This is a genomic window from Citrobacter cronae, from assembly GCF_016893685.1.
GTDB lineage: Bacteria > Pseudomonadota > Gammaproteobacteria > Enterobacterales > Enterobacteriaceae > Citrobacter > Citrobacter werkmanii.
Window position 1 is genome coordinate 1,731,574 of record NZ_CP069763.1, and the last position, 84,668, is coordinate 1,816,241.

Annotated in this window: 82 protein-coding genes and 3 tRNA genes; 55 read left to right on the top strand and 30 right to left on the bottom strand. The window is 53.2% G+C overall.

The window, feature by feature from the left end; genetic code table 11:
- Positions 1 to 107: 107 nt before the first annotated feature.
- A complete protein-coding gene (locus tag JSN25_RS07410; protein WP_038636474.1) occupies positions 108 to 461 on the top strand; it encodes a DUF4156 domain-containing protein in 354 nt (117 codons plus the stop codon).
- 88 nt (positions 462 to 549) lie between these two features.
- On the opposite strand, the gene yjeJ is transcribed toward JSN25_RS07410, so the two are convergent.
- Positions 550 to 1,413 carry a YjeJ family protein gene (gene yjeJ / locus JSN25_RS07415; protein ID WP_204525572.1) on the bottom strand — a complete coding sequence of 288 codons (864 nt, stop codon included), beginning with the start codon at positions 1,411 to 1,413 and terminating at the stop codon, positions 550 to 552.
- Positions 1,414 to 1,597: 184 nt separating this feature from the next.
- Positions 1,598 to 2,626, bottom strand: coding sequence for an EF-P beta-lysylation protein EpmB (epmB, locus tag JSN25_RS07420; RefSeq protein ID WP_204525573.1), 1,029 nt, complete (start codon positions 2,624 to 2,626; stop codon positions 1,598 to 1,600).
- A gap of 41 nt (positions 2,627 to 2,667) precedes the next feature.
- On the opposite strand from epmB, the gene efp reads away from it, so the two are divergent.
- The 3 genes from efp to ecnB all read left to right on the top strand — a co-directional run bounded on the left by efp (position 2,668) and on the right by ecnB (position 3,680).
- A complete protein-coding gene (efp, locus tag JSN25_RS07425) occupies positions 2,668 to 3,234 on the top strand; it encodes an elongation factor P (RefSeq protein ID WP_006686282.1) in 567 nt (188 codons plus the stop codon).
- Between the two features lie 57 nt (positions 3,235 to 3,291).
- A complete protein-coding gene (ecnA, locus tag JSN25_RS07430) occupies positions 3,292 to 3,426 on the top strand; it encodes a lipoprotein antitoxin entericidin A (protein ID WP_016151394.1) in 135 nt (44 codons plus the stop codon).
- A gap of 107 nt (positions 3,427 to 3,533) precedes the next feature.
- On the top strand, positions 3,534 to 3,680 hold the full coding sequence (ecnB, locus tag JSN25_RS07435) for a lipoprotein toxin entericidin B (protein ID WP_032940256.1): 147 nt from the start codon (positions 3,534 to 3,536) through the stop codon (positions 3,678 to 3,680).
- A 30-nt stretch (positions 3,681 to 3,710) separates the two neighbouring features.
- Here the strand turns inward: ecnB and JSN25_RS07440 are convergent, their stop codons facing one another.
- Entirely contained in the window at positions 3,711 to 4,310 is a 600-nt protein-coding gene (locus tag JSN25_RS07440) for a helix-turn-helix transcriptional regulator (protein ID WP_087857500.1), read from the bottom strand.
- A 256-nt stretch (positions 4,311 to 4,566) separates the two neighbouring features.
- Between JSN25_RS07440 and sugE the strand changes: the two genes are divergently transcribed.
- Complete coding sequence (sugE, locus tag JSN25_RS07445) at positions 4,567 to 4,884, top strand: quaternary ammonium compound efflux SMR transporter SugE (protein WP_038642963.1); 318 nt, start codon at positions 4,567 to 4,569, stop codon at positions 4,882 to 4,884.
- On the opposite strand, the gene JSN25_RS07450 is transcribed toward sugE, so the two are convergent.
- Both JSN25_RS07450 and blaCMY read right to left on the bottom strand, forming a co-directional pair.
- Positions 4,881 to 5,414: a lipocalin family protein gene (locus tag JSN25_RS07450; protein WP_038636486.1), complete on the bottom strand. Its 534-nt coding sequence runs from the start codon at positions 5,412 to 5,414 to the stop codon at positions 4,881 to 4,883. The two genes, sugE and JSN25_RS07450, sit on opposite strands and share 4 nt — an antisense overlap.
- Positions 5,415 to 5,506: 92 nt before the next feature.
- The gene (gene blaCMY / locus JSN25_RS07455; RefSeq protein ID WP_199952606.1) at positions 5,507 to 6,652 is read right to left on the bottom strand and encodes a CMY-2 family class C beta-lactamase; all 1,146 of its coding nucleotides are present in this window, start codon (positions 6,650 to 6,652) and stop codon (positions 5,507 to 5,509) included.
- 131 nt (positions 6,653 to 6,783) lie between these two features.
- Between blaCMY and ampR the strand changes: the two genes are divergently transcribed.
- A complete protein-coding gene (gene ampR / locus JSN25_RS07460) occupies positions 6,784 to 7,659 on the top strand; it encodes a LysR family transcriptional regulator AmpR (protein ID WP_069324727.1) in 876 nt (291 codons plus the stop codon).
- 41 nt (positions 7,660 to 7,700) lie between these two features.
- On the opposite strand, the gene frdD is transcribed toward ampR, so the two are convergent.
- The 4 genes from frdD to frdA are packed head-to-tail and all read right to left on the bottom strand — an operon-like array spanning position 7,701 to position 10,991.
- Complete coding sequence (frdD, locus tag JSN25_RS07465) at positions 7,701 to 8,057, bottom strand: fumarate reductase subunit FrdD (RefSeq protein WP_003025535.1); 357 nt, start codon at positions 8,055 to 8,057, stop codon at positions 7,701 to 7,703.
- Positions 8,058 to 8,067: 10 nt separating this feature from the next.
- On the bottom strand, positions 8,068 to 8,463 hold the full coding sequence (frdC, locus tag JSN25_RS07470; protein WP_006686290.1) for a fumarate reductase subunit FrdC: 396 nt from the start codon (positions 8,461 to 8,463) through the stop codon (positions 8,068 to 8,070).
- Between the two features lie 10 nt (positions 8,464 to 8,473).
- Positions 8,474 to 9,208: a fumarate reductase iron-sulfur protein gene (gene frdB, locus JSN25_RS07475; protein ID WP_006686291.1), complete on the bottom strand. Its 735-nt coding sequence runs from the start codon at positions 9,206 to 9,208 to the stop codon at positions 8,474 to 8,476.
- Positions 9,201 to 10,991 carry a fumarate reductase (quinol) flavoprotein subunit gene (frdA, locus tag JSN25_RS07480; RefSeq protein WP_038636496.1) on the bottom strand — a complete coding sequence of 597 codons (1,791 nt, stop codon included), beginning with the start codon at positions 10,989 to 10,991 and terminating at the stop codon, positions 9,201 to 9,203. Before frdA ends, frdB begins: the two co-directional genes overlap by 8 nt.
- A 324-nt stretch (positions 10,992 to 11,315) precedes the next feature.
- On the opposite strand from frdA, the gene epmA reads away from it, so the two are divergent.
- Together epmA and yjeM are read left to right on the top strand one after the other, a co-directional pair.
- Positions 11,316 to 12,293, top strand: coding sequence for an elongation factor P--(R)-beta-lysine ligase (gene epmA / locus JSN25_RS07485; RefSeq protein WP_003830517.1), 978 nt, complete (start codon positions 11,316 to 11,318; stop codon positions 12,291 to 12,293).
- Between the two features lie 213 nt (positions 12,294 to 12,506).
- Positions 12,507 to 14,009: a glutamate/gamma-aminobutyrate family transporter YjeM gene (yjeM, locus tag JSN25_RS07490; RefSeq protein WP_038636500.1), complete on the top strand. Its 1,503-nt coding sequence runs from the start codon at positions 12,507 to 12,509 to the stop codon at positions 14,007 to 14,009.
- A gap of 94 nt (positions 14,010 to 14,103) precedes the next feature.
- On the opposite strand, the gene mscM is transcribed toward yjeM, so the two are convergent.
- From mscM to rsgA, 3 genes are all read right to left on the bottom strand, one after another.
- Positions 14,104 to 17,418: a miniconductance mechanosensitive channel MscM gene (gene mscM, locus JSN25_RS07495; RefSeq protein ID WP_038636503.1), complete on the bottom strand. Its 3,315-nt coding sequence runs from the start codon at positions 17,416 to 17,418 to the stop codon at positions 14,104 to 14,106.
- Between the two features lie 17 nt (positions 17,419 to 17,435).
- Positions 17,436 to 18,404 carry an archaetidylserine decarboxylase gene (gene asd / locus JSN25_RS07500; protein WP_061382723.1) on the bottom strand — a complete coding sequence of 323 codons (969 nt, stop codon included), beginning with the start codon at positions 18,402 to 18,404 and terminating at the stop codon, positions 17,436 to 17,438.
- Between the two features lie 97 nt (positions 18,405 to 18,501).
- Complete coding sequence (gene rsgA, locus JSN25_RS07505; RefSeq protein ID WP_170973222.1) at positions 18,502 to 19,554, bottom strand: small ribosomal subunit biogenesis GTPase RsgA; 1,053 nt, start codon at positions 19,552 to 19,554, stop codon at positions 18,502 to 18,504.
- A 105-nt stretch (positions 19,555 to 19,659) separates the two neighbouring features.
- Here rsgA and orn point away from each other — a divergent pair, with 105 nt between their 5' ends.
- From orn to JSN25_RS07525, 4 genes are all read left to right on the top strand, one after another.
- Positions 19,660 to 20,205 carry an oligoribonuclease gene (orn, locus tag JSN25_RS07510; RefSeq protein WP_006686300.1) on the top strand — a complete coding sequence of 182 codons (546 nt, stop codon included), beginning with the start codon at positions 19,660 to 19,662 and terminating at the stop codon, positions 20,203 to 20,205.
- Between the two features lie 241 nt (positions 20,206 to 20,446).
- Positions 20,447 to 20,522 (top strand) — tRNA-Gly (locus JSN25_RS07515).
- A 37-nt stretch (positions 20,523 to 20,559) separates the two neighbouring features.
- Positions 20,560 to 20,635, top strand: a tRNA-Gly gene (locus tag JSN25_RS07520).
- A 156-nt stretch (positions 20,636 to 20,791) separates the two neighbouring features.
- Positions 20,792 to 20,867 (top strand) — tRNA-Gly (locus JSN25_RS07525).
- A 269-nt stretch (positions 20,868 to 21,136) separates the two neighbouring features.
- Here JSN25_RS07525 and queG read toward each other — a convergent pair.
- Positions 21,137 to 22,276 (bottom strand): tRNA epoxyqueuosine(34) reductase QueG, encoded by a 1,140-nt coding sequence (queG, locus tag JSN25_RS07530; RefSeq protein WP_204525574.1) that lies wholly within the window; start codon positions 22,274 to 22,276, stop codon positions 21,137 to 21,139.
- Between queG and nnr the strand changes: the two genes are divergently transcribed.
- The 15 genes from nnr to JSN25_RS07605 all read left to right on the top strand — a co-directional run bounded on the left by nnr (position 22,275) and on the right by JSN25_RS07605 (position 39,909).
- Positions 22,275 to 23,822: a bifunctional ADP-dependent NAD(P)H-hydrate dehydratase/NAD(P)H-hydrate epimerase gene (gene nnr, locus JSN25_RS07535; RefSeq protein ID WP_204525575.1), complete on the top strand. Its 1,548-nt coding sequence runs from the start codon at positions 22,275 to 22,277 to the stop codon at positions 23,820 to 23,822. The genes queG and nnr overlap by 2 nt on opposite strands.
- Entirely contained in the window at positions 23,794 to 24,255 is a 462-nt protein-coding gene (tsaE, locus tag JSN25_RS07540; protein WP_008786002.1) for a tRNA (adenosine(37)-N6)-threonylcarbamoyltransferase complex ATPase subunit type 1 TsaE, read from the top strand. The genes nnr and tsaE overlap by 29 nt, the downstream gene beginning before the upstream one ends.
- 16 nt (positions 24,256 to 24,271) lie before the next feature.
- Positions 24,272 to 25,603: an N-acetylmuramoyl-L-alanine amidase AmiB gene (gene amiB, locus JSN25_RS07545; RefSeq protein ID WP_204525576.1), complete on the top strand. Its 1,332-nt coding sequence runs from the start codon at positions 24,272 to 24,274 to the stop codon at positions 25,601 to 25,603.
- 9 nt (positions 25,604 to 25,612) lie between these two features.
- Complete coding sequence (mutL, locus tag JSN25_RS07550; protein WP_204525577.1) at positions 25,613 to 27,466, top strand: DNA mismatch repair endonuclease MutL; 1,854 nt, start codon at positions 25,613 to 25,615, stop codon at positions 27,464 to 27,466.
- Positions 27,459 to 28,409 carry a tRNA (adenosine(37)-N6)-dimethylallyltransferase MiaA gene (miaA, locus tag JSN25_RS07555; protein WP_038636521.1) on the top strand — a complete coding sequence of 317 codons (951 nt, stop codon included), beginning with the start codon at positions 27,459 to 27,461 and terminating at the stop codon, positions 28,407 to 28,409. The genes mutL and miaA overlap by 8 nt, the downstream gene beginning before the upstream one ends.
- Before the next feature lie 84 nt (positions 28,410 to 28,493).
- Positions 28,494 to 28,802 carry an RNA chaperone Hfq gene (gene hfq, locus JSN25_RS07560; RefSeq protein ID WP_003025584.1) on the top strand — a complete coding sequence of 103 codons (309 nt, stop codon included), beginning with the start codon at positions 28,494 to 28,496 and terminating at the stop codon, positions 28,800 to 28,802.
- 74 nt (positions 28,803 to 28,876) lie between these two features.
- Positions 28,877 to 30,157 (top strand): ribosome rescue GTPase HflX, encoded by a 1,281-nt coding sequence (gene hflX, locus JSN25_RS07565; protein ID WP_003025589.1) that lies wholly within the window; start codon positions 28,877 to 28,879, stop codon positions 30,155 to 30,157.
- Positions 30,158 to 30,277: 120 nt separating this feature from the next.
- Positions 30,278 to 31,531, top strand: coding sequence for an FtsH protease activity modulator HflK (gene hflK / locus JSN25_RS07570; RefSeq protein WP_069324734.1), 1,254 nt, complete (start codon positions 30,278 to 30,280; stop codon positions 31,529 to 31,531).
- A 2-nt stretch (positions 31,532 to 31,533) separates the two neighbouring features.
- Positions 31,534 to 32,538, top strand: coding sequence for a protease modulator HflC (gene hflC, locus JSN25_RS07575; protein ID WP_003830491.1), 1,005 nt, complete (start codon positions 31,534 to 31,536; stop codon positions 32,536 to 32,538).
- Between the two features lie 82 nt (positions 32,539 to 32,620).
- Positions 32,621 to 32,818 (top strand): DUF2065 domain-containing protein, encoded by a 198-nt coding sequence (locus JSN25_RS07580; RefSeq protein ID WP_085048470.1) that lies wholly within the window; start codon positions 32,621 to 32,623, stop codon positions 32,816 to 32,818.
- Positions 32,819 to 32,920: 102 nt separating this feature from the next.
- Positions 32,921 to 34,219: an adenylosuccinate synthase gene (gene purA / locus JSN25_RS07585; protein WP_003025606.1), complete on the top strand. Its 1,299-nt coding sequence runs from the start codon at positions 32,921 to 32,923 to the stop codon at positions 34,217 to 34,219.
- A gap of 216 nt (positions 34,220 to 34,435) precedes the next feature.
- Positions 34,436 to 34,861, top strand: coding sequence for a nitric oxide-sensing transcriptional repressor NsrR (gene nsrR, locus JSN25_RS07590; protein ID WP_038636528.1), 426 nt, complete (start codon positions 34,436 to 34,438; stop codon positions 34,859 to 34,861).
- Positions 34,862 to 34,899: 38 nt separating this feature from the next.
- A complete protein-coding gene (gene rnr / locus JSN25_RS07595; protein ID WP_085048469.1) occupies positions 34,900 to 37,362 on the top strand; it encodes a ribonuclease R in 2,463 nt (820 codons plus the stop codon).
- Between the two features lie 72 nt (positions 37,363 to 37,434).
- Positions 37,435 to 38,166: a 23S rRNA (guanosine(2251)-2'-O)-methyltransferase RlmB gene (gene rlmB, locus JSN25_RS07600; protein ID WP_038636534.1), complete on the top strand. Its 732-nt coding sequence runs from the start codon at positions 37,435 to 37,437 to the stop codon at positions 38,164 to 38,166.
- A gap of 120 nt (positions 38,167 to 38,286) precedes the next feature.
- Positions 38,287 to 39,909 carry an isovaleryl-CoA dehydrogenase gene (locus JSN25_RS07605; protein ID WP_204525578.1) on the top strand — a complete coding sequence of 541 codons (1,623 nt, stop codon included), beginning with the start codon at positions 38,287 to 38,289 and terminating at the stop codon, positions 39,907 to 39,909.
- 87 nt (positions 39,910 to 39,996) lie between these two features.
- On the opposite strand, the gene yjfN is transcribed toward JSN25_RS07605, so the two are convergent.
- Both yjfN and bsmA read right to left on the bottom strand, forming a co-directional pair.
- Complete coding sequence (gene yjfN, locus JSN25_RS07610; RefSeq protein ID WP_077223936.1) at positions 39,997 to 40,272, bottom strand: DUF1471 family protease activator YjfN; 276 nt, start codon at positions 40,270 to 40,272, stop codon at positions 39,997 to 39,999.
- A 147-nt stretch (positions 40,273 to 40,419) separates the two neighbouring features.
- Positions 40,420 to 40,749: a biofilm peroxide resistance protein BsmA gene (bsmA, locus tag JSN25_RS07615; protein ID WP_038636544.1), complete on the bottom strand. Its 330-nt coding sequence runs from the start codon at positions 40,747 to 40,749 to the stop codon at positions 40,420 to 40,422.
- Between the two features lie 181 nt (positions 40,750 to 40,930).
- On the opposite strand from bsmA, the gene yjfP reads away from it, so the two are divergent.
- Entirely contained in the window at positions 40,931 to 41,680 is a 750-nt protein-coding gene (gene yjfP, locus JSN25_RS07620; protein ID WP_085048467.1) for an esterase, read from the top strand.
- Here yjfP and ulaR read toward each other — a convergent pair.
- Positions 41,677 to 42,432, bottom strand: a complete 756-nt coding sequence (gene ulaR, locus JSN25_RS07625) for an HTH-type transcriptional regulator UlaR (RefSeq protein WP_006686325.1) — start codon at positions 42,430 to 42,432, stop codon at positions 41,677 to 41,679. The genes yjfP and ulaR overlap by 4 nt on opposite strands.
- A 108-nt stretch (positions 42,433 to 42,540) precedes the next feature.
- The gene (gene ulaG, locus JSN25_RS07630; RefSeq protein ID WP_038636551.1) at positions 42,541 to 43,605 is read right to left on the bottom strand and encodes an L-ascorbate 6-phosphate lactonase; all 1,065 of its coding nucleotides are present in this window, start codon (positions 43,603 to 43,605) and stop codon (positions 42,541 to 42,543) included.
- A gap of 366 nt (positions 43,606 to 43,971) precedes the next feature.
- On the opposite strand from ulaG, the gene ulaA reads away from it, so the two are divergent.
- Genes ulaA through JSN25_RS07660 form a run of 6 tightly spaced genes read left to right on the top strand, consistent with a single transcriptional unit; the run spans position 43,972 to position 48,382 of the window.
- The gene (gene ulaA, locus JSN25_RS07635; protein ID WP_204525579.1) at positions 43,972 to 45,369 is read left to right on the top strand and encodes a PTS ascorbate transporter subunit IIC; all 1,398 of its coding nucleotides are present in this window, start codon (positions 43,972 to 43,974) and stop codon (positions 45,367 to 45,369) included.
- A 15-nt stretch (positions 45,370 to 45,384) separates the two neighbouring features.
- The gene (gene ulaB / locus JSN25_RS07640; protein ID WP_001577590.1) at positions 45,385 to 45,690 is read left to right on the top strand and encodes a PTS ascorbate transporter subunit IIB; all 306 of its coding nucleotides are present in this window, start codon (positions 45,385 to 45,387) and stop codon (positions 45,688 to 45,690) included.
- An 11-nt stretch (positions 45,691 to 45,701) separates the two neighbouring features.
- Positions 45,702 to 46,169: a PTS ascorbate transporter subunit IIA gene (gene ulaC / locus JSN25_RS07645; RefSeq protein ID WP_038636563.1), complete on the top strand. Its 468-nt coding sequence runs from the start codon at positions 45,702 to 45,704 to the stop codon at positions 46,167 to 46,169.
- Positions 46,170 to 46,181: 12 nt separating this feature from the next.
- A complete protein-coding gene (ulaD, locus tag JSN25_RS07650; RefSeq protein ID WP_032940270.1) occupies positions 46,182 to 46,832 on the top strand; it encodes a 3-keto-L-gulonate-6-phosphate decarboxylase UlaD in 651 nt (216 codons plus the stop codon).
- Positions 46,833 to 46,841: 9 nt separating this feature from the next.
- Positions 46,842 to 47,696, top strand: coding sequence for an L-ribulose-5-phosphate 3-epimerase (locus JSN25_RS07655; RefSeq protein WP_038636566.1), 855 nt, complete (start codon positions 46,842 to 46,844; stop codon positions 47,694 to 47,696).
- A complete protein-coding gene (locus JSN25_RS07660) occupies positions 47,696 to 48,382 on the top strand; it encodes an L-ribulose-5-phosphate 4-epimerase (RefSeq protein WP_204525580.1) in 687 nt (228 codons plus the stop codon). Before JSN25_RS07655 ends, JSN25_RS07660 begins: the two co-directional genes overlap by 1 nt.
- 62 nt (positions 48,383 to 48,444) lie before the next feature.
- On the opposite strand, the gene JSN25_RS07665 is transcribed toward JSN25_RS07660, so the two are convergent.
- Both JSN25_RS07665 and yjfY read right to left on the bottom strand, forming a co-directional pair.
- Positions 48,445 to 49,638, bottom strand: a complete 1,194-nt coding sequence (locus JSN25_RS07665) for an MFS transporter (protein WP_160955490.1) — start codon at positions 49,636 to 49,638, stop codon at positions 48,445 to 48,447.
- A gap of 168 nt (positions 49,639 to 49,806) precedes the next feature.
- Positions 49,807 to 50,082: a DUF1471 family protein YjfY gene (gene yjfY, locus JSN25_RS07670; RefSeq protein WP_038636575.1), complete on the bottom strand. Its 276-nt coding sequence runs from the start codon at positions 50,080 to 50,082 to the stop codon at positions 49,807 to 49,809.
- A 298-nt stretch (positions 50,083 to 50,380) separates the two neighbouring features.
- Here yjfY and JSN25_RS07675 point away from each other — a divergent pair, with 298 nt between their 5' ends.
- The 6 genes from JSN25_RS07675 (at position 50,381) to JSN25_RS07700 (ending at position 53,808) form a co-directional block, all read left to right on the top strand.
- Complete coding sequence (locus JSN25_RS07675) at positions 50,381 to 51,145, top strand: TSUP family transporter (protein WP_042312783.1); 765 nt, start codon at positions 50,381 to 50,383, stop codon at positions 51,143 to 51,145.
- A 158-nt stretch (positions 51,146 to 51,303) separates the two neighbouring features.
- A complete protein-coding gene (gene rpsF / locus JSN25_RS07680) occupies positions 51,304 to 51,699 on the top strand; it encodes a 30S ribosomal protein S6 (RefSeq protein WP_003025672.1) in 396 nt (131 codons plus the stop codon).
- A 6-nt stretch (positions 51,700 to 51,705) separates the two neighbouring features.
- On the top strand, positions 51,706 to 52,020 hold the full coding sequence (priB, locus tag JSN25_RS07685) for a primosomal replication protein N (RefSeq protein ID WP_006686338.1): 315 nt from the start codon (positions 51,706 to 51,708) through the stop codon (positions 52,018 to 52,020).
- Between the two features lie 4 nt (positions 52,021 to 52,024).
- On the top strand, positions 52,025 to 52,252 hold the full coding sequence (rpsR, locus tag JSN25_RS07690) for a 30S ribosomal protein S18 (RefSeq protein ID WP_000135199.1): 228 nt from the start codon (positions 52,025 to 52,027) through the stop codon (positions 52,250 to 52,252).
- 41 nt (positions 52,253 to 52,293) lie between these two features.
- Positions 52,294 to 52,743, top strand: coding sequence for a 50S ribosomal protein L9 (gene rplI, locus JSN25_RS07695; protein ID WP_003025676.1), 450 nt, complete (start codon positions 52,294 to 52,296; stop codon positions 52,741 to 52,743).
- Between the two features lie 141 nt (positions 52,744 to 52,884).
- Positions 52,885 to 53,808 (top strand): DMT family transporter, encoded by a 924-nt coding sequence (locus JSN25_RS07700; RefSeq protein ID WP_085048461.1) that lies wholly within the window; start codon positions 52,885 to 52,887, stop codon positions 53,806 to 53,808.
- A gap of 47 nt (positions 53,809 to 53,855) precedes the next feature.
- Here the strand turns inward: JSN25_RS07700 and JSN25_RS07705 are convergent, their stop codons facing one another.
- A complete protein-coding gene (locus JSN25_RS07705; RefSeq protein ID WP_204525581.1) occupies positions 53,856 to 54,506 on the bottom strand; it encodes an OapA family protein in 651 nt (216 codons plus the stop codon).
- A 219-nt stretch (positions 54,507 to 54,725) separates the two neighbouring features.
- On the opposite strand from JSN25_RS07705, the gene fklB reads away from it, so the two are divergent.
- Positions 54,726 to 55,346, top strand: coding sequence for a BamJ family beta-barrel-assembly machinery protein (gene fklB, locus JSN25_RS07710; RefSeq protein ID WP_038642968.1), 621 nt, complete (start codon positions 54,726 to 54,728; stop codon positions 55,344 to 55,346).
- A gap of 308 nt (positions 55,347 to 55,654) precedes the next feature.
- A complete protein-coding gene (cycA, locus tag JSN25_RS07715) occupies positions 55,655 to 57,064 on the top strand; it encodes a D-serine/D-alanine/glycine transporter (RefSeq protein ID WP_038636591.1) in 1,410 nt (469 codons plus the stop codon).
- 83 nt (positions 57,065 to 57,147) lie between these two features.
- On the opposite strand, the gene ytfE is transcribed toward cycA, so the two are convergent.
- Entirely contained in the window at positions 57,148 to 57,810 is a 663-nt protein-coding gene (gene ytfE / locus JSN25_RS07720) for an iron-sulfur cluster repair protein YtfE (protein ID WP_069324744.1), read from the bottom strand.
- 244 nt (positions 57,811 to 58,054) lie between these two features.
- Here ytfE and JSN25_RS07725 point away from each other — a divergent pair, with 244 nt between their 5' ends.
- The gene (locus tag JSN25_RS07725; protein ID WP_204525582.1) at positions 58,055 to 59,626 is read left to right on the top strand and encodes a methyl-accepting chemotaxis protein; all 1,572 of its coding nucleotides are present in this window, start codon (positions 58,055 to 58,057) and stop codon (positions 59,624 to 59,626) included.
- A 61-nt stretch (positions 59,627 to 59,687) separates the two neighbouring features.
- On the opposite strand, the gene JSN25_RS07730 is transcribed toward JSN25_RS07725, so the two are convergent.
- The 3 genes from JSN25_RS07730 to JSN25_RS07740 form a co-directional block, all read right to left on the bottom strand.
- Complete coding sequence (locus JSN25_RS07730) at positions 59,688 to 60,656, bottom strand: DMT family transporter (protein ID WP_110496170.1); 969 nt, start codon at positions 60,654 to 60,656, stop codon at positions 59,688 to 59,690.
- A gap of 76 nt (positions 60,657 to 60,732) precedes the next feature.
- Positions 60,733 to 61,557 carry an AraC family transcriptional regulator gene (locus JSN25_RS07735; protein WP_204525583.1) on the bottom strand — a complete coding sequence of 275 codons (825 nt, stop codon included), beginning with the start codon at positions 61,555 to 61,557 and terminating at the stop codon, positions 60,733 to 60,735.
- A gap of 81 nt (positions 61,558 to 61,638) precedes the next feature.
- Positions 61,639 to 62,487, bottom strand: coding sequence for an SDR family oxidoreductase (locus tag JSN25_RS07740; protein ID WP_204525584.1), 849 nt, complete (start codon positions 62,485 to 62,487; stop codon positions 61,639 to 61,641).
- A gap of 90 nt (positions 62,488 to 62,577) precedes the next feature.
- On the opposite strand from JSN25_RS07740, the gene JSN25_RS07745 reads away from it, so the two are divergent.
- Positions 62,578 to 62,958, top strand: coding sequence for a winged helix-turn-helix transcriptional regulator (locus JSN25_RS07745; protein ID WP_038642973.1), 381 nt, complete (start codon positions 62,578 to 62,580; stop codon positions 62,956 to 62,958).
- Between the two features lie 62 nt (positions 62,959 to 63,020).
- Here JSN25_RS07745 and cpdB read toward each other — a convergent pair whose 3' ends face one another.
- Positions 63,021 to 64,964, bottom strand: coding sequence for a 2',3'-cyclic-nucleotide 2'-phosphodiesterase (gene cpdB / locus JSN25_RS07750; RefSeq protein ID WP_204525585.1), 1,944 nt, complete (start codon positions 64,962 to 64,964; stop codon positions 63,021 to 63,023).
- Between the two features lie 186 nt (positions 64,965 to 65,150).
- Here cpdB and cysQ point away from each other — a divergent pair, with 186 nt between their 5' ends.
- Positions 65,151 to 65,891 (top strand): 3'(2'),5'-bisphosphate nucleotidase CysQ, encoded by a 741-nt coding sequence (gene cysQ, locus JSN25_RS07755; protein ID WP_038636607.1) that lies wholly within the window; start codon positions 65,151 to 65,153, stop codon positions 65,889 to 65,891.
- Here the strand turns inward: cysQ and JSN25_RS07760 are convergent.
- The gene (locus JSN25_RS07760; RefSeq protein ID WP_038636612.1) at positions 65,881 to 66,438 is read right to left on the bottom strand and encodes a YtfJ family protein; all 558 of its coding nucleotides are present in this window, start codon (positions 66,436 to 66,438) and stop codon (positions 65,881 to 65,883) included. The two genes, cysQ and JSN25_RS07760, sit on opposite strands and share 11 nt — an antisense overlap.
- 327 nt (positions 66,439 to 66,765) lie before the next feature.
- On the opposite strand from JSN25_RS07760, the gene JSN25_RS07765 reads away from it, so the two are divergent.
- Positions 66,766 to 66,972 (top strand): DUF1107 domain-containing protein, encoded by a 207-nt coding sequence (locus JSN25_RS07765; RefSeq protein ID WP_003025710.1) that lies wholly within the window; start codon positions 66,766 to 66,768, stop codon positions 66,970 to 66,972.
- A 67-nt stretch (positions 66,973 to 67,039) separates the two neighbouring features.
- Here JSN25_RS07765 and paeA read toward each other — a convergent pair whose 3' ends face one another.
- Positions 67,040 to 68,380, bottom strand: coding sequence for a polyamine export protein PaeA (gene paeA / locus JSN25_RS07770; RefSeq protein WP_003025713.1), 1,341 nt, complete (start codon positions 68,378 to 68,380; stop codon positions 67,040 to 67,042).
- Between the two features lie 151 nt (positions 68,381 to 68,531).
- Positions 68,532 to 69,170, bottom strand: a complete 639-nt coding sequence (msrA, locus tag JSN25_RS07775; RefSeq protein ID WP_032940276.1) for a peptide-methionine (S)-S-oxide reductase MsrA — start codon at positions 69,168 to 69,170, stop codon at positions 68,532 to 68,534.
- Positions 69,171 to 69,382: 212 nt separating this feature from the next.
- Here msrA and tamA point away from each other — a divergent pair, with 212 nt between their 5' ends.
- Genes tamA through JSN25_RS07790 form a run of 3 tightly spaced genes read left to right on the top strand, consistent with a single transcriptional unit; the run spans position 69,383 to position 75,236 of the window.
- On the top strand, positions 69,383 to 71,116 hold the full coding sequence (gene tamA / locus JSN25_RS07780) for an autotransporter assembly complex protein TamA (RefSeq protein WP_204525586.1): 1,734 nt from the start codon (positions 69,383 to 69,385) through the stop codon (positions 71,114 to 71,116).
- On the top strand, positions 71,113 to 74,889 hold the full coding sequence (gene tamB, locus JSN25_RS07785; RefSeq protein ID WP_204525587.1) for an autotransporter assembly complex protein TamB: 3,777 nt from the start codon (positions 71,113 to 71,115) through the stop codon (positions 74,887 to 74,889). The genes tamA and tamB overlap by 4 nt, the downstream gene beginning before the upstream one ends.
- A 2-nt stretch (positions 74,890 to 74,891) precedes the next feature.
- Positions 74,892 to 75,236, top strand: coding sequence for a gamma-glutamylcyclotransferase family protein (locus JSN25_RS07790; protein WP_003025723.1), 345 nt, complete (start codon positions 74,892 to 74,894; stop codon positions 75,234 to 75,236).
- Between the two features lie 118 nt (positions 75,237 to 75,354).
- Here the strand turns inward: JSN25_RS07790 and ppa are convergent, their stop codons facing one another.
- On the bottom strand, positions 75,355 to 75,882 hold the full coding sequence (gene ppa / locus JSN25_RS07795) for an inorganic diphosphatase (RefSeq protein WP_038636623.1): 528 nt from the start codon (positions 75,880 to 75,882) through the stop codon (positions 75,355 to 75,357).
- A 309-nt stretch (positions 75,883 to 76,191) separates the two neighbouring features.
- Here ppa and ytfQ point away from each other — a divergent pair, with 309 nt between their 5' ends.
- From ytfQ to JSN25_RS07820, 5 genes are all read left to right on the top strand, one after another.
- Positions 76,192 to 77,148, top strand: coding sequence for a galactofuranose ABC transporter substrate-binding protein YtfQ (gene ytfQ / locus JSN25_RS07800; protein WP_006686362.1), 957 nt, complete (start codon positions 76,192 to 76,194; stop codon positions 77,146 to 77,148).
- Positions 77,149 to 77,276: 128 nt separating this feature from the next.
- A complete protein-coding gene (ytfR, locus tag JSN25_RS07805) occupies positions 77,277 to 78,779 on the top strand; it encodes a galactofuranose ABC transporter, ATP-binding protein YtfR (protein ID WP_038636628.1) in 1,503 nt (500 codons plus the stop codon).
- 13 nt (positions 78,780 to 78,792) lie between these two features.
- On the top strand, positions 78,793 to 79,815 hold the full coding sequence (gene ytfT, locus JSN25_RS07810) for a galactofuranose ABC transporter, ATP-binding protein YtfT (RefSeq protein ID WP_038642975.1): 1,023 nt from the start codon (positions 78,793 to 78,795) through the stop codon (positions 79,813 to 79,815).
- Entirely contained in the window at positions 79,802 to 80,803 is a 1,002-nt protein-coding gene (gene yjfF, locus JSN25_RS07815) for a galactofuranose ABC transporter, permease protein YjfF (protein ID WP_199967086.1), read from the top strand. The genes ytfT and yjfF overlap by 14 nt, the downstream gene beginning before the upstream one ends.
- 103 nt (positions 80,804 to 80,906) lie before the next feature.
- Positions 80,907 to 82,019: a methyl-accepting chemotaxis protein gene (locus JSN25_RS07820; protein ID WP_074458528.1), complete on the top strand. Its 1,113-nt coding sequence runs from the start codon at positions 80,907 to 80,909 to the stop codon at positions 82,017 to 82,019.
- 111 nt (positions 82,020 to 82,130) lie between these two features.
- On the opposite strand, the gene fbp is transcribed toward JSN25_RS07820, so the two are convergent.
- Positions 82,131 to 83,129: a class 1 fructose-bisphosphatase gene (gene fbp / locus JSN25_RS07825; RefSeq protein WP_032940279.1), complete on the bottom strand. Its 999-nt coding sequence runs from the start codon at positions 83,127 to 83,129 to the stop codon at positions 82,131 to 82,133.
- 175 nt (positions 83,130 to 83,304) lie between these two features.
- On the opposite strand from fbp, the gene mpl reads away from it, so the two are divergent.
- Positions 83,305 to 84,668, top strand: a 1,364-nt coding sequence (gene mpl / locus JSN25_RS07830) for a UDP-N-acetylmuramate:L-alanyl-gamma-D-glutamyl-meso-diaminopimelate ligase (protein WP_204525716.1), incomplete at its 3' end; no start/stop codon positions are given.

Below are 84,668 nucleotides of genomic sequence, written 5' to 3' on the forward strand. Positions count from 1 at the left end.
TGAAAACCCCCGGGCAGAAATGTCTGGGGGTTTTTCTTTTGGTCATCTTTTTAGTATATGATTCAGCTACGGACATAACGTCCAACTAATTGATTATGGGGAATGACATGCACGTGAAATATTTAGCAGGGATCGTTGGTGCCGCGCTACTGATGGCGGGTTGTAGCTCCAGCAACGAACTGAGTTCAGCCGGACAAAACGTACGTTTTGTCGAAGACAAGCCAGGCGCAGAGTGCCAGCTGATTGGCACTGCAACCGGTACGCAGAGCAACTGGCTTTCTGGTCAGCATGGCGAAGAGGGTGGGTCTATGCGTGGCGCAGCGAACGATCTGCGTAACCAGGCCGCAGCAATGGGGGGTAACGTAATTTATGGCGTCAGCAGCCCATCACAGGGAATGCTGTCCAGTTTTGTTCCTACCGCCAGTGAGATGAATGGTCAGGTTTATAAGTGCCCAAACTGATAAAAGCTGTTGATGCCGGATGGCGACGCTAAAGCGTCTTATCCGGCCTACGGTATAAATGATCGTAGGCCTGATAAGCGCAGCGCCATCAGGCATTCTGAGCTTTATGCGCAGACTGAACGCGTAAATGATGTAGCGCGCGCAAACACTGATCCTGATTGAGCTTTTGGGTTTTATCTCCCGTCAACGTTTTGACAAACACCTGGCACGGGACACCGGCAAGTTTTTTCAGTCGTGGGCTGAAGTCCAGAAGGCGTCGGGTAATGGCCTCAGCTTCTTTACTGCCGGAAAGGGCGCGAGTTTTCACTACTGAGCCACAGAATTGAGCTTTACCCTTTTCATCCTTATAGCGGTAGATAATCGCCAGGTAATGGTTAAACAGGTTATGTTTCCATTCTGGTTGTGTATATGAATCATATTCAAGATTATCGTTTTGCTGGCAGTCAACATCGTACAGCGGCAGGAAATCCAGCAGCGATGTTATTCTTAGCGCTAATTCCTGCATGCCAGCATTTTTTATTGCATGAATGATTGCATAGGCTAATACCTGGATCTGCAGTTCATTAATCAGTAATTCGTGGATTTGTCCGTTATGCAGTGTCAGAGAAAATGCTAAGCTTTCTCCTTTATCATCCACTAACACCAGAGAATTGATGCGACGGTTTATATCCGCATTTTTTAACTCATCTTCCTGAATTAAAGGGATATTCTCGTGCATCTTTTTACTGGCTTTGTCGCGTTCTTTTTCATATCGCAAACGCGCTTCTTCGCTAAGCTGGTGCTTCGCATGGAGTCTGCTCTCCAGAGCGATAAGCAGATCTCTTAGCCCCAACGGTGAGAGGAAAAACAGTGACTCTTTATTTCTTGGTTCTTTGATCTTGAGTGCCAGAGCAATAAATTCATTCTTCTGACGAATAACACCGGTATTAATACCATTAATACTAATAGCCATCCAGGGTTCTCCCTAACCATATATTTATTGGGGATTTATATTTTTATTAATTTATAAATTTTGCAAATGAGTTGTTGCACAGTACCAGTTAAAATAGCACATATTAAAAGTGCGACTCCACCTGCACGGATATTAAATACTCGGGATTGGTAGTGAGTGTCCATAATCGGACACTCAATAATCATTATTGCTGGCGTAATTGCAGATCCAACGGCGTTTTACTGGGTTCTCCGCCAATTTCTCGCGCCAGTTTAGGGACCATATAACCGGAAACCAGCGTCAGCAGTTCACGCACAATCTGACGTGCTTCGTCGTCGCTGACCATAAAGTGGGCGGCACCCTGCACTTTATCCAGTACGTGCAGGTAATAGGGCATAACACCCGCATCAAACAGTGCGTTACTAAGGTTGGCCAGGGTTTGGGCGTTATCGTTAACACCCCGTAGCAATACGCTTTGATTGAGTAGCGTGACGCCTGCTTTGCGCAGTCTGAGCATCGCCTGACGAAACGTCTCATCAACTTCATTGGCATGGTTAATATGATTGACCAGCAGAATTTGCAATGAAGAGTGAGCAAAACGCTCGGTCAGCCCTTCGGTAATGCGCGCAGGGATCACAATCGGTAAACGGCTGTGAATGCGCAGACGCTTAATGTGTGGAATGGTTTCCAGTTGCGTGAGCAGCCAGTCCAGTTCGTGATCCTTGGCCATCAACGGATCGCCGCCGGAGAAGATTACCTCATCTAACTCAGGATGGGCAGTAATGTAGTCCAGAGCGACCTGCCAGTTGCGCTTGTTGCCCTGATTTTCGGCGTACGGGAAGTGTCGGCGGAAGCAATAACGACAATTTACCGCGCAGCCGCCTTTGACCAGCAGCAGCGCCCGGTTGCGATATTTATGCAGCAGGCCAGGAACCACACTGTGTTGTTCCTCCAGCGGATCGGTCGAGTAGCCTGGCGCCGCAACAAACTCTTCCTCGGCGGTAAGTACCTGACGCAGAAGCGGATCGTTCGGATTGCCTTTCTCCATGCGCGCAATAAACGCGCGTGGTACGCGCAGGGCGAAAAGTCGTCTCGCGTCGCGTCCGGCCAACAGTTTTTCATCTGCGTCTATATTCAAAAGATGCAGAAGTTCATCGGGATCGGTCACAACATCGGCAAGTTGCGATAACCAATCTTCTCTGGATGGGGTATTTAGGGTTACAATATGCGCCATTTTGTGGCTTAGCTACCAGTTAACAATTTTCAGAGGGCCTTATGGCAACGTACTATAGCAACGATTTTCGTGCTGGTCTTAAAATCATGTTGGACGGCGAACCGTATGCGGTTGAAGCCAGCGAATTCGTTAAACCAGGTAAAGGCCAGGCGTTTGCGCGCGTTAAGCTGCGTCGCCTGCTGACCGGTACTCGCGTAGAGAAAACCTTCAAGTCTACCGACTCTGCCGAAGGCGCAGATGTAGCCGACATGAACCTGACCTTCTTGTATAGCGACGGTGAATTCTGGCACTTCATGAACAACACCACTTTCGAACAGCTGGCTGCAGATGAAAAAGCGGTAGGCGATAACGCTAAATGGCTGCTGGACCAGGCTGAATGCATCGTGACCCTGTGGAACGGTCAGCCGATCTCCGTGACCCCGCCGAACTTCGTTGAGCTGGAAGTCATTGAAACCGACCCAGGTCTGAAAGGCGATACCGCTGGTACTGGCGGCAAACCGGCTACTCTGTCTACCGGCGCAGTCGTTAAAGTTCCGCTGTTCGTACAGATCGGCGAAGTGATCAAAGTGGATACTCGCTCAGGCGAATACGTTTCCCGCGTAAAATAAAACACTTATTTGATCTTGTGGCGCAGGTTGCTGCGCCATACTTTTTCCAGGGCAGGAATGATGAAACGTCTTCTCAGTCTTGTAATGCTAATCCTTTTCACCAGCACCCTACTGGCGGGCTGTAATACCGCGCGCGGCTTCGGTGAAGACATCAAACACCTCGGCAATTCAATCTCTCACGCCGCCAGTTAAACTTCTCACATAATCTGAAAAACGATTGTTTATCCATCACACTTCCGGATCTTGTCTATTATTAAGTAGCTATACACAAACAATATTGGCTAGAAAAGGAAGACGTTATGATTAAGAAGACAATTGCTGCGATCTTTTCTGTGTTGGTACTTTCTTCCGTATTAACCGCGTGTAATACCACGCGAGGCGTAGGGGAGGATATTTCTGACGGTGGTAACGCTATTTCTGGTGCAGCGACAAAAGCTCAGCAATAACGCTCAACGGTACGACGCCGGGTCGTACCGTTAACTCTCCTTATGCGGGAGCGAGAGAAACGGTGAGAAGCGGTTCCCCAGATGAAGCTTCATACGAATATTTCGTTTATAGGTATACACCGTTTTACCATGAATGCTGAGCGTGGCGGCTATCGCACTGTTGCTCACGCCATCCATCCACATTGACAATACTTTCTCCTCCTGCGGCGTCAGCAGTGGCGTCGGGTTTTCGGCTAATGATAATGTGGGGCGATCTTGTAGCGCTTCCTGAATCGTGTGTGTGAGTGTGTTTAGCGAGGTGTGTTTGGTTAATACCGAATGGGCGATGGCTTGAGAAGTCGGGACGGATGTGTGCTGTCTGTCCGCTGATTGCAGTAAAATCAACGGGATGACGCCACAGCTCATGAAAAAGGGCTTAACTGGCGGAGTGGAATGCGCCTCGCTAATAAAACTGTATAAATCCGCAATGACCAGATGCGGTTTCCACTGCAAAATATGCTCTTTTGCCAACAGAAGATTATTAATTCCTGATACCAGAAATGAGGAGCTGAACCTGCCAGAATGATTAAGCAAGGCCTCAATCCCTGTGCGGGTAAAGTGGCATCGGTCAATCACTAAAATTTTAAGCATAAACTTTTCGCATTCAGAAGAGGGGCAATCGACTTTCTGATTTCAGAAAGCCCTTCATCATAGAGAACTCCGATGAGTGCCAAATGCGGGAACTACGCCGCTAATTATGCTTAATTCTTGCTTTTAACAGACGGTGAATAAAAAGGTTGAAATTCATTTTCTGTCGGGCAAAAATGCCATTTCATACACCAGCTTTGCAGGACGACCTGCAAACGCTTCTTTCACCGGGGACGGCCCCATTGTTCTGGAGCCTGATATGTCCTGGATCATTTTATTAATTGCCGGTTTGCTCGAAGTTGTTTGGGCGATTGGCCTGAAATACACCCACGGCTTCACTCGTCTGACGCCAAGCATTATCACCATTGTCGCGATGATCGTCAGTATTGCCATGCTCTCCTGGGCGATGCGCACCTTGCCAGTTGGGACCGCCTATGCCGTCTGGACCGGTATTGGCGCCGTCGGGGCGGCCATTACCGGGATTCTGCTGTTGGGTGAATCTGCCAGCCCGGCGCGTTTGCTGAGTCTGGGGCTGATTGTGGCTGGCATTATTGGTCTGAAGCTGAGCACTCACTAAGCACCAGGCTGTTTCACCCAAATCAGTTTATTGACGTCAAACCCTTCCCGGGTCGCGATAGCCAACATTTGCTGCTTCATTTCATCTGAAATGGTGGGGGTCCGTGAAAGGATCCACAGGTAATCGCGATCCGGACCACACACCAGCGCGTGGCGATATTCCCGGTCGAGCGCAATCACGTTATACCCACCATAGAAGGGGCCGAAGAATGACACCTTGAGCGCCGCCCGATTTGGGTCGCCGGTGAAATAGGCTTTACCCTCCGTTTTTTGCCACATCCCTCTGTCCGGGTTATAGCCCTTATTGATCACGTTGATACCGCCGTCGTCGCGCAAGCTATACGTTGCGGTCACTTTTTCCAGTCCACGTTCGAAGCGATGGTCTAAACGTGCAATTTCATACCAGGTACCAAGATAGCGTTTGGCGTCAAAGTTATTCACAACGGTAACGCCTTTTGGCGGTGTAGGGGAACTGCAGGCGACAACCAGAAATGCAGCGGTAACTGCAGCAACGACGGGCAGAATGCGCATAAGATTTTCCTTACTGTTTTTTGTTAAGTGTAGATGACAGCAGGAAAAGAAGAGGAAGAAACGAGGTCCGCTATAGCGGACCTCATCGTCAGTTACTGCAATTTTTCAAGAATGCGCCAGGCGGCCTCGACGCGAGCAGGGTTTGGGTAGCTTTTGTTTGCCAGCATCACGATGCCGAGATTTTTTTCCGGAACGAACGCAACGTAGCTGCCAAATCCGCCAGTGGAGCCGGTTTTGTGCACCCATGAGGCTTTCACTGCAGGAGCGGGCGGATTGACCTCAACGGCGGGAAGCGCCGCTAACGCGACTTTACTGTCGCTACCGTTGATTATCGAGTCGGCATTCACCGGCCAGTTCAGCATCTCCCAACCTAATCCCTGGTACATGTCGCCAATATGCCAGTAACGAGCCTGCGCAATTTCAATTCCCTGTCGGAGCGTTTTCTCCTGCACCTGGCTGGCGTCCATGTTGACCTGAACCCAACGAGTCATATCGACAAGGCTGGATTTCACCCCGTAGGCTTCGGCATCAAGCTGACCCGGAGATACGTGCACGGGCTTCCCTTCGCGATAACCCCAGGCATAATCCTTTTGTTCGCTCTGTGGAACCGTAATCCAGGTATGCGCCAGTTTTAATGGTTGCAGGACGCGTTTGGTCATCGCCTCTTCATAGCCCATTCCTGAAGGTTTCACCGCCAGTGCGCCAAACAGACCAATACTGGAGTTAGCATACAGGCGTTTAGCACCCGGGGCCCATTGCGGCTGCCAGTTTTGATAAAAGCGCAGTAATGCCGCTTTATCTGTAACGTCGTCAGGTACCTGAAGCGGCAGACCACCCGCCGTATAGGTGGCCAGGTGCAGCAGGCTGATACCCTGCCATTGTTTGCCAGTTAATTCGGGCCAGTATTGGGTGACCGGATCGCTGAGCTTAATTTCACCACGGGCGATAGCATCGCCGCCCAGCACACCGTTAAACGTCTTACTTACCGATCCAAGCTCAAACAGCGTTTGCCGGGTGACGGGGCGGTCATTGGCGATATCGGCTTTCCCCCAGGTAAAGTAATAGGGTTTTCCCTGGTAGATAATTGCCACGGCCATACCCGGAATAGCCTGTTCTTGCATCAGCGGTGTGATGGTACGGTTTACGATATCGGCAATCTGTTGTTCTGTTTTTACGGCGGCAAACGTGGAGAAAGAGGCTGTCAGCAGCAACGCGCAGCATAACGATTTTTTCATCATGAAATCAGTTCCGTAATAAAAAGCGAAAGGGTGTCCGGGCCCGTCAGACGCAATCAGTTTGTTTGATTTGCAGTGTGTTGACAAACGGTTAAATTTAGCAGCAGATATAAGTTTTTCTAACAGGCTGGATGATGACGCGTAGCTATATTCCTCTTAACTCACTGCGAGCTTTTGAAGCCGCGGCCAGACACCTTAGCTTTACCCGCGCTGCGATTGAGCTCAACGTGACGCATTCTGCCATCAGCCAGCATGTCAAAGCGCTGGAACAGCAGCTAAATTGTCAGCTGTTTGTGCGCGGCTCCCGTGGGTTAATGCTGACGACAGAAGGGGAAAGTCTGTTACCTGTACTTAATGATTCTTTCGATCGTATGGCGGGGATGCTGGATCGTTTTGCTACTAAAAAAACCCAGGAAAAACTTAAAATCGGAGTGGTGGGGACCTTTGCGGTCGGTTGTCTTTTTCCTCTGCTCAGCGACTTTAAGCGTAGTTATCCGCATATTGATTTGCATATTTCCACCCACAATAACCGCGTAGATCCCGCCGCCGAGGGACTGGACTATACCATTCGCTACGGAGGGGGTGCCTGGCACGATACCGATGCACAATATTTGTGTAGCGCGCTGATGTCCCCGCTTTGCTCGCCAGAATTAGCCGCACAGATCAAGGTACCTGCAGACCTCCTGAAATTCCCGTTATTACGCTCTTATCGGCGAGATGAGTGGACGCTTTGGATGCAGGCCGCCGGAGAAGCGCCTCCGTCACCGACGCACAACGTGGTGGTGTTTGATTCGTCCGTCACAATGCTGGAGGCCGCGCAGGCGGGGATCGGGGTGGCGATTGCCCCGGTAAGAATGTTCACTCATCTGCTTGGTAGTGAACGTATCGTTCAACCGTTTCTAACGCAGATTGATCTGGGGAGCTATTGGATAACGCGTTTGCAATCCCGACCGGAGACATCTGCAATGCGTGAGTTTTCCCGTTGGTTGGCTGGGGCTCTGCACAAATAAAAAGGCCCGCCAATGGCGGGCCTGATAGTTAACGCATGCAATTAGATGGTCAGGATACCAATGGCCGTTACTACGGTCAGGATAGCTGCCAGTCCGTAGAATACCCATTTGCCAGCAGGCACGTGGATTTTCAGGTCATGCATCGCGTGATGCATACGGTGTAAACCGCACCACAGCGGCAGGACGATCATCAGGAACAGGAATGCGCGACCGATAAAGCTCTGAGCGAATGCCAGGACGCGTTCATAGCTGAAGGCATCAGGAACAAAGCCCAGCGGCAGCATAATGCCTACCAGCAGAATCATCACCGGCGCAATGATTGCGCTCCACATACCGCCTGCACCAAACAGGCCCCAGAATACGGGTTCGTCAGAGCGTTTTGGATTTGGATTAATCATTCCGGACTCCTTACCAGAACAGGGCAACAAACAGTATTACTACTGTCGCAACCACAGTAACCGCCCAAAGCCCTTTGATGATTGGCTCTGGCCCCATTTTTTCGTCTTTTACGATGATGTTGGCCGCTTTCGGCGCCAGCTCAAACCAGGTCTTGGTATGCAGCAGCGCGGCTGCCAGGGCGATGATGTTAAGGATCACCACCACCGGGTTCTGCAGGAACCCGACAAAGCCAGCCCAGGATTCCACACCGTGCTTAAGCGCAAACAGGCCGAAGATCAGTTCAATACTGAACCAGACAGCCGGAACGGCTGTGCCTTCACGCAGCATGTAAAAGCGATAAAACGGCAGTTTCTTCCACCAGGTGGACGTCATTGGCCGCACATAGGCGTTGCGTTTAGTCGTCATGTTGCACTCCTTAGCGTGGTTTCAGGGTTGCGATAAGAAAGTCTTTTGAACTTTCAACTTTACCCTGCTGAATGGCCGCAGCCGGATCGACGTGTTTCGGGCAGACTTCGGAGCAGTAGCCCACGAAAGTACAACTCCAGACGCCGTTCGGGCTATTCAATTGAGCCATACGCTCTTTCTTACCGTGGTCGCGGCTATCTTCGTTGTAACGATGCGCCAGCGTAATCGCAGCCGGTCCAATGAACTCAGGGTTCAGGCCGAATTGCGGGCACGCGGCGTAGCACAGACCACAGTTGATGCAACCGGAGAACTGATGATACTTCGCCATCTGCGCCGGAGTCTGGGTGTTTGGACCCTGATCCGGTGTACGCGGGTTACCGATGATGTACGGTTTGATCGCTTCCAGGCTTTCGATAAAGTGCGTCATATCGACGACCAGATCGCGCTCAATCGGGAAGTTGCCCAGCGCTTCAACCTTCATACCGTTGGTGTAATCACGCAGGAAGGTTTTGCACGCCAGCTTCGGCACGTTGTTGACCATCATGCCGCAGGAGCCGCAGATTGCCATACGGCAGGACCAGCGATAGCTCAGGTCCGGCGCCAGGTTATCCTTGATGTAGCCCAACGCATCGAGCAGAGACGTGGTTTCATCGTAAGGAACTTCGTAGAAAGCACTGTGCGGCGCGGTATCGGTTTCCGGGTTATAGCGCACCACCTCAACTTTCAGGTTTTTCATCTCAGCCATTCGCCTTCTCCTTCTTATCGGCTGCTTCCGCTTCGCCACCGTAAACACGTTTAGCCGGTGGCAGAGTGGTGATTTTCACGTCGCTGTATTCCAGGCGAGTCGTGCCGTCAGCATCGCGGAAGGCGAGGGTGTGTTTGAGGAAGTTTACGTCGTCACGCTCGGTGCAGCCTTCATCCAGACGCTGATGCGCGCCGCGGGATTCTTTACGCGCCAGAGCGGAGTGCGCCATACATTCAGCAACGTTCAGACCGTGACCCAGTTCGATGGTGTACAGCAAGTCGGTGTTGAAGACGCTGGAGGTATCAGTGATACGCACGCGCTTGAAGCGCTCCTGCAGCTCAGCCAGCTTATCAACGGTTTTCTGCATGAGTTCCGGCGTACGGTAGATACCGCAACCTTCTTCCATGGAGATCCCCATTTCGTCACGGATCTTAGACCAGTTTTCGTTACCTTCCTGGTTAACCAGATCTTTCAGACGTTTTTCAATACCGGCAACCTGTGCATCAAGCGCGGCACTGTTTGCAGCGCCAGCCGTTGCAGCACGTTCCGCAGCCTGTTCGCCAGCCATACGACCGAAGACCACCAGTTCCGCCAGGGAGTTAGAGCCCAGACGGTTAGCGCCATGCAGACCAACAGAGGAACATTCGCCGACAGCGAACAGACCTTTAATGCGGGTTTCACAGTGCTGATCGGTTTCGATACCGCCCATGGTGTAGTGTGCGGTCGGACGTACCGGGATCGGCTCTTTAACCGGATCGACACCCACGTAGGCTTTCGCCAGTTCGCAGATGAACGGTAAACGTTCGAGCAGTTTTTTCTCGCCGAGGTGACGCAGGTCGAGGTGAACCACATCGCCACGCGGAGTGGAAATGGTGTTGCCTTTGCGCCATTCGTGCCAGAAAGCCTGAGAAACTTTGTCGCGCGGACCGAGTTCCATATATTTGTTTTTCGGCTCGCCCAGTGGGGTTTCCGGACCCATGCCGTAGTCTTGCAGATAACGGTAGCCATTTTTGTTGACCAGAATACCGCCTTCACCACGGCAGCCTTCAGTCATCAGGATACCGGAGCCTGGCAGACCCGTCGGGTGATACTGAACGAATTCCATATCACGCAGCGGAACGCCGTGGCTCAGCGCCATGCCCATACCGTCGCCGGTTACGATGCCGCCGTTGGTGTTGTAACGGTAAACGCGACCTGCGCCGCCCGTTGCCATTACCACTGCGTTAGCGCGGATCTGCACCAGCGTGCCTTCCATCATGTTCATCGCGACGACGCCGCGAGCATGGCCATCGTCAACCAGGATATCGAGAACGAAGTGTTCGTCAAAGCGCTGAATCTGTGGGAACTGCAAAGACGTTTGGAACAGCGTATGCAGCATGTGGAAGCCGGTTTTATCCGCGGCAAACCAGGTACGCTCGATTTTCATGCCGCCGAAGCGACGTACGTTGACGCTACCGTCTTCACGACGGCTCCATGGGCAGCCCCATTGTTCGAGTTGCGTCATTTCAGTTGGGCAGTGGTGGACAAAGTAATCCACGACATCCTGCTCACATAGCCAGTCTCCGCCTGCTACCGTATCGTGAAAATGGTAGTCAAAGCTGTCATGATCCTGCGCGACAGCAGCAGAGCCGCCTTCGGCAGCAACGGTATGGCTGCGCATTGGGTACACTTTTGAGATCAGTGCGATTTTAGCGTTGGGATTTGCTTGTGCGGCAGCAATTGCAGCACGTAATCCCGCGCCACCGGCGCCTATAATGGCAAGATCGGCTTGAAAGGTTTGCACGACATTCCTCCAGATTGTTGTTATTTCATCCCCGCCTGAACTCAGATGCTTCATCGGCTTCAAACAGGTTATGAACGCGTTTCCACTGCTCCTTTATAGGTACAATAGTATAGTCTTAGGGATGTGCGGGAAATTTGACGTGTTCGATTTTTTTAGCGTGTCAAAGGGGGGAATTATCATTGAATTTGATTAATTTAATTACTAAACCACCCAATGTCGCTTTTTTTACCCGATTGCCAGTGCTGATTACTACCGCGGGAAATTTGTCTCGTTAGCGCGATACGAGTAGACTTCGTGCCCTTGTCTTAAATCGGAGAAACAACCATGAGCGAAACGGCAACCTGGCAGCCGAGCGCGTCCATCCCCAATCTGTTAAAACGTGCAGCAATTATAGCGGAGATTCGCCGCTTTTTTGCCGATCGTGGCGTGCTTGAGGTTGAGACCCCTTGTATGAGTCAGGCAACGGTAACGGACATCCATCTGTTCCCGTTCGAAACACGTTTCGTCGGCCCCGGACATTCCCAGGGAATGAATCTCTATTTAATGACCAGTCCGGAATATCACATGAAGCGCCTGCTGGTGGCAGGATGTGGCCCGGTATATCAACTGTGCCGCAGCTTTCGCAATGAAGAGATGGGACGTCATCATAACCCTGAGTTCACCATGCTCGAGTGGTATCGTCCCCACTACGATATGTATCGCCTGATGAATGAAGTGGATGATTTGCTCCAGCAAGTGCTGGACTGCTCTCCAGCGGAAAGCCTTTCTTATCAGCAGGCCTTTCAGCGCCATCTGGAGATAGATCCACTATCAGCAGACAAAACCCAACTGCGGGAAGTAGCGGCTAAGCTGGATCTCAGCAATATCGCCGATACTGAAGAAGATCGGGATACGTTGCTGCAACTGCTGTTCACGATGGGCGTTGAGCCGCATATCGGCAAAGACAAACCGACGTTTGTTTATCATTTCCCCGCCAGCCAGGCATCATTGGCGCAAATCAGTACCGAAGATCACCGCGTGGCTGAGCGTTTCGAGGTGTATTACAAAGGTATTGAGCTGGCGAATGGTTTCCATGAGTTGACCGACGCGCGCGAGCAGCAGCAACGGTTTGAACAGGATAACCGCAAACGTGCCGCGCGTGGCCTGCCACAGCAACCTATCGATACCAACCTGCTTGAAGCGTTAAAAGTGGGCATGCCGGATTGCTCTGGCGTGGCGCTCGGCGTTGACCGTCTGGTGATGCTGGCTCTGGGCGCGGAAAGCCTGGCTGAGGTTATCGCATTTACCGTCGATCGCGCGTAATTTACGCTCTCTCCATACAAAGTGGCGGATAAACAGCCACTTTGTAGCATATTTTTTCATTTACCCTCTAATAGCCACAATTTACATCTGGATGTTTGATATCTTTCAGGTATCAATTCTGTGTTAATTTTTTATCGCTGAACTCCGCAATGAGAGCAGTGCCAATCGGTGAGCGGCGTTTGTGAAACGCTTGCCAGAGTAAGGGATGGTTTAATGACCCAAACAATAAAAAAGATGAGCCTGATTGGTCTCATCCTTATGATATTTACGTCTGTTTTTGGTTTTGCTAACAGCCCCTCCGCGTTCTATTTAATGGGGTACAGCGCGATTCCATGGTATATATTTTCCGCATTATTATTTTTTATTCCATTTGCTTTAATGATGGCGGAAATGGGTTCCGCCTATCGGAAAGAAGAGGGTGGAATCTATTCGTGGATGAATAATAGCGTTGGGCCACGTTATGCGTTTATCGGCACGTTTATGTGGTTTTCTTCCTATGTGATATGGATGGTCAGCACGGCGGCAAAGGTCTGGGTACCTTTTTCGACCTTCTTATTTGGCGCAGACATGACGCAGCACTGGCGTTTTGCGGGGCTTGAGCCTACGCAGGTTGTCGGGCTGCTCGCCGTCGGCTGGATGATTCTGGTGACCTGCGTGGCTTCACGGGGGATTAATAAGATTGCCCGTATTACGGCTGTAGGTGGAATTGCCGTAATGTGTCTTAATTTAGTTTTGTTGTTAGTGAGTGTCGCTATTTTGTTATTAACGGGTGGCCACTTTGCGCAGGATATTAATTTTATCTCCTCGCCTAATCCGGGATATCAGTCCGGTCTGGCAATGTTGTCATTTGTTGTGTTTGCTATTTTTGCTTACGGCGGAATTGAGGCCGTGGGGGGACTGGTAGATAAAACAGAAAAGCCAGAAAAGAACTTCGCGAAAGGGATTGTCTTTGCCGCTATTGTCATTTCTGTCGGTTATTCACTGGCGATATTTTTATGGGGCGTTAGCACCAACTGGCAACAGGTATTAAGTGATGGCTCGGTCAACCTCGGCAACATTACCTATATCCTGATGAAAAGCCTCGGGATGACGTTGGGTAATGCACTGCACCTTTCCCCGGAAAGCGCGATGGCGTTGGGCGTATGGTTCGCGCGTATCACCGGTCTTTCTATGTTCCTCGCCTATACGGGCGCTTTTTTCACGCTCAGCTACTCGCCGCTGAAAGCGATTATTCAGGGAACGCCGAAGGCATTGTGGCCCGCGCCGATGACCAGGCTGAATGCGGTGGGGATGCCGACGACGGCAATGTGGTTGCAGTGTTTACTGGTGAGCCTGTTTATCCTGCTGGTTTCGTTTGGCGGCGACACGGCCTCAGCGTTTTATAACAAACTGACCCTGATGGCGAACGTCTCAATGACGCTGCCGTATCTGTTCCTTGCGCTGGCTTTCCCATTCTTTAAAGCGCGTACGGACCTGGAAAGGCCGTTTGTGATTTTTAAAACGCGGGCGGCGACGTTACTGACAACAGGCGTGGTGGTATTGGTGGTGACGTTTGCCAACGTGTTCACCATCATCCAACCGGTGATTGAAGCCGGGGACTGGAACAGCGCATTGTGGATGACCGGCGGCCCGATCTTCTTCTCGCTGCTGGCGATGGCGATTTATCAGAACTATAGCCGTCGCATGGCCAACGAACCTGAGTGGGCGGTGGAGTAACCGTCCTGGCGTATCCGGCCTACAAAGAAGCATTTTCGTAGGCCGGATAAGACCCAACGGGTCGCCATCCGACATTTCTTGCCTGAATCATGCGCTACAAACTTCCTGCCGGGCGGCTGGCTCTGCCCGCAGAACTTAACGTTCTTCCCGTTTGTTTACCGCCAAGGCTCTCCAGACGCATCTGGAACGGCGGGAATGGCATATCAATACCGTGTTCGCGGAAGCCTGCCAGAATCAGCTGGTGGATCTCATGGCGCAGCGGCATACGGTGTCCCATCTCTGCGGCATAAATACGCAGTTCGAAGATTTGAATCCCCTGCTGCAGATCTACCAGAAAGACTTCTGGTGCCGGGTTATCGATAACCAGCGAACAGCGCTGCGCGGCAGTCAGCAAAATCTGCGTGACCTCCTCGCTGTTAGCCTCTGACGGCGCCGGGATAGTTAACACCACACGGGTGACCGAATCTGACAACGACCAGTTGATAAACTGCTCGGTGATAAAGGCCTTATTGGGCACGATGATCTCTTTGCGGTCCCAGTCGCTGATGGTGGTGGCGCGAGTGTTAATCTTCGTCACACTACCGGTAAGATCGCGAATGGTCACCGTGTCGCCAATGCGAATCGGTTTCTCAAACAGGATAATCAGGCCGGAAATAAAGTTGGCGAAGATTTCCTGCAAACCAAAGCCCAGACCAACACCGAGAGCAGCCACCAGCCATTGCAGTTTGGACCACTCAATGCCGATCATCGAGAAGCCAACCAGACCGCCAATCAGCATCAGCAAATACTTGGTAATGGTGGTAATGGCGTAACCGGTGCCGGGGGTTAAATCCAGATGTTGCAGCAGCGCCAGCTCCAGCAACGCGGGGAGGTTGCGCACTAACTGGGTGGTGATGATAAATACCAGTATCGCGATGAGCACCGCGCCCAGCGTGATCGGCTCTAAGCTTTCCACGCCTTGCACCGTAGAGGTGACATCCCACAACGAGATGTTTTCCAGGAAGCCAAATGCGGAATGAATTTCCGACCACAGCACAATGACTGAAAGCAGGGCGATAAGCATCAAAATAGAGCGCACCAGACGCAGCGATTGTGCGCTGATCGCGTCGAGATCCACTTCGCTTTCATCAACGTCAATCGCGCCTTCAAGACTGGTGGAGTGCGGCGGTTCTTCTTCACCTCGCGCACGTTGCGCCAGCATTTCGGCGCGTCGATGCTTGGCGCGGTCGAACGCCAGACGGCGGCGTTGGATCAGCATCCAGCGGCGGATGACGTGATACACCACCAGTAACAAGAACCAGATAGCCACGGACGTTTCCAGACGCGCCAGCAAAGCTTGCGATGTGGCGAGATAGCCCACTGCGGCCGCGAGGATGGCAATCAGCGGCGCGCCCATCAGCATATTCCATAGCATGCTGTTGACCATGTTATCGCTGTTGCCCTCTTTATCGAGATACAGCGGTATTCCGGCGCGCTTCAGGCTCAGAGTCACGACCGCCAGTGCGCCGCAAATCAGGATGAAGCACAAGCGTCCCAATGAGGCGGAGAATTCCCGGTCATTGAGGTTATCAAACATAATTACTGCCATGATCAGCGGGACAATCAGTCCGATGCTCATCAGGTAATAGTGCATAGCCTTCGCGACGCGATTACGCGGCCAGCCAAAGTGGGCAATGAACAGACCGTTAGGGCGTGCAAAGGTGGCGCAAATCATCACCGCCCATAGCATGGGCACCGTGGCGGTTACGCCATCGCCGATAGCGACGGCCAACGGATAAGGCCAGGCTTCCTGCAAACCGTAACCCAGGGTGGCCCACAGTACCGGTAGCGGCGAGGCGACGAGTATTGACCAGAATACCGTGCGTATCGTCAGCCAGAAGTGGTCCTGGGTCACCTTACCCACCCGCGCGGACGAGCGTTCAAGAAAACGGGTAAAGTGTTTGCGAGAATAGAGGCTAAATCCAACCAGTACCAACGCACCGAACAGCGGTAGTAGCGTTTCTTTGCTGGTCAGCATCATGATGCTGGCTTTACCTAACTGATTAAAGGTATCTAATGAGATCAGACGCCGCAGATCCTGAACAATGTCGACAGGCCATGAGAGGGAGATAGGGCTGACGTCAGACGTCCAGAACAGATAGCGGTGCGTCGCTTCGTTGACCTCTTTTAGCGCATCTTCCAGTTGGCTATTGGAGACTTTTAGCTTGGTCAGCTCAAGGATCAGCGTATCGCCACCCTGTAACAGAGAGTTCAGCAATTCACGCTGAGTGCGCAACTGGGCGTTGAGGATGCTGCTCTGTTCCGCGGTCAGCGGTTGCCCATCGGCCTGATGGATCTGGCGTAGTTGCGGCTGCTTATTGAGGAGATCTTCATAGCGCATACGGTGCACGCGTAGCTGCGCCATTTCGGTATCTAACTGCTGAGGTTTGGGCATTTCGGGCAGACGAGACACCTGCGCGCGTAGCGCTTCCCCCAGCATATTCGAGACCCCAAGCCACTGGGACTGTTCGCGCAGCGTATTCAACGCCTGACGTACCTGCAGCGTTTGGCTGGTGGCCTGACGCTGTTGCGACGCGACCAGATCCATACGCTGCGCCTGCTGGTTTAAGGCCTGGGATAGTTCGCGGTTTACCTTGAACTGGTCAACAATGCCTTCGGGCAATCCCGCACTGTTTTCCGCCAGCAGTTCGGTACTCTCCAGCGCTCGCTCAGCTTCACGCTGCCGCTGACTGTTGAGTTGATTACGTAATGCCTGCAGATAGGCGTCGAGCTGTTGGCTCTGTTTTTCCGCCAGTTCTGAGCGCATACGCGCCAGTTCCTGACGGTTGTTGGCGGAAAGCTGCGCCAGCTCCAGTTCATCGACCAAGGCTTTGAGTTTGGCGGACTCAGCCTGCATCGCCTGATTCTGCGCGGGATTGGCGTTGGCGGTACCAATACGCCGCTCAAGCTCATTTAGTTGGCGGCGGGCATCGGTTTGCTGTTGAGGAAGCTGACTTAACGAGTCGGCGATTTCCCGGGCGCGATCCTGCTCCTGCTGGGCCTGACGACTCTTTTCCAGCAACTGACTGCTGACCTGGAGGATCTCCTGGTTTAACGCATCAGTTGTCAGTCCGGTTGGTACGTTGCGTGGTTCGTCACGCAGATTGCTAAGCTGTGCGCGTAGCGTTGCGGAGAGCTTGGGGAAGTTATCAATAACCTGCTGGTATTGCGCGGCGCGCTCGAGAGAGCCTTTCCGCTCCTCAAGGGCATTCAGCGCGGACTGGAGCGCCTCGACGGTTTCTGGCTGAGCGGGTTTCGCCGCCTTGGCCTGCTCCAGTTCCTGGGTGAGTTGTTTGGCGTCGGGGGCCGTCGCAGCGTACGCCCCCAGGCTGAGGCACCAGGCCATCAGAAAAGTGATAATCAGGCGCACAGCAGCGATTCCTATGTTTAAGTTTCGTCTTTTTTGTCGTCAACCAGCGGGCTGGCGTCGTGTTCTGCTTCGATCTCTTCTTTCGGCAGCGGGGCAGGTTCTGCCTCTGGCGTCACGAAAGTCTCGGTTGAGATGGCCATTGGCTGACCGATTTTCGTGACTGAAAGATCCTGCAATTGCTCAACCAGGTTAACTTTGCCCGGTGCGAACAGGTTGATGACGGTGGAACCGAGCTTAAAGCGGCCCATTTCCTGACCTTTCAGCAGTGCCACCGACCCTTCGCTTTCGCCTTCAGGCCAGGTCCAGCGTTTAATTACGCCTTCACGCGGTGGGGTAATGGTGCCAGCCCATACGGTTTCAATGCTGCCAACGATAGTCGCTCCGACCAGAATTTGCACCATTGGGCCAAACTCGGTATCAAACAGGCAAATAACGCGTTCGTTACGGGCAAACAGATTCGGTACGTTTTGCGCTGTCAGGATGTTTACAGAGAAGAGGTCGCCTGGCACGTACATCATTTCGCGCAGGATACCGTTACATGGCATATGTACCCGGTGGTAATCGCGTGGTGATAAGTAAGTGGTCACAAACGTACCGTTGCGGAATTTGTCCGCCATCTGGTAGTTGCCGGCCAGCAGCGCTTCAAGCGTATAGCTGTGCCCTTTGGCCTGTAACAGCTTGTCTTCTTCGATGTTACCTAACTGGTTGATCACGCCGTCGGCAGGCATGACCAGTACATTCGGATCGGTATTGATTGGACGAGCCTCGTCGCGCAGGGGACGAACAAAGAAGTCGTTAAAGGTGCGATAGCTGGCGGTATCCGGCTTTTGCGCCTCTTTCATATCGACCTTGTAATATTTCACGAACAGATCGATCACCAGTTTGGTCAGCCATCCCGCTCGTTTGCTCGCACCCCAGCCCGCCAGGCGAGTGAGCCATAGTTTCGGCAGAATGTATTGTAGCGAAAGCTTAAATGAGTTTAACAAGGTAGCCTCCAGGCCATAATTTGTTCCCGATCCGGCATATGGGCCGGATCCTGAAAAAGGGGACGATTCTAGCGATGCTTAGCTTAGTTGTCAGTTGTCAGTTGTCTGTATCAGAAAAGTTTTTACGCGTTTTTACCTGCGCCATGCTTTCCAGGATGCGGTGATAATTTTCAAACCGAGTTTCGGCTATTTCCCCTTTTTCTACAGCCTCACGGATAGCACAGCCTGGATCGGCATCATGCTTGCAGTCGCGGTATTTACAATGACCCAGGTAGTCATGGAATTCGACAAAGCCATGGGTGATTTGTTCCGGTTCCAGATGCCACAGTCCGAACTCGCGTACGCCAGGGGAGTCGATAACGTCGCCGCCATGTGGGAAGTGATACAGGCGAGAAGCGGTGGTGGTGTGCTGCCCAAGACCGGAGTTATCGGAGACATCGTTGGTCAGGATCGCTTCCTGCAGGCCGAGAAGGTTATTGAGCAGGCTGGATTTACCTACACCCGACTGGCCGGCAAAAATGCTGATACGACCGGTTAACGCTTCTTCAAGCGGTTTCAGACCGTCTTTCGTGCGGCTTGATACCATCAATACGCGATAGCCAATGTTGCGATAGATATCCATCTGTTCGTTAACAAAGGCCATGCCTTCGGCATCCAGCAGATCGATCTTATTCAGTACGATAATCGGTTCGACGTGTAGCGTTTCGCAGGCAACCAGATAGCGGTCGATAATATTAAGCGACAGCTCGGGTAAGATGGCTGAGACAATAACGATCTGATCGATATTGGCGGCAATGGGTTTTACCCCATCGTAAAAGTCAGGACGTGTGAGCACCGAGGTACGTTCGTGAACCGCCTCAACGATGCCTTTGACATTTACCCCTTCTGCTGCCGCTTTACCTGGACGCCAGACTACGCGATCGCCGGTAACCAGCGAACGAATTGTGCGGCGGATGTTGCAGCGGTGAATGTCGCCGTCAGCAGACTCCACGTCGGCATGCATGCCAAAACGGCTGATAACGATGCCTTCAGCGGTTTCGCCAAACAGGTTGTCGTCGTAGTCTGGCTTCTCCGCGGACGTTTTCAGACGACGCTGGTGATTGGCGTTCACACGGCGCTGTTGGCCTTTGGAGAGTTTATTCTTACTCAATCGGACTGGCTCCTGGTCGCCCATGATGGGCAAAACATTTATGATACACGCAATTTTAGATGAATATAGTCACACTGAATGTGACGCTGAAGGGTGGAAAATAGCATGAGTGCCAATGAAAACAACCTGATTTGGATCGATCTGGAGATGACTGGTCTGGATCCCGAGCGCGATCGCATTATTGAGATCGCCACGCTAGTGACGGATGCCAACTTAAATATTCTGGCTGAAGGACCGACGATTGCGGTGCACCAGTCCGACGAACAACTGGCATTAATGGATGACTGGAACGTACGTACGCATACCGGTAGCGGGCTGGTGGAACGGGTGAAGGCGAGCACCATGGGCGATCGCGAAGCAGAACTGGCCACGCTGGCCTTTTTGCAAGAATGGGTTCCGGCAGGAAAATCACCTATCTGCGGCAACAGCATCGGTCAGGATCGTCGTTTCCTGTTTAAATACATGCCGGAGCTGGAAGCGTATTTCCATTATCGCTATCTCGATGTCAGCACGCTGAAGGAACTGGCGCGTCGTTGGAAGCCGGAGATCCTTGCTGGCTTCACCAAGCAGGGAACGCATCAGGCGATGGATGATATTCGTGAGTCGGTTGCTGAGCTGGCTTACTACCGCGAACATTTTATTAAGCTTTGATTTTGTGGATTGCCGGGTGGCGGCTGCGCCTTACCCGGCCTACGAAAATCGTTCCTGCGAGCTTGCACTAAGTCAGGATTGTCGCTAAATTAAACGACTTGCCGATAAATTCAGCACTTAAACGAAAAAACAAGAAAATCGCTTTTAGGGGGGTTGCAGCTAAACGGATTTCTCGTATAATGCGCCTCCCGTAACGACAGAGAATTACGCGTTACGGCAGCAACAAAAGCAGTACAGATTTGCGGGAATAGCTCAGTTGGTAGAGCACGACCTTGCCAAGGTCGGGGTCGCGAGTTCGAGTCTCGTTTCCCGCTCCAAAATTTGAAAGTGCTTATTAAGCACAGACGCACCNAAGCGGGAATAGCTCAGTTGGTAGAGCACGACCTTGCCAAGGTCGGGGTCGCGAGTTCGAGTCTCGTTTCCCGCTCCAAAATTTGAAAGTGCTTATTAAGCACAGACCACCAATCGCAGGATTTCGAATTGCGACAAGGCGGCAACTGAATGAGTCCTCAGGAGCTTACTGAAGTAAGTGACTAAGGCGAGTGAAGGCAGCCAACGCAGTAGCGGTTCGAAAGACGAAGATTATGCGGGAATAGCTCAGTTGGTAGAGCACGACCTTGCCAAGGTCGGGGTCGCGAGTTCGAGTCTCGTTTCCCGCTCCAAATTCTTACCTCAAAAAAAATATCCACAACGAAGAATCGCGTTGGGGACGTTTTGTTTCGTCGTTGACATACTCTTGTAAACAGACTTATCCACAGGCCCGGGTATTATTCCTGGAATGCAAAAAACTTCGCCTGGTTAATAGTATCATTTTAACACATTGAAATTATTGGATTAATTATCATTTCAAATTGTTAATGCGATCACTTGACGATTTTTTCCCTCTTGAATATCAATGTGTTTTTATTTTTATACACAAGCTGTGGATGACTTAAGCATCGCGCGGTAGACCCTTTTCGATGACCCTGACTAAACGTTGTTTCTTCGGCAACTGCACCTCAACTACGCAGGCGTTTCGCTTCTCAATTTGCTGAGCAACCGCCCACTCTATGTGTTCGTCGAGAAGTGGGTGCTCACCTCTACGGTTTTCCAGGGCGTTAATCACGGCTTCATCCCAGGGGGCATTGCCCAACGCAACAGCGATATTTCGCAGCCAGCGCAGATGACCGATACGACGAATGGCAGACCCCTCAGTGACTTTTAAAAACCACGCTTCGCTCCAGCTAAACAGCTCTATTAACTCCGGAGCATGAAGCTGCTTGCGTGGGCTAAAGTCATCCTCGACCGTCAACTGCGAATAGCGGTTCCAGGGACAAATGAGCTGACAATCATCGCAGCCGTAAATGCGATTCCCCAACAAAGGACGAAACGCTTCAGGGATAGCGCCTTCCAGTTCGATAGTGAGATAAGAGATACAACGGCGCGCATCTACGGTGTAGGGTTCAACGATGGCCCCGGTGGGACAGATGGTCATACAGGCGACACATTTCCCGCATCCTACTTCTACTGGCTTATCGACCGGCAAGGGCAAGTCGATCAGTAATTCACCAAGGAAGAAAAATGAACCGGCTTCGCGATTAAGGATAAGTGAGTGCTTACCTGTCCAGCCAAGCCCGGCTTTTTCCGCCAGCGGACGCTCAAGAATGGGCGCGGAATCGACAAAAGGTCTAAAATTCAGCGAAACGCAGTGTTGTTGAATCATCTCGCCCAGCTTTTTTAAGCGGTTACGCAGCAGCTTATGGTAGTCGCGCCCAAGCGCGTAGCGACTGACGTAACCCAGAGAGGGGTTTTTCAACGTGCTGGCAAAGGCCGCCTTGGCAGGGAGATAGTTCATACGTACGCTGATGACACGTAGCGTACCGGGCAATAATTCGTGAGGTCGGGCGCGCATCATGCCGTGACGGGCCATCCAGTCCATCTCGCCGTGATAGTGTTGATCCAGCCAGGCCTGCAGTTTGGGCTCCGCTTCGCTGAGGTCGGTATCGGCAATACCGACCTGCTGAAAGCCAAGCTCCAGCCCCCACTGCTTAATATTTTGCGCTAACTGATTGAGATCGAGGGGCTCTGACATGACGGACCATACAATGAAGAAAAACCCCGCAAGTATACCACACTCCATCTGGTACGCCGATGACATCAGGCGGATGGAGCGAGAGGCGGCAGACAGCTTAGGGCTGACGTTGTACGAACTGATGCAACGGGCGGGAGAGGCCGCGTTTCAGGTCGCCCGCGAAGCCTATCCGCACGCTCAACACTGGCTGGTGCTGTGCGGTCATGGCAACAACGGCGGCGATGGCTACGTAGTGGCAAGGCTTGCCAAAGCGCAGGGGCTTGAGGTCACGCTGCTGGCGCAAGAGAGTGACAAACCGCTCCCGGAGGAAGCACAGCAGGCGCGCGATGCCTGGCTTAACGCCGGTGGCGTCATTCATGCTGCGGATATCACCTGGCCTGGTAGCGTGGACGTCATCATCGACGCGCTGTCAGGGACTGGCTTAAAACACGCGCCGCGTGAGGCTCTCTCGGTATTGATTGAACGTGCCAATACTTACCCAGCCCCCATCGTGGCGATAGATATTCCTTCCGGCCTGCTGGCGCAAACAGGGGCGACACCGGGTGCGGTCATCAATGCGGCGCATACCGTCACCTTTATTGCGCTCAAACCAGGCCTGTTAACCGGTAAAGCGCGCGATGTCACCGGACGCCTGCATGTTAACACGCTTGGGCTGGACGACTGGCTGGCTGGGCAGAATGCGCCAATTCAACGTTTTGATGCTCTACAGCTTGCGCACTGGCTGACGCCACGCCGACCTACCTCGCACAAAGGTTCCCACGGTCGGCTGGTGATTATCGGCGGGGACCACGGGACGGCAGGCGCAATACGTATGGCCGGTGAAGCGGCGCTGCGTGCAGGAGCCGGGCTGGTCAAAGTGCTGACCCGCAGTGAAAACATCGCTCCGATTCTGACCGCCAGGCCGGAACTGATGGTTGATACGCTAACGCCGCAGACTCTGGATGAAAGCCTGGCGTGGGCGGATGTTGTCGTCATTGGCCCTGGGCTTGGTCAGCAGGAGTGGGGCAAAAAAGCGCTGCAAAAGGTCGAGAATTTTCGCAAACCGATGCTCTGGGATGCCGATGCGCTGAACCTGCTGGCAATCAACCCCGATAAACGTCACAATCGCGTGATCACGCCGCATCCGGGAGAAGCCGCGCGACTACTGGGCTGTTCCATTGCAGAAATTGAAGACGATCGCTTACTTTGTGCACAACGTCTGGTAAAACGGTACGGAGGCGTGGTAGTGCTGAAAGGCGCGGGTACGGTTGTTGCTGCTGAACCGGCTGAGTTGGGTATTATTGATACCGGCAATGCAGGCATGGCCAGCGGCGGAATGGGTGATGTGCTTTCCGGTATTATTGGCGCATTGCTCGGACAGAAGCTTACCCCGTATGATGCAGCATGTGCGGGATGTGTTGCGCACGGTGCGGCGGCGGATGTGCTGGCGGCGCGTTTTGGTACGCGCGGCATGCTGGCGACCGATCTCTTTACTACGCTACAGCGTATTGTTAACCCTGATGTGATTGACGTTTATCATGATGAATCGAGTAATTCCACTACCTGATGAACAGGCGACTTTAGACCTGGGACTGCGGGTAGCCAAAGCCTGTGACGGCGCGACGGTAATTTATTTGTACGGCGACCTGGGAGCGGGCAAAACCACTTTTAGCCGTGGATTCCTGCAGGCGTTAGGTCACAAAGGTAATGTCAAAAGCCCGACTTACACGCTGGTTGAACCCTATTCGCTCGATAATTTGATGGTTTATCACTTCGATCTGTATCGACTTGCGGATCCGGAGGAGCTGGAATTTATGGGGATCCGCGATTATTTTGCCAATGATGCCATCTGCCTGGTGGAATGGCCGCAACAAGGTAAAGGTGTTCTGCCAGACCCGGACGTCGAAATACACATCGAATACCAGGCACAAGGTCGAGAGGCGCGCGTAAGCGCAGTCTCCTCATCAGGTGATTTATTGCTGGCGCGTTTAGCCGATTAACCTTAAGGGTGGCGGGATGATTTATCGCATCAGAAACTGGCTGATGGCAACCCTGGTCCTGCTGTGCGCGCAGGCAGGGGCCGCCAGCCTCTCCGATCTTCAGGTTTCCAACGGCGATCAACAGGCGCGGATTACGCTGAGTTTTATCGGCGATCCTGAATACGCCGTTTCGCAGGATGGGAAACGAACCGTCGCGCTGGATATTAAACAAACCGGTGTGATTCAGGGATTACCGTTGCTGTTTAGCGGTAATAATCTGGTCAAATCTATCCGTTCCGGTACGCCAAAAGACGCGCAGTCTCTGCGTCTGCTGGTGGATTTAACCGAGAACGGCAAAGCCGATGCCGTAAAACGCCAGAACGGCGGTAATTATACCGTCGTGTTTACCATCAAGGCCGATGCGCCACCGCCGCCTCCACCGCCTCCGGTGGTTGCGAAACGTGTCGAAGCGCCGGTTGTCGCCCCGAGCTCTGCCGAGCCTGCACGTAATCCGTTTAAAGCGGAAAATGATCGCACTACGGCGGTTACCAGCAGTAATACGTCCACGCGACCTGCGGCGCGCGCCAGCACCAATAGCGGCGACAAAGTGGTTATTGCCATTGATGCCGGGCATGGCGGACAGGATCCCGGCGCAATTGGTCCCGGCGGTACGCGTGAGAAAAATGTCACGATTGCCGTGGCGCGTAAACTACGCAGTTTGCTGAATGATGACCCGATGTTTAAAGGCGTCCTCACCCGCGATGGCGATTACTTCATCTCGGTCATGGGTCGTTCCGACGTTGCGCGTAAACAAAACGCCAACTTCCTGGTTTCGATTCATGCTGACGCCGCGCCAAACCGGGATGCCACTGGCGCTTCCGTCTGGGTACTGTCAAACCGCCGGGCGAACAGTGAAATGGCTGGCTGGCTGGAACAGCATGAGAAGCAATCAGAATTGTTAGGTGGTGCGGGCGATGTGCTGGCCAACAGCCAGGCCGATCCTTACCTCAGCCAGGCCGTGCTGGATCTGCAGTTCGGTCATTCGCAACGCGTCGGGTATGATGTGGCGACCAGCATGATCGGTCAGTTAGAACGTATTGGCTCAATGCATAAACGTCGGCCGGAACACGCCAGCCTGGGCGTATTGCGTTCGCCGGATATCCCGTCAGTGCTGGTTGAAACTGGCTTTATCAGTAACAACAGCGAAGAGCGTCTGTTGGCGAGCGATGATTACCAGCAGCAACTGGCCGAGGCGATTTACAAAGGATTACGTAACTATTTCCAGGCGCACCCGATGCAAACCGGGCCGCAGGGCGCACCGGCGCAAACCGCCAGCGCCGTGTCGCCTGGCAACACGTTAACAAATTAAGGATTAGCCATGCCGATTCAGGTTCTACCGCCACAGTTGGCGAACCAGATTGCCGCGGGCGAGGTGGTAGAACGGCCTGCGTCAGTGGTTAAAGAACTGGTGGAAAACAGTATCGATGCCGGCGCGACGCGTATTGATATTGATATCGAACGCGGTGGCGCGAAGCTTATTCGTATTCGTGACAACGGCTGCGGGATTAAAAAAGACGAGCTGGCGCTGGCGCTGGCGCGTCATGCCACCAGTAAAATTGCCTCGCTTGACGATCTTGAAGCCATCGTGAGCCTTGGGTTTCGCGGCGAAGCGTTAGCCAGTATTAGCTCGGTCTCTCGTTTAACCCTGACGTCGCGCACGCAAGAGCAGCCTGAAGCCTGGCAAGCCTATGCTGAAGGACGCGACATGGATGTCACGGTTAAACCCGCCGCGCATCCGGTGGGTACCACGCTGGAGGTGTTGGATCTGTTCTACAACACCCCGGCGCGGCGCAAGTTTATGCGCACCGAGAAAACCGAATTTAATCATATCGATGAGATTATCCGCCGCATTGCGCTGGCGCGTTTTGATGTGACGATTAATTTGTCGCACAACGGCAAAGTGGTGCGTCAGTACCGTGCAGTGGCTGCGGATGGACAAAAAGAGCGCCGTCTGGGCGCGATTTGCGGTATGCCGTTTCTGGAACATGCGCTGGCGATTGAATGGCAGCATGGCGATTTGACGCTACGGGGCTGGGTAGCCGATCCTCACCACACAACAACGGCGCTGGCGGAAATCCAGTACTGTTACGTGAATGGCAGGATGATGCGTGATCGCCTGATCAACCACGCTATCCGCCAGGCCTGTGAAGATAAGCTGGGCGCCGATCAGCAGCCGGCATTTGTTTTATATCTGGAAATCGATCCGCATCAGGTGGATGTTAATGTGCATCCCGCCAAGCATGAAGTCCGTTTCCATCAGTCGCGTCTGGTGCATGATTTTATCTACCAGGGCGTATTGAGCGTTCTGCAACAGCAGCTTGAAACGCCGCTGCCGTTGGCGGATGACGACGAACCTGCCCCACGGCACATCCCGGAAAACCGCGTTGCAGCCGGACGTAACCATTTTGCCGAGCCCGCTCCGGCGCGTGAAGCTGCTGCACCTCGCTACTCTGCCCCCGCTGGCGGTGGTGGTCGTCAGGCGGGCGCCAGCTGGCCTCATGCCCAGCCTGGATATCAAAAGCAGCAGGGTGAGATTTATCAGCAACTGCTGCAGACGCCAGTTCCAACGCGTAAAGCGCCGGTATCTGAAGCGCCATCGGCTCCTCTGACCGGCAACAGTCAGGGGTTTGGTCGGGTGCTAACGATTGTCGGTGCGGACTGTGCGTTACTCGAATGCGATGGTCATATTCGGTTACTGGCATTACCTGTGGCGGAACGTTGGCTGCGTCAGGCGCAATTAACGCCGGGACAGGGGGCAGTTTGCGCCCAACCATTACTGATTCCTTTACGTCTAAAAGTGACCGCCGATGAAAAAGCGGCGCTGCAGAAAGGGCAGAACCAACTGGCCGATCTGGGCATTGAATTTCAACTGGATGCGCAGCATGTGACCATCCGGGCAGTGCCTTTACCCTTACGCCAACAAAATTTACAAATCTTGATTCCTGAACTGATAGGCTACCTGGCGCAGCAGTCCGTATTCGAGCCGGGCAATATTGCACAGTGGATTGCACGTAACCTGATTAGCGAGCATCCGCAGTGGAGCATGGCCCAGGCGATTACGCTGTTAGCGGATGTTGAGCGGCTTTGCCCACAACTCGTGAAGGCGCCGCCGGGTGGTCTGTTACAACCTGTTGATTTACATTCGGTAATGAATGCCCTGAAACATGAGTGATACCCGTAAGGCGAGCCTGCCAAAGGCGATTTTTTTAATGGGGCCAACGGCCTCCGGTAAAACGGCGCTCGCAATTGAATTGCGTAAAGTTTTGCCTGTAGAGTTGATAAGCGTTGATTCCGCCCTTATTTACAAAGGGATGGATATCGGTACAGCCAAGCCTGATGCAGATGAATTACAGGCCGCGCCGCACCGATTACTGGATATTCGCGATCCGTCGCAAGCGTACTCTGCTGCGGATTTTCGCCGCGATGCGTTAGCCGAGATGGCCGATATCACCGCCGCGGGGCGTATTCCGCTGCTGGTGGGCGGCACAATGTTATATTTCAAAGCCTTGCTTGAAGGGCTGTCGCCGTTACCGTCGGCGGACCCGGACGTCAGGGCCAGAATTGAGCAGCAGGCGGCAGAGCATGGGTGGGATGCGTTACACCGACAGCTTCAGGAGATCGATCCCGTAGCTGCCGCGCGTATTCATCCAAATGATCCGCAAAGACTTTCCCGGGCACTGGAAGTTTTTTTCATTTCGGGTAAAACTTTAACGGAGCTGACGCAAACGTCAGGAGATGCTTTGCCGTATGAGGTGCATCAGTTTGCAATCGCCCCGGCGAGCCGTGAACTGCTCCATCAGCGAATTGAGCAGCGTTTTCATCAGATGTTAGCTTCAGGTTTTGAAGCAGAAGTCCGGGCGCTTTTTGCCCGTGGAGATTTGCATACGGATTTGCCTTCCATTCGTTGTGTCGGGTATCGCCAGATGTGGTCATACATTGAAGGCGAAATTTCATACGATGAAATGGTTTATAGAGGTGTTTGCGCCACGAGGCAGTTGGCGAAGCGGCAGGTGACCTGGTTGCGTGGTTGGGAAGGGGTGCACTGGCTTGACAGTGAAAAGCCTGACCAGGCGCGAAACGAAGTATTACAGGTTGTTGGTGCTATCGCGAACTGAATGTGTACAATTGAAACGTATCGTGCGCAATTTTTCAGAATCGAAAGGTTCAAAGTACAAATAAGCATATAAGGAAAAGAGAGAATGGCTAAGGGGCAATCTTTACAAGATCCGTTCCTGAACGCACTGCGTCGGGAACGTGTTCCAGTTTCTATTTATTTGGTGAATGGTATTAAGCTGCAAGGTCAAATCGAGTCTTTTGATCAGTTCGTGATCCTGTTGAAAAACACGGTCAGCCAGATGGTTTATAAGCACGCGATTTCTACTGTTGTCCCGTCTCGCCCGGTTTCCCATCACAGCAATAATGCCACCGGCGGCACTGGCAGCAACTACCATCACGGTAGCAACGCGCAAGGTTCATCTGCGCAACAGGACAGCGAAGAAACCGAATAAGGTTGATTGCTGTTTTACATACGGGGAGCCAGCGAACCTGCGTTCCCCGTTGATACATATTAAGGGGTTGACGCTTGTTTGACCGTTATGATGCCGGTGAGCAGGCGGTACTGGTACACATCTATTTTTCGCAAGACAAAGATATGGAAGACCTCCAGGAGTTTGAATCTCTGGTCTCTTCCGCCGGTGTCGAAGCAATGCAGGTGATTACCGGGAGCCGTAAAGCACCGCACCCGAAGTATTTTGTTGGTGAAGGCAAGGCAATCGAAATTGCCGAAGCCGTAAAAGCGACTGGCGCTGCGGTGGTGATTTTTGATCATGCTCTAAGCCCTGCCCAGGAACGTAACCTGGAACAATTGTGCCAGTGTCTGGTTATCGACAGGACTGGTCTTATTCTGGATATTTTTGCCCAGCGTGCGCGAACCCATGAGGGTAAGTTGCAGGTTGAGCTGGCGCAACTGCGCCATATGGCTACGCGTTTGGTCCGTGGCTGGACCCACCTTGAAAGGCAAAAGGGCGGGATTGGTTTGCGCGGTCCGGGTGAAACCCAGCTCGAAACCGACCGTCGTTTGCTGCGTAATCGCATTTTGCAGATACAGTCGCGCCTGGAAAAAGTTGAAAAGCAACGTGAGCAGGGGCGACAGTCGCGTAAGAAAGCGGATGTCCCGACCGTATCACTGGTGGGATATACCAACGCCGGAAAATCCACCCTGTTCAACCAGATAACTGAAGCCCGGGTCTACGCAGCGGATCAACTGTTTGCGACCCTGGACCCGACCCTGCGGCGGATCGACGTCGCGGATGTCGGTGAAACCGTGCTGGCGGATACCGTAGGGTTTATCCGTCACTTACCGCACGACCTGGTGGCGGCATTTAAAGCCACCTTGCAGGAAACACGTCAGGCGACATTGCTGCTGCACGTTATTGATGCAGCAGATTTTCGTGTGCAAGAAAACATCGAGGCCGTCGATACGGTGCTTGAGGAGATCGATGCGCATGAGATCCCGACCCTGCTGGTGATGAATAAAATCGATATGCTGGATGACTTTGAACCGCGTATCGACAGAGATGAAGAGAATAAACCCATTCGCGTTTGGGTTTCAGCGCAAACGGGAATAGGTATACCACAGCTTTTTCAGGCTTTGACTGAGCGGCTTTCCGGTGAGGTGGCGCAGCATACGTTGCGTTTGCCGCCGCAGGAAGGGCGTCTGAGAAGCCGGTTTTATCAACTTCAGGCAATAGAAAAAGAGTGGATGGAGGAGGACGGCAGCGTAGGTCTGCAGGTTCGTATGCCGATCGTAGACTGGCGTCGCCTCTGTAAACAAGAACCGGCACTGGAAGACTATGTTGTCTGATCTGACGGATATGGCCTGAAGATTTTTTCGCCTCTATACCTTGTGGATTTTGCGTAGCCAACGCATCGGCAGCACAAAAGACGCAGGTATAGCATCGCATAACAAATATGGAGCACAAAAATGGCGTGGAATCAGCCCGGTAATAACGGACAAGACCGCGACCCGTGGGGAAGCAGCAAACCTGGCGGCAACCCTGAGGGAAATGGAAACAAAGGTGGGCGCGATCAGGGACCTCCCGATCTGGATGATATCTTCCGCAAACTGAGCAAAAAGCTCGGTGGTCTGGGCGGCGGTAAAGGTACTGGTTCTGGCGGCGGTAGTTCATCGCAAGGTCCGCGTCCGCAACTGGGCGGTCGGGTCTTTACTATCGCTGCGGCCGCTATCGTCATAATCTGGGCGGCCAGCGGTTTCTACACCATTAAAGAAGCGGAACGCGGCGTGGTGACACGCTTCGGTAAATTCAGCCATTTGGTTGAGCCGGGTCTGAACTGGAAACCGACTTTTATCGACGAAGTGACCCCGGTCAACGTTGAAGCCGTGCGTGAACTTGCCGCATCTGGCGTCATGCTGACATCTGACGAAAACGTTGTGCGCGTTGAAATGAACGTGCAGTACCGTGTGACCGATCCGCAGCGTTACCTGTTTAGCGTAACCAGCGCGGATGACAGCCTGCGTCAGGCAACCGACAGCGCACTGCGTGGCGTTATCGGGAAGTACACTATGGACCGTATCCTGACCGAAGGGCGTACCGTTATTCGTAGCGATACCCAGCGTGAACTGGAAGAAACGATCCGTCCGTACAACATGGGTATCACCCTGCTGGACGTCAACTTCCAGGCCGCACGTCCGCCGGAAGAGGTAAAAGCCGCGTTTGACGATGCGATTGCCGCGCGCGAAAACGAACAGCAGTACATCCGTGAAGCGGAAGCGTACACCAACGAAGTTCAGCCGCGTGCGAACGGTCAGGCGCAGCGTATTCTGGAAGAAGCGCGTGCTTATAAAACGCAAACCATCCTGGAAGCTCAGGGTGAAGTGGCGCGCTTCGCGAAAATTCTGCCGGAATATAAAGCCGCGCCGCAAATTACTCGCGAGCGTTTGTATATCGAGACCATGGAAAAAGTACTGAGCAATACCCGCAAAGTCCTGGTTAACGATAAAGGCAGCAATCTGATGGTTCTGCCGCTGGATCAAATGCTGAAAGGCGGTAGTGCGCCAGCAGCAAAGAGTGACAGCAGTTCAAACCTGCTGCGTCTGCCGCCAGCGACGACCTCCAGCACTGGAGCAAGCAACACCTCGTCCACCAGTCAGGGCGATATTATGGACCAACGCCGCGCGAACGCGCAGCGTAACGACTACCAGCGTCAGGGGGAATAACGATGCGTAAGTCAGTTATTGCGATTATCATCATCGTTCTGGTAGTTCTGTTCATGTCTGTCTTTGTGGTCAAAGAAGGCGAGCGCGGTATTACGCTGCGCTTTGGTAAAGTTCTGCGTGACGATGAAAACAAGCCGCTGGTTGTTGCACCGGGCCTGCACTTCAAGATTCCGTTTATTGAATCAGTGAAGATGCTGGATGCACGTATTCAGACCATGGACAACCAGGCCGATCGCTTTGTCACCAAAGAGAAGAAAGACCTGATCGTTGACTCCTACATCAAGTGGCGCATCAGTGACTTTAGCCGTTACTACCTGGCAACGGGCGGTGGCGATGTTTCTCAGGCAGAAGTCCTGCTGAAACGTAAGTTCTCTGACCGTCTGCGTTCTGAAATCGGTCGTCTCGACGTGAAAGACATCGTTACCGATTCCCGTGGTCGTCTGACTCTGGAAGTCCGTGACGCGCTGAACTCCGGTTCTGCTGGTACGGAAGATGAAGTCGCGACGCCGGCGGCGGATAGTGCGATTGCCGAAGCGGCTGAGCGTGTTCAGGCTGAAACGAACGGTAAAGTACCGGTCATCAACCCGAACAGTATGGCAGCGTTGGGGATCGAAGTGGTTGACGTGCGTATTAAGCAAATCAACCTGCCTGCGGAAGTGTCTGAGGCTATCTATAACCGTATGCGCGCTGAGCGTGAAGCGGTAGCCCGTCGCCATCGTTCACAAGGTCAGGAAGAAGCGGAAAAACTGCGTGCAACGGCGGATTACGAAGTAACGAAAACGCTGGCAGAATCTGAGCGTCAGGGCCGCATTATGCGCGGTGAAGGCGATGCAGAAGCCGCTAAACTGTTTGCCGACGCGTTCAGCCAGGATCCTGACTTCTACGCCTTCATCCGTAGCCTGCGTGCTTATGAGAAGAGCTTTGAAGGTAACCAGGACGTGATGGTCATGAGCCCGGACAGCGATTTCTTCCGCTACATGAAGACACCGAATACCGCGACACGCTAAAATAGTTTCAGCGGTTTTAAACCAGCAAAACCACCGGCGTCCCCAGGGATGCGGTGGTTTTCTTTTTATATAAGGACGATGGATGAATTCAACAATTTGGCTGGCACTCGCGCTGGTTTTGGTGCTGGAAGGCCTGGGTCCGATGCTTTATCCCGGCGCATGGAAGAAAATGATCTCCGCGATGGCGCAACTCCCCGAAAATACTTTGCGTCGTTTTGGTGGAGGTCTTGTGGTTGCGGGCGTTGTGGTCTACTACATGTTGAGGAAAACGATTGGCTGATCAATAAGTAGCCTAATTTGCGGATTTTAGCATGCAAAAAGTGCTGTATATCTGAAAAAGCGGTGGTAGAATCCATTTTTAAGCAAACGGTGATTTTGAAAAATGGGTAACAACGTCGTCGTACTGGGCACCCAATGGGGTGACGAAGGTAAAGGGAAGATCGTCGATCTTCTGACTGAACGGGCTAAATATGTTGTGCGCTACCAGGGTGGACACAACGCAGGCCATACTCTCGTAATCAACGGTGAAAAAACCGTCCTCCATCTTATTCCATCAGGTATTCTTCGCGAGAATGTCATCAGCATCATCGGTAACGGTGTTGTACTGTCTCCGTCCGCGCTGATGAAAGAAATGAAAGGGCTGGAAGATCGTGGTATCCCGGTTCGCGAGCGCCTGCTGCTGTCTGAAGCTTGTCCGCTGATCCTTGATTATCACGTTGCGTTGGATAACGCTCGTGAGAAAGCGCGTGGCGAGAAAGCAATCGGTACTACCGGTCGCGGTATCGGCCCGGCTTATGAAGATAAAGTGGCTCGTCGCGGTCTGCGCGTTGGCGATCTGTTTGATAAAGCAACCTTCGCTGAAAAACTGAAAGAAGTGATGGAATATCACAACTTCCAGTTGGTGAATTTCTATAAAGTCGAAGCGGTTGACTACCAGAAAGTGCTGGATGATGTGATGGCGATTGCCGACATCCTGACTTCTATGGTTGTTGATGTTTCCGATCTGCTGGACCAGGCGCGTAAGCGTGGCGATTTCGTCATGTTCGAAGGCGCGCAGGGTACGCTGCTGGATATCGACCACGGTACTTATCCGTACGTCACCTCCTCCAATACCACCGCGGGTGGCGTGGCGACTGGCTCCGGCCTGGGCCCACGTTATGTGGATTACGTGCTGGGTATCATCAAAGCTTACTCTACTCGTGTTGGCGCGGGTCCGTTCCCGACAGAGCTGTTTGATGACGTTGGCGAGTTCCTGTGCAAACAAGGTAACGAGTATGGCGCAACCACTGGTCGTCGTCGTCGTACCGGTTGGCTGGACTCCGTTGCCGTGCGTCGTGCAGTACAGATTAACTCCCTGTCTGGCTTCTGCCTGACCAAACTGGACGTACTGGACGGTTTGAAAGAGGTGAAAATCTGTGTCGCTTACCGTATGCCGGATGGCCGTGAAGTTACGACTACCCCGCTGGCGGCTGACGACTGGAAAGGTATCGAGCCGATTTACGAAACCATGCCAGGCTGGTCTGAATCCACCTTTGGCGTGAAGGAACGTAGTGGTCTGCCGCAGGCGGCGCTGAACTACATCAAGCGTATTGAAGAACTGACCGGTGTGCCGATTGATATTATCTCAACTGGCCCAGACCGTACTGAAACCATGATCCTGCGCGACCCGTTCGACGCATAATTCTGGTTATGGCGTAGCGTCGAATGGCGCTGCGCTTGCACTATCTTAGGCCGGATGAGGCGTTTTGCATTAGAATCCGGCTTAAAATCACGTAAGTTCCTCGCTTTTTTCCTTCCCGAACTGAAATAAATTAGCGACCTGGCTGGTGGCTGGTTTATCATCAATATAATTAATACCACCAGGTTTATCCGTTTTATCCCTTTTCCTGAGGTTGATGTGCAGTTAACAAGTTTCACCGATTACGGATTACGTGCGCTAATCTACATGGCGTCACTTCCCGAAGGACGTATGACCAGTATTTCTGAGGTGACAGAAGTCTACGGCGTGTCCCGTAATCATATGGTCAAAATAATCAATCAACTTAGCCGGGCGGGCTTTGTTACTGCTATTCGAGGAAAAAATGGCGGTATCCGCCTGGGTAAACCCGCTAAGGATATTTGTATTGGTGATGTGGTTCGCGAGCTGGAACCCTTATCGCTGGTCAACTGTAGCAGCGAGTTTTGCCACATAACCCCTGCCTGCCGACTCAAACAGGCGCTTTCTAAAGCAGTGCAAAGTTTTCTCACGGAACTGGACAACTACACACTTGCTGATTTGGTTGAAGAAAATCAACCGCTTTATAAATTATTGCTGGTGGAGTGACGAAAATCTTCATCAGAGATGACAACGGAGGAACCGAGATGTCACAAGATCCTTTCCAGGAACGCGAAGCTGAAAAATACGCGAACCCTATCCCGAGCCGGGAATTTATCCTCGAACATTTAACTAAACGTGAAAAACCGGCCAACCGCGATGAGTTGGCCGCTGAACTCAACATTGAAGGTGAAGAACAGCAAGAAGCGCTGCGTCGTCGCCTGCGCGCGATGGAGCGTGACGGGCAACTGGTCTTCACTCGTCGTCAGTGCTACGCGCTGCCGGAACGTCTTGACCTGCTGAAAGGTACCGTTATTGGCCACCGTGATGGCTACGGCTTTCTGCGCGTCGAAGGCCGCAAAGATGATCTGTACCTGTCCAGCGAGCAGATGAAAACCTGCATTCATGGCGATCAGGTGCTGGCGCAGCCGCTGGGCGCGGACCGTAAAGGTCGTCGCGAAGCGCGTATTGTGCGCGTACTGGTGCCGAAAACCAGCCAGATTGTTGGCCGCTACTTTACCGACGCTGGGGTCGGGTTTGTCGTCCCGGACGATAGCCGCCTGAGTTTCGATATCCTTATTCCGCCGGAAGAGGTGATGGGGGCGCGTATGGGCTTTGTGGTCGTGGTTGAGCTGACCCAGCGTCCAACCCGTCGCACCAAAGCTGTGGGTAAAATCGTTGAAGTATTGGGCGACAACATGGGCACCAGCATGGCTGTTGATATGGCCCTGCGTACCCATGAAATCCCGTATATCTGGCCGCAGGCAGTCGAAAAACAGGTTGCCGGGCTGAAAGAAGAAGTGCCGGAAGAGGCGAAAGTCGGGCGTGTCGATCTACGCGATCTCCCGCTGGTCACTATTGATGGCGAAGATGCGCGTGACTTCGATGATGCGGTTTACTGCGAGAAGAAACGCGGCGGCGGCTGGCGTTTATGGGTGGCGATTGCTGACGTAAGCTATTACGTCCGCCCGCCGACTCCGTTGGATCAGGAAGCGCGCAGCCGTGGCACGTCTGTCTACTTCCCGTCGCAGGTTGTCCCGATGCTGCCGGAAGTGCTGTCTAACGGATTGTGTTCGCTGAACCCGCAGGTAGACCGTCTGTGTATGGTGTGCGAAATGACCATTTCGTCGAAAGGTCGGTTAACCGGCTTTAAATTCTACGAAGCGGTAATGAGCTCCCATGCGCGTCTGACCTACACCAAAGTCTGGCACATGCTGCAGGGCGATCAGGAACTGCGCGAGCAGTATGCGCCGTTAGTGAAACATATTGAAGAGCTGCATAATCTCTACAAAGTGCTGGATAAAGCCCGGGAAGAACGCGGCGGTATCTCGTTTGAAAGTGAAGAAGCGAAGTTTATTTTCAACGCTGAACGTCGTATTGAACGTATCGAACAGACGCAACGTAACGACGCGCACAAGCTGATTGAAGAGTGCATGATCATGGCAAACATCTCAGCGGCGCGATTCGTTGAGAAAGCCAAAGAGCCAGCCTTGTTCCGTATTCACGATAAGCCGACGACCGAAGCGATTACCTCCTTCCGTTCCGTACTGGCCGAACTGGGCCTGGAACTGCCTGGCGGCAATAAACCCGAGCCGCGCGATTACGCTGAATTGCTGGAGTCGATTGCCGACCGTCCTGACGCGGAAATGCTGCAAACTATGCTGCTGCGCTCGATGAAGCAGGCGATTTACGATCCAGAAAATCGGGGTCACTTTGGTCTGGCGCTGCAATCTTATGCGCACTTTACCTCGCCGATTCGTCGTTACCCGGATCTCTCTTTGCATCGTGCAATTAAATATTTGCTGGCGCAGGAGCAGGGCCATAAAGGCAACACCACGGAAACCGGTGGCTACCATTATTCAATGGAAGAGATGCTGCAACTGGGCCAGCACTGTTCGATGGCCGAACGCCGTGCTGACGAAGCTACGCGCGACGTCTCTGACTGGCTGAAGTGTGACTTCATGCTGGATCAGGTGGGTAACGTCTTTAAAGGCGTAATTGCCAGCGTGACCGGGTTTGGCTTCTTTGTCCGTCTTGACGAACTGTTTATCGACGGTCTGGTGCATGTCTCCTCCCTGGATAACGACTACTATCGCTTTGACCAGGTTGGGCAGCGCCTGACGGGTGAGTCAAGCGGTCAGATGTATCGCCTGGGCGATCGCGTGGAAGTTCGCGTGGAAGCGGTCAACATGGACGAGCGTAAAATCGATTTCAGTTTGATCTCCAGCGAACGTGCGCCGCGCAATGAGGGCAAAACCGCACGCGAAAAAGCTAAAAAAGGCGATGCAGGTAAAACTACCGGTAAACGTCGTCAAATGGGCAAAAAGGTGAATTTCGAGCCGGACAGCGCATTCCGTGGCGAGAAGAAAGGCAAAGCCAAACCTCAGGCGGATAAAAAAACGGCTGAGAAGAAAGGCGATAAAAAAGCGAAAAAGCCATCGGCAAAAACGCGTAAAATCGCTGCCGCCACCAAAGCTAAACGTGCGGCGAAAAAGAACGTCGCACAATAACAGCCATAAACGGTAAGTCGGGCAACTATTATGTTGCCCGGCGTTACGCACAAACTATTAACGAGTACATTCATGAGTGAAATGATTTACGGCATCCACGCGGTGCAGGCTCTGCTGGAACGTGCGCCTGAGCGCTTCCAGGACGTCTTTATTCTCAAAGGCCGTGAAGATAAACGCCTGCTGCCGTTGATCCATGCACTGGAAGCGCAGGGCGTTGTCATTCAGTTGGCTAACCGTCAGTTCCTGGATGAGAAAAGCGAGGGTGCGGTACATCAGGGGATTATTGCGCGCGTGAAGCCGGGTCGTCAGTATCAGGAGAACGATCTACCGGATCTGATTGCTGCGCTCGATCAGCCGTTCTTTTTGATCCTCGATGGCGTCACCGATCCGCATAACCTGGGCGCATGCCTGCGTAGCGCGGATGCTGCTGGTGTACATGCGGTTATCGTACCGAAGGATCGTTCCGCACAGTTGAATGCGACGGCGAAAAAAGTGGCCTGTGGCGCGGCTGAAAGCGTACCGCTGATCCGCGTAACTAACCTGGCGCGCACGATGCGTATGCTGCAGGAAGAGAATATCTGGATTGTGGGCACCGCTGGCGAAGCCGACCATACTCTCTATCAGAGCAAAATGACCGGACGTATGGCGCTGGTCATGGGGGCTGAAGGCGAAGGAATGCGTCGTCTGACCCGCGAACATTGTGACGAGCTGATCAGTATCCCAATGGCAGGGAGCGTTTCGTCGCTAAACGTTTCAGTCGCGACCGGCATCTGCCTGTTTGAGGCCGTTCGTCAGCGCGGCTAATTCATTCTCAATTTCTCTCAAGCCATCCCCTGGGATGGCTTTTTTGTGACCTTCATCCCAGGCACTCTCTTGTCTGGCTGGCCATACTTAAGGCCACGGCCATTGACGGAGGGAAACACAATGCACTGGCAAACGCATACCGTTTTTAACCAACCTGTACCGCTCAATAACAGCAACTTATACCTGTCCGATGGCGCCCTGTGCGAAGCGGTTATCCGCGAAGGGGCGGGCTGGGACAGCGATGTGTTGGCGAGTATTGGCCAGCAGCTAGGTACCGCGGAGTCGCTCGAACTGGGTCGCCTGGCTAATGCTTTTCCACCCGAGCTTTTGCGCTACGATCCGCAGGGGCAGCGACTGGACGATGTGCGTTTTCATCCTGCCTGGCATTTGCTGATGCAGGGGCTGTGCGCCAACCGCGTGCATAACCTTGCCTGGGAAGACGAAGCGCGGCAGGGAACATTTGTTGCCCGCGCGGCGCGTTTCATGCTGCATGCGCAGGTGGAAGCAGGCACTTTGTGTCCGGTAACCATGACTTTTGCCGCCACGCCGCTGTTACTGCAGATGCTACCTTCACAATTTCACGACTGGTTTACGCCGCTGCTAAGTGACCGTTATGACTCGCATTTATTGCCTGGTGGGCAAAAGCGTGGGCTGCTGATCGGTATGGGAATGACCGAGAAACAGGGGGGCTCAGATGTGTTGAGCAATACCACCCAGGCGGAACGCCTCGCAGACGGCTCGTATCGGTTGGTGGGACATAAGTGGTTTTTCTCTGTGCCACAAAGCGATGCCCATTTGGTGCTGGCGCAGGCAAAGGGGGGATTATCCTGCTTTTTTGTACCGCGATTTTTACCCGATGGTCAACGTAATGCTATCCGTCTCGAGAGGCTGAAAGATAAGTTAGGCAACCGCTCCAATGCCAGCTGCGAAGTCGAATTCCACGATGCTATTGGCTGGCTGCTGGGCGAAGAAGGAGAAGGTATACGCCATATCCTGAAAATGGGTGGTATGACGCGTTTTGACTGTGCGCTTGGTAGCCATAGCATGATGCGACGTGCCTTTTCCGTGGCGATTTATCATGCGCACCAACGACAGGTATTTGGCAGGCCATTGATTGAACAGCCGATGATGCGTCAGGTCTTAAGCCGAATGGCGCTCCAGTTGGAAGGCCAGACCGCGTTACTGTTTAGGCTGGCACGGGCCTGGGACCGCCGCGCTGATGCCAAAGAAGCGCTGTGGGCTCGGTTGTTTACGCCAGCGGCGAAATATTCTGTCTGCAAAAGCGGGATGCCGTTTGTCGCTGAGGCGATGGAAGTATTGGGTGGGGTTGGCTACTGCGAGGAGAGTGAGCTGCCACGTCTGTACCGTGAGATGCCGGTAAACAGTATCTGGGAAGGCTCCGGCAATATTATGTGTCTTGATGTATTGCGGGTGCTAGCAAAACAACCCGGTATCTACGATATGCTCAGCGAAGCCTTTGCCGAGGTCAAAGGGCAGGATCGTCATTACGATCGGATGGTTCGTCAGTTGCAGCAACACCTGCGTAAACCCATTGAAGAATTGGGACGGGAGATTACGCAGCAGCTTTTCCTGCTCGGTTGCGGAGCGCAAATGTTGCGCTATGCCTCTCCGCCAGTGGCGCAGGCCTGGTGTCAGATGATGTTGGATACGCGTGGTGGACGACGGTTGTCTGAACAGGTACAGAATGATCTGCTGCTACGGGCAACGGGAGGATTACGGTAATAATATGCCTGATGGCGACGCTGGCGCGTCTTATCATAATGCCTACGTTAAAGCAGGCCGGATAAGTTTACCCCATCCGGCAATCTGTTACGCATAGAGTATGGCCTGGACGCGCCAGTTATCGGGGTGCTGATCTTCATACATTTGAATGATCCGATACCATGAAGCACCTTGTTCATCCGCTTTTAACGCAACGACACGTTCTACATCCTGCGGATTTCCTGCAATGTTACTGACGGATATCAGCCCTATTTCGTTCAGGCCGGTAACACAGTCAGCACTGGCGAACTCGGCAGACTGCGCCGTAGTACCTACCAGTCCGGTAGAAAGCAGCAGTGAGGATAAGGCAAGTGATTGTTTCATCGTCAGCTCCATTATTCGTACCCCTACACACGGCAGGGCATTCCATCGCGATAATAAACCTCAAGCTTCCTGCTGTTGGTTTATTGTGCACAGGTAAACGCATAGGGGCGCAAAGCAATGTAAAGCTGACTAAATTTCAAACCAATGTTATTTACGATACAAAATCGCTTGTGAATACCATTGGCCTGTCACAATGGTCTCATCGACTAATAAGACCACATAATAATCAGCTTTTGCCGCGACGGCTTTGTCGCGGATTTCAGCCAGCGCATCATCCGGTGAGCCTCTTACCAGCGCGCTAACCGTCCCTATTCGCTGTAACCCATTACTCTGGTTACGGCGGATCTCCTGCGGGTGGTCGGCAACGGGCGGTGCGGGTTGCGGCGTTCCCTGTAGCACGCTACAGGCGCTTAAAAATAAAACCAGCAACAAAGAGGCAAACCGACGCATAACTCTATCTCGTTTCCTGATAGCCATAGTGTAGTGCCTTATTAATTTCCCTTTAGGGGAATGTTCCCGAATTGTTATCTCTCACGCGATTTTCGAATGAAAATGTTGCGAAAGCGTAACCCAGTTCTCAACATTATGAATCATTGTCGAACACATTCGCTTGCGTTAAGTATTGCTGCGTGGCATACCAGAAAGAAAGAGGCGACAAATGATCGAAATTGAAACACGACAGTTGGCGGGTATCCCTGTCCTGCACGCCGTTCCGGCTGGCAAACGCGCATGTTCACTCCCCTGTATTATTTTCTATCACGGATTTACATCTTCCAGTCTGGTCTACAGCTATTTTGCCGTTGCTCTGGCTCAGGCTGGATTCCGGGTAGTGATGCCAGATGCGCCAGACCATGGTGCCCGCTTCAAGGGTGACGCACAGGGGCGGATATACCGCTTTTGGCACATATTGCAGCAAAACATGCAGGAATTTTCGACGTTACGTGCGGCGCTGGTGGCAGAAAATTGGCTGTCAGATGAACGGCTTGCCGTAGGCGGAGCGTCAATGGGGGGAATGACGGCCCTGGGCATTATGGCTCGTCACCCCGAGGTGAAATGTGTAGCCAGCCTGATGGGTTCGGGCTACTTTACCCGGCTTGCGCAGACGCTTTTTCCGCCTTTATTGGTCCAGACGCCAGAACAACAGGCTGCGTTTGATGCCCTCATCGCGCCGCTGGCCGAATGGGAAGTGACGCACCAGTTGCCACGCCTGGCCGACAGACCGTTGCTACTATGGCATGGGCAGGAAGATGATGTGGTACCGGCTATTGAAACTTTTCGCTTACAGCAGGCGCTGATTCAGGCAGGTCTGGACAATAACCTGACCTGTCTGTGGGAAGCAGGCGTACGCCACCGCATTACGCCAGAAGCGCTGGCTGCGACGGTGACGTTTTTCCGCCAGCACCTTTAAACGCGCATAATGCTTACACCCTGAGCTTCGAGCTGTTGCAGGATCTCAGGGTCCGCATTTTTGCCGGTAATCAGCATATCGATTTGATCGGCGCGGCTGAACAGCATCCCCGCGCGTTCACCGACCTTACTGCTATCGACCAACACCACCAGTTTGCCCACCACGTTAAGCATCTTCTGTTCCGCCATCGCGGTCAGCATATCGGTTTTATACAGTCCATCTGCGGTCAACCCTTTGCCGCTGGTGAACATCCAGTGCCCGGCATACAGGCTATTTTCACTACCTTGTGGGCTAAGCGTGATGGATTGGCTTTTGTTATATTGTCCTCCCATGATGATCACGCTCTCATGCTCCTGGTCGATCAAATAGTTCGCCAGCGGCAGATAATTAGTGATGATCTGCACTGGCTTGCCGCACATTTCACGTCCGAGCAGGAAGGCGGTCGATCCGCAGTTGATCACCACGCTTTCACCGGCATTCACCAGTTGAGAGGCCGCTTTGGCAATGCGAACCTTTTCATCGTGGTTCTGCGCCTGATGCAGATTCATTGGCGTCCAGCGCGGGCGCTGCTGCGTGATGGCTTCTGCGCCGTTACGAACTTTCTTGAGTTTGCCGCTTTCGTCGAGTTTGTTAATATCCCGGCGGGCTGTAGCGGGGGAAATTCCCAGGCGCTCAATTACGTTCTCAACGGTAACAAAGCCCAACTGCGCCAGCATATCCAGCAATATTTGATGTCTTTGTGCTTCAGTCATGAGCTATTCCGATACAAATTGATTTGAAAAGATGATATTTGAAATAGCCTGGAAATACTAAAGTAAATGGGGAAAAAATGCCGGGTTATGCCCGGCATTTGGTGTGAATCACAAGAAGGATTTAAACGGTAGATCCGGTTCAATCGTGAAACAGTCATCAAAGCCGCGTGGATAGTGATATTCAAAGTTATCTTTATCCAGCGGCCAGGTGAATTTGCCACCTACCTGCCAGATGAATGGCTTAAAGCCATACTTCAGCCGATCTTTTTTCATCTCCCACAGCACGCGAATTTCCTGAGGATCGGCCTGGAAATTTGACCAGATGTCATGATGGAAGGGGATGACGACTTTTGTATTCAACGCTTCGGCCATACGCAGCATGTCGGAGCTGGTCATCTTGTCGGTAATGCCACGCGGGTTTTCGCCATAGGATCCGAGCGCGACGTCGATCTGATGCTCATTGCCGTGTTTTGCATAATAGTTGGAGTAGTGTGAGTCGCCGCTGTGATACAGCGTGCCGCCCGGTGTTTTGAACAGATAGTTAACGGCGCGCGCGTCCATACCGTCCGGCAGCACGCCCGCCGCTTTCTGATCGGCGGGAAGAGTAATCAACGCGGTACGATCAAAAGCATCAAGCGCATGAATTTCAATATCTTTCACTTTAACCACATCGCCGGGTTTTACCACGATGCAGCGATCTTTCGGCACGCCCCAGCCGACCCACAGATCCACACAGGTTTGTGGCCCAATAAACGGCACGTCGTCCGCGCAGTTCTGCATGACCGCAGCCGCGACATTGACGTCGATGTGATCGTTATGATCGTGCGTAGCCAGCACCGCATCGATCTGGCGAATCGCAAACGGATCAAGTACAAACGGCGTAGTACGCAGGTTTGGCTGCAGTTTCTTCACGCCCGCCATGCGTTGCATCTGGTGACCGGTTTTCATCAGCGGATTACCGTGACTTTGCTTACCTGTTCCGCACCAGAAATCGACGCAGACGTTAGTCCCGCCTTCCGACTTTAGCCAAATTCCGGTACAGCCAAGCCACCACATAGCAAAGGTGCCAGGTGCGACCTGTTCCTGTTCGATCTCTTCATTCAGCCAGCTTCCCCACTCCGGGAATGTGCTCAGAATCCATGATTCGCGCGTGATGCTTTTTACTTTACTCATCGCATTTACCTTCATGTTGGTTCAAGTTGAATCAAATTATGATTTATTTTGATTGATACTGACATCAATTTATCAAGAAGGCAATGCGTTGATTTTTCTGATTCCGTCGTAAAGCGTCTATTACTCACAACGTAACGGGATGCTTTGTAGCAATCTATTTTTGTATTTTATTGTTTTTATGAGTTTTATTTTTTGCTCTATGAATGTTCCATAAAACCCTGGCTCGGGTAAGAGATTTATTTGCGTACTCCATCACATTTAATCAAATTCAATCTTGTTGTGATTACTTTTGAAAATTAGAGTGGGGGCACAACATCCTGAACATCTGTAATGAATGTTCAGCAACTTTGTCTACTGGAGATCGTTATGGAGATCCTCTACAACATCTTTACCGTCTTTTTTAATCAGGTCATGACCAACGCGCCGTTGCTGTTGGGTATTGTGACTTGCCTCGGCTACATCCTGTTGCGCAAAAGCGTCAGCGTCATTATCAAAGGCACGATCAAAACGATTATCGGTTTTATGCTGCTGCAGGCGGGATCGGGCATTCTGACCAGCACGTTTAAACCGGTGGTGGCGAAGATGTCCGAGGTTTACGGTATCAATGGTGCGATTTCCGATACGTATGCCTCCATGATGGCAACCATTGAACGTATGGGAGACGCTTATAGCTGGGTAGGTTATGCCGTGCTGTTGGCGCTGGCGCTGAACATTTGTTACGTCTTGCTGCGACGTATTACCGGCATTCGCACCATCATGCTCACCGGGCACATCATGTTCCAGCAGGCGGGCTTAATTGCGGTCTCTTTCTATATCTTCGGCTATTCCATGTGGACCACCATTATCTGCACGGCGGTGCTGGTGTCGCTCTACTGGGGGATTACCTCCAATATGATGTACAAGCCGACGCAGGAAGTGACCGACGGCTGCGGTTTTTCCATCGGCCACCAGCAGCAGTTCGCTTCATGGATTGCCTTCAAGGTCGCGCCTTATCTGGGTAAAAAAGAGGAGAGCGTAGAAGATCTGAAACTGCCTGGCTGGCTGAATATCTTCCATGACAACATCGTTTCGACCGCGATTGTCATGACCATTTTCTTCGGGGCGATCCTGCTTTCTTTCGGCATTGATGTGGTTCAGGCGATGGCGGGGAAAACGCACTGGACGGTGTACATCCTGCAGACTGGTTTTTCGTTTGCAGTGGCGATCTTCATCATCACCCAGGGCGTACGTATGTTCGTCGCCGAACTTTCAGAAGCGTTCAACGGTATCTCGCAGCGTCTGATTCCCGGTGCGGTATTGGCGATTGACTGTGCGGCGATATACAGCTTTGCTCCCAACGCGGTGGTGTGGGGCTTCATGTGGGGCACCATCGGCCAACTGATTGCGGTCGGCATCCTCGTGGGTTGCGGCTCTTCCATCCTGATTATTCCTGGTTTTATCCCAATGTTTTTCTCCAACGCCACCATTGGCGTGTTCGCGAACCACTTTGGCGGCTGGCGCGCGGCGCTCAAGATTTGTCTGGTGATGGGGATGATTGAAATTTTTGGCTGCGTCTGGGCGGTGAAACTCACCGGTATGAGCGCGTGGATGGGGATGGCGGACTGGTCAATTCTGGCGCCGCCGATGATGCAGGGCTTTGCCTCCATCGGCATCGCGTTTATGGCCGTCATTATTCTGATTGCACTGGCTTATATGTTTTTCGCAGGACGCACGTTGCGCGCTGAGGAAGACGCAGAAAAACAACTGGCAGAACACTCTGCTTAATAAGGAGTTCCGATTATGACCGTACGTATTCTGGCTGTGTGTGGCAATGGGCAGGGCAGTTCCATGATCATGAAGATGAAAGTGGACCAGTTTTTAACCCAGTCAAATATTGACCATACAGTGAACAGCTGCGCAGTGGGTGAGTACAAAAGTGAACTGAACGGCGCGGATATCATCATCGCCTCTACCCATATTGCCGGTGAAATTACCGTAACTGGCAATAAATATGTTGTTGGCGTACGCAACATGCTGTCGCCCGCCGATTTTGGACCAAAACTGCTGGAAGTGATCAAAGCGCATTTCCCACAGGACGTGAAGTAAGGATACGGCATATGAAATTACGTGATTCGCTGGCAGACAATAACGCCATCCTTCTACAGGCTGAGGCCAACACCTGGCAGGAAGCGGTAAAGCTGGGCGTCGATCTGCTGGTTAAGGCCGACGTGGTTGAACCGCGCTACTACCAGGCCATTCTTGATGGGGTTGAACAGTTTGGTCCGTACTTTGTGATTGCGCCAGGACTGGCGATGCCGCACGGGCGCCCGGAAGAAGGCGTTAAGAAGACCGGCTTTGCGCTGGTGACGCTGAAAACACCGTTGGTGTTTAACCACGAAGATAACGACCCGGTGGATATTCTGATCACGATGGCGGCGGTCGACGCCAACACGCATCAGGAAGTGGGCATCATGCAGATCGTGAATCTGTTTGACGATGAAGCCAATTTCGACCGTCTACGTGCCTGCCGCACCGCGCAGGAAGTGCTGGATTTAATTGATAACGCCACTGCGGCGGCTGTTTAAAAGGATACTGAAATGTCATTACCTATGTTGCAGGTTGCGCTGGATAACCAATCAATGTCTTCTGCGTATGAAACGACGCGTCTGATCGCCGAAGAGGTCGATATTATTGAGGTGGGCACCATTCTTTGTGTTGCTGAGGGCGTACGTGCCGTACGTGACCTGAAGGCGCTCTACCCACATAAAATTGTGCTGGCGGACGCCAAAATCGCCGATGCGGGTAAAATTCTCTCTCGCATGTGTTTCGAAGCTAACGCTGATTGGGTCACTGTTATCTGCTGTGCGGATATCAATACCACCAAAGGTGCGCTCGAGGTGGCGAAAGAATTTAACGGCGACGTACAGATTGAACTGACCGGTTACTGGACCTGGGAACAGGCTCAGGAGTGGCGTGACGCGGGTATCGGGCAGGTTGTCTATCATCGCAGTCGTGATGCGCAGGCCGCAGGTGTGGCGTGGGGAGAGGCGGATATCAGTGCCATCAAACGCCTGTCTGATATGGGCTTTAAAGTCACCGTCACCGGCGGTCTGGCGCTGGAGGATCTGCCGCTGTTCCAGGGGATTCCGATTCACGTCTTTATCGCTGGTCGCAGCATTCGTGATGCCGCTTCTCCGGTTGAGGCGGCGCGTCAGTTCAAACGTTCCATCGCCCAGTTGTGGGGCTAAGGAGCGACTATGCTGTCGAAACAGGTCCCGCTCGGTATTTATGAAAAAGCGCTCCCCGGAGGGGAGTGCTGGCTGGAGCGCTTGCGGCTGGCGAAAGAGTTAGGTTTTGACTTTGTCGAAATGTCAGTTGATGAAACCGATGCCCGCCTCGCGCGCCTTGACTGGAGCCGCGAGCAGCGTCTGGCGCTGGTGGCCGCCATCGCCGAAACGGGAGTACGTGTACCTTCTATGTGCCTGAGCGCTCACCGCCGTTTCCCGCTGGGGAGCGAAGATGATGCGGTGCGCGATCAGGGACTGGCGATCATGCGGAAAGCCATTCAGTTTGCGCAGGATATTGGTATTCGCGTGATTCAACTGGCGGGTTACGACGTCTATTACCAGCAGGCCAATAACGAAACGCGTCGTCGATTTCGCGAGGGGCTAAAAGAGAGCGTTGAGATGGCAAGTCGCGCGCAGGTGACGCTGGCGATGGAGATCATGGATTATCCGCTGATGAATTCGATCAGTAAGGCGCTGGGTTATGCCCACTATCTCAATAATCCGTGGTTCCAGCTGTATCCCGATATCGGCAATTTGTCGGCGTGGGATAACGACGTGCAGATGGAGTTGCAGGCTGGAATAGGCCATATCGTGGCCGTTCACGTGAAGGACACCAGACCCGGCGTGTTCAAAAATGTGCCGTTTGGTGAAGGTGTTGTCGATTTCGAACGCTGTTTTGCGACGCTCAAACAGAGTGGGTATTGCGGGCCATACCTGATTGAGATGTGGAGTGAAACAACGGACGATCCGGCGCGTGAAGTGGCGAAGGCGCGCGATTGGGTGAAAGCGCGGATGGCCAGCGCAGGTCTGGTGGAGACGGTGTAATGCAAAAACTTAAACAGCAGGTTTTTGAGGCCAACATGGATCTGCCGCGTTACGGGCTGGTGACGTTTACCTGGGGTAACGTCAGCGCCATCGACCGCGAACGCGGGCTGCTGGTGATTAAGCCCAGCGGCGTCGACTACCAAACAATGACAGTGGATGACATGGTGGTTGTGGATCTGTATGGCAACGTGGTGGAAGGACGCTATCGTCCTTCTTCCGATACCGCCACCCATCTGGCGCTGTATCGCCGCTATTTATCTCTTGGCGGCGTGGTGCACACCCACTCAACCCACGCGACGGCATGGGCGCAGGCGGGTCTGGCAATACCTGCACTCGGCACGACGCATGCGGATTACTTCTTTGGTGATATCCCCTGCACGCGGGCATTAACTGAAGCAGAGGTTGAGGGCGAATATGAGCTGAATACCGGCAAGGTGATTATCGAAACGCTGGGGAACGTGGAGCCTCTGCATACGCCCGGCGTAGTCGTGTATCAGCATGGTCCGTTTGCCTGGGGTAAAGATGCGCACGACGCGGTACACAACGCTGTGGTGATGGAAGAGGTCGCAAAAATGGCATGGATTGCGCGTGGCATTAATCCGACCCTCAGCCCCATCGACAGTTATCTGATGAATAAACACTTCATGCGTAAGCACGGCCCAAACGCCTACTACGGGCAGAAGTAACGTCTTTGCCCCGGACAACGTGCATCTACGGATGTGCGTCACCGATCTGTTCGGGGCAATCTTCAGCGTTGCTGGTAAGCCGCTGGCGTAAATCGCATTCCTGCTAAAACTATCGCACAAATGACAGCACCAGCGTAAAACGTCGAGGCTGCGCCCATCGTTTCCCACAGAATGCCCGCGCCGGTACTGGCTAACAGCAGGGCGATGCCACTGATCAGATTAAACATACCGAAGGCCGTACCGCGTAGTTCTGCTGGCGCGGTATGCGCAATCATGGCAGCCAGCAACCCTTGCGTCATGCCCATATGAATCCCCCACAGTCCCACGCCTATCAGTAACGTGCTCCAGTGGTGACTCAGCGCCAGAGTGATATCCGCCGCGATCAGGACCAGCAGGCCCGCCTGTAACATGCGGGAGTGGTTCATACTGTCAGACATTTTTCCAAAAGGATAAGCCGACAGACTGTAGACCAGATTCATGGCGACCATTACCAGCGGAATGGCAAACAGCGGGATATCCATTTGATATGCGCGCAACACGAGAAACGCTTCGCTAAAGCGGGCGAGCGTGAAGAGCGCGCCCAGTCCCACGACCCACCAGTAGGCTGCACTCAACTTTTTCAGGTTTTCCCGTCGTAACGGATTGGTGCGTTTATCAGTGACAGGGGTTTTCGGTTCACTCAGGCCAAACCATAGCAGGGCGATAGAGAGCACCCCAGGGATGACGGCAACCCAGAAGATAGTGTGAAAATCGTTGTTCCATAGCAGCATTAGCCCGACGGCGAGCAGGGGGCCCAGAAATGCGCCAATGGTATCCAAAGACTGGCGCAGACCATAAGCGGCGCCGCGGATTTCGGACGGGGTGACATCCGCGACTAACGCATCCCTGGGAGCGCCGCGAATACCTTTACCCACACGATCAATCATGCGAGCGCTGAGTACCATGCCTGATGAGCCCGCCATCGCGAACAGGGGCTTACTCAGCGCCCCCAAACCATAACCGAGCATCGCCAGCCCTTTGCGCTTTCCCAGATAATCACTGAGAACGCCGGAAAAAACCTTAATGATCAGCGCGGTGGCTTCAGCTAATCCTTCAATCAGACCAATGATAATGACGCTGGCTCCCAGCGTGGTTGCCATAAACAACGGCAACAGGCTATGGATCATTTCGGAGGAGACATCCATAAGCAGACTCACGCCGCCCAGCACCCAAACGCCTTTTGGTATGCGATTCAGCGTCGCATAGCGTGCAAACATGGTTTCGCCCCAGAGTATCAGTTCGGTAATGCTTTATTTAATCAGTAAATGATGACCAGGATAAGATACAAAGAAAAATAATTCTCATTTACCTGATGTGCAAAAAAAAGCCCCCGGTGAGGGGGGCAAGTCAAACGGTGGCAATGTTCTCGTTGGTTGTCTCTGGTGCTAGCGATAAATATCCGCACTGGCGTGCATATTTCCGTTACTGCCGGGTTCCCTGGTGAGGATCACGTGGTAGTAGTTTGCGCCTTGCGCATCGGTCTCTTCATTCAGGGCCTGAGTGGCTTCACTTTCAGTGGCGAAGTTATGATTTATGTAAATGACGCCTAAGCTCTGCACATCATCCATATTCCTGGCCTGATGATTGTCAATTTGGATGGCTGCCGTTGCATTTGCACTGAGCAAAAGCACAGCCAGAAGGGTTAAAACACGGGCTCGCATATGTACCTCCTCGACTGCGGTCTCTGGTTGCTTCTCTCCTGTGAGTGATGAGCTTCTGATGTAATTTTAACCGCTACCGGCGCAGGCGTTAGCGACCATTTCTGATGCAGTTGTTCAAAAAATTACCGCATGCCCGCCTTTTCTTTTATTTACAGGTAACTGATAGATACCGCTGCGTTAAAAAATACCTGTCTTTCGCGCACAAGCTCTTACCAAATAGTCAATTTAAACGGATGGATACCCTGTTTATAGTGAGCCGTATAATTAATATAACTTTATGATAATAAGGCAAAAACTTATGGATACTTCATTCATGGATTTCAGCTACTTCGTGATTATGTTTATGGTCGCACTGGTGGCTGGCTTTATTAACGTGGTGTCGGGCGGCGGTGGGTTTCTCTCTATTGGCGCACTGTTAATTTCTGGTTTACCCCCGGCGAATGCGCTGGCAACCAATAAAATTCAGGCGCTGGGCAGTTCGCTAACCTCCGGGATTTACTTTTTACGCCGGGGACATATCAACGTGCAGGAGCACAAGTATGTATTCCTGTCTGCTTTTATCGGCTCAGCGTTAGGCACGACGCTCATTCAGTTCATTGAACCGGAGGTGTTGAAAAAACTGCTTCCGGTACTGATTATCGCCGTCGCCATCTACTTTATTTCCGCTCCCAATCTCAGCGAACCGAAAAGAAAGCAGCAGGTATCCCTGTTTTTCTTTTCTCTGATCTGCGGCGGCTGCATTGGCTTTTATGATGGATTTCTTGGCGCTGGTGCGGGTTCCTTTTATACGCTCTGCTATATCCTGTTGTGGGGATACAGCATCGATAAGGCACAAATTCACTCGAATTTTATTAACCTTGCATCGAATATCGCCTCGATTTTGTTCTTCATTTTCGGCGGCAAAATGATCTGGTCGCTGGGGCTGGTGATGTTTGCCGGACAATCGCTCGGCGCGCGCCTGGGCGCAACGGTGGTACTGACGCGCGGAAAGAAAGTTATCCGGCCGATGATTGTCATTGTCTCCATTTGCATTAGCGTCAAAATGCTGCTGGATATGTATTAATGGCGACATGGTAAATAATCGTACAAGCACCTTGAGTTTACCGGCTGACCCCAGTATTATGACGCGTCATTTTTCAGCCGACCTTTAACACGTTCCTTGCCTCCATGGGCCTCGGCTGACCCAGACAGGAGGCTGAATAATCCGTAAGGAGCAATTCGATGCGTCATTACGAAATCGTTTTTATGGTCCATCCTGACCAGAGCGAACAGGTTCCGGGTATGATCGAACGCTACACTGCTGCCATCACTGGCGCAGAAGGCACGATCCACCGTCTGGAAGACTGGGGCCGCCGTCAGCTGGCTTACCCGATCAACAAACTGCACAAAGCTCACTACGTTCTGATGAACGTTGAAGCGCCGCAGGAAGTGATCGATGAGCTGGAAACTACCTTCCGCTTCAACGATGCCGTTATCCGCAGCATGGTTATGCGTACTAAACACGCTGTTACCGAAGCATCTCCGATGGTTAAAGCGAAAGACGAGCGCCGTGAGCGTCGCGATGATTTCGCAAACGAAACCGCAGATGATGCTGAAGCTGGGGATTCTGAAGAGTAATTTCTGATGACCAACCGTCTGGCGTTGTCCGGCACCGTGTGCAGGGCCCCCCTTCGAAAGGTCAGTCCATCAGGAATTCCTCATTGCCAGTTCGTGCTTGAGCATCGTTCTGTGCAGGAGGAAGCCGGGTTTCACCGGCAGGCGTGGTGCCAAATGCCCGTTATTGTTAGCGGACACGAAAACCAGGCCATTACTCACAGTATAACGGTCGGTAGCGCAGTAACCGTTCAGGGGTTCATCTCTTGCCATAAGGCAAAGAACGGCCTGAGCAAAATGGTTCTGCATGCCGAGCAGATTGAATTGATAGATTCTGGAGACTAGCCATATGGCACGTTATTTCCGTCGTCGCAAGTTCTGCCGTTTCACCGCGGAAGGCGTTCAAGAGATCGACTATAAAGATATCGCTACGCTGAAAAACTACATCACCGAAAGCGGTAAGATTGTCCCAAGCCGTATCACCGGTACCCGTGCAAAATACCAGCGTCAGCTGGCTCGCGCTATCAAACGCGCTCGCTACCTGTCCCTGCTGCCGTACACTGATCGTCATCAGTAATCGGTCACGGTCCATTAATACGACTTTGAGAGGATAAGGTAATGCAAGTTATTCTGCTTGATAAAGTAGCAAACCTGGGTAGCCTGGGTGATCAGGTTAACGTTAAAGCGGGCTATGCTCGTAACTTCCTGGTACCACAGGGTAAAGCTGTTCCTGCTACCAAGAAAAACGTTGAATTTTTCGAAGCGCGTCGCGCTGAGCTGGAAGCTAAACTGGCTGACGTTCTGTCCGCTGCTGAAGCTCGTGCTGAGAAAATCAACGCACTGGAAACCGTAACCATCGCGTCTAAAGCAGGCGACGAAGGTAAACTGTTCGGTTCCATCGGTACTCGCGACATCGCTGACGCTGTAACTGCAGCTGGCGTTGAAGTAGCTAAGAGCGAAGTTCGTCTGCCGAACGGCGTTCTGCGTACCACTGGCGAGCACGAAGTGAGCTTCCAGGTTCACAGCGAAGTGTTTGCTAAGCTGACTGTAAACGTAGTTGCGGAATAAGTTTTTATTCTGCTAACCGCGTAAAAGCGCCGGCCCTGTGCCGGCGTTTTGCTTTTCTGTTCCCCGTCTTTCTCTCTGGCTATTCTTTGTCCTTTTCGGGATAATCACAAAAATAAAACATTATTTCAAAGTGGTGATGGAATGGAACCAACGCACCAACCTCTGTTTGCGCGTAAAAATGTTGTCTATCTGAGCGCGGCATTCTGCTGCTTGCTGTGGGGGAGCGCCTACCCGGCGATCAAAAGTGGATACGAGATCTTCCAGATTGCCACGGATGACATTCCCTCGAAAATTGTCTTTGCCGGCTATCGCTTCCTGTTTGCGGGATTATTGCTGCTCCTGCTGGCGGTGGCGCAGCGTAAACCGATTGGCCGGTTAAGCCCGCGTCAATATGGTCAGCTCACGCTGTTGGGGCTGACGCAGACTTCGCTGCAATATATTTTCTTTTATATTGGCCTGGCGTTCACGACGGGGGTGAAAGGGTCCATCATGAACGCGACTGGCACGTTCTTCAGCGTGCTGCTGGCGCATTTTATCTATCAGAACGATAAACTCAGCTACAACAAGGCGCTGGGTTGTATCCTGGGCTTTCTCGGCGTGATGGTGGTGAACTTTAACAGCGGACTGGATTTTAGCTTCAGCCTGTTAGGGGACGGCTCGGTAGTGATGGCAGCCTTTATTCTCTCCGCCGCTACGTTATACGGCAAACGCATTTCTCAGACGGTCGACCCGACGGTAATGACGGGGTATCAACTGGGCGGTGGCGGTCTGGCGCTGGTGATCGGCGGTTACGCTTTTGGTGGCACGCTGACCGTACACGGCGCGTCTTCGTTGGCGATTCTGGGCTACCTGACGTTGCTCTCTTCGGTGGCATTTGCCTTGTGGAGTATTTTGCTTAAACACAACCGCGTGGGGATGATTGCGCCGTTTAACTTCCTGATCCCGGTTTCAGGCGCGGTACTGTCGGCCATTTTCCTCGGCGAAAATATTCTCGAATGGAAATATGCAGTAGCGTTGGTGCTGGTCTGTTCGGGGATCTGGTGGGTGAACAAGGTGAAACGCTAACGCTTCACCTTGCTGCCTGATGGCACTGCGCTTATCAGGGGTGCTGGCTATCGGGCGCGAATAAAACTGCCGTTAGGCTGGCGGGTAAACAGGACCTGCTGGCCATTACCCGTATCGATGGTTAACCCTGTCACTACGCCACTGGCATTCTGCCTGATCTGCACCATCTGTCCGTCTTTCAAATTGCTCAGCGGTTTCCCGGCCCCTTCTACCTGCGCCATGGCGTACACATCGGTTGGCGGGAGATTGTGGTCACGGAATACCTGGGCCAGCGTTTTACCCGAATCTACGCGGTAGGAACGCCACTGCTGGTCAATTCCACTATCCGGCTGGAAAGGTTGCGTCTGTGGATGAGATTGCTGGGCCTGCGGTTGTGCGTCTGGTTCCCCTTCCTGGATGGGTTCCGGCGCAACCGGCGCGACCTGGCCAGGGTCGTTTTGCGGGGCGACCAGTTGTGCCTGAAGCTGGGCCTCCGTCGGCGGCTGTGACTGCGACTGCAAATCCAACTGGGCAGTACGCGCGACCACTGGTGCATCGGTGTTGTCGCTGGAAGGGAGCAGGAAACCGATCACCAGCACGATAGCAGCAGCAATAATGCCGCGGCGGTGCATCGGCGGCAGCGGGTCCATAATGCGAAAATTGTCCGGTGCATGCCAGATTTTCGCCAGGGTTGGTTTTAATTCAAAGCGCCCGGGCATGGCTTTCCTCCTGCTCCGCGTCTCGTTCCTCAGTCATAGAGTATAGATCGCTAACTCTATGATACTTGTTCGGGTACCCGCTTTCGTGACATTCATGCGGACAATAGTCATTGTTTCTTTTTCCTCGCGATTTGTCATCAGTTCCCGAGACAAAGTTTTACCGGATGCGGCATGGCTGATATGCTGCCCGCTACTTTACATCCGATGAAAGGAAATATGATGGCTACCCCGACTTTTGACACTATCGAAGCGCAAGCAAGCTACGGCATTGGTTTGCAGGTAGGACAGCAGCTGAGCGAATCCGGTCTGGAAGGGCTGTTGCCTGAAGCGCTGGTAGCGGGTATCGCTGACGCGCTGGAAGGCAAGCATCCGGCAGTGCCGGTTGATGTTGTGCATCGCGCACTGCGTGAAATCCACGAGCGTGCTGATGCAGTTCGTCGCGAGCGTTTCCAGGCTATGGCCGCTGATGGCGTTAAATATCTGGAAGAAAACCGTGAGAAAGAGGGTGTGAACAGCACTGAATCCGGTTTGCAGTTCCGTGTTCTGACCCAGGGCGAAGGTGCTATCCCGGCACGCACCGACCGCGTTCGCGTGCATTACACCGGTAAACTGATCGACGGTACCGTGTTCGACAGTTCTGTCGCACGTGGCGAACCGGCTGAATTCCCGGTTAACGGCGTCATCCCTGGCTGGATTGAAGCGCTGACTCTGATGCCGGTGGGTTCCAAATGGGAACTGACTATTCCTCAGGAACTGGCTTACGGCGAGCGTGGCGCTGGCGCGTCCATTCCTCCGTTCAGCACGCTGGTATTCGACGTTGAACTGCTTGAGATTCTGTAAGCAGTGACTTCTGTTCCCCCCGAGGCCGGGGGGAGCAAAGAAATAGCGTGAAAAGCTATAGTTACGCCGTTGTCGATATTTTATCTTGCAAATGCCTCACCAGCGTGTATTTTTGTGAGCTGATTCGCGCTATCAGAGTGATATGACACTCACTTTAAACATTAAATTAACATTATATCTAAATCTTAGTATTCATCCCGCCAATTCTTACCTAATATCGATGAGTCCTGCTAACAGGATCGTCGTATCATAGACACACTAAAGGCCGTAGAGCCTGAACAACACAGACAGGTACAGGAAGAAAAAACATGGTAGATCAGGTAAAAGTCGAAGCCGCAGAAGAGGCTTCGTCTGAACAGTCGCTACGGCGCAATCTCACAAACCGTCATATTCAACTTATTGCCATTGGCGGCGCTATCGGTACCGGCCTGTTTATGGGCTCCGGTAAAACTATCAGTCTTGCCGGACCGTCGATCATCTTTGTGTATATGATCATCGGTTTCATGCTGTTTTTCGTGATGCGGGCAATGGGAGAGTTGCTGCTCTCGAATCTGGAATACAAATCATTTAGTGATTTTGCCTCCGACCTGCTTGGGCCATGGGCCGGGTATTTTACCGGTTGGACTTACTGGTTCTGCTGGGTTGTTACCGGGATGGCCGACGTTGTCGCCATTACGGCGTATGCGCAATTCTGGTTCCCTGAACTCTCAGACTGGGTCGCCTCGCTGGCGGTGATCGTGCTGCTGCTGAGCCTTAACCTCGCCACGGTAAAAATGTTCGGTGAGATGGAGTTCTGGTTTGCGATGATCAAAATCGTTGCCATTATCGGTCTGATTGTCGTCGGCCTGGTGATGGTGCTGACGCACTTCCAGTCGCCAACTGGCGTTCAGGCATCGTTCACGCATCTGTGGAATGACGGTGGCTGGTTCCCGAAAGGGCTGAGCGGCTTCTTTGCCGGCTTCCAGATTGCGGTGTTCGCGTTTGTGGGCATTGAGCTGGTGGGGACAACCGCTGCGGAAACCAAAGACCCGGAGAAATCTCTGCCGCGCGCCATTAACTCGATCCCGATCCGTATCATCATGTTCTACGTTTTCGCGCTGATTGTGATTATGTCCGTCACGCCGTGGAGCTCGGTGGTGCCATCCAAGAGCCCATTCGTTGAACTGTTTGTCCTGGTCGGTCTGCCCGCGGCGGCGAGCCTGATCAACTTTGTGGTGCTAACTTCTGCGGCCTCTTCCGCAAACAGCGGCGTGTTCTCTACCAGCCGTATGCTGTTTGGTCTGGCGCAGGAAGGCGTGGCACCTAAAGCGTTTGCCAAGCTGTCTAAACGCGCGGTTCCGGCGAAAGGTTTAACCTTCTCCTGTATCTGCCTGTTGGGCGGCGTGGTGATGCTGTATGTGAATCCGAGCGTGATTGGCGCGTTCACCATGATCACCACCGTGTCGGCGATTCTGTTCATGTTCGTATGGACCATCATTCTTTGCTCGTACCTGGTGTACCGCAAGCAGCGTCCGCACCTGCATGAAAAATCAATCTACAAGATGCCGCTCGGTAAGCTGATGTGCTGGGTGTGTATGGCGTTCTTTGTTTTCGTACTGGTACTGCTGACGCTGGAAGAGGATACTCGCCAGGCGCTGATTGTGACGCCGCTGTGGTTCATCGCGCTGGGTCTGGGCTGGTTGTTTATCGGTAAGAAACGTATGGCAGGCGTGCGTTAGGCGTAGCCATATCGGACATAAAAAAGGCCACATAAGCAGTGGCCGAATTCGGACTTCAGGAAGGCGCTCTCGGGCGCCTTTTTTTATTCACCTGCGAGGGCACGCGGGAACAACACATTATTTTCCAGACTGATGTGTTCCATCAGGTCGTCGATCATCTCGTTAATGCCGTTATACATGGCTTTCCAGGTGGTGCAGGCTTCTGGCGGCGGCGTCACATTATGGGTGATGTGTTTGATCACTTCGACCAGTTCACCGGCATCGTCATGCTCGCTTTCCATCACGCTGATTGGTCCCATTGCCTGGCTACCCATACCCTGTTTAATCATCGGGAACAGGATCTGCTCTTCCTTCATCATGTGGCTGGACAGCTCTTCATGCAGCATGCTCAGGTTCTTCGCCAGACCACGCGGTACGTTCGGTTTGTCTGCGTGGACGCGTTCAACTTTCGTGGCCTGCAGGATCAGTTCCGGCAGCTGTTCGCGGTGTCTGTCGTGATAGCGCACGATGATATGGTCGATGATTTCAGCCAGCGCCACGGTACGCCAGTCTTTCTCCAACGGCTGTTCAGCCAGTTGCGCGAGCTGCGCCTCGATAGCGTCTAAATCCAGCTCTTTACGTGCGGCAGCGCGTGCCAGCGTTTGCTTACCGCCGCAGCAGTAATCCATATCGTATTTACGAAACAGGGCCGAAGCGCGAGGAATAGAGAGCGCCAGTTCACCTAAAGGTTGATCGCGATAAGACATTGCCGTTACCTCATTCTCAATAATATAAGGTGTATTTTAAATGCAACTTATAAAGAAGGCTATAACCCTTTCGGGGTGGGGTGTTTTGTGATGAGCGTCACGAAAATTTCTTATTTCGTTAAGGTGCTGAATCTTATTGAAAAGGGGAAAAATGGCGAAAAAAGCCGCGTCACAAGATTAAATAAGCGCACGCCGCTGCCGATAGTTAGACCTCAGACAATACCTGCATAATAAAAGGCAACAGATGTTCAAACGAATCAAAGTGATAACCTTACTTATCACCGTGTTACTCGCGCTGGGCGCGATGCAGCTCATCTCCGCAGGCGTCTTTATTGGCGCACTCAATAACGATAAACAGAACTTTAATGTCTCTCAGCTTTCCAGTCAGAACGTGGCTGAATTTACCGATGCGTGGATTAGCCTGAACCAGGCTCGCGTCACGCTCAACCGGGGGATGCTGCGTTTACAGGGAACGATGGCCAGCGAGATCAACGGTGGTCAGTTGAAAGAACTGGTGAACACGGCAAATCGTCTGCTGGCCGAGTCGAAAGAGCATTACGATAAATACTACGCCCTGCCAGAAACGCCGGGGCTGGATGAGCGTCTGGCCGATCGACTGGAAGAACAGTACGGCATCTATTCTGCGACGCTGGCTAAAATGAACGCGCTGCTGGCTGAAGGTAAGCTGGAAGAGATGTTCAAGCAGAATGCTGAGCAGAAGCAGACGGCCATGCAGGAAGTATATCGGGAATGGCGTGCCGCGCAAACGGCACTGGCCACTGCCGGCGTGCAGGACAATGAGAGTGATTACCGCAAGATAATCTGGCTGTTGTCTGCCGTGATGCTGGCTGTTGTCACTGTGATTGTCGCCAGTTGGCTGGCGATGCAGCGCGTGTTGCTCAAGCCGCTACACGAGGTGATGGGACATATTCGCCACATCGCTGCGGGTGACCTGACGCATAGCATCAACGCCGATGGCAGCAATGAAATGGCGCTGCTGGCAAGTAATGTGCGTGACATGCAGCAGGCGTTGGCGAATACGGTCAGCGTGGTGCGTGACGGGGCTGACACTATCTACACCGGCGCGGGTGAAATTGCCGCAGGCAGTAACGATCTCTCTTCACGTACCGAGCAGCAGGCTGCCTCTCTGGAAGAGACCGCTGCCAGCATGGAACAACTCACCGCCACCGTGAAGCAGAACGCGGATAACGCGCGTCAGGCGACCAGTCTGGCAAAAAACGCCTCACAGACGGCGCAGAAAGGTGGAACCGTGGTTGATGGCGTGGTGCGTACGATGGACGAAATTGCCACCAGTTCCAGCAAAATCGCGCAAATTACCTCTGTTATCGACGGTATTGCCTTCCAGACCAATATTCTGGCGCTGAACGCGGCGGTAGAAGCGGCGCGTGCGGGCGAACAGGGCCGTGGTTTTGCCGTGGTCGCTGGCGAAGTTCGTACTCTGGCGCAGCGTAGCGCTCAGGCGGCAAAAGAGATTAAGGCGCTGATTGATGACTCGGGCAATCGGGTCAATGCCGGTACGGCGCTGGTGCATGAAGCAGGCGAAACGATGGCGGAGATTGTCAGCGCCGTGACCCGCGTGACCGACATTATGGGCGAAATTGCCTCGGCTTCTGATGAACAGAGCCGGGGTATCGATCAGGTAGGCCAGGCCGTTGCCGAGATGGATCGCGTGACGCAGCAAAATGCTTCGCTGGTGGAGGAGTCCGCTTCCGCTGCCGCCGCGCTTGAAGAGCAGGCAGCACGACTGAACCAGACCGTGGCGGTATTTAAAGTGTCGCGCCGGATGGCGGCGTAAACGCCTTATCCGGCCTACATGAGATCGTACAGTCCTTGTAGGCCTGATAAGCGCAGCGCCATCAGGCATCCCCTGAAACCGGCACTACCGCCGGTTTCTGCGGTTTTGACCGCACCGCAATTACCACGCCTATTACCAGCAGCGCAATACCGCTTAGCGTCAGCAGCGGCGGAAAAGCCTGGCGCAGCATAAAGGTATACAGCAGGCCAGCCAGCGTTTCGAAGACAATCAGCGGGCCGAGGATCACCGTCGGCAGCTTCTGGCTGGCGACGTTCCAGCACAGCGCGCCAACCCACGAACACAATACCGCAATGGCTATCATCAGGCCGATAAACACATCCGGACGCGGGCCGAAGGGCAGGGCGAAACCTGGCGTTTGCCCATGCAGCCACAGACATGCTGCAATGTACCCCAGCAGAGAAACGGGCAGCGTCACCAGCGCCTGAGCCGTCGCCCACATCATCGGATGCTTATCTGGATTCTCGCGCAACCAGCGGGCATTACGCAGTGCATACCACGCCCAGCACACCACTGAGACAAGCGCCAGCACGATACCAGAGCCATAACGCCAGCCGCTGAAATCGGGTAATCCCTGGTTCAGCTCCGAGATATTCACGCACAGCAGGCCAATAGCAATTAATATCAGCGCAGGTGACAGACGCCACCAGGATAATTTACCGTCACGCTGGCTATAGAGCAGGTTGGCGAAGACCGGGATCACCACCGGTAATGTACCAATAATCATCGTTGATACTGGCGCGCCGGTACGCTGGATGGCGCTGGCCAGGCAAACGTAATAAATCAGGTTACCCATCATCGTTAGCGCCAGCGCCGTTATCCAGTCTTTACCCGTCAGTTGGCGCAGACGCGCGCGTCCCAGCCAGGCGATCGGCACAGCGATCAGCCCCAGCGCCAGATAGCGTCCCATCGACTGTAATACTGCCGGGTATTCCGGCACGATCAGCGGCCCGACAAAAATTAATCCCCACATCAGCCCTGCCAGCAGGGCGTACAGCACGCCGCTAATCATTGTTAACATCCACATCATTAAACATTGCGTTGAGTGTAGGTAGGGAGAGTGCAGCCGTATTGTATGAGATTGCGCATTAGCGCGAATAAACCTGCTTCTGATAACGTACCGGCGTAATGCCGTAACGATGAGTAAATGCGCGGGTGAGATGCGACTGGTCGGTCAAACCGGTTGCGGCGGCGACCTCTGCGGCGGGCATTCCGTGAGTGAGAAAACCTTTGGCTCGCCACAGGCGAATGGCCATCAGCATTTGGTGCGGCGTAACGTGGAAATGAGACTTAAACTGGCGTTGAAAATGCCAGGGACTCAGTGAGGCAACCCGCGCCAGTTCGTCGAGCGTTATCGGGTGCATGTAATTATCATGCAGATACTCGCGTACCCGCTCAAAGCGATGCGACCCCTCTGTAGATGTTGGCGCATGGCGGGCCAGCGGCTGGAACGTATCGATCAGATCGAGCAATAACCCTTTTTGCGCCAGCGCATCTTCCGTGTTCCACAGGCCGTGGATCAGTGAGCAGATCTGGCGCGAGCGCAGCGGATCGTGACGCGTTACGTCATGAAACCACCAGTGGCGGATCCCGGTGACCTCTTCCAGAAGATCGGGCTCAAGATAGATCATCCGATAGCGCCAGCCGTCGGCGGTTTCGGCTTCGCCGGTATGCAGCTCATCGGGATTCATGGTGACGACAGAATGGGCGGGCGCGACGTACTGCGTACCGCGATAGCGAAAACGTTCGGCTCCGGCTTCTATCGCGCCAATGCCAAACGCTTCATGGGTATGTGGTTCAAAGGCGTAACGTGAGATGTGTGCATGATACAGCTCAACGCCCGGCACCTGCGCCAGATGGCGAAAGCGGGCGCTGTCTTTTTCATCAATAAACTGCTCAGGTACACCTTGCACGTTTTCTCTCCCCACGCATCATCCTGTCATTATCAGAGAGGATGCGCGGGGATGCCACCACAATTAACTAATTTTTAACACTTATACGATGCCTTTGACGCTGTCAGCCAATGATGTGGTTGGGCGGCCAATCAGTTTGCTCAACGTATAGCTGTCATCGAACAGACCGCCTTTAGAGGCGCCAACGTCAGAATCAGCCAGCATCTCCGCCAGCCCGGCAGGCAGACCAAAGCCTTTCAGCGCTGCGGCAAAATCAGCTTCGCTCAGGTTCTGATACACCACTTTTTTACCGCTCTGCTTTGCCAGCTCGGCAGCCAACTGGCTCAGGGTCCAGCCTGCATCGCCCGCCAGTTCGTAGGTTTTACCGGCGTGCCCCTCTTCACTGATGACGCGCGCGGCGGCAGCGGCATAGTCGGCGCGGGTTGCCGAGGCGATTTTGCCTTCTCCCGCCGCCCCGATAAAGACGCCGTGTTCCAGTGCAGCTGGCGCGCTGGCGAGATAGTTTTCGGTGTACCAGCCGTTACGCAGCAGCGCGTAGGCGATACCGGATTCAGCCAGCATCTTCTCGGTGGCGATGTGTTCATCGGCCAGCCCCAGCGGGGAGGTGTCGGCGTGCAGCAGGCTGGTGTAGGCGATAAATTTCACGTGGGCAGCCTTTGCTGCATTAATCACGTTGCGATGCTGTGGGGCACGTTGTCCCACTTCGCTGGAGGAGATCAGCAGTAGCTTGTCGATACCCTGTAAGGCAGTCGTAAAGGCGGCTTCGTCGCTGTAATCCGCCTGGCGAACGGTAATGCCCTGCTGGCTAAGCGCCGTCGCTTTAGCGGGGTTACGCACGATAGCCACAATCTGGCTGGCAGGAACGGTTTTCAGTAGCGATTCAATAACGTGTTGGCCCAGTTGGCCGGTGGCGCCGGTAATTGCGATCATGGGGTAACTCCTTGGTATTGGTCTTGTGTTTAATCACGCTAACACTTAAACTAACTTTTAGTAAGTACGTACAAAAAGGTTAGTATGAAAATGACAGCGTCGACGCTCTCCCAGCAATTACGCGATGGCAATTTGTTTGCCGAGCAATGCCCTTCACGCGAGGTGTTAAAACACGTCACCAGCCGTTGGGGCGTGTTAATTCTGGTGGCGCTGCGCGATGGTACGCACCGCTTTAGCGATTTGCGCCGGAAGATGGGCGGCGTCAGTGAAAAAATGCTGGCGCAATCGCTGCAGGCGCTGGAGCAGGACGGGTTTATCAATCGGGTGTCTTATCCGGTGGTGCCGCCGCACGTGGAATATAGTCTGACGCCGTTGGGTGAGCAGGTGAGCGATAAAGTCGCCGCGCTGGCGGACTGGATAGAACTGAATTTGCCGCAGGTTTTGGCGCAACGGGAAGAGCGGGTTGCGTGATAGGTTGGCAGTGTGTTTTGTAGGCCGGATAAGACGCTAGTGCGTCGCATCCGGCACGAGAGTTACTTACTCAAATCTAGCTGATAAATCGCAAAGCCGATATCATCGGTAGCGACTTTTTTCAGCGGATATTGCCCTTTCTCTTTGATAAACGCTGCGGCTTTCTCAGACGGTGACGTTTCAAAACGAATATCCAGTGGCGTATCACTGTGAATCGGCGCCAGACGCCAGTTGTTATCTGCCGCCGGATGAATTTCACCGGCACGCTTCGTCTCAGCACCAATCCATGCGGCCAGCACCGAGCGGTTTTCATCTGGTGACGCAAACGCGATGTGGTTGTCTCCGGTTCCGGCAAACTTACCGCCATAGGCGCGATAGTTGTTGGTCGCGACGAGGAAGGTGGCGTTAGGGTCGACAGGCTTACCGTTAAAGGTCAGATTCTTAATCCGCTCTGCTTTTGGGTTGATGGTCTGGCACTCGCCGTCGTAGCGGGCGGGCTGTGACACATCAATCTGATAATTCACGCCGTCGATCACGTCAAAGTTATAAGTACGGAACCCATCCCAGTTGATCAGCGACTGCGGCTTGCTGCTGTGAATATCAATTTGATTAAACTGCCCGGCGGAACATTCCAGCCACTCTTTCACCTCTTTGCCGCTGGCTTTCACGACCACCAGGGTATTGGGATAGAGATACAAATCAGCGGCATTACGGAAGGTTAACTGGCCTTTTTCGACTTCGACAAAGCTGGCCGGATCGTTCTTGCGTCCACCGACCTTAAACGGCGCGGCCGCGGAAAGTACCGGCAATTTTGCCAGGTCCGGATCGCCCTGAATAAAATGTTCCACATAGGCTTTCTGGGCGTTATTCACCACCTGCACGGTCGGGTCATCCTGAACCAACGCCAGGTAGCTGTACATGTTGTCGGCGGATTTACCAATTGGTTTGCTGACGAATTCACGAGTGGCGTCGTGATCGGCTTTCAGGATCTCAACGATTTTTTTGTCTTCTGCTGCCAGTGATTTTTTCGCCGCGGCGTCATAAATGGGGCGTGCCTCTGCTTTCGCCTGGCTGACCTGCCATTTACCGCTATCGTTATTCAGTACCAAATCCACGACGCCCAGATGATCGCCCCACATGCCAGGCATCACCGCCGGCACGCCATTGAGCGTACCTTTTGTGATATCTGCACCTTTAATGTTGGCAAAATCTTTCCCCGGGAAGACGGCGTGAGCATGACCAAACATAATGGCATCCACGCCCGGTACTTCACTGAGATAATAAACGGAGTTTTCCGCCATCGTCTGATACGGGTCGGCAGAAAGGCCGGAGTGAGCAATCACCACCACGACATCAGCGCCTTTTTTCCGCATATCCGGCACATACTTACGTGCTGTTTCGGTGATGTCATTTACCGTCACTTTGCCGCTAAGGTTAGCTTTATCCCAGGTCATGATTTGTGGTGGCACGAAGCCGATATAGCCAATCTTCAGCGTCTGCTTGTTACCTTGCTGGTCGACCACCTCAGTTTCTTTGATCAAGTAAGGTGTAAATAGCGGCTTTTTGGTCTTAACATCGATGATATTGGCGTTAACGTAGGGGAACTTCGCTCCGGCCAGCGCGTTATGCAAATACTCCAGACCGTAGTTGAATTCATGGTTGCCGAGGTTACCCACCGCGTAATCCAGCGTATTGAGCGCCTTATATACCGGGTGAGTTTCGCCCGCTTTCAGCCCTTTGGCCGCCATGTAATCCCCGAGCGGGCTGCCCTGAATCAGATCGCCGTTATCAACCAGCACGCTGTTTTTGACTTCACCACGCGCGGTGTTGATCAGACTTGCCGTGCGCACCAGGCCAAATTTTTCAGTCGGCGTGTCTTTGTAATAATCGAAATCCATCATATTGCTATGTAAATCAGTGGTTTCCATTATTCGCAGATCAACGGTCGCGGCATTCACGCTGGCTGCAATCAGCGTTGCCAGAAGCGTTGCACTAAACTTAATCATCAGGGGCATCCTTTTAAGATCTAAGCCACAAAAGAAAATGTATATAAATCTTCTTGCTTACAGAACTGTGAATCATGACATGAATATAGCGTTTAAAACCGCAGACGCTATCACAGTTGGCGGATCACCTGACGATCGGGTATAAGTAAAACAACGAGTTAACACCACTGACAAACGAGGTGGAGAATGTTAGAACATGTATGCCAGCTTGCACGGAACGCGGGCGATGCCATTATGCAGGTCTACGATGGAATCAAACCGATGGAGATTACCAGCAAGCAGGATGATTCTCCGGTCACGGCGGCGGATATCGCTGCGCACACGGTGATCCTCGAAGGATTACAGGCGTTGACGCCGGATATTCCGGTTCTGTCTGAAGAAGCTCCTCCTGGCTGGGATGTTCGCCAGCACTGGCAGCGCTACTGGCTGGTGGACCCGCTGGACGGTACCAAAGAGTTTATTAAACGTAACGGTGAATTTACCGTCAATATTGCGCTGATTGAACAGGGAAAGCCGGTGCTTGGCGTGGTTTACGCGCCAGTAATGAAGGTCATGTACAGCGCGGCAGAAGGTAAAGCGTGGAAAGAAGAGTGCGGTGTGCGCAAACAGATCCTGGTACGTGACGCGCGTCCACCGCTGGTGGTAATTAGCCGCTCGCATGCCGACAATGAGTTAAAAGAGTATCTGCAACAACTGGGCGAACACCAGACCACGTCGATTGGATCGTCGCTGAAATTCTGCCTGGTGGCGGAAGGGCACGCGCAGCTGTATCCGCGTTTTGGGCCAACTAACGTCTGGGACACCGCCGCTGGCCACGCCGTTGCCGCCGCAGCCGGAGCGCACGTTCACGACTGGCAGGGGAAACCGCTGGACTACACCCCACGTGAATCGTTCCTCAACCCCGGCTTCCGGGTCTCTATTTACTGAGCAATTTATGCAGCAGGGCAATCACCTGCTGCACCTCTTCCTGCGTTAATGCACCATCTTTTGCCCACTGTACGCGTCCGTCCTTATCGAGTACCGCAATAGCGGAGCTTTCTTCATCCAGTTGCCAGGCTTTACGCGCAATGCCGTTGCTGTCGACAATAAATTGTGACCATGGATAGAGCTTCTTGTTGCTCTCCAGACTGCTGCGCACAAACATACCGGAGCCGGGAATGGCGTCATCCGTGTTGACGATAGTGGTGGTCTGGTATTTGTCGTGCGGCAGGTTCGCCGCTTTGATAGCTTCAATCAGGTTCGCGTTTTTCTCTTTAGCGGAGGTGCGCCCGGCAATGTGTTGCACAATCCGTACTTTGCCGGGCAGTTGCGCGCTATTCCAGCTTTTGTAGCTAAACTTATCGTTATCAAGAATCAGTTCGCCGCGATCGGCGATCCCCACCGGTGGTACGCGCTGGTTAGTCTCAAACTTATGGGCGGAGGCAATCATCGGCAGCAGCAGGCACGACAGCGCCAGCAGTTTTCGTAAGGTCATAGGTTTTCCTTCTTTCTTTATTTTGCAGGTGATCCGACCACTTGGGTCTGGAATTTAATCATATGTGCGATTGATGCTTTTTCCCGCAAGCGCGATGCCAGTTTGCGGACGGGCGCACAAATCCTGCGAAAATCGAAGGCTTATACTGAAGACAGCGAAGCGTTGAAAAGATAATTCTGAATAATTGTAACTTGAAGGTAAATAAACTTATACACGCTGGAAACATCAACGAGATAGTCTATAGTCATAGGGCATTAAAATTTGCGCCTGAGGATTGTCGGACCGATTGTGGTACCGCAAAGGCGTAATGCTCAGCAGGAGACAACAATGAAAATTTTCCAACGATACAACCCGCTGCAGGTGGCGAAGTACGTGAAGATCCTGTTTCGTGGACGGTTATATATCAAGGACGTAGGCGCTTTTGAATTTGATAAGGGTAAGATTCTTATCCCAAAAGTGAAGGACAAGCTGCATTTTTCCGTGATGTCCGAAGTTAACCGTCAGGTCTTGCGTCTGCAAACTGAGATGGCTTGATCAAAGTGCTATGCGGTAGTTAAAAAAACGGCTCCAGGACTGGAGCCGTTGATGTTTCTGCAAGGCGCTATGACGCCTTCGCCTCTTCCTTCGCATCCGGCAGTTTCGGTACCAGAACGGTAGGTTTACTGTCCAGACGCGTCACCAGCAGCTGATCGATCTTGTAGTTATCGATATCCACCACTTCAAATTTGTAGCCTGAATATTTCACCGAGTCGGTGCGTTTCGGGATTTTACGCAACATGAACATCATAAAGCCGCCGATGGTCTCATAGTTACCGGACTGCGGGAATTCGTCGATATCCAGGACGCGCATGACGTCATCAATCGGCGTACCGCCGTCGACTAACCATGAGTTTTCATCACGCGCCACGATCTGCTCTTCCAGGCCCTGACCGACTAAATCGCCCATCAGCGTCGTCATCACATCGTTGAGCGTGATAATCCCCACCACCAATGCATACTCGTTCATGATGACGGCAAAATCTTCGCCTGCGGTTTTGAAGCTTTCCAGCGCTTCAGAGAGCGTCAGCGTATCCGGGACAATCAGCGTATTGCGGATCTGCACGCCGCTGTTCAGCGCCATGCTCTGGTTGGCCAGCACGCGGTTGAGGAGATCCTTTGAATCGACATAGCCAATGATGTGGTCGATATCTTCGTTACACACCAGGAATTTGGAGTGCGGGTGTTCCGCCACTTTGTTCTTCAGGCTCTGCTCGTCTTCGTGAAGATCGAACCAGATAATGTTCTCGCGCGAGGTCATTGAAGACGGTACGGTACGGGATTCCAGTTCGAACACATTTTCAATCAGCTCATGTTCCTGCTTGCGCAGAACACCCGCCAGCGCACCGGCTTCGACCACGGCGTAAATGTCGTCTGACGTGATGTCATCTTTACGCACCATCGGGATTTTAAACAGGCGGAAAATGTTATTTGCCAGACCGTTAAAGAACCACACCAGCGGGCGGAAGACCAGCAGACAGAAGCGCATCGGGTTGATGATACGCAAAGCCACAGCTTCTGGCGCAATCATACCGATGCGTTTCGGGGTTAAATCCGCGAACAGGATGAACAGGCCAGTAACCAGTGAGAAGGACAGAATAAAACTTAACTGTTCGGACAGTTCTGGAGCGAAGTACTTTGAGAACAGACTGTAAAACGCCGGGGAAAAGGCCGCATCACCAACGATACCGCCGAGAATGGCGACCGCGTTAAGGCCAATCTGCACCACGGTAAAAAACATGCCGGGGTTTTCCTGCATCTTCAAAACACGCTGTGCGTTTACATTGCCTTCATCGGCAAGCAGTTTAAGTTTGATTTTGCGTGATGCGGCAAGCGAGATCTCGGATATCGAGAAAAACGCACTCACGGCGATCAGGCAGAGAATGACTAAAATACTGTTTAACATATCTTATCCGACCGTTCGGGTCAGATCCTCGGAAGGGAGAAGTTGATAAATCCGTGTGAAATACACATTGAAAACCGGCTCGTGGAAGTGAGCCGGTAAATTCAGAAGCTAGTATAGCGTAAGGTACTGTAACGTCGCCAGAGGGGTAAATTTATCCTTGTGGTGGCAAACACACGCCAATCCCGCCAATTCCACAATATCCGTAAGGGTTTTTGTGCAGATATTGTTGGTGATCGTCTTCGGCATAATAGAACGGGGTTGCCGTACTGATTTCCGTTGTAATGGTCCGCTCGTCGCCAGCGGCGGTCATCGCCGCCTGAAAACGCTCAAGGCTGGCCTGTGCTGCGGCGGTTTGCTCTGGCGTTAAGGGATAAATAGCGGAACGATACTGCGTACCCTGGTCGTTCCCCTGGCGCATACCTTGCGCCGGGTCGTGATTTTCCCAGAACACCTGCAGCAGTTGCTCGTAGCTGATAACATGCGGGTCATAGACGACGCGTACCGCCTCGGCATGCCCGGTATCGCCAGAGCAAACTTCCCGATAGGTCGGGTTAGGGGTATAGCCGCCGGTGTATCCGGCTGCGGTGCTGTACACGCCGGGTAATGACCAGAATAAACGCTCCACGCCCCAGAAACATCCCATGGCGAAAAGGGCGATTTCCATACCGTCGGGCACGTTGGTCATCGAATGTTGGTTAACCGCATGCAGCGTTGCCACTGGCATCGGGGTGTTGCGTCCAGGTAGCGCATCTGCTTGAGTAACGAGATGCTTTCTATCAAATAAACTCATGGCCGTTCTCCCGAAATCAGTCATTTGGGTTAAGGTTGTAACGAGACGCGTCTTTGCCCACAATAAACGGCATGAATACGTCTAGAGTTAAACATAAGAAATATTTGGGTTGCCGTCTGTTTTTCAACTCTTATTGTTGATTTTTTGTTAAGCCGAGGAACGGCATAGTATTTTTTTCCAGGGGTGGGAAAAAAGGATATTCAGGAGAAAATGTGCCACATATCCGTCAGTTATGTTGGGTGGGATTACTGTGCTTAAGTGGCTCCGCCACCGCCGCGAATGTTCGCTTACAGGTCGAAGGATTATCAGGACCGCTGGAGAAAAACGTCCGTGCGCAGCTGTCCACGATTCAAAGTGATGAAGTCACGCCAGACCGACGCTTTCGTGCGCGCGTTGATGATGCCATCCGCGAAGGGCTAAAAGCGCTGGGCTACTTTGAGCCGACCATCGATTTTGAGCTGCGCCCGCCACCGGCGAAAGGACGCCAGGTGCTGATTGCCAAAGTCACACCCGGCGAGCCGGTGCTGATTGGCGGCACCGAAGTGATTCTGCGCGGTGGCGCGCGTACGGATAAAGATTACCTGGATCTGCTGAAAACGCGCCCGGCAATCGGCACCGTGTTGAATCAGGGAGACTATGACAACTTCAAAAAATCCCTCACCAGCGTGGCGCTGCGCAAAGGTTATTTCGACAGTGAATTTAATAAAAGTCAGCTTGGAATAGCGCTTGAGCGCCGTCAGGCGTTCTGGGATATCGATTACAACAGCGGCGAACGCTATCGCTTTGGGCATGTCACCTTTGAAGGCTCGCAAATTCGTGATGAGTACCTGCAAAACCTGGTGCCATTTAAAGAAGGTGAAGCGTACGAGTCGAAAGATTTGGGGGAACTGAACCGTCGTCTGTCGGCGACCGGATGGTTTAATTCTGTGGTTGTCGCGCCGGAATTTGATAAAGCCCGCAAAACCAAAGTGCTGCCGCTAAAAGGCGTGGTCTCGCCGCGTACCGAAAACACCATCGAAACCGGGGTTGGTTATTCAACTGACGTCGGGCCACGGGTGAAGACCTCGTGGAAAAAGCCGTGGATGAACTCCTATGGCCACAGCCTGACCACCAGCGCCAGTATCTCCGCGCCAGAGCAGGTCCTTGATTTTAGTTATAAAATGCCGCTGTTAAAGAACCCGCTGGAGCAGTATTACCTGGTGCAGGGCGGCTTTAAGCGTACCGATTTAAACGACACCGAGCAGGACTCCACGACGCTTGCGGTTTCCCGCTACTGGGATCTCTCCAGTGGCTGGCAGCGCGCGATTAACCTGCGCTGGAGCCTCGACCACTTTACGCAGGGTAACGTCACCAATACCACTATGCTGCTCTATCCGGGCGTGATGATTAGCCGGACGCGTTCGCGCGGCGGTCTGATGCCCGTCTGGGGCGATTCACAGCGTTATTCCATTGATTACTCCAATACGGCCTGGGGCTCAGACGTTGATTTCTCCGTCTTCCAGGCGCAAAACGTCTGGATCCGCACGCTGTACGACAAGCATCGCTTTGTGATGCGCGGTAACCTCGGCTGGATTGAAACCGGAGACTTCGACAAAGTGCCGCCGGATCTGCGTTTCTTCGCCGGGGGCGATCGCAGTATTCGCGGCTATAAATACAAATCTATTTCGCCTGAAGGCAGCGACGGTAAGCTGAAAGGGGCCTCGAAGCTGGCAACTGGCTCGCTGGAATATCAGTACAACGTGACCGGGAAATGGTGGGGTGCGATGTTTGTCGATAGCGGCGAAGCGGTCAGCGATATCCGCAAAAGCGATTTCAAAACCGGCGCCGGGGTCGGCGTACGCTGGCAATCGCCGGTCGGTCCCATCAAGCTCGACTTTGCCGTTCCTGTCGGCGACAAAGAGGAACATGGTTTACAGTTTTACATCGGTCTGGGGCCTGAATTATGAGTTTATGGAAGAAGATAAGCCTCGGCGTGCTGATTTTTATCCTGCTGTTGTTAGGCACGGTGGCGTTTCTTGTCGGCACCACCTCGGGCCTGCACCTGATCTTCAAAGCAGCTAATCGCTGGGTTCCGGGGCTGGAAATTGGTCAGGTCACCGGCGGCTGGCGGGATTTATCGCTCAAAAATATTCGTTATGACCAGCCTGGCGTGGCGGTGAATGCCGGCGAAGTGCATCTGGCCGTCGGGCTGGAGTGTCTTTGGGATAGCAGCCTGTGCGTCAACGATCTGTCGCTGAAAAATATCAACGTGGCGATCGACAGCAAGAAGATGCCGCCTTCAGCTCCGGTTGAGGAAGAGGATAGCGGCCCGCTTAACCTTTCCACACCTTATCCGATTACGCTTTCACGCGTGGCGCTCAACAACATCAATATCAAAATCGATGACACCACGGTTTCAGTGCTCGATTTTACCTCCGGCCTGAACTGGCAGGAAAAAACGCTGACCCTGAAGCCAACGTCATTACAGGGCCTGCTGATTGCCCTGCCTAAAGTGGCGGAAGTGGCGCAGGAAGAGGTCGTTGAACCGAAGATTCAAAACCCGCAGCCGGATGAAAAACCGCTCGGCGAAACGCTAAAAGATCTGTTCTCAAAGCCGGTGCTACCGGAAATGACCGATGTCCATCTGCCGCTCAACCTCAATATTGAAGAGTTTCGCGGCGAGCAACTGCGCGTGACCGGGGATACGGATTTAACGGTGCATAACATGCTGCTCAAAGTGAGCAGTATTGACGGCAACATGAAGCTCGACGCGCTGGATATCGACTCTAATCAGGGCACGGTAAACGCCAGCGGTACGGCGCAGCTCACCGACGCATGGCCGGTAGATATTACCCTCAATAGCACGCTGAACGTCGATCCACTAAAAGGCGAAAAGGTGAAGCTGAAGGTCGGCGGCGCGCTGCGTGACCAGCTGGAAGTCGGCGTCAATCTGTCTGGCCCGGTTGATATGGACCTGCGTGCGCAAACGCGTCTGGCAGAAGCCGGATTACCGCTCAATCTGGAAGTGGTGAGTAAGCAGGTTTACTGGCCGTTTACCGGCGACAAGCAATTCCAGGCCGATGACATTAAGCTCAAGCTGACCGGCAAAATGACCGACTATACGTTGTCGATGCGTACCGCGGTGAAAGGGCAGGATATTCCTCCGGCTACCATTACGCTGGACGCCAAAGGCAACGAACAGCAGATTAATCTCGACAAACTGAGCATTGCGGCGCTGGAAGGGAAAACCGAACTGAAAGCGCTGGTGGACTGGCAGCAGGCGATCAGCTGGCGCGGGGAGTTAACGCTGGATGGTATCAACACCGCGAAAACAATCCCGGACTGGCCGTCAAAGCTGAATGGTCTGGTGAAAACGCGCGGCAGTCTGTACGGCGGAAGCTGGCAGATGGAGATTCCTGAGCTGAAGCTGACCGGTAACGTGAAGCAGAACAAGGTTAATGTAAACGGCTCGCTGAAGGGGAACAGCTACCTGCAGTGGACGATCCCGGGCCTGCATCTGGAACTGGGGCGCAACAGTGCGGACGTGAAAGGGGAACTGGGGGTTAAGGACCTCAATCTCGACGCGACGATTGATGCCCCGAGCCTGGATAACGCGCTGCCGGGATTAGGTGGCACGGCGAAAGGGCTGGTAAAAGTTCGCGGTACGGTAGAAGCGCCACAGCTGTTGGCGGACATCACCGCCCGCGGCCTGCGTTGGCAGGAGCTTTCCGTTGCTCAGGTTCGCGTCGAAGGCGACGTGAAATCGGCGGAGCAAATCGCCGGTAATCTCAACGTTCGCGTAGAACGGATTGTACAACCTGACGTGAATATCGGCCTGGTGACGCTCGATGCCAAAGGCAGTGAGAAGCAGCATGAGCTACAGCTGCGCATTCAGGGCGAGCCGGTCTCAGGGCAGCTCTCCCTGGCAGGCAGCTTTGATCGCAAAGAGCAGCGCTGGAAAGGGGAATTAAGCAATACCCGTTTCCAGACGCCGGTTGGTCCGTGGGCGCTCAATCGTGCGATCGCGTTGGATTATCGCAATCAGGAACAAAAAATCAGCATTGGACCGCATTGCTGGAACAACCCGAATGCGGAGCTGTGCGTACCACAAACCATTGATGCTGGTGCAGAAGGACGCGCGGTGGTGAATCTCAACCGTTTCGACCTGGCGATGCTGAAACCGTTTATGCCGGATACGACTCAGGCCAGCGGGGTGTTCACCGGCAAAGCCGATGTCAGTTGGGACACGACCAAAGAGGGGCTGCCGCAGGGGCAGGTCACGCTTTCCGGGCGTAACGTGAAGGTCACGCAAAGCGTGAACGATGCGCCGCTGCCTGTGGCATTTGAAACGTTGAATCTGACCGCCGACCTGCACGACAACCGTGCCGAGCTGGGCTGGCTGATTCGCCTGACTAATAACGGGCAGTTTGACGGAAAGGTGCAGGTGACGGATCCACAAGGGCGCCGTAACCTGGGCGGCAACGTCAATATCCGCAACTTCAATCTGGCGATGGTGAACCCTATCTTCTCACGTGGTGAAAAGGCCGCGGGGATGATCAACGCCAACCTGCGTCTGGGCGGCGATGTGCAAAGCCCGCAACTGCTTGGACAACTGCAACTGAGCGGACTGGATATCGACGGTAACTTTATGCCGTTTGACATGCAGCCAAGCCAGTTAGCCGTTAACTTCACCGGAACACGCTCAACGTTGGCGGGTGTGGTGCGTACGCAGCAGGGGGAAATCAACCTGAGCGGCGACGCAGACTGGAGTCAAATAGACAACTGGCGGGCGCGCGTTGCGGCGAAAGGCAGCCGGGTGCGGATCACCGTGCCGCCGATGGTGCGTCTGGATGTCTCGCCGGATGTGGAATTTGAAGCGACACCGAGCCTGTTTACCCTGAACGGCAATGTCGATGTGCCGTGGGCGCGTATCGTGGTCCACGATCTGCCGGAAAGCGCGGTAGGGGTGTCCAGCGATATGGTGATGCTTAATAACGATCTGCAGCCCGAGAAACCACAGACCGCCGGGATCCCGATCAACAGCAACCTGAATATCCACGTCGGTAATAACGTGCGTCTTGATGCCTTTGGTCTGAAAGCGCGTCTGACGGGCGATCTGAAGGTGGTGCAGGATAAACAGGGGCTGGGGCTTAACGGGCAGATTAATATCCCGAGCGGTCGCTTCCATGCCTATGGTCAGGATCTGATTGTGCGTAAGGGCGAGCTGTTATTCTCCGGTCCGCCGGATCAGCCGTTGCTCAATATTGAAGCGATTCGTAACCCGGATGCTACAGAAGATGACGTGATCGCCGGCGTTCGCGTCACGGGCACGGCTGATGAACCGAAAGCGGAGATCTTCTCCGACCCGGCGATGTCGCAGCAAATGGCGCTGTCCTACCTGCTTCGTGGGCAAGGACTGGATAGTGAACAGAGCGACAGCGCGGCGATGACTTCAATGCTTATTGGCCTGGGGGTTGCACAAAGTGGTCAGGTTGTGGGTAAAATCGGGGAGACATTTGGCGTAAGCAATCTGGCACTGGACACGCAAGGGGTGGGTGACTCATCTCAGGTCGTTGTCAGCGGATACGTACTGCCAGGTCTGCAGGTGAAATATGGTGTGGGTATATTTGACTCCTTAGCGACACTCACGCTACGTTATCGTCTGATGCCTAAGCTATATCTGGAAGCAGTGTCTGGCGTAGATCAGGCACTTGATTTGCTCTATCAGTTCGAGTTTTAGCAATGCGAATATTTGTCTATGGCAGTTTACGAACCAAACAAGGCAACAGCCACTGGATGACCAATGCCCTGTTGCTGGGAAATTTCAGTATCGACAACTACCAGTTGTACAGCCTGGGCCACTATCCAGGCGCCGTTCCGGGAAATGGAACAGTACACGGGGAAGTTTATCGTATTGATAACGCCACGCTGGCAGAGCTTGACGCTCTGCGTACCCGTGGTGGTGAATACGCACGCCAGCTAATTCAAACGCCGTACGGAAGTGCATGGATGTACGTGTACCAACGTCCGGTTGATGGCTTAACGCTGATTGAAAGCGGTAACTGGTTAGACAGAGACCAGTACTGATATATACCCGATAGGTAAAACGCGCCACCTTCGGGTGGCGTTGTTTTATGTGCCTGCCGCACTCGCATCAGGACACAAAAAAGCCCCGACATGCGGGGCTTAGCATCAAAAGTAAGAATTACTTCTTCGCGCGCTCGAAGGAAGCAACGATTTCAGCTTTAGCAGCTTCAGCGTTGTCCCAACCGTCAACTTTCACCCATTTGCCCGCTTCGAGGTCTTTATAATGCTCGAAGAAGTGGGTGATCTGCGCTTTCAGCAGTTCCGGCAGGTCGGACACATCTTTGATGTGATCGTATTCTTTGCTCAGCTTGGTGTGCGGTACCGCAACCAGTTTCGCATCTTCACCGGATTCGTCGGTCATTTTCAGAACGCCAACCGGACGGCAGCGGATCACTGAACCAGGCTCCAGCGGGTACGGAGTCGGGACCAGAACGTCAACCGGATCGCCATCCAGAGACAGAGTGTGGTTGATGTAACCGTAGTTGCACGGATAGAACATCGCGGTGGACATGAAGCGGTCAACGAACAGGGCGCCGCTCTCTTTGTCAACTTCGTATTTGATCGGATCTGCGTTGGCAGGGATCTCGATAACAACGTAGATATCTTCCGGCAGGTCTTTACCGGCAGGGACGTTGAGTAAGCTCATGTCTGTTTCCTTTAAATAAGCTATGGCAAACAAGTGGCGGGTATTATAGCCAACTCGCGCGGAATGTCTCCGCTTGTTTTCGCTTTCTCTGCGTCCATTTTCTTCTTTTTCTCTCTCTCCGGTGACAGAAAAATCCATATCTTCAGCCGCATTTTTCATAGTGACATGAAAGCGATTACAAACTTGTGATTAACGTTTTATTTACTTTTTTGAAGTGTGATGTAACGCAATCCGTTACATGCTCAATTGTCTATAGTTTTTTCGCGACGGTTTATTAACCAACAATAATCACCCTACGAGGACGCACTTATGTGGAAGCGCTTACTTTTAGTCACAGCAGTTTCGGCAGCCATGTCGTCTATGGCAATGGCAGCCCCATTAACCGTAGGATTTTCGCAGGTTGGCTCTGAATCCGGCTGGCGCGCCGCAGAAACCAACGTGGCGAAAAGCGAGGCCGAAAAGCGCGGAATTACGCTGAAAATCGCTGACGGCCAGCAAAAGCAGGAAAACCAGATTAAAGCAGTCCGTTCATTTGTCGCCCAGGGCGTCGATGCCATCTTTATTGCTCCGGTCGTGGCAACAGGTTGGGAGCCGGTGTTAAAAGAGGCCAAAGATGCCGACATTCCGGTCTTTTTGCTCGATCGTTCCATCGATGTAAAAGACAAATCTCTCTATATGACTACCGTCACCGCCGATAACGTGCTGGAAGGCAAATTGATCGGCGACTGGCTGATTAAAGAAGTGAACGGCAAGCCGTGTAACGTCGTTGAGCTACAAGGAACCGTTGGCGCCAGCGTGGCGATCGATCGTAAGAAAGGGTTCGCTGAAGCCATCGCTAACGCGCCAAACATCAAAATTATCCGCTCTCAGTCCGGCGACTTCACCCGCAGTAAAGGGAAAGAAGTGATGGAGAGCTTTATTAAAGCGGAAAACAACGGCAAGAACATCTGCATGGTTTACGCACACAACGATGACATGGCGATCGGCGCTATTCAGGCGATCAAAGAGGCGGGCCTGAAACCAGGCAAAGACATTCTGACGGGGTCAATCGACGGCGTACCGGATATCTACAAAGCGATGATTGATGGTGAAGCCAACGCCAGCGTCGAGCTGACGCCGAACATGGCAGGCCCGGCATTTGACGCGCTGGAGAAATTCAAAAAAGACGGCACGATGCCTGAGAAGCTGACCATTACCAAATCGATCCTCTATCTGCCAGATACCGCGAAAGAAGAGTTAGAGAAGAAGAAAAACATGGGCTACTAGTTTTCCCAGAGTATACCCGTAGGCCTGATAAGCGCAGCACCATCAGGCGTTGAGATGCCGGATGTCGACGCAAATGCGTCTTATCCGGCCTATATCCAGGCCGGTTAAAACGATGCCGGAGGAATGCCATGACCACCGACCAACACCAGGAAATCCTCCGTACAGAGGGCTTAAGTAAATTCTTTCCCGGCGTCAAAGCGCTGGATAACGTGGATTTCAGCCTGCGACGCGGCGAGATCATGGCATTGCTCGGCGAAAACGGGGCGGGGAAATCGACGCTGATCAAAGCGTTGACCGGTGTATATCATGCCGATCGCGGCACGATCTGGCTCGAAGGCCAGCCTGTCTCCCCCAAAAATACCGCCCATGCCCAGCAACTGGGGATTGGCACCGTGTACCAGGAAGTGAACCTGCTGCCCAATATGTCGGTAGCGGATAACTTGTTTATTGGCCGCGAACCGCGGCGCTTTGGCCTGTTGCAGCGCAAACAGATGGAAAAGCGCGCGACGGAACTGATGGCGTCGTACGGTTTTTCCCTTGATGTGCGCGAGCCGCTGAACCGCTTTTCCGTGGCAATGCAGCAGATCGTTGCCATTTGTCGGGCGATCGATCTCTCCGCGAAGGTACTGATCCTCGATGAACCTACCGCCAGCCTCGATACCCAGGAAGTTGAAATGCTGTTCGGCCTGATGCGGCATCTGCGCGATCGCGGCGTCAGTCTGATCTTCGTCACCCACTTCCTCGATCAGGTTTATCAGGTCAGCGATCGCATCACCGTCCTGCGTAACGGTGGCTTTGTGGGCTGCCGTGAAACCCATGCGCTGCCGCAGATCGAACTGGTCAAAATGATGCTGGGCCGCGAACTGGATACCCACGCGTTACAGCGTGCGGGCCGCACGTTGCTGAGCGATAAACCGGTGGCGGCGTTTAGTGATTTTGGTAAGAAAGGCACTATCGCCCCGTTCGATCTGCAAGTGCGTCCCGGTGAGATCGTCGGTCTCGCCGGACTGCTGGGATCCGGGCGAACGGAAACGGCGGAGGTGATCTTCGGCATCAAACCCGCCGACAGCGGCAGCGCACTGATCAAAGGTAAACCGCAGACCTTGCGATCGCCGCATCAGGCTTCGTGCCTGGGGATCGGTTTTTGCCCGGAGGATCGGAAAACGGATGGCATTATTGCCGCCGCCTCGGTGCGGGAAAATATCATTCTGGCGTTGCAGGCGCAGCGCGGTTGGTTGCGCCCCATTCCCCGCAAAGAACAAAACGAGATTGCCGAGCGCTTTATTCGCCAGCTTGGTATTCGCACCCCTAACGCTGAACAACCGATCGAATTTCTCTCCGGCGGCAATCAGCAAAAAGTCTTGCTGTCGCGCTGGTTACTGACCAAACCGCAATTTCTGATCCTCGATGAACCCACGCGCGGGATCGACGTCGGCGCGCATGCCGAGATCATCCGCCTGATCGAAACGCTGTGCGCCGATGGTTTGGCCCTGCTGGTTATCTCATCGGAACTGGAAGAACTGGTGGGTTATGCCGATCGGGTCATTATTATGCGCGATCGCAAACAGGTGGCCGAGATCCCACTGGCTGAATTGTCCGTCCCGGCGATCATGAACGCCATTGCGGCCTAAGGAGACTATGGTGATGCCTCAATCTCTCCCTCAATCCAATCCGCCTGAACGACGGTTTCATTGGCCCAAGGGAATGCCACAGCTGGTGGCGCTACTGCTGGTGCTGCTGGTGGACAGTCTGGTCGCGCCGCACTTCTATCAGGTGATTTTGCAGGATGGTCGGCTGTTCGGTAGCCCGATTGATATTCTCAACCGCGCCGCACCCGTGGCGCTGTTGGCGATTGGTATGACGCTGGTGATTGCCACTGGCGGCATTGATCTTTCCGTTGGCGCTGTGATGGCCATTGCCGGGGCGACGACCGCGGCGATGACGGTGGCCGGGCACAGCCTGCCGGTGGTGCTGCTTGCCGCCTTAGGCTCCGGCATTCTGGCGGGATTGTGGAACGGAGTTCTGGTGGCCATCCTCAAGATCCAACCGTTCGTCGCCACGCTGATCCTGATGGTTGCCGGGCGCGGCGTCGCGCAGTTGATCACCTCCGGGCAGATCGTCACCTTCAACTCGCCTGAGCTTTCCTGGCTTGGCAGCGGCTCACTGTTACTGTTCCCCACGCCGGTGATTATTGCGCTACTGACGCTGGTGGTGTTCTGGCTGCTGACGCGGAAAACGGCGCTGGGCATGTTTATTGAAGCGGTGGGTATCAACATTCGCGCGGCGAAAAACGCCGGGGTCAACACCCGCATTATTGTGATGCTTACCTATGTCTTGAGCGGCCTGTGTGCCGCTATCGCCGGGATCATTGTTACCGCGGATATTCGCGGCGCGGATGCGAATAACGCCGGATTATGGCTGGAGCTGGACGCTATTCTGGCGGTGGTCATTGGCGGCGGTTCGCTGATGGGCGGGCGCTTTAACCTGCTGCTGTCGGTGATAGGCGCGTTAATTATTCAGGGGATGAACACCGGGATTTTACTGTCGGGCTTCCAGCCGGAACTGAATCAGGTGGTCAAAGCCGTCGTGGTGTTGTGTGTGCTGGTTGTGCAGTCACAACGCTTTATCAGCCTGATAAAAGGAGTGCGTGGTCATGATAAAACGTAATTTACCGCTGATGATCACCCTCGGCGTGTTTGTGCTGGGCTACCTCTACTGCTTGACGCAATTTCCGGCTTTTGCTTCCACCCGGGTGATTTGCAATATCCTGACCGATAACGCTTTTTTAGGGATTATCGCCGTCGGCATGACCTTCGTGATTCTCTCTGGCGGGATCGACCTTTCCGTTGGCTCGGTGATTGCCTTTACCGGCGTATTTCTGGCAAAGGCGATTGGCTACTGGGGGATTTCTCCGTTACTGGCCTTCCCCCTGATTCTGCTGATGGGCTGCGCGTTTGGCGCGTTTATGGGATTACTGATTGATGCGCTGAAGATCCCGGCGTTTATCATTACCCTGGCGGGAATGTTCTTTTTGCGCGGCGTTAGCTATCTGGTTTCTGAAGAGTCGATCCCGATTAACCATCCGGTTTATGACACGCTCTCCAGTCTGGCATGGAAAATTCCCGGCGGCGGTCGTCTGAGTGCGATGGGTTTGCTGATGCTGGCGGTGGTGGTGATTGGCATCTTCCTGGCGCACCGTACACGGTTTGGCAATCAAGTATATGCGATTGGCGGCAACGCCACCTCTGCTAACCTGATGGGGATCTCCACCCGCAGCACCACCATCCGTATTTATATGTTGTCTACCGGCCTGGCTACGCTTGCCGGCATTGTTTTTTCAATTTACACCCAGGCCGGTTATGCGCTGGCGGGCGTCGGTGTCGAGCTGGACGCGATTGCCTCAGTCGTGATTGGCGGTACGCTGTTGAGCGGCGGAGTGGGTACGGTTTTAGGCACCTTGTTTGGCGTGGCTATTCAGGGCCTGATCCAGACCTACATTAATTTTGACGGCACATTAAGTTCCTGGTGGACCAAGATCGCGATTGGCATTTTATTGTTTATTTTTATTGCCTTACAACGCGGTCTCACGGTGCTTTGGGAAAATCGTCTAAGCTCGCCGGTCAGCCGCGTAAGCACGGTGGCGACACCAAAGTAACGTCCTGATTTTTCAAGAGACATTTAAATACCTAAACTTTTTCCGGTTGTAGTCGATAGGTTCTGTACAGGTCTGTTTTCACCCTACAACCGGAAATATAACAATGCCAAAATCCCTTTCAATTCGATCAAGTTTGTTGGTGTTATTGTCTCTGCTGGCGTTTCTGCTGTTGCTGACCGGCGGGATGGGGCTATACGCCTCTACCCGCATTATTACTTCATTGATTTATCACGGTATTATGAGTGCAGCAATGCTGGCGGCCATCGCCTTGCTGGCGGTTATTTGGTTTATGCTGCGAAATAAGTTTCTCAAACCGCTGGATAACATTGTTGAACAGCTGGAACGTCTGGCGACAGGCGATTTGTCGCCAGTTAGCGCGCCGTCGGCCAGCGCCGAATTCAACCGTCTCAACGCGGCAATGGATGAAATGCGCCATGCGCTGGGCGACTCGGTGCAACGCGTGCGTGACGCCAGCTCGCAAATTGATATCGGTAGCCGTGAACTGACGGCCGGAAACCAGCATCTGGCGCAGCGTACTGAATCGACAGCCACGTCGCTGGAACAGACCGCCGCCAGCATGGAAGAGTTAACGGCGACCGTGAAACAGAATGCGGACAACGCCGAACAGGCGCACCAGTTGGCAAAATCGGTATCGGATACCGCCGATCGCGGCAGCGAGATGGTGTGCTATGTGATCGAGAAAATGCGCGATATTGCCGGCAGTTCCAGTCGTATTGCCGACATCCTTAGCGTGATAGACGGCATTGCATTCCAGACCAATATTCTGGCGCTCAATGCCTCCGTTGAAGCGGCGCGGGCCGGTGAGCAAGGACGGGGTTTTGCGGTTGTCGCAGGTGAAGTACGTAATCTGGCCAGCCGCAGCGCCGAAGCGGCAAAAGAGATCCGCGCGTTAATCAGCGATTCGCACACTCACGTCGGTGAAGGTAGCGAGCTGGCGCAACAGGCGGGCGAAACCATGGATGAGATTGCCACTGAGGTGATGCGCATGACTAAGCTGATGCGTGAAATCGCCAGCGCGTCCCAGGAGCAGAGTCGCGGCATAGAGCAGGTGAATATCGCGGTGATTCAGATGGATGAAACGGCGCAGCAAAATGCGGCACTGGTACAGCAGTCTTCAGCGGCTACCCGCTCGTTGGAAGAGCAGTCACATGCGCTGCTGGAGGCGATGGCGGCGTTTAAGCTACAGACAACGTAACCGAACGTAGGCCTGATAATGCGCAGTCGCCATCAGGCAATGTCACTGCATCATGCCGGATGGCCCTTCGCGTATCCGGCCTACTGTACGTTGTAGGCCGGGATAGGGCGTTTACGCGTCCGGGAACTCGCGGATAAAACGTTCTACATCTTCAACCATATGGTCATTGCCCACGAAGAAGGAACGGCGCTGGTGCAGGCTTTCCGGAATGATATCCAGAATACGTTCTTTACCATCGCTGGCTTTGCCGCCCGCCTGCTCGGCCAGGAAGGCCATCGGGTTGCATTCGTACAGCAGACGCAGTTTCCCTTGCGGGTGGCTGGCGGTGCTTGGGTACAGGTAGATCCCGCCCTTCAGCAGATTGCGATGGAAATCCGCAACCAGAGAGCCAATGTAGCGCGAGGTGTACGGGCGCTGGGTTGACTTATCTTCTTCCTGACAGAATTTAATGTACTTCTTCACGCCATTCGGGAATTTGATGTAGTTGCCTTCGTTAATGGAGTACGTGCTGCCTTTTACCGGGAAGCGCATACGTTCCTGGCTGAGGCAGAATACGCCCAGAGAAGGATCGTAGGTAAAGGCGTGTACGCCACAGCCGGTGGTATATACCAGCATGGTGGAAGAACCATAAACCACGTAGCCCGCAGCAACCTGCTTGTTGCCCGGCTGCAGGAAATCCTCTTCCGTGACCGGTGTGCCGACTGGGGTTACGCGGCGGTAAATAGAGAAAATCGTACCGACAGAGACGTTAACATCGATGTTGGATGAGCCATCCAGCGGATCCATTAGCACAACATATTTTGCGTGTTCGCAACCTTCGAAGACGACGATTTCATCTTCTTCTTCCGAGGCAATGCCCGCCACAATGTCGCGCGCCTTCAGTGCAGCTTTCAGTTTTTCGTTCGCGAACAGATCGAGTTTCTGCTGAACCTCTCCCTGCACGTTCTCAGCACCGCTGGCACCCAGGATATCGACCAGACCGGCCTTGTTGATATCGCGGTGGATGATCTTGGCGCCCAGCTTTATTGCCGACAACAAAGCAGTGAGTTCACCGGTAGCATGAGAAAACTCGTGCTGCTTTTCGACAATAAATTCACCTAACGTTTTCATAACACTTTCCCTGCAATTTATGTGGAGTAAAGCGACCGCAACAATATTAACAAATATTTCCATTGTTGCGCTTAGGTGAATCGCGCCAGCAAACTACGGAATATCCTGAAATGCGTTTCTCACTTGCCGGACATGTGCGTAAAATGGCCCCCAGATTAAAAAAGGATAGTGACGTATGCGCATTCATATTTTGGGAATTTGTGGCACTTTCATGGGCGGTCTGGCGATGCTGGCGCGCTCGCTTGGTCATGAAGTAACCGGTTCGGACGCCAATGTGTATCCGCCGATGAGTACCTTACTTGAGAAGCAAGGCATTGATTTAATTCAGGGTTACGATGCCAGCCAGCTCGACCCGCAGCCGGACCTGGTGATCATCGGCAACGCCATGACCCGTGGTAATCCCTGCGTGGAAGCGGTGCTTGAGAAGAACATTCCATACATGTCCGGCCCGCAATGGCTGCATGACTTTGTGCTGCGCGATCGCTGGGTGCTGGCGGTTGCGGGGACGCACGGTAAAACCACCACTGCCGGAATGGCGACCTGGATCCTTGAAGCCTGCGGCTATAAGCCTGGCTTTGTGATCGGCGGCGTACCGGGCAACTTTGAGGTTTCTGCGCGTCTGGGCGAAAGCGACTTCTTCGTGATTGAGGCGGATGAGTACGACTGCGCCTTCTTCGATAAGCGTTCTAAATTTGTGCATTACTGCCCGCGTACGCTGATCCTCAATAACCTTGAGTTCGATCACGCGGACATCTTTGACGATCTGAAAGCTATTCAGAAACAGTTCCATCACCTGGTACGTATCGTGCCGGGCCAGGGACGCATCATCTACCCGGAAAACGACATCAATCTGAAACAGACGATGGCGATGGGCTGCTGGAGCGAACAAGAGCTGGTGGGTGAACAGGGTCACTGGCAGGCGAAAAAGCTGAACACCGATGCATCCGTTTGGGAAGTGTGGCTGGACGGTGAAAAAGTGGGCGAGGTGAAGTGGGGCCTGGTCGGCGAACATAACATGCACAACGGTCTGATGGCGATTGCGGCTGCCCGTCATGTTGGCGTAGCGCCTGCCGACGCGGCGAATGCGCTGGGCTCGTTCATCAACGCCCGTCGTCGTCTTGAACTGCGCGGCGAAGCAAACGGCGTGACGGTGTATGACGATTTTGCTCACCACCCGACGGCGATTCTGGCAACTCTTGCCGCACTGCGCGGTAAAGTGGGCGGCACCGCGCGCATTATCGCGGTACTGGAACCTCGGTCGAACACCATGAAAATGGGCCTGAGCAAAGACGATCTGGCGCCGTCGTTAGGACGCGCGGATGAAGTGTTCCTGCTGCAACCGCCGCATATTCCGTGGCAAGTGGCGGAAGTCGCTGAGGCCTGCGTACAGCCTGCGCACTGGAGCGGCGATGTCGATGCGCTGGCAGATATGGTGGTGAAAACCGCACAGCCTGGCGATCATATCCTGGTGATGAGCAACGGCGGGTTTGGCGGCATCCATCAAAAACTGCTGGATGGCCTGGCGAAGAAAGCTCAGGC

Bases quoted from the DNA above. Each gene is read 5' to 3' on its own strand.
- JSN25_RS07410 (WP_038636474.1), top strand. From the start codon at position 108: ATGCACGTGAAATATTTAGCAGGGATCGTTGGTGCCGCGCTACTGATG.
- yjeJ (WP_204525572.1), bottom strand. From the start codon at position 1,413: ATGGCTATTAGTATTAATGGTATTAATACCGGTGTTATTCGTCAGAAG.
- epmB (WP_204525573.1), bottom strand. From the start codon at position 2,626: ATGGCGCATATTGTAACCCTAAATACCCCATCCAGAGAAGATTGGTTA.
- efp (WP_006686282.1), top strand. From the start codon at position 2,668: ATGGCAACGTACTATAGCAACGATTTTCGTGCTGGTCTTAAAATCATG.
- ecnA (WP_016151394.1), top strand. From the start codon at position 3,292: ATGATGAAACGTCTTCTCAGTCTTGTAATGCTAATCCTTTTCACCAGC.
- ecnB (WP_032940256.1), top strand. From the start codon at position 3,534: ATGATTAAGAAGACAATTGCTGCGATCTTTTCTGTGTTGGTACTTTCT.
- JSN25_RS07440 (WP_087857500.1), bottom strand. From the start codon at position 4,310: ATGCTTAAAATTTTAGTGATTGACCGATGCCACTTTACCCGCACAGGG.
- sugE (WP_038642963.1), top strand. From the start codon at position 4,567: ATGTCCTGGATCATTTTATTAATTGCCGGTTTGCTCGAAGTTGTTTGG.
- JSN25_RS07450 (WP_038636486.1), bottom strand. From the start codon at position 5,414: ATGCGCATTCTGCCCGTCGTTGCTGCAGTTACCGCTGCATTTCTGGTT.
- blaCMY (WP_199952606.1), bottom strand. From the start codon at position 6,652: ATGATGAAAAAATCGTTATGCTGCGCGTTGCTGCTGACAGCCTCTTTC.
- ampR (WP_069324727.1), top strand. From the start codon at position 6,784: ATGACGCGTAGCTATATTCCTCTTAACTCACTGCGAGCTTTTGAAGCC.
- frdD (WP_003025535.1), bottom strand. From the start codon at position 8,057: ATGATTAATCCAAATCCAAAACGCTCTGACGAACCCGTATTCTGGGGC.
- frdC (WP_006686290.1), bottom strand. From the start codon at position 8,463: ATGACGACTAAACGCAACGCCTATGTGCGGCCAATGACGTCCACCTGG.
- frdB (WP_006686291.1), bottom strand. From the start codon at position 9,208: ATGGCTGAGATGAAAAACCTGAAAGTTGAGGTGGTGCGCTATAACCCG.
- epmA (WP_003830517.1), top strand. From the start codon at position 11,316: ATGAGCGAAACGGCAACCTGGCAGCCGAGCGCGTCCATCCCCAATCTG.
- yjeM (WP_038636500.1), top strand. From the start codon at position 12,507: ATGACCCAAACAATAAAAAAGATGAGCCTGATTGGTCTCATCCTTATG.
- orn (WP_006686300.1), top strand. From the start codon at position 19,660: ATGAGTGCCAATGAAAACAACCTGATTTGGATCGATCTGGAGATGACT.
- nnr (WP_204525575.1), top strand. From the start codon at position 22,275: ATGACGGACCATACAATGAAGAAAAACCCCGCAAGTATACCACACTCC.
- queG (WP_204525574.1), bottom strand. From the start codon at position 22,276: ATGTCAGAGCCCCTCGATCTCAATCAGTTAGCGCAAAATATTAAGCAG.
- tsaE (WP_008786002.1), top strand. From the start codon at position 23,794: ATGATGAATCGAGTAATTCCACTACCTGATGAACAGGCGACTTTAGAC.
- amiB (WP_204525576.1), top strand. From the start codon at position 24,272: ATGATTTATCGCATCAGAAACTGGCTGATGGCAACCCTGGTCCTGCTG.
- mutL (WP_204525577.1), top strand. From the start codon at position 25,613: ATGCCGATTCAGGTTCTACCGCCACAGTTGGCGAACCAGATTGCCGCG.
- miaA (WP_038636521.1), top strand. From the start codon at position 27,459: ATGAGTGATACCCGTAAGGCGAGCCTGCCAAAGGCGATTTTTTTAATG.
- hfq (WP_003025584.1), top strand. From the start codon at position 28,494: ATGGCTAAGGGGCAATCTTTACAAGATCCGTTCCTGAACGCACTGCGT.
- hflK (WP_069324734.1), top strand. From the start codon at position 30,278: ATGGCGTGGAATCAGCCCGGTAATAACGGACAAGACCGCGACCCGTGG.
- hflC (WP_003830491.1), top strand. From the start codon at position 31,534: ATGCGTAAGTCAGTTATTGCGATTATCATCATCGTTCTGGTAGTTCTG.
- JSN25_RS07580 (WP_085048470.1), top strand. From the start codon at position 32,621: ATGAATTCAACAATTTGGCTGGCACTCGCGCTGGTTTTGGTGCTGGAA.
- purA (WP_003025606.1), top strand. From the start codon at position 32,921: ATGGGTAACAACGTCGTCGTACTGGGCACCCAATGGGGTGACGAAGGT.
- rnr (WP_085048469.1), top strand. From the start codon at position 34,900: ATGTCACAAGATCCTTTCCAGGAACGCGAAGCTGAAAAATACGCGAAC.
- rlmB (WP_038636534.1), top strand. From the start codon at position 37,435: ATGAGTGAAATGATTTACGGCATCCACGCGGTGCAGGCTCTGCTGGAA.
- JSN25_RS07605 (WP_204525578.1), top strand. From the start codon at position 38,287: ATGCACTGGCAAACGCATACCGTTTTTAACCAACCTGTACCGCTCAAT.
- yjfN (WP_077223936.1), bottom strand. From the start codon at position 40,272: ATGAAACAATCACTTGCCTTATCCTCACTGCTGCTTTCTACCGGACTG.
- bsmA (WP_038636544.1), bottom strand. From the start codon at position 40,749: ATGGCTATCAGGAAACGAGATAGAGTTATGCGTCGGTTTGCCTCTTTG.
- yjfP (WP_085048467.1), top strand. From the start codon at position 40,931: ATGATCGAAATTGAAACACGACAGTTGGCGGGTATCCCTGTCCTGCAC.
- ulaR (WP_006686325.1), bottom strand. From the start codon at position 42,432: ATGACTGAAGCACAAAGACATCAAATATTGCTGGATATGCTGGCGCAG.
- ulaG (WP_038636551.1), bottom strand. From the start codon at position 43,605: ATGAGTAAAGTAAAAAGCATCACGCGCGAATCATGGATTCTGAGCACA.
- ulaA (WP_204525579.1), top strand. From the start codon at position 43,972: ATGGAGATCCTCTACAACATCTTTACCGTCTTTTTTAATCAGGTCATG.
- ulaB (WP_001577590.1), top strand. From the start codon at position 45,385: ATGACCGTACGTATTCTGGCTGTGTGTGGCAATGGGCAGGGCAGTTCC.
- ulaC (WP_038636563.1), top strand. From the start codon at position 45,702: ATGAAATTACGTGATTCGCTGGCAGACAATAACGCCATCCTTCTACAG.
- ulaD (WP_032940270.1), top strand. From the start codon at position 46,182: ATGTCATTACCTATGTTGCAGGTTGCGCTGGATAACCAATCAATGTCT.
- JSN25_RS07655 (WP_038636566.1), top strand. From the start codon at position 46,842: ATGCTGTCGAAACAGGTCCCGCTCGGTATTTATGAAAAAGCGCTCCCC.
- JSN25_RS07660 (WP_204525580.1), top strand. From the start codon at position 47,696: ATGCAAAAACTTAAACAGCAGGTTTTTGAGGCCAACATGGATCTGCCG.
- JSN25_RS07665 (WP_160955490.1), bottom strand. From the start codon at position 49,638: ATGTTTGCACGCTATGCGACGCTGAATCGCATACCAAAAGGCGTTTGG.
- yjfY (WP_038636575.1), bottom strand. From the start codon at position 50,082: ATGCGAGCCCGTGTTTTAACCCTTCTGGCTGTGCTTTTGCTCAGTGCA.
- JSN25_RS07675 (WP_042312783.1), top strand. From the start codon at position 50,381: ATGGATACTTCATTCATGGATTTCAGCTACTTCGTGATTATGTTTATG.
- rpsF (WP_003025672.1), top strand. From the start codon at position 51,304: ATGCGTCATTACGAAATCGTTTTTATGGTCCATCCTGACCAGAGCGAA.
- priB (WP_006686338.1), top strand. From the start codon at position 51,706: ATGACCAACCGTCTGGCGTTGTCCGGCACCGTGTGCAGGGCCCCCCTT.
- rpsR (WP_000135199.1), top strand. From the start codon at position 52,025: ATGGCACGTTATTTCCGTCGTCGCAAGTTCTGCCGTTTCACCGCGGAA.
- rplI (WP_003025676.1), top strand. From the start codon at position 52,294: ATGCAAGTTATTCTGCTTGATAAAGTAGCAAACCTGGGTAGCCTGGGT.
- JSN25_RS07700 (WP_085048461.1), top strand. From the start codon at position 52,885: ATGGAACCAACGCACCAACCTCTGTTTGCGCGTAAAAATGTTGTCTAT.
- JSN25_RS07705 (WP_204525581.1), bottom strand. From the start codon at position 54,506: ATGCCCGGGCGCTTTGAATTAAAACCAACCCTGGCGAAAATCTGGCAT.
- fklB (WP_038642968.1), top strand. From the start codon at position 54,726: ATGGCTACCCCGACTTTTGACACTATCGAAGCGCAAGCAAGCTACGGC.
- cycA (WP_038636591.1), top strand. From the start codon at position 55,655: ATGGTAGATCAGGTAAAAGTCGAAGCCGCAGAAGAGGCTTCGTCTGAA.
- ytfE (WP_069324744.1), bottom strand. From the start codon at position 57,810: ATGTCTTATCGCGATCAACCTTTAGGTGAACTGGCGCTCTCTATTCCT.
- JSN25_RS07725 (WP_204525582.1), top strand. From the start codon at position 58,055: ATGTTCAAACGAATCAAAGTGATAACCTTACTTATCACCGTGTTACTC.
- JSN25_RS07730 (WP_110496170.1), bottom strand. From the start codon at position 60,656: ATGATTAGCGGCGTGCTGTACGCCCTGCTGGCAGGGCTGATGTGGGGA.
- JSN25_RS07740 (WP_204525584.1), bottom strand. From the start codon at position 62,487: ATGATCGCAATTACCGGCGCCACCGGCCAACTGGGCCAACACGTTATT.
- JSN25_RS07745 (WP_038642973.1), top strand. From the start codon at position 62,578: ATGACAGCGTCGACGCTCTCCCAGCAATTACGCGATGGCAATTTGTTT.
- cpdB (WP_204525585.1), bottom strand. From the start codon at position 64,964: ATGATTAAGTTTAGTGCAACGCTTCTGGCAACGCTGATTGCAGCCAGC.
- cysQ (WP_038636607.1), top strand. From the start codon at position 65,151: ATGTTAGAACATGTATGCCAGCTTGCACGGAACGCGGGCGATGCCATT.
- JSN25_RS07760 (WP_038636612.1), bottom strand. From the start codon at position 66,438: ATGACCTTACGAAAACTGCTGGCGCTGTCGTGCCTGCTGCTGCCGATG.
- JSN25_RS07765 (WP_003025710.1), top strand. From the start codon at position 66,766: ATGAAAATTTTCCAACGATACAACCCGCTGCAGGTGGCGAAGTACGTG.
- paeA (WP_003025713.1), bottom strand. From the start codon at position 68,380: ATGTTAAACAGTATTTTAGTCATTCTCTGCCTGATCGCCGTGAGTGCG.
- msrA (WP_032940276.1), bottom strand. From the start codon at position 69,170: ATGAGTTTATTTGATAGAAAGCATCTCGTTACTCAAGCAGATGCGCTA.
- tamB (WP_204525587.1), top strand. From the start codon at position 71,113: ATGAGTTTATGGAAGAAGATAAGCCTCGGCGTGCTGATTTTTATCCTG.
- JSN25_RS07790 (WP_003025723.1), top strand. From the start codon at position 74,892: ATGCGAATATTTGTCTATGGCAGTTTACGAACCAAACAAGGCAACAGC.
- ppa (WP_038636623.1), bottom strand. From the start codon at position 75,882: ATGAGCTTACTCAACGTCCCTGCCGGTAAAGACCTGCCGGAAGATATC.
- ytfQ (WP_006686362.1), top strand. From the start codon at position 76,192: ATGTGGAAGCGCTTACTTTTAGTCACAGCAGTTTCGGCAGCCATGTCG.
- ytfR (WP_038636628.1), top strand. From the start codon at position 77,277: ATGACCACCGACCAACACCAGGAAATCCTCCGTACAGAGGGCTTAAGT.
- ytfT (WP_038642975.1), top strand. From the start codon at position 78,793: ATGCCTCAATCTCTCCCTCAATCCAATCCGCCTGAACGACGGTTTCAT.
- yjfF (WP_199967086.1), top strand. From the start codon at position 79,802: ATGATAAAACGTAATTTACCGCTGATGATCACCCTCGGCGTGTTTGTG.
- JSN25_RS07820 (WP_074458528.1), top strand. From the start codon at position 80,907: ATGCCAAAATCCCTTTCAATTCGATCAAGTTTGTTGGTGTTATTGTCT.
- fbp (WP_032940279.1), bottom strand. From the start codon at position 83,129: ATGAAAACGTTAGGTGAATTTATTGTCGAAAAGCAGCACGAGTTTTCT.